Origin of the sequence: Hydrogenophaga sp. IBVHS2, from assembly GCF_002127215.1 — a bacterium.
Taxonomy (GTDB): domain Bacteria; phylum Pseudomonadota; class Gammaproteobacteria; order Burkholderiales; family Burkholderiaceae_C; genus Hydrogenophaga.
Window position 1 is genome coordinate 222,797 of record NZ_NFUT01000001.1, and the last position, 109,664, is coordinate 332,460.

108 protein-coding genes and 3 tRNA genes (2 of these 111 running past the window's edge) are annotated in these 109,664 nt (G+C 69.6%); 54 read left to right on the top strand and 57 right to left on the bottom strand.

All coding sequences use genetic code 11. The annotated features are described in order from the left end of the window. Nucleotides 1-157: the 5' portion of a Dps family protein gene (locus CAP38_RS01075; protein WP_086119043.1), read on the bottom strand. It extends 338 nt beyond the left edge of the window; only the first 157 of its 495 coding nucleotides appear in the window; the start codon lies at nt 155-157; its stop codon lies off the left edge, out of view. 140 nt (nt 158-297) lie between these two features. Here CAP38_RS01075 and CAP38_RS01080 point away from each other — a divergent pair, with 140 nt between their 5' ends. Together CAP38_RS01080 and CAP38_RS01085 are read left to right on the top strand one after the other, a co-directional pair. Further along, on the top strand, nt 298-1,170 hold the full coding sequence (locus CAP38_RS01080) for an MBL fold metallo-hydrolase (RefSeq protein ID WP_086119044.1): 873 nt from the start codon (nt 298-300) through the stop codon (nt 1,168-1,170). 44 nt (nt 1,171-1,214) lie between these two features. After that, nucleotides 1,215-1,409 (top strand): DUF2892 domain-containing protein, encoded by a 195-nt coding sequence (locus CAP38_RS01085; RefSeq protein ID WP_086119045.1) that lies wholly within the window; start codon nt 1,215-1,217, stop codon nt 1,407-1,409. A gap of 18 nt (nt 1,410-1,427) precedes the next feature. Here the strand turns inward: CAP38_RS01085 and CAP38_RS01090 are convergent, their stop codons facing one another. Beyond that, on the bottom strand, nt 1,428-1,883 hold the full coding sequence (locus CAP38_RS01090) for a MarR family winged helix-turn-helix transcriptional regulator (protein WP_086119046.1): 456 nt from the start codon (nt 1,881-1,883) through the stop codon (nt 1,428-1,430). Nucleotides 1,884-1,975: 92 nt separating this feature from the next. Here CAP38_RS01090 and CAP38_RS01095 point away from each other — a divergent pair, with 92 nt between their 5' ends. After that, a complete protein-coding gene (locus CAP38_RS01095) occupies nt 1,976-2,968 on the top strand; it encodes a tripartite tricarboxylate transporter substrate binding protein (RefSeq protein WP_086119047.1) in 993 nt (330 codons plus the stop codon). Between the two features lie 2 nt (nt 2,969-2,970). Continuing rightward, entirely contained in the window at nt 2,971-4,200 is a 1,230-nt protein-coding gene (locus CAP38_RS01100; RefSeq protein ID WP_086119701.1) for a flavin-dependent oxidoreductase, read from the top strand. Nucleotides 4,201-4,227: 27 nt separating this feature from the next. On the opposite strand, the gene CAP38_RS01105 is transcribed toward CAP38_RS01100, so the two are convergent. Then, a complete protein-coding gene (locus CAP38_RS01105) occupies nt 4,228-5,142 on the bottom strand; it encodes an NAD(P)-dependent oxidoreductase (protein ID WP_256924172.1) in 915 nt (304 codons plus the stop codon). A 145-nt stretch (nt 5,143-5,287) separates the two neighbouring features. Between CAP38_RS01105 and CAP38_RS01110 the strand changes: the two genes are divergently transcribed. Next, a complete protein-coding gene (locus tag CAP38_RS01110; protein WP_086119048.1) occupies nt 5,288-6,169 on the top strand; it encodes an alpha/beta hydrolase in 882 nt (293 codons plus the stop codon). Between the two features lie 19 nt (nt 6,170-6,188). On the opposite strand, the gene CAP38_RS01115 is transcribed toward CAP38_RS01110, so the two are convergent. After that, complete coding sequence (locus CAP38_RS01115) at nt 6,189-7,166, bottom strand: GMP reductase (RefSeq protein WP_086119049.1); 978 nt, start codon at nt 7,164-7,166, stop codon at nt 6,189-6,191. A 175-nt stretch (nt 7,167-7,341) separates the two neighbouring features. On the opposite strand from CAP38_RS01115, the gene CAP38_RS01120 reads away from it, so the two are divergent. After that, nucleotides 7,342-9,729 (top strand): UvrD-helicase domain-containing protein, encoded by a 2,388-nt coding sequence (locus CAP38_RS01120; protein WP_086119050.1) that lies wholly within the window; start codon nt 7,342-7,344, stop codon nt 9,727-9,729. Between the two features lie 127 nt (nt 9,730-9,856). Next, entirely contained in the window at nt 9,857-12,097 is a 2,241-nt protein-coding gene (locus tag CAP38_RS01125) for a PhoX family phosphatase (RefSeq protein ID WP_086119051.1), read from the top strand. 83 nt (nt 12,098-12,180) lie between these two features. On the opposite strand, the gene CAP38_RS01130 is transcribed toward CAP38_RS01125, so the two are convergent. From CAP38_RS01130 to CAP38_RS01145, 4 genes are read right to left on the bottom strand one after another with little or no spacing between them, the layout of a single operon-like run. Next, nucleotides 12,181-12,936 (bottom strand): iron dicitrate transport regulator FecR, encoded by a 756-nt coding sequence (locus tag CAP38_RS01130; RefSeq protein ID WP_086119052.1) that lies wholly within the window; start codon nt 12,934-12,936, stop codon nt 12,181-12,183. 13 nt (nt 12,937-12,949) lie between these two features. Beyond that, nucleotides 12,950-13,741: a BPSS1780 family membrane protein gene (locus CAP38_RS01135; RefSeq protein WP_086119053.1), complete on the bottom strand. Its 792-nt coding sequence runs from the start codon at nt 13,739-13,741 to the stop codon at nt 12,950-12,952. After that, nucleotides 13,738-14,751 (bottom strand): homoserine kinase, encoded by a 1,014-nt coding sequence (locus tag CAP38_RS01140; protein WP_086119054.1) that lies wholly within the window; start codon nt 14,749-14,751, stop codon nt 13,738-13,740. The genes CAP38_RS01135 and CAP38_RS01140 overlap by 4 nt, the downstream gene beginning before the upstream one ends. Before the next feature lie 13 nt (nt 14,752-14,764). Next, nucleotides 14,765-15,121, bottom strand: a complete 357-nt coding sequence (locus CAP38_RS01145; RefSeq protein ID WP_086119055.1) for a hypothetical protein — start codon at nt 15,119-15,121, stop codon at nt 14,765-14,767. 66 nt (nt 15,122-15,187) lie between these two features. On the opposite strand from CAP38_RS01145, the gene polA reads away from it, so the two are divergent. Further along, a complete protein-coding gene (polA, locus tag CAP38_RS01150; protein WP_086119703.1) occupies nt 15,188-17,947 on the top strand; it encodes a DNA polymerase I in 2,760 nt (919 codons plus the stop codon). 31 nt (nt 17,948-17,978) lie between these two features. After that, nucleotides 17,979-18,875 (top strand): dienelactone hydrolase family protein, encoded by an 897-nt coding sequence (locus CAP38_RS01155; RefSeq protein ID WP_086119056.1) that lies wholly within the window; start codon nt 17,979-17,981, stop codon nt 18,873-18,875. A gap of 18 nt (nt 18,876-18,893) precedes the next feature. On the opposite strand, the gene CAP38_RS01160 is transcribed toward CAP38_RS01155, so the two are convergent. From CAP38_RS01160 to CAP38_RS01175, 4 genes are read right to left on the bottom strand one after another with little or no spacing between them, the layout of a single operon-like run. Next, on the bottom strand, nt 18,894-21,098 hold the full coding sequence (locus CAP38_RS01160) for an ATP-binding protein (protein ID WP_086119057.1): 2,205 nt from the start codon (nt 21,096-21,098) through the stop codon (nt 18,894-18,896). Continuing rightward, the gene (locus tag CAP38_RS01165; protein ID WP_086119058.1) at nt 21,085-21,936 is read right to left on the bottom strand and encodes a sulfurtransferase; all 852 of its coding nucleotides are present in this window, start codon (nt 21,934-21,936) and stop codon (nt 21,085-21,087) included. Before CAP38_RS01165 ends, CAP38_RS01160 begins: the two co-directional genes overlap by 14 nt. Nucleotides 21,937-21,985: 49 nt before the next feature. Then, nucleotides 21,986-22,861, bottom strand: coding sequence for a DMT family transporter (locus CAP38_RS01170; protein WP_086119059.1), 876 nt, complete (start codon nt 22,859-22,861; stop codon nt 21,986-21,988). Between the two features lie 50 nt (nt 22,862-22,911). Next, complete coding sequence (locus CAP38_RS01175; protein ID WP_086119060.1) at nt 22,912-24,072, bottom strand: aromatic ring-hydroxylating dioxygenase subunit alpha; 1,161 nt, start codon at nt 24,070-24,072, stop codon at nt 22,912-22,914. Between the two features lie 204 nt (nt 24,073-24,276). Between CAP38_RS01175 and xseB the strand changes: the two genes are divergently transcribed. From xseB to dut, 7 genes are all read left to right on the top strand, one after another. Beyond that, complete coding sequence (xseB, locus tag CAP38_RS01180) at nt 24,277-24,522, top strand: exodeoxyribonuclease VII small subunit (protein ID WP_086119061.1); 246 nt, start codon at nt 24,277-24,279, stop codon at nt 24,520-24,522. Next, a complete protein-coding gene (locus tag CAP38_RS01185; protein ID WP_179188422.1) occupies nt 24,519-25,430 on the top strand; it encodes a polyprenyl synthetase family protein in 912 nt (303 codons plus the stop codon). Before xseB ends, CAP38_RS01185 begins: the two co-directional genes overlap by 4 nt. A 46-nt stretch (nt 25,431-25,476) precedes the next feature. Further along, a complete protein-coding gene (gene dxs, locus CAP38_RS01190; protein WP_086119062.1) occupies nt 25,477-27,372 on the top strand; it encodes a 1-deoxy-D-xylulose-5-phosphate synthase in 1,896 nt (631 codons plus the stop codon). A gap of 168 nt (nt 27,373-27,540) precedes the next feature. After that, on the top strand, nt 27,541-28,623 hold the full coding sequence (locus CAP38_RS01195; protein ID WP_086119063.1) for a TRAP transporter substrate-binding protein: 1,083 nt from the start codon (nt 27,541-27,543) through the stop codon (nt 28,621-28,623). Nucleotides 28,624-28,807: 184 nt separating this feature from the next. Next, nucleotides 28,808-29,365: a TRAP transporter small permease subunit gene (locus CAP38_RS01200; protein WP_306297692.1), complete on the top strand. Its 558-nt coding sequence runs from the start codon at nt 28,808-28,810 to the stop codon at nt 29,363-29,365. Between the two features lie 2 nt (nt 29,366-29,367). Then, a complete protein-coding gene (locus CAP38_RS01205; protein ID WP_086119065.1) occupies nt 29,368-31,131 on the top strand; it encodes a TRAP transporter large permease subunit in 1,764 nt (587 codons plus the stop codon). An 8-nt stretch (nt 31,132-31,139) separates the two neighbouring features. Further along, nucleotides 31,140-31,589 (top strand): dUTP diphosphatase, encoded by a 450-nt coding sequence (dut, locus tag CAP38_RS01210; protein ID WP_086119705.1) that lies wholly within the window; start codon nt 31,140-31,142, stop codon nt 31,587-31,589. A 27-nt stretch (nt 31,590-31,616) separates the two neighbouring features. On the opposite strand, the gene CAP38_RS01215 is transcribed toward dut, so the two are convergent. Next, nucleotides 31,617-32,162, bottom strand: a complete 546-nt coding sequence (locus CAP38_RS01215) for a peptidylprolyl isomerase (RefSeq protein ID WP_086119706.1) — start codon at nt 32,160-32,162, stop codon at nt 31,617-31,619. A gap of 38 nt (nt 32,163-32,200) precedes the next feature. On the opposite strand from CAP38_RS01215, the gene CAP38_RS01220 reads away from it, so the two are divergent. Both CAP38_RS01220 and CAP38_RS01225 read left to right on the top strand, forming a co-directional pair. After that, nucleotides 32,201-33,349: a JmjC domain-containing protein gene (locus CAP38_RS01220; RefSeq protein ID WP_086119066.1), complete on the top strand. Its 1,149-nt coding sequence runs from the start codon at nt 32,201-32,203 to the stop codon at nt 33,347-33,349. After that, nucleotides 33,346-33,855 carry a hypothetical protein gene (locus tag CAP38_RS01225; RefSeq protein ID WP_086119067.1) on the top strand — a complete coding sequence of 170 codons (510 nt, stop codon included), beginning with the start codon at nt 33,346-33,348 and terminating at the stop codon, nt 33,853-33,855. The genes CAP38_RS01220 and CAP38_RS01225 overlap by 4 nt, the downstream gene beginning before the upstream one ends. A gap of 3 nt (nt 33,856-33,858) precedes the next feature. Here the strand turns inward: CAP38_RS01225 and bamC are convergent, their stop codons facing one another. From bamC to CAP38_RS01245, 5 genes are all read right to left on the bottom strand, one after another. Further along, the gene (gene bamC / locus CAP38_RS01230; protein ID WP_086119068.1) at nt 33,859-34,947 is read right to left on the bottom strand and encodes an outer membrane protein assembly factor BamC; all 1,089 of its coding nucleotides are present in this window, start codon (nt 34,945-34,947) and stop codon (nt 33,859-33,861) included. Between the two features lie 66 nt (nt 34,948-35,013). Next, nucleotides 35,014-35,901 (bottom strand): 4-hydroxy-tetrahydrodipicolinate synthase, encoded by an 888-nt coding sequence (gene dapA, locus CAP38_RS01235; RefSeq protein ID WP_086119069.1) that lies wholly within the window; start codon nt 35,899-35,901, stop codon nt 35,014-35,016. 83 nt (nt 35,902-35,984) lie between these two features. Beyond that, nucleotides 35,985-36,539 (bottom strand): bifunctional 2-polyprenyl-6-hydroxyphenol methylase/3-demethylubiquinol 3-O-methyltransferase UbiG, encoded by a 555-nt coding sequence (locus tag CAP38_RS01240; RefSeq protein ID WP_086119070.1) that lies wholly within the window; start codon nt 36,537-36,539, stop codon nt 35,985-35,987. After that, nucleotides 36,539-36,679: a hypothetical protein gene (locus tag CAP38_RS15300; RefSeq protein ID WP_179188423.1), complete on the bottom strand. Its 141-nt coding sequence runs from the start codon at nt 36,677-36,679 to the stop codon at nt 36,539-36,541. The genes CAP38_RS01240 and CAP38_RS15300 overlap by 1 nt, the downstream gene beginning before the upstream one ends. Further along, on the bottom strand, nt 36,676-37,899 hold the full coding sequence (locus tag CAP38_RS01245; RefSeq protein ID WP_086119071.1) for an MFS transporter: 1,224 nt from the start codon (nt 37,897-37,899) through the stop codon (nt 36,676-36,678). The genes CAP38_RS15300 and CAP38_RS01245 overlap by 4 nt, the downstream gene beginning before the upstream one ends. A 108-nt stretch (nt 37,900-38,007) precedes the next feature. Here CAP38_RS01245 and CAP38_RS01250 point away from each other — a divergent pair, with 108 nt between their 5' ends. Together CAP38_RS01250 and parC are read left to right on the top strand one after the other, a co-directional pair. Further along, nucleotides 38,008-39,975 carry a DNA topoisomerase IV subunit B gene (locus tag CAP38_RS01250; protein WP_086119072.1) on the top strand — a complete coding sequence of 656 codons (1,968 nt, stop codon included), beginning with the start codon at nt 38,008-38,010 and terminating at the stop codon, nt 39,973-39,975. Next, on the top strand, nt 39,975-42,320 hold the full coding sequence (gene parC, locus CAP38_RS01255; protein WP_086119073.1) for a DNA topoisomerase IV subunit A: 2,346 nt from the start codon (nt 39,975-39,977) through the stop codon (nt 42,318-42,320). The genes CAP38_RS01250 and parC overlap by 1 nt, the downstream gene beginning before the upstream one ends. A gap of 9 nt (nt 42,321-42,329) precedes the next feature. Here parC and CAP38_RS01260 read toward each other — a convergent pair whose 3' ends face one another. From CAP38_RS01260 to CAP38_RS01275, 4 genes are all read right to left on the bottom strand, one after another. Further along, nucleotides 42,330-42,989: a DUF799 domain-containing protein gene (locus CAP38_RS01260; RefSeq protein WP_086119074.1), complete on the bottom strand. Its 660-nt coding sequence runs from the start codon at nt 42,987-42,989 to the stop codon at nt 42,330-42,332. Next, on the bottom strand, nt 42,986-43,318 hold the full coding sequence (locus tag CAP38_RS01265; protein ID WP_256924174.1) for a DUF4810 domain-containing protein: 333 nt from the start codon (nt 43,316-43,318) through the stop codon (nt 42,986-42,988). Before CAP38_RS01265 ends, CAP38_RS01260 begins: the two co-directional genes overlap by 4 nt. 35 nt (nt 43,319-43,353) lie before the next feature. Next, nucleotides 43,354-44,076 carry a CsgG/HfaB family protein gene (locus CAP38_RS01270; RefSeq protein WP_086119075.1) on the bottom strand — a complete coding sequence of 241 codons (723 nt, stop codon included), beginning with the start codon at nt 44,074-44,076 and terminating at the stop codon, nt 43,354-43,356. A gap of 82 nt (nt 44,077-44,158) precedes the next feature. Then, entirely contained in the window at nt 44,159-44,626 is a 468-nt protein-coding gene (locus tag CAP38_RS01275; RefSeq protein ID WP_086119076.1) for a RidA family protein, read from the bottom strand. Nucleotides 44,627-44,786: 160 nt separating this feature from the next. On the opposite strand from CAP38_RS01275, the gene CAP38_RS01280 reads away from it, so the two are divergent. Next, the gene (locus tag CAP38_RS01280; protein WP_256924175.1) at nt 44,787-47,180 is read left to right on the top strand and encodes a ComEC/Rec2 family competence protein; all 2,394 of its coding nucleotides are present in this window, start codon (nt 44,787-44,789) and stop codon (nt 47,178-47,180) included. Here the strand turns inward: CAP38_RS01280 and CAP38_RS01285 are convergent. Beyond that, nucleotides 47,120-47,680, bottom strand: a complete 561-nt coding sequence (locus tag CAP38_RS01285) for a hypothetical protein (protein WP_086119078.1) — start codon at nt 47,678-47,680, stop codon at nt 47,120-47,122. The two genes, CAP38_RS01280 and CAP38_RS01285, sit on opposite strands and share 61 nt — an antisense overlap. A gap of 157 nt (nt 47,681-47,837) precedes the next feature. Here CAP38_RS01285 and CAP38_RS01290 point away from each other — a divergent pair, with 157 nt between their 5' ends. From CAP38_RS01290 to CAP38_RS01330, 9 genes are all read left to right on the top strand, one after another. Continuing rightward, nucleotides 47,838-49,277 (top strand): circularly permuted type 2 ATP-grasp protein, encoded by a 1,440-nt coding sequence (locus CAP38_RS01290; protein WP_086119079.1) that lies wholly within the window; start codon nt 47,838-47,840, stop codon nt 49,275-49,277. A gap of 20 nt (nt 49,278-49,297) precedes the next feature. Further along, entirely contained in the window at nt 49,298-50,260 is a 963-nt protein-coding gene (locus tag CAP38_RS01295) for an alpha-E domain-containing protein (RefSeq protein ID WP_086119080.1), read from the top strand. 328 nt (nt 50,261-50,588) lie between these two features. After that, nucleotides 50,589-50,987, top strand: coding sequence for a hypothetical protein (locus CAP38_RS01300; RefSeq protein WP_086119081.1), 399 nt, complete (start codon nt 50,589-50,591; stop codon nt 50,985-50,987). Nucleotides 50,988-51,044: 57 nt separating this feature from the next. Next, nucleotides 51,045-51,671, top strand: coding sequence for a hypothetical protein (locus CAP38_RS01305; RefSeq protein ID WP_143435730.1), 627 nt, complete (start codon nt 51,045-51,047; stop codon nt 51,669-51,671). Then, nucleotides 51,656-52,117 (top strand): type III secretion system chaperone, encoded by a 462-nt coding sequence (locus CAP38_RS01310; protein ID WP_179188424.1) that lies wholly within the window; start codon nt 51,656-51,658, stop codon nt 52,115-52,117. Before CAP38_RS01305 ends, CAP38_RS01310 begins: the two co-directional genes overlap by 16 nt. A 44-nt stretch (nt 52,118-52,161) precedes the next feature. Continuing rightward, complete coding sequence (locus tag CAP38_RS01315) at nt 52,162-52,620, top strand: type III secretion system chaperone (protein ID WP_179188425.1); 459 nt, start codon at nt 52,162-52,164, stop codon at nt 52,618-52,620. A 37-nt stretch (nt 52,621-52,657) separates the two neighbouring features. Beyond that, complete coding sequence (locus CAP38_RS01320; protein WP_086119085.1) at nt 52,658-53,479, top strand: transglutaminase family protein; 822 nt, start codon at nt 52,658-52,660, stop codon at nt 53,477-53,479. Between the two features lie 11 nt (nt 53,480-53,490). After that, nucleotides 53,491-54,078, top strand: a complete 588-nt coding sequence (locus CAP38_RS01325) for an NnrU family protein (RefSeq protein WP_086119086.1) — start codon at nt 53,491-53,493, stop codon at nt 54,076-54,078. 53 nt (nt 54,079-54,131) lie between these two features. Then, nucleotides 54,132-55,217, top strand: a complete 1,086-nt coding sequence (locus CAP38_RS01330; RefSeq protein ID WP_218776545.1) for a PQQ-dependent sugar dehydrogenase — start codon at nt 54,132-54,134, stop codon at nt 55,215-55,217. A gap of 15 nt (nt 55,218-55,232) precedes the next feature. On the opposite strand, the gene phnE is transcribed toward CAP38_RS01330, so the two are convergent. Genes phnE through CAP38_RS01350 form a run of 4 tightly spaced genes read right to left on the bottom strand, consistent with a single transcriptional unit; the run spans nt 55,233 to nt 58,651 of the window. Beyond that, a complete protein-coding gene (gene phnE, locus CAP38_RS01335; protein WP_373271383.1) occupies nt 55,233-56,057 on the bottom strand; it encodes a phosphonate ABC transporter, permease protein PhnE in 825 nt (274 codons plus the stop codon). 18 nt (nt 56,058-56,075) lie between these two features. After that, complete coding sequence (locus tag CAP38_RS01340) at nt 56,076-56,918, bottom strand: ABC transporter permease (RefSeq protein ID WP_086119088.1); 843 nt, start codon at nt 56,916-56,918, stop codon at nt 56,076-56,078. Between the two features lie 28 nt (nt 56,919-56,946). Continuing rightward, complete coding sequence (locus tag CAP38_RS01345; RefSeq protein ID WP_086119089.1) at nt 56,947-57,780, bottom strand: phosphonate ABC transporter ATP-binding protein; 834 nt, start codon at nt 57,778-57,780, stop codon at nt 56,947-56,949. 16 nt (nt 57,781-57,796) lie between these two features. Further along, nucleotides 57,797-58,651: a putative selenate ABC transporter substrate-binding protein gene (locus CAP38_RS01350; RefSeq protein WP_086119090.1), complete on the bottom strand. Its 855-nt coding sequence runs from the start codon at nt 58,649-58,651 to the stop codon at nt 57,797-57,799. 157 nt (nt 58,652-58,808) lie between these two features. Here CAP38_RS01350 and senB point away from each other — a divergent pair, with 157 nt between their 5' ends. From senB to CAP38_RS01365, 3 genes are read left to right on the top strand one after another with little or no spacing between them, the layout of a single operon-like run. Continuing rightward, complete coding sequence (senB, locus tag CAP38_RS01355; RefSeq protein ID WP_086119091.1) at nt 58,809-59,813, top strand: selenoneine biosynthesis selenosugar synthase SenB; 1,005 nt, start codon at nt 58,809-58,811, stop codon at nt 59,811-59,813. Continuing rightward, nucleotides 59,810-60,874, top strand: a complete 1,065-nt coding sequence (gene selD, locus CAP38_RS01360; RefSeq protein ID WP_086119092.1) for a selenide, water dikinase SelD — start codon at nt 59,810-59,812, stop codon at nt 60,872-60,874. The genes senB and selD overlap by 4 nt, the downstream gene beginning before the upstream one ends. A 13-nt stretch (nt 60,875-60,887) precedes the next feature. Continuing rightward, the gene (locus CAP38_RS01365) at nt 60,888-61,580 is read left to right on the top strand and encodes a haloacid dehalogenase type II (protein WP_086119093.1); all 693 of its coding nucleotides are present in this window, start codon (nt 60,888-60,890) and stop codon (nt 61,578-61,580) included. Here CAP38_RS01365 and CAP38_RS01370 read toward each other — a convergent pair. From CAP38_RS01370 to CAP38_RS01380, 3 genes are read right to left on the bottom strand one after another with little or no spacing between them, the layout of a single operon-like run. Then, on the bottom strand, nt 61,565-62,749 hold the full coding sequence (locus CAP38_RS01370) for an FAD-dependent oxidoreductase (RefSeq protein ID WP_086119094.1): 1,185 nt from the start codon (nt 62,747-62,749) through the stop codon (nt 61,565-61,567). The two genes, CAP38_RS01365 and CAP38_RS01370, sit on opposite strands and share 16 nt — an antisense overlap. Continuing rightward, nucleotides 62,746-63,549: a DUF3047 domain-containing protein gene (locus CAP38_RS01375; RefSeq protein WP_086119095.1), complete on the bottom strand. Its 804-nt coding sequence runs from the start codon at nt 63,547-63,549 to the stop codon at nt 62,746-62,748. The genes CAP38_RS01370 and CAP38_RS01375 overlap by 4 nt, the downstream gene beginning before the upstream one ends. 55 nt (nt 63,550-63,604) lie before the next feature. Then, nucleotides 63,605-65,764, bottom strand: a complete 2,160-nt coding sequence (locus tag CAP38_RS01380) for an FAD-dependent oxidoreductase (RefSeq protein WP_218776546.1) — start codon at nt 65,762-65,764, stop codon at nt 63,605-63,607. An 89-nt stretch (nt 65,765-65,853) separates the two neighbouring features. Between CAP38_RS01380 and CAP38_RS01385 the strand changes: the two genes are divergently transcribed. Together CAP38_RS01385 and CAP38_RS15305 are read left to right on the top strand one after the other, a co-directional pair. Further along, the gene (locus tag CAP38_RS01385) at nt 65,854-66,933 is read left to right on the top strand and encodes a phosphotransferase family protein (RefSeq protein ID WP_086119096.1); all 1,080 of its coding nucleotides are present in this window, start codon (nt 65,854-65,856) and stop codon (nt 66,931-66,933) included. Next, nucleotides 66,930-68,258 carry a TIGR04283 family arsenosugar biosynthesis glycosyltransferase gene (locus tag CAP38_RS15305; protein WP_179188426.1) on the top strand — a complete coding sequence of 443 codons (1,329 nt, stop codon included), beginning with the start codon at nt 66,930-66,932 and terminating at the stop codon, nt 68,256-68,258. Before CAP38_RS01385 ends, CAP38_RS15305 begins: the two co-directional genes overlap by 4 nt. On the opposite strand, the gene CAP38_RS01395 is transcribed toward CAP38_RS15305, so the two are convergent. The 8 genes from CAP38_RS01395 to CAP38_RS01430 form a co-directional block, all read right to left on the bottom strand. Further along, nucleotides 68,240-68,869 (bottom strand): ATP-binding cassette domain-containing protein, encoded by a 630-nt coding sequence (locus CAP38_RS01395; RefSeq protein ID WP_086119097.1) that lies wholly within the window; start codon nt 68,867-68,869, stop codon nt 68,240-68,242. The two genes, CAP38_RS15305 and CAP38_RS01395, sit on opposite strands and share 19 nt — an antisense overlap. Then, nucleotides 68,866-70,494: an ABC transporter permease gene (locus tag CAP38_RS01400; RefSeq protein ID WP_143435731.1), complete on the bottom strand. Its 1,629-nt coding sequence runs from the start codon at nt 70,492-70,494 to the stop codon at nt 68,866-68,868. The genes CAP38_RS01395 and CAP38_RS01400 overlap by 4 nt, the downstream gene beginning before the upstream one ends. 42 nt (nt 70,495-70,536) lie before the next feature. Beyond that, the gene (locus tag CAP38_RS01405) at nt 70,537-71,784 is read right to left on the bottom strand and encodes an ABC transporter substrate-binding protein (RefSeq protein ID WP_256924183.1); all 1,248 of its coding nucleotides are present in this window, start codon (nt 71,782-71,784) and stop codon (nt 70,537-70,539) included. A 29-nt stretch (nt 71,785-71,813) separates the two neighbouring features. Continuing rightward, complete coding sequence (locus tag CAP38_RS01410) at nt 71,814-72,284, bottom strand: DoxX family protein (RefSeq protein ID WP_086119098.1); 471 nt, start codon at nt 72,282-72,284, stop codon at nt 71,814-71,816. Beyond that, complete coding sequence (locus tag CAP38_RS01415; RefSeq protein WP_179188427.1) at nt 72,281-73,084, bottom strand: putative DNA-binding domain-containing protein; 804 nt, start codon at nt 73,082-73,084, stop codon at nt 72,281-72,283. Before CAP38_RS01415 ends, CAP38_RS01410 begins: the two co-directional genes overlap by 4 nt. Further along, nucleotides 73,081-73,983 (bottom strand): DUF692 domain-containing protein, encoded by a 903-nt coding sequence (locus CAP38_RS01420; RefSeq protein ID WP_086119100.1) that lies wholly within the window; start codon nt 73,981-73,983, stop codon nt 73,081-73,083. The genes CAP38_RS01415 and CAP38_RS01420 overlap by 4 nt, the downstream gene beginning before the upstream one ends. A 2-nt stretch (nt 73,984-73,985) precedes the next feature. Then, entirely contained in the window at nt 73,986-74,264 is a 279-nt protein-coding gene (locus CAP38_RS01425; protein WP_086119101.1) for a DUF2282 domain-containing protein, read from the bottom strand. 119 nt (nt 74,265-74,383) lie between these two features. Next, nucleotides 74,384-74,893 carry a TlpA disulfide reductase family protein gene (locus CAP38_RS01430; protein WP_086119102.1) on the bottom strand — a complete coding sequence of 170 codons (510 nt, stop codon included), beginning with the start codon at nt 74,891-74,893 and terminating at the stop codon, nt 74,384-74,386. A 64-nt stretch (nt 74,894-74,957) separates the two neighbouring features. Between CAP38_RS01430 and CAP38_RS01435 the strand changes: the two genes are divergently transcribed. Both CAP38_RS01435 and CAP38_RS01440 read left to right on the top strand, forming a co-directional pair. Continuing rightward, nucleotides 74,958-75,539, top strand: coding sequence for a sigma-70 family RNA polymerase sigma factor (locus CAP38_RS01435; protein WP_086119103.1), 582 nt, complete (start codon nt 74,958-74,960; stop codon nt 75,537-75,539). Further along, nucleotides 75,536-75,742 (top strand): zf-HC2 domain-containing protein, encoded by a 207-nt coding sequence (locus CAP38_RS01440; RefSeq protein WP_086119104.1) that lies wholly within the window; start codon nt 75,536-75,538, stop codon nt 75,740-75,742. Before CAP38_RS01435 ends, CAP38_RS01440 begins: the two co-directional genes overlap by 4 nt. Nucleotides 75,743-75,752: 10 nt before the next feature. Here the strand turns inward: CAP38_RS01440 and ftsY are convergent, their stop codons facing one another. Continuing rightward, complete coding sequence (ftsY, locus tag CAP38_RS01445) at nt 75,753-76,757, bottom strand: signal recognition particle-docking protein FtsY (protein ID WP_086119105.1); 1,005 nt, start codon at nt 76,755-76,757, stop codon at nt 75,753-75,755. A gap of 29 nt (nt 76,758-76,786) precedes the next feature. Between ftsY and CAP38_RS01450 the strand changes: the two genes are divergently transcribed. Genes CAP38_RS01450 through CAP38_RS01470 form a run of 5 tightly spaced genes read left to right on the top strand, consistent with a single transcriptional unit; the run spans nt 76,787 to nt 81,001 of the window. Further along, a complete protein-coding gene (locus tag CAP38_RS01450; RefSeq protein ID WP_086119106.1) occupies nt 76,787-78,178 on the top strand; it encodes a pitrilysin family protein in 1,392 nt (463 codons plus the stop codon). A gap of 9 nt (nt 78,179-78,187) precedes the next feature. Then, nucleotides 78,188-79,555, top strand: coding sequence for a pitrilysin family protein (locus CAP38_RS01455; RefSeq protein ID WP_086119107.1), 1,368 nt, complete (start codon nt 78,188-78,190; stop codon nt 79,553-79,555). Nucleotides 79,556-79,564: 9 nt separating this feature from the next. Continuing rightward, a complete protein-coding gene (gene rsmD / locus CAP38_RS01460) occupies nt 79,565-80,185 on the top strand; it encodes a 16S rRNA (guanine(966)-N(2))-methyltransferase RsmD (protein ID WP_086119108.1) in 621 nt (206 codons plus the stop codon). A gap of 7 nt (nt 80,186-80,192) precedes the next feature. Then, a complete protein-coding gene (coaD, locus tag CAP38_RS01465) occupies nt 80,193-80,699 on the top strand; it encodes a pantetheine-phosphate adenylyltransferase (RefSeq protein ID WP_086119109.1) in 507 nt (168 codons plus the stop codon). A gap of 11 nt (nt 80,700-80,710) precedes the next feature. Continuing rightward, complete coding sequence (locus CAP38_RS01470; protein ID WP_086119110.1) at nt 80,711-81,001, top strand: YfhL family 4Fe-4S dicluster ferredoxin; 291 nt, start codon at nt 80,711-80,713, stop codon at nt 80,999-81,001. Here CAP38_RS01470 and pth read toward each other — a convergent pair. From pth to CAP38_RS01505, 7 genes are all read right to left on the bottom strand, one after another. Then, nucleotides 80,959-81,615, bottom strand: coding sequence for an aminoacyl-tRNA hydrolase (gene pth, locus CAP38_RS01475; protein ID WP_086119111.1), 657 nt, complete (start codon nt 81,613-81,615; stop codon nt 80,959-80,961). The two genes, CAP38_RS01470 and pth, sit on opposite strands and share 43 nt — an antisense overlap. A 98-nt stretch (nt 81,616-81,713) precedes the next feature. Then, complete coding sequence (locus CAP38_RS01480; RefSeq protein ID WP_086119112.1) at nt 81,714-82,334, bottom strand: 50S ribosomal protein L25/general stress protein Ctc; 621 nt, start codon at nt 82,332-82,334, stop codon at nt 81,714-81,716. Nucleotides 82,335-82,421: 87 nt separating this feature from the next. Beyond that, the gene (locus CAP38_RS01485; RefSeq protein ID WP_086119113.1) at nt 82,422-83,396 is read right to left on the bottom strand and encodes a ribose-phosphate pyrophosphokinase; all 975 of its coding nucleotides are present in this window, start codon (nt 83,394-83,396) and stop codon (nt 82,422-82,424) included. A 93-nt stretch (nt 83,397-83,489) separates the two neighbouring features. Then, nucleotides 83,490-83,566: transfer RNA gene (locus CAP38_RS01490), tRNA-Gln, on the bottom strand. Nucleotides 83,567-83,655: 89 nt separating this feature from the next. Further along, entirely contained in the window at nt 83,656-84,573 is a 918-nt protein-coding gene (gene ispE, locus CAP38_RS01495) for a 4-(cytidine 5'-diphospho)-2-C-methyl-D-erythritol kinase (RefSeq protein WP_179188428.1), read from the bottom strand. After that, a complete protein-coding gene (locus CAP38_RS01500) occupies nt 84,570-85,061 on the bottom strand; it encodes a lipoprotein insertase outer membrane protein LolB (RefSeq protein WP_086119114.1) in 492 nt (163 codons plus the stop codon). The genes ispE and CAP38_RS01500 overlap by 4 nt, the downstream gene beginning before the upstream one ends. Then, nucleotides 85,058-86,860 carry a tetratricopeptide repeat protein gene (locus tag CAP38_RS01505; RefSeq protein WP_086119115.1) on the bottom strand — a complete coding sequence of 601 codons (1,803 nt, stop codon included), beginning with the start codon at nt 86,858-86,860 and terminating at the stop codon, nt 85,058-85,060. The genes CAP38_RS01500 and CAP38_RS01505 overlap by 4 nt, the downstream gene beginning before the upstream one ends. Nucleotides 86,861-86,952: 92 nt before the next feature. On the opposite strand from CAP38_RS01505, the gene mutM reads away from it, so the two are divergent. The 3 genes from mutM (at nt 86,953) to mutY (ending at nt 90,898) form a co-directional block, all read left to right on the top strand. Then, nucleotides 86,953-87,768, top strand: a complete 816-nt coding sequence (mutM, locus tag CAP38_RS01510; protein WP_086119116.1) for a bifunctional DNA-formamidopyrimidine glycosylase/DNA-(apurinic or apyrimidinic site) lyase — start codon at nt 86,953-86,955, stop codon at nt 87,766-87,768. A gap of 92 nt (nt 87,769-87,860) precedes the next feature. Continuing rightward, nucleotides 87,861-89,804 carry a dynamin family protein gene (locus CAP38_RS01515; RefSeq protein WP_086119713.1) on the top strand — a complete coding sequence of 648 codons (1,944 nt, stop codon included), beginning with the start codon at nt 87,861-87,863 and terminating at the stop codon, nt 89,802-89,804. Further along, nucleotides 89,801-90,898, top strand: coding sequence for an A/G-specific adenine glycosylase (gene mutY, locus CAP38_RS01520; protein ID WP_086119117.1), 1,098 nt, complete (start codon nt 89,801-89,803; stop codon nt 90,896-90,898). The genes CAP38_RS01515 and mutY overlap by 4 nt, the downstream gene beginning before the upstream one ends. A gap of 13 nt (nt 90,899-90,911) precedes the next feature. Here mutY and rapZ read toward each other — a convergent pair whose 3' ends face one another. The 3 genes from rapZ to CAP38_RS01535 are packed head-to-tail and all read right to left on the bottom strand — an operon-like array spanning nt 90,912 to nt 94,442. After that, nucleotides 90,912-91,826: an RNase adapter RapZ gene (gene rapZ / locus CAP38_RS01525; protein ID WP_086119118.1), complete on the bottom strand. Its 915-nt coding sequence runs from the start codon at nt 91,824-91,826 to the stop codon at nt 90,912-90,914. Beyond that, entirely contained in the window at nt 91,823-93,466 is a 1,644-nt protein-coding gene (recN, locus tag CAP38_RS01530; protein WP_086119119.1) for a DNA repair protein RecN, read from the bottom strand. The genes rapZ and recN overlap by 4 nt, the downstream gene beginning before the upstream one ends. Nucleotides 93,467-93,524: 58 nt before the next feature. Beyond that, entirely contained in the window at nt 93,525-94,442 is a 918-nt protein-coding gene (locus CAP38_RS01535) for an NAD kinase (protein ID WP_086119120.1), read from the bottom strand. A 63-nt stretch (nt 94,443-94,505) separates the two neighbouring features. Between CAP38_RS01535 and hrcA the strand changes: the two genes are divergently transcribed. The 4 genes from hrcA (at nt 94,506) to greB (ending at nt 96,426) form a co-directional block, all read left to right on the top strand. Beyond that, nucleotides 94,506-95,528 (top strand): heat-inducible transcriptional repressor HrcA, encoded by a 1,023-nt coding sequence (gene hrcA, locus CAP38_RS01540; protein ID WP_086119121.1) that lies wholly within the window; start codon nt 94,506-94,508, stop codon nt 95,526-95,528. A 21-nt stretch (nt 95,529-95,549) separates the two neighbouring features. Further along, nucleotides 95,550-95,626, top strand: a tRNA-Ile gene (locus CAP38_RS01545). A gap of 91 nt (nt 95,627-95,717) precedes the next feature. Beyond that, nucleotides 95,718-95,794: transfer RNA gene (locus tag CAP38_RS01550), tRNA-Arg, on the top strand. Nucleotides 95,795-95,868: 74 nt separating this feature from the next. Then, entirely contained in the window at nt 95,869-96,426 is a 558-nt protein-coding gene (greB, locus tag CAP38_RS01555) for a transcription elongation factor GreB (RefSeq protein WP_086119122.1), read from the top strand. Nucleotides 96,427-96,437: 11 nt separating this feature from the next. Here greB and CAP38_RS01560 read toward each other — a convergent pair whose 3' ends face one another. The 4 genes from CAP38_RS01560 to CAP38_RS01575 all read right to left on the bottom strand — a co-directional run bounded on the left by CAP38_RS01560 (nt 96,438) and on the right by CAP38_RS01575 (nt 100,554). Continuing rightward, the gene (locus tag CAP38_RS01560) at nt 96,438-98,663 is read right to left on the bottom strand and encodes a bifunctional (p)ppGpp synthetase/guanosine-3',5'-bis(diphosphate) 3'-pyrophosphohydrolase (RefSeq protein ID WP_256924185.1); all 2,226 of its coding nucleotides are present in this window, start codon (nt 98,661-98,663) and stop codon (nt 96,438-96,440) included. A gap of 136 nt (nt 98,664-98,799) precedes the next feature. Further along, nucleotides 98,800-99,003 carry a DNA-directed RNA polymerase subunit omega gene (rpoZ, locus tag CAP38_RS01565; protein WP_086119124.1) on the bottom strand — a complete coding sequence of 68 codons (204 nt, stop codon included), beginning with the start codon at nt 99,001-99,003 and terminating at the stop codon, nt 98,800-98,802. A 14-nt stretch (nt 99,004-99,017) separates the two neighbouring features. Further along, complete coding sequence (gene gmk / locus CAP38_RS01570) at nt 99,018-99,638, bottom strand: guanylate kinase (protein WP_086119125.1); 621 nt, start codon at nt 99,636-99,638, stop codon at nt 99,018-99,020. Between the two features lie 7 nt (nt 99,639-99,645). Beyond that, nucleotides 99,646-100,554, bottom strand: a complete 909-nt coding sequence (locus tag CAP38_RS01575) for a YicC/YloC family endoribonuclease (RefSeq protein ID WP_086119126.1) — start codon at nt 100,552-100,554, stop codon at nt 99,646-99,648. Between the two features lie 61 nt (nt 100,555-100,615). Here CAP38_RS01575 and CAP38_RS01580 point away from each other — a divergent pair, with 61 nt between their 5' ends. Genes CAP38_RS01580 through hemW form a run of 5 tightly spaced genes read left to right on the top strand, consistent with a single transcriptional unit; the run spans nt 100,616 to nt 105,071 of the window. Then, on the top strand, nt 100,616-101,623 hold the full coding sequence (locus CAP38_RS01580) for a serine/threonine-protein kinase (RefSeq protein ID WP_086119127.1): 1,008 nt from the start codon (nt 100,616-100,618) through the stop codon (nt 101,621-101,623). After that, nucleotides 101,620-102,519, top strand: a complete 900-nt coding sequence (locus CAP38_RS01585) for a PP2C family serine/threonine-protein phosphatase (protein ID WP_086119128.1) — start codon at nt 101,620-101,622, stop codon at nt 102,517-102,519. The genes CAP38_RS01580 and CAP38_RS01585 overlap by 4 nt, the downstream gene beginning before the upstream one ends. Nucleotides 102,520-102,538: 19 nt before the next feature. Next, nucleotides 102,539-103,267, top strand: coding sequence for a ribonuclease PH (gene rph / locus CAP38_RS01590; protein WP_086119129.1), 729 nt, complete (start codon nt 102,539-102,541; stop codon nt 103,265-103,267). Beyond that, nucleotides 103,264-103,866 carry an RdgB/HAM1 family non-canonical purine NTP pyrophosphatase gene (rdgB, locus tag CAP38_RS01595; RefSeq protein WP_086119130.1) on the top strand — a complete coding sequence of 201 codons (603 nt, stop codon included), beginning with the start codon at nt 103,264-103,266 and terminating at the stop codon, nt 103,864-103,866. The genes rph and rdgB overlap by 4 nt, the downstream gene beginning before the upstream one ends. Then, the gene (hemW, locus tag CAP38_RS01600; protein WP_086119131.1) at nt 103,863-105,071 is read left to right on the top strand and encodes a radical SAM family heme chaperone HemW; all 1,209 of its coding nucleotides are present in this window, start codon (nt 103,863-103,865) and stop codon (nt 105,069-105,071) included. Before rdgB ends, hemW begins: the two co-directional genes overlap by 4 nt. Here the strand turns inward: hemW and CAP38_RS01605 are convergent, their stop codons facing one another. The 4 genes from CAP38_RS01605 to CAP38_RS01620 form a co-directional block, all read right to left on the bottom strand. Further along, nucleotides 105,072-106,907, bottom strand: a complete 1,836-nt coding sequence (locus CAP38_RS01605) for a PAS domain S-box protein (RefSeq protein WP_143435732.1) — start codon at nt 106,905-106,907, stop codon at nt 105,072-105,074. A gap of 34 nt (nt 106,908-106,941) precedes the next feature. Next, a complete protein-coding gene (locus CAP38_RS01610; RefSeq protein ID WP_086119133.1) occupies nt 106,942-107,328 on the bottom strand; it encodes a response regulator in 387 nt (128 codons plus the stop codon). Continuing rightward, a complete protein-coding gene (locus tag CAP38_RS01615; RefSeq protein WP_086119134.1) occupies nt 107,325-108,476 on the bottom strand; it encodes a sensor histidine kinase KdpD in 1,152 nt (383 codons plus the stop codon). Before CAP38_RS01615 ends, CAP38_RS01610 begins: the two co-directional genes overlap by 4 nt. A 91-nt stretch (nt 108,477-108,567) precedes the next feature. Beyond that, nucleotides 108,568-109,664, bottom strand: partial view of a sensor histidine kinase gene (locus tag CAP38_RS01620; RefSeq protein WP_086119135.1) — the 3' portion only. It continues 319 nt past the right edge of the window; the window shows 1,097 of its 1,416 coding nt (coding positions 320-1,416); its start codon lies beyond the right edge, outside the window; it ends in the stop codon at nt 108,568-108,570.

Below are 109,664 nucleotides of genomic sequence, written 5' to 3' on the forward strand. Positions count from 1 at the left end.
ACTGAGGCCCCTTGACGTTCCAGTGGAAGTTGTGCGTCATCAGGTAGAGGGTGTAGCTGTCGGCCAGCAGCCGGGACAGGCCGGTGGCGATCTTCTTGCGGTCCTTCTCGGGGATGCCGATGTCGATGGGGGGAATGCCGTTCTTCTTGCTTGCCATGGGGGCTCCTTGCCAAAACGGGTCATCGTACCGGCTGGCTTGACCGATACCCGGGAATGCCGCAGCAGGGACAACAATTTATTGACAGATATATTGTTGTTGAATATATTTGTGTTTACTGATATTCAAGGGCCGTCTGCATGAACACCCCGACCCGCCCCGTGGTGGACCCGTTCTTCGATCCCCGCACCTGGACCGTGACCTACGTGGTTCATGGCGGCCCGGGCACGCCGGCCCTCATCGTCGATCCGGTGCTGGACTACGACCCCAGGTCCGGCCGCACCGGCACGGCATCGGCCGAGCAGGTGGTGGCCCATGTCCGCCAGCTGGGCCTGCAGGTGTCATGGATCCTCGAGACCCATGCCCATGCCGACCACCTGTCCGCGGCAGCCTGGCTGCGCGCCGAGTTGGGCGCGCAGATCGGCATCGGTGAACACATCACCCGGGTGCAGAAGGTGTTTGCCGGCGTGTTCCACCTTGAACCCGAGTTCCGCACCGACGGCTCGCAGTTCGATCACCTGTTCCGCGACGGCGAGACCTTCGAGGTCGGCGCCCTGTCGGTGGAAGTGATGCATGTGCCCGGCCACACCCCGGCCTGCGTGGCTTACCGGATCGGGGATGCGGTGTTCGTCGGCGACACGCTGTTCATGCCGGACGTGGGCACCGCACGATGCGACTTCCCCGGTGGGGATGCGCGTGCGCTGCATGCCTCGGTGCGCCGCCTGCTGTCGCTGCCGCCCGCCACCCGTCTGTTCATGTGCCATGACTACCCGCCATCCGGGCGTGATGTGCGCTTCGAGTCGACGGTGGCCGAGCAGCGGGCCCAGAACATCCATGTGCACGACGGCGTGACCGAGGCCCAGTTCGTCGACATGCGCCAGCGCCGCGATGCCACGCTGGAAATGCCGACCTTGATCCTGCCCTCGGTACAGGTCAACATCCGGGCAGGGCAGTTGCCGCCGCCCGAAGCCAACGGCACGACCTACCTCAAGATCCCGGTCAATGCCCTCTGAGGCGTCGGCTCTGTCCTGTTCCCATCAACCCAAGGAGACCTCCCATGAAGAAGAACGTTGGCGGCATCGATCGCGCACTGCGCATCACCATCGGCCTGGCCCTGGTGGCCGGGGCTTTCGCCGGCGTGCTCGGCCCCTGGGCGTACCTGGGGCTGCTGCCGCTGGCCACCGGCCTGATGGGCTGGTGTCCGCCCTACAGCCTGCTGGGCTGGAACACCTGCAAGGCGCCGCAGTCCTGAACGCGGCGGGCGGGTCCTTCAGCGTTCGAGCGGCACGAACGGCGCCCGGGCTTCGTGGGCCAGCCCATTGACCAGCGTCTGCAGCAGGCGCACCAGCTGGGCCTGATCGGCGCTGTCCAGCGGCGACATCAGACGCCGTGACGCCGCCTCGGCCCGTTCGCGCGCCTGGGTGAGCAGCGCCAGCCCGGCGTCGGTGAGCGCCAGGGTCTTCTGCCGCCCGCTGGCCACCCGCTGCACCAGGCCGCGCTCTTCCAGTCCGCGCAGCACGCGCATGACCGTGACCTTGTCGAAGGCCAGCGCCCGGGCCAGGCGGGTCTGGTCGATGCCGGGCTCGCTGTGCACGATGATCAGCACGCCGTACTGGGCGGTGGTCAGGCCCAGATCGCCGCAGGCGTTCTCGAACACGGCGGCCGCAATCTGGTACATGCGGCGCAACAGAAAACCGGGACGCTGGTAGAGCTCGTGCGGTGTCATGGTCTGCAGTCTGCCTCCGGGAATTCACGGATGCCCGGCCGGACGGGTGTCTCCTGATAATGGTTGGCATGCTAACAATCAGGAGACATGCGATGAAACCCGTTAATACCCTGAGTCGCCGCCGGGCCACCGTGGCCCTGGCCTGTGCCGTGGCCGCCGGACTGACCGCCCCCGTGGCCTGGGCCCAGTCGGCTGCCGAGGGACCGATCAAGCTGATCGTGCCCTTCACGCCGGGCACCGGCATCGACCTGATCGCCCGCACCGTGGGGCCGCGCCTGTCCGAGCGCCTGAAGCGTCCGGTGATCGTGGAGAACCGCGCCGGGGCGTCGGGGAACATCGGCACCGAGGCGGTGGTTCGTGCACCGGCCGATGGCAGCACCCTGCTGGTGAGCGTGAACACGCTCGTGATGAACCGCAGCCTCTACCCGCAACTGGGCTTCGATCCGGTCAAGGACCTGGCCCCCATCGCCCTGACCAGCTGGGGCCAGCTGATCCTGGTCACGCACCCGCGCAGCGGCATGGCCAGCGCAGGCGACCTGGTGGCCGCGGCCCGCAAGGCACCCGGCAAGCTGAACTACGCCTCGCCCGGCGTGGGCACGCCGCACCACCTGTCGATGGAACTCTTCAAGACCACGGCCCAGGTGTTCCTCACCCACATTCCCTACCGGGGCACCGGCCCGGCCATGACCGACCTGCTCGGTGGCCAGGTGGACGCCATGTTCCTGCCCATCCACGTGGCGCTGCCGCAGGTGCGCGCCGGCAAGCTGGTGGCGCTGGGCATCGGTTCGGACAAGCGCCATCCGCTGCTGCCCGACGTGCCCACGCTGGCCGAGGCCAGGGCCGGCAATGTGAACGTGGACATGTGGTACGGCATCTTTGCGCCGCGCAGCATGCCGGCGGCGCAGGTGGCCCAGCTCAACCGCGAGATCAACGACATCCTGGGCAGCGAGGAGGTGCGCAAGGCCTTCAGCGCCCAGGGCATGGACCCGGCCACCGGCACGCCCGAATCGTTCGGCCAGCTGGTCGCGCGCGACGCCGACCGCTGGGCCGCACTCATCAAGACCCAGGGCATCAAGGCGGAATGAGCATGCGCATCGCGGTTGTCGGAGGGGGCATCGCCGGACTGGCGTTCGCGCTGGCCTTGCACCAGCGCGGGCTGGCCTGCGAGGTGTACGAAGGCGTGAGCGAGGTGCGCGAGCTGGGTGTGGGCATCACGCTGCTGCCGCACGGTGTGCGCGAACTCACGGCCCTGGGGCTGCTGGACGCGCTGCAGGCCTGTGCCATCGAGAACCGCGAGAGCGTGTTCTTCAACCGCTGGGGACAGCGGGTGTATGGCGAGCCGCGCGGGCGCCACGCCGGTTACGACCTGCCCGAGCTGGGCATCCACCGCGGCCGGCTGCACGGCGTGCTGTGGCAGGCCGCGCTGGAGCGCATCGGTCGCGAGCACCTGCACACCGGTCACCGCTGCGTGCGCATCGAGCCGCAGGTCGGCGGTGCGGTGCTGCACTTCGACGAGGTGGACGGCCAGCGGCCGGCCCCGGTGCAGGCCGACGTGGTGGTGGCCTGCGACGGCGTGAACTCCGCCGTGCGGCGCCACTTCTATCCGCACGACCAGGTCTGCTACGGCGGCATCAACACCTGGCGCGGCACCACGGTGCACAAGCCGATCCTGGACGGGCGAAGCTACATCCGTGTGGGTTCCATCGACACCGGCAAGATGGTCATCTACCCGATCGGCGACAACGTGGACGGGCAGGGCAACCAGCTGATCAACTGGGTGGCCGAGATCCGCGACCCGCAGGCGCGCATGAACGACTGGAACCGGCCCGGCCGGCTCGACGCCTTCCTGCCGACCTTCGCCGACTGGCGCTACGACTGGCTCGACGTGCCGGCGCTCATCACCGGCGCGCAGCAGATCTTCGAATACCCCATGGTCGACAAGGACCCGCTGCCGCGCTGGAGCTTCGACCGGGTCACGCTCATGGGCGATGCCGCCCACCCGATGTACCCGCGCGGATCGAACGGATCCGCACAGGCCCTGATCGACGCCCGCACGCTGGCCGACGAGCTGGCGGCCTCCCCGACGGACCCGGCGGCTGCACTGGTGCGCTACGACGCGCTGCGCCGTCCGGCCACCGCGCGCGTGGTGGAGACCAACCGCACGCTGCCGCCGGACTTCATCATCATGAAGGTCGACGAACTCAGCGGCGGCCAGCCCTTCGACGACATCGACCGGCTCATCAGCCAGGACGAACTGCGCGCCATCTCGGAGCACTACAAGCAGGTGGCCGGCTTCTCGCTCAAGGCCCCGGCCTGAGGGCCCGGCGGGCCGGGCAGGGCATTGTCAGGCCATGCCGTTGCGGCTGGCCAGTTCCACGAACAGCGCGGAGTGGTCGAGGTCGGCCAGCCCGTGCTCGGCGGCCTCGGCAAACAGCTGCTCGAACAGCGTGGTGATCGGTGCGTTGAAGCCCACCTCCTGCGCCGTGGCCAGGGCATTGCGCATGTCCTTGAGCTGCACCGACACCGCGCCGCGCTTGGCGAAATCGCGCTCGATCATGCGCTGACCGTGCACCTGCAGGATGCGGCTGTCGGCAAAGCCGCCGGTGATGGCCTGCTTGACGCGGGCCATGTCGGCGCCGCCCTTCTCGCACAGCAGCAGCGCCTCGGCCACCGCGCCGATGGTGATGCCCACGATCATCTGGTTGGCCAGCTTGGCCAGCTGCCCGGCTCCGTGCGGTCCCACATGGGTGGAGCGGCCCAGCACCGCCAGCACCGGCTGCACCCGCTCCACGTCGGCCACCTTGCCGCCGGCCATGATGGCCAGCGTGCCTTGCTCGGCCCCCAGCGTGCCGCCGGACACCGGGGCGTCGATGTGGTGCACGCCCAGCGCACCCAGGCGGGCCGCATGGTCGCGCGCCTGGGCCGGCTGGATGGACGACATGTCCATGACGATGCAGCCCGGTCGCATGGCCTGCGCCGCGCCCTGGCGGAACAGCACGTCTTCCACGATGCCGCCGTCTTCCAGCAGCGTGATCACCACGTCGGCCTGCGCCACGGCATCGGCCGGCGTGTCGGCCACGCGGGCACCGAAGGGCAGCAGCCGCTCGGCCTTGGTGCGGGAGCGGTTCCACACCGACACCACCATCCCGGCCTCGCACAGACGTCGCGCCATGGGGAAACCCATCATGCCGATGCCGAGCACGGCCACGTGCAGGTTGGACGACGGTGCGGGGGCGGAAGGGGTGGAGGTCTGTGTCACGGCGGTGTGCTCGGTTGAGAGCGCGGATTGTAGGAGCCATGCACCACCCCGTACTGTTGCCGGACTGACAGCCCCGGCCCCGTGCGGATGCCACAATGACCGCCCACCTTCCACCTCCACTTCCACCGCTGCACGAGGACGGACCATGCCCACCACCCCCTCCTTCGATCCCGCCTGGCTGGACCGCGAATACAACAACCGCGCGCTGGTGCCCGAGCATGTGGACATCTTCGCCCGCTGGGCGCGCGATTCGGCCCTGGCCCGCCAGGCCCCCGGTGCGCTGATCGACGTGCCCTACGGCAGCGGTGCCGGCGAGATGCTCGACATCTTCCCGGCCGAAGGCGGTGGTGCGGCACCGGCCCCGGTGCTGTTCTTCATCCACGGCGGCTGGTGGCGCAGCCTGGACAAGGCCGACCATTCCTTCGTGGCGCCACCCTTCACCCGCCGGGGGGCCTGCGTGGTCATGCCCAACTACGCCCTGTGCCCGGCAGTGACCATTCCGCACATCACGCTGCAGATGGTGCAGGCCCTGGCCTGGACCTTCCGGCATGTGGCCGCTCACGGCGGCGATCCGCGCCGCATCACCGTGGTGGGCCACTCGGCCGGCGGGCATCTGGCCAGCATGCTGATGAACTGCCTGTGGCCGCAGGTGGGGGCCGACCTGCCGGCCGACCTGCCCAAGAACGGCATGACCATCTCGGGCGTGCACGACCTGGAGCCGGTCATGCACACGCCCTTCGTGCAGACCTCGCTGGGCATCACGCCGGACCAGGTGGCGCGGGTCAGCCCGGCCCGGCTGCCGGCACCGGTGGTGCGCCAGGGGCGCGGCCAGACCGAAGCCTTTGCCGGCGGCATCGAGAGCAGCGAGTTCCGCCGCCAGACCCGCATCCTGCAGGAAGCCTGGGGCAGGAAGGCGGTGCCGGTGTGCGAGGAACTGCCGGGCCTGAACCACTTCACCGTGGTCGATGCACTGGCCGACCCGGCGCACCGTCTGCACGCGCGCGCCCTGGGCCTGCTCGGGCTCTGAGCGCGGGCCGCCGGCGGCCTCACATGAGCAGGTGCTCGCCGGCGTTGTCGCCGCCCAGGATCACATAGTTCACCCGCCGGATGTCCATCAGCCGGGTGCCGCCGGCGTAGCTGATCGAGCTCTGCAGGTCCTGCTCCATCTCGGTCAGGGTGTCGGCCAGCCGGCCCTTGATCGGCTCCAGGATGCGCTTGCCTTCGACGTGGCGGTACTCGCCCTTGTTGAAGTCGCTGGCCGAGCCGAAGTACTCCTTGAACCGCTCGCCGTCCACCTCCACCGTGCGACCGGGCGATTCCTCGTGGCCGGCAAACAGCGAGCCGATCATGACCATGGTGGCGCCGAAGCGGATGCTCTTGGCGATGTCGCCGTGGCAGCGGATGCCGCCGTCGGCCACGATGGGCTTGGTGGCCACACGGGCACACCATTTCAGGGCCGATAGCTGCCAGCCGCCGGTGCCGAAACCGGTCTTCAGGCGGGTGATGCAGACCTTGCCCGGACCCACGCCGACCTTGGTGGCATCGGCGCCCCAGTTTTCCAGATCGATCACCGCCTCGGGCGTGGCCACGTTGCCCGCGATCACGAAGCTGGCCGGCAGCTGCTGCTTGATGTGGGCGATCATGTCGCGCACGCTGGTGGCATGGCCGTGGGCGATGTCGATGGTGATGTACTCGGGCACCAGGCCCTCGGCGGCGAGCCGGTCCACGGTGGCCTTGTCGTGGTCCTTCACACCCAGCGAGATCGAGGCATACAGGCCGCGCGCGTGCATGTCGCGCACGAACTGCAGGTTGTCGATGTCGAAGCGGTGCATGACATAGAAGTAGCCGTTCTGCGCCATCCAGGTGCAGATGGGCTCGTCCACCACCGTCTTCATGTTGGCCGGCACCACCGGCAGGCGGAAGCGCCGTGCACCCAGCTCCACGCTGGTGTCGCACTGCGAGCGGCTGTCCACGCGGCACTGGCGCGGCAGCAGCAGGATGTTGTCGTAATCGAAGATTTCCATGGAACCCGGCTCCTGTGAATGACTGAACGTTTGAGCGCTTGGTCCGGCCGGTTCCGCTGCGCCGCTGCTGACGGGCAGCGGGCACAAAAAACCGGGCGCAAGAAACTTGGGCCCGGTGCGCGATTCTAGTCCGATGCCGCCGGCCGGTGTGGGGCGCCCTTTCTACAATCGACCGATGTTTCCCGAACACGCTTCCGCACCCGCCTCGCTGGTGGCCGGCCTCAATGCCGAACAGGCTGCCGCCGTCACCCTGCCGTCCGAGCACGCGCTCATCCTGGCCGGTGCCGGCTCCGGCAAGACCCGGGTGCTCACCACCCGCATCGCCTGGCTGCTGCAGACCGGGCAGATCACCCCCGGCGGCGTGATGGCGGTGACCTTCACCAACAAGGCCGCCAAGGAAATGATGACCCGCCTCTCGGCCATGCTGCCGGTGAATGTGCGGGGCATGTGGATCGGCACCTTCCACGGCCTGTGCAACCGCTTCCTGCGCGCCCACCACGCCACCGCCGGACTGCCGGCCACCTTCCAGATCCTCGACACGCAGGACCAGCTCTCGGCCATCAAGCGCCTGTGCAAGCAGTTCAGTGTGGACGACGAGCGCTTTCCGCCCAAGCAGCTGCAGTGGTTCATTGCCGGCTGCAAGGAAGACGGCCAGCGCCCGCGCGACGTGGTGGCCCGCGATGAGGACACCCGCCGCAAGGTCGAGCTGTACGCGTTGTACGAGGAGCAGTGCCAGCGCGAGGGCGTGGTCGACTTCGGCGAGCTGATGCTGCGTTCCTTTGAGGTGATGCGCGACAACGAAGCCATCCGCGCCCATTACCAGCGCCGCTTCCGCCACATCCTGATCGACGAGTTCCAGGACACCAACCGGCTGCAGTACGCCTGGATCAAGATGTTCTCCAGCCCGCCGATCGAGGGCCTGCCGGGCGCTGGCAACGCGGTGTTCGCGGTCGGTGACGACGACCAGAGCATCTATGCCTTCCGCGGCGCGCGCGTGGGCAACATGGCCGACTTCGTGCGCGAGTTCCGGGTGCAGCACCAGATCAAGCTGGAGCAGAACTACCGCAGCGTGAGCAACATCCTGGACTCGGCCAACCACCTGATCGGCCACAACACCGGGCGCCTGGGCAAGAACCTGCGCACCGAGGCCGGTGCCGGCGAGCCGGTGCGGGTGTTCGAGGCCACCAGCGACCTGGCCGAGGCGCAGTGGATGGTCGAGGAGATCCGCCAGCTGGTGGCCGACGGCATGGCCCGCCACGAGGTGGCGGTGCTCTACCGCAGCAACGCGCAGAGCCGGGTAGTCGAGACCGCGCTGTTCAACGCCGGTCTGCCGTACCGCGTGTACGGCGGCCTGCGCTTCTTCGAGCGGGCCGAGATCAAGCATGCGCTGGCCTACCTGCGGCTGATCGAGAACCCGCACGACGACACCAGCTTCCTGCGGGTGGTCAACTTCCCGCCGCGCGGCATCGGGGCGCGCAGCATCGAGCAGCTGCAGGACGTGGCCCGCACCAGCGGCTGTTCGCTGCACGATGCGGTGAGCGCGGTCACCGGCCGGGCCGGTGCCGCCATCGGCAGCTTCGTGGCCCTGATGGACGTGCTGCGCGAGCAGAGCGAAGGCCGCAGCCTGCGCGAGACCATCGAGCGCGTGCTGGAACACAGCGGTCTGGTGGAGCATTTCAAGGCCGAGCGCGAAGGCCAGGACCGGGTGGAGAACCTGCAGGAACTGGTGGCCGCGGCCGAGAGCTTCGTGATGCAGGAGGGATTTGGCCGCGAAGCCGCCGCGATCACCCAGAGCCCGGCCAGCCAGGGCCTGGACCCTGCGCTGCCGGTGCTGGACGAACCGCTGGACCCGGCCGGTGCCGCCCCCGGGGTGGATGCCGACACCGGCGAGACGCTCAGCCCGCTGGCCGCCTTCCTGTCGCACGCCGCGCTGGAGTCGGGCGACAACCAGGCCCAGGCGGGCCAGGACGCGGTGCAGCTCATGACGGTGCATGCCGCCAAGGGCCTGGAGTTCGACGCGGTGTTCATCACCGGCCTGGAAGAGGGCCTGTTCCCGCACGAGAACTCGCTGAGCGACCGGGACGGCCTGGAGGAAGAACGCCGCCTCATGTACGTGGCCATCACACGCGCCCGCCAGCGGCTCTACCTGAGCCATTCGCAGACCCGCATGCTGCATGGCCAGACCCGCTACAACCTGCGCAGCCGCTTCTTCGACGAGCTGCCCGAGGCCTGCCTGAAGTGGCTCACGTCGCCGGCACCCACCGGCTGGACCGGCGCCGGCAGCGCCGGCTGGGGCGGTCATCGGGCCATTGGGCAGGGCGGGCGCGCGTCGCAGCCCGCATGGTCCGAAGGCTTCACCCGCGCGCCGGTCGCGCGCGAGCCCGAACCCGATCGGGGCACCGACATCCGCGCCGGCATGGCGGTGTTCCACAACAAGTTCGGTGAGGGGAAAGTGCTGTCGGTGGAAGGCGCCGGGGCCGATGCGCGGGCCCAGGTGAACTTCAACCGCCACGGCACCAAGTGGCTGGCGCTCAGCGTGGCCAAGCTCACGCCGATCACCTGATCCATGACGTCGGTGTGACAGCCGACGCAAATCCTGGCGGGTTTACAGACTGTGATCTGCGTCACGGAACTTTCACGGCGGGTGACGATGCTCCCGGTGTTTCCACTCCAACCCACGAGGACACACCATGGCCCACCATCCCGTCGACGACTGCAACGACGCTCCCAACGAACACTTCCAGGACGTGCTGGAGAAAGCCCGCCTGAACCGCCGCGACATCATCCGCGGTGGCTTCGGTCTGGCCGCGCTGTCCACCGTGCCGATGCTGGCCGCCTGCGGCGGCATGGGCGAAGCCGAACTGCCGTCCCTGGGCTTCAATGCCGTGGGCAAGTCGCTGGCCGACGGCGTGGTGCTGCCCGACGGCTACACCTACACCGTGGTGCACGCCACCGGTGACCGCCTGTCCACCGACATCGCTCCGTATTCCAACCAGGGTCTGGAGACCGACGACTGGTCGATGCGCGTGGGCGATCACCACGACGGCATGGAGATCTTCTTCATCGGCCGCAATGGCCGTTACACCGAGAAGAGCACCGACCGCGCCGTGCTCGCCATCAACCACGAGAGCTCGGCCGACGCCCACTTCTTCCACCCGCGTGGCCAGACCACCAACGGCGTGAACGGCAAGAAGTTCAACCAGTTCGGCGGCTGGGACCAGGGCAAGCGCGAGATGCTCGAGGTGCTCAAGGAAATCAACCACCACGGCGTGTCGGTGGCCGAGGTGGAGCGCGGCAAGGATGGCCGCTGGACCTACAAGGTCGGCTCGGCCTACAACCGCCGCGTGAACGGCCAGACCCGCATGCGCATCAGCGGCCCGGCCGCTCACCTGCGCGACATCCAGCAGTTCATGGTCACCAAGTACGCGCCGGACGGCAAGTTCTCGCGCGGCACCCTGAACAACTGCGGCAGCGGCAAGACCCCCTGGGGCACCTACCTGGCCTGCGAGGAGAACTGGGCCGCCTACTGGTACATGCCCCCCGGCTCGACCGACGTCGACGCTCGCACCAAGGCTTCCCGTGCCCGCTACGGCGTGCGGAACGCTCCGGCTGCTGCAGGCGCCCTGGTCGGTTCGCAAGGCTGGGCCTCGGTGTCCGACACCGACGACCGCTTCGCCCGCTTCAATGTGTCGGCCCCGGCCGCCACCCCGGCCGGCGACTTCCGCAACGAGCCCAACACCTTCGGCTACAACGTCGAGATCGACCCGCTGGACCGCAAGGCCGTGCCGGCCAAGCGCGTGGCCATGGGCCGCTTCGCCCACGAAGCCGCCGTCTGCGGCCTGCCGGAAAAGGGCCAGCCGCTGGCCTTCTACATGGGTTGTGACTCGGTGAACGAGTACATCTACAAGTTCGTCAGCACCGCCAAGTGGGACCCGCGTGACGTGGGCGGCGGCATGGCCGCCGGCGACAAGTACCTGAACGAAGGCAAGCTGTACGCCGCCAAGTTCAATGCCGACGGTACCGGTGAATGGCTGGAGCTGGACTTCGACAAGCTGCCGAAGACCTTCAACTACACCGTCGGCGGCGTCCCGTTCAGCTACACCTTCGCCAACCAGGCCGACGTGCTGGTGAACACCCGCATCGCTGCCAGCGCCGCCGGTGCCACTGCCATGGACCGTCCGGAGTGGGGTGCGGTGAACCCGGTCAACGGCGAGGTGTACTTCACCCTGACCAACAACGGCACCCGTACGGCCGCCGGCGTGGATGCCGCCAACCCGCGCGCCTACACCGACGGTGATGGTCGCCTGGACGGCCGCACCCCGGGCCGTGGCAACCCCAACGGCCACATCATCCGGTTCCGCGAGGCCGCCGGTGCCTCGACCGCCACCGAGTTCACCTGGGACATCTTCCTGTTCGGTGCCGAGGACAATTCCGACGCGACCAATGTGAACCTCTCGAAGCTGACCGCTGCCAACGACTTCTCGTCGCCCGACGGCCTGTGGTTCAGCCCCACGACCGGCATCTGCTGGATCCAGACCGACGACGGTTCCTTCACCGACGAGACCAACTGCATGCTGCTGGCCGCCATCCCGGGCGAAGTGGGCGACGGCGGCGAGGTGAGCATCAGCAACGCCGGCGGTGCCGTGCCGCAGAAGACCTTCCTGGGGGCCACCCTGGGCGAGGCCCGCCTGCGCCGCTTCCTGGTCGGTCCCAAGGGTTGCGAGATCACCGGTCTGGCCGAAGCCGACGATGGCAAGACCATCTTCGTCAACATCCAGCACCCGGGTGAGGACACTGCCGCCATCGGTACGGCTGCGGAGTACAACTTCCAGAGCACCTGGCCCTCCAACGCCGGCTACGGCCCGGGCAAGCGTCCGCGCTCGGCCACCATCGCCATCCGCCGCAAGGACGGCAAGCCGATCGGCGTGTGATGGACCGCCGGCCCCGTGATGGGCCGGCGATGAAAAAGCCCGGAGCGCTCTCGCGGTCCGGGCTTTTCTCGTCTCTGGAGGGATCAGCGGGGCATGGCTGCCGGGTGGGCTTCGGGCCCGCGCTGCTCCATGTAGCCCCGGCCGTCCTTCACCCCGGTGCGGCCGGCGATCTGCCAGGCGGTGCGTTGCCCGATCAGCCGGGCCAGGAACTCCAGCTCCTCGTCGGTGTGGTTGAGCGCAGGCGCCGGGGTGATGAAGCGGCCGTCGCGCGGCTGCGCTTCTCCCCAGAACGACTGGTGGTAGCTGCTGACCGAGCTGACCTGCTGGCCGCGCGCGGCCAGGTCGACCGTGCCGTAGCAGTTGCAGAAGTAGGTGCGGTTGGCCTCGTTGGCCATCACCTCGGTGTAGACGCCGGTGCCGCGGATGCCCACGGTGAGGGTGGGCGTGACGATCTGGCGGTTGCTGCCGTTGCCGAAGGCGCTGCCCACCGCACCAGCCAGCAGGCGCACGCCGCTGACGTTGTTGAGGGACTGGCCGCGCTCCACCCGCAGCCGGGAGTTCTGGCGCACGTGAAAGGCCGCGTTGCCCAGCACGAAGGTCAGGCGCGATGCCGGCCCGCTGACGATCTCGTCGCCGGTCTGCACCGATTGCCCGGTGGCCAGGCGGGTGCCGTTGAGCAGCACATCGCCCACCAGCTCCACCACGTTGGATCGTTGCTGCGCCACCGCAGCGCCCCATCCGCCCAGGGCGACCCAGGCGGCGGCGGCCTGCAAGGTCTGGCGCCGCTGGAACCAGGTGATCTCGGCCTCGTGGCGGCCTTGCAGGGCATGCTGGGTCATGGGGACTCCGGGGTCAGGGGTTGGAGGGGGGCGCCGGGGAGTCGGCTCCCTCGGCCTGAAAACTGTCGCGCACCGAAAACCAGATCGATGTGTGGAACATGGCGGCCATGAGCAGCACCAGCGGGTATAGCACCGCCGAGAGGCCGCCACCCAGCACCGCACCCAAAAGGCCCACCAGCAGGCCGGCGATCATGAACACCGCACCCCAGCCGATGGCATAGAAGAACAGCGCGCCCTTGTTGGCCCAGCAGGCCATCAGGCTGAAGAACAGGCTCTTGCCGGGGCTCACCCCGCGCCAGTACACCAGGGCCGGCGCGTGCCAGAAGGCCATCATCACCGGCAGGTAGACCAGCATGGCCAGCCACAGGCCCGGCTCGCTCATCATGGCCTGCACCATCTCGGGGGTGACCTCGCCGCTGCCGGCATCGGGCAGGGTGTCGGCGCTGCCCGCCAGCAGGGCAGCGGCCACCAGCACCACCAGCAGCCCGATGGCGTACAGACCGCCCAGCATGAGCATGGCGCGCGTGCGCTCCGGACCGCCCCGGAAGGCGAGGATCAGGGTGGACGGCATCGGAAACCGGCCCTGCTCGGCCTCGCGGGTGGCGGCCATCAGCCCCAGCGTGGCCGCCGGCACCAGACCTACCGACAGCGCGGTGCCCACCAGCGGGACCAGCGACAGGATGGACACCGCGGCCATGAACATGAAGAACAGGCCGCCCATGGCCAGGGGCTGGCGGAAGAAGGTGCGCACGCCTTGCCGGACCCAGGTCAGGCCGGTGCTGGCAGGAACGATGTTGAGTTTCATGCGGTCTCGCAGGCCGCATCGAGCCATGCGGTGGTGAAGTTCAGGCTGCCTGCCAGACGGCCCCGCAGCACCCGCTCGAAATGGCCGGGGTCGTGGGGCTTGAGCAGGGCGGCTTCGCGCGGCAGGTGCAGGTCCCACAGGCGGGAGAGCCAGAAGCGCAGCGCACCGGCGCGCAGCAGGGCGGGCAGCAGCTGGCGTTCGGCCGCGTGGAGCGGTCGCACCGACTGGTAGGCCGACAGCAGCGCCGTGGCACGGGCCGCATCGTGCTGGCCGTCGCGGGACGGGTCGGCGTCGTGCGAGACGCACCAGTCGTTCAGGCACACGGCGATGTCGAACAGGAAGGTGTCGCAGCCGGCGAAGTAGAAATCGAAGAAGCCGCACAGCCGCTCGCCATCGAACATGACGTTGTCGCGGAACAGGTCGGCGTGGATGGGGCCGCGCGGCAGCGCCTGGTAGGCCGGCAGCGATGCCACATGGTTCTGGTAGGCCAGCTCGGCACGGATCAGGGCGCTCTGCTCGGGCGTGAGGAAGGGCAGCACCACCGGCACGGTCTCGTTCCACCAGGGCAGACCGCGCAGGTTGGGCTGCTGGCGGTTGAAGTCACGCCCGGCCAGGTGCATGCGGGCCAGCATGGCGCCCACGGCGGCGCAGTGCGATGCCTCGGGCGCGAGCTGGCTGCGTCCGGCCAGCCGGTCCACCACGGCAGCGGGCTTGCCCCGGACCGTGTGCAGGATCTCGCCCCGGGCGTCGGCGGCGGGATCGGGCACCGGGATGCCGCGTGCGGCCAGGTGCTTCATGAGGTGCAGGTAGAACGGCAGCTGCTCGAAGCCCAGCCGCTCGAACACGGTGAGCACGTTCTGCAGGGTCTGCCCGTCGCGCTGGCTGGTGACGAAGTAGTTGGTGTTCTCGATCCCGCCCTGGATGCCCTTGAGCTCGGTCAGCTCGCCCAGGTCGAGCTGCCGCAGCAGCGCAGCGGCTTCGTCGAAGGCGACTTCGGTGTAGACGGCCATGGTGCTGCCGCCGTCAGAAGTTGAGCACGCGCCAGCTGCTGCGTCCGGCATTGCCGGTGGGTTTGCCGCCGGTCTCGCCCGGCAGCGCCCCGGCCGGTTGCGGTGTGATCTGGTACGCCGGCGCGCCGTTCTTGGGCGCCACGTCGATGGACTGGGTCTGGCCGCCCACGCGCAGCTCCTGGATTTTGGTCAGGGCGTCCTCGTTGGTGATGCGCTCGATCCGGTCGCCGGGGGCACTGGCCGCCGGGGAGCGGGGCGCGTCGGCGGCCGGCGCCACCGTCTGGGCGCCGGCGGGCAGGGCCAGCAGGGCGCCGAGCAGGGCCGGCAGGAGGAGGAAGGACGGGCGGTGGGCGGGGAGGTTCGGGCGCATGGCGCATTGTAGGCAGCCAGGGCCCGGATGCGCCGATGGCCGGGCGAGTTGGCCCACAATGCGCGGATGTCTGAAAACGCCACCCTGCTGCTGATCGACGGCTCCAGCTACCTCTACCGCGCCTTCCACGCCATGCCCGACCTGCGGGCGGTGCCCGGCGACCCCACCAGCCCGGCCACCGGGGCCATCCGGGGCATGGTCAACATGATGCAGAGCCTGCAGAAAGAGGTGCCCGCCGCCTACGTGGCCTGCGTGTTCGACGCGTCCGGACCCACCTTCCGCGACGCCATCTACCCCGACTACAAGGGCCACCGCAGCCCGATGCCGGACGACCTGCGGGCGCAGATTCCCCCCATCCACGAGGTGGTGCGGCTGCTGGGCTTCACCGTGCTGGACGTGCCCGGCGTGGAGGCCGACGACGTCATCGGCACGCTGGCGGTGACCGCCTCGCGCCAGGGGCTCAACGTGGTCATCAGCAGCGGCGACAAGGACCTGGCCCAGCTGGTGGACGAGCGCATCAGCATCATCGACACCATGAACGGCAAGAAGCGCGACCTGGCCGGCGTGCAGGCCGAGTTCGGCGTGCCGGCGAGCCTGATGATCGACTTCCAGACCCTGGTGGGCGATGCGGTGGACAACGTGCCCGGCGTGGAGAAGGTCGGCCCCAAGACGGCGGCCAAGTGGCTCAACGAATACGGCTCGCTCGATGCCCTGGTGGCCCGGGCCGGCGAGATCAAGGGCGTGGCCGGCGAGAACCTGCGCAAGGCGCTGGACTGGCTGCCCACCGGCCGCCAGCTGCTGACCATCAAGACCGACTGCGATCTGGACGGCTTCGTGCCGGGGCTGCCGTCGCTGGAGTCCATCCGCGTCGGCCAGCCCGACACGTCGGCCCTGAAGGATTTCTACGAACGCTACGGTTTCAAGGGCCTGGCCGCGCGCACCGGCGAGAAGCTGGCCGCCGCCAGCCCGGCGGCCGAACCCGGCCTGTTCGACGAGCCTGCCGCCCCGCCGGCCCCGGCGCGCGAACTTCGCTACGACACCATCCTGACCTGGGAGGCGCTGGACGCCTGGCTGGCGCGGCTGATGGCGGCCGAGCTGGTGGCGCTGGACACCGAGACCACCTCGCTGGACGAAATGCGCGCCACCATCGTGGGCATTTCCTTCAGCGTGCAGCCGGGCGAGGCGGCTTACGTGCCGCTGGCCCACGAAGGCCCGGACGCCCCCGAGCAGCTGCCGCTGGACGAGGTGCTGCAGCGCCTCAAGCCCTGGCTGGAAGACCCGGCACACCACAAGCTGGGCCAGCACGTCAAATACGACCGCCATGTGTTCGCCAACCACGGCATCGAGGTGCGCGGCTATGTGCACGACACCATGCTGCAGAGCTATGTGCTCGAGGTGCACAAGCCGCACGGCCTGGAGAGCCTGGCCGAGCGCCATGTGGGCCGCAAGGGCATCAGCTACGAGGCGTTGTGCGGCAAGGGCGCGCACCAGATTCCGTTTGCCCAGGTGGACGTGGCCAAGGCCGCCGAGTACTCGTGCGAGGACAGCGACCAGACGCTGGATGTGCACCGTGTGCTGTGGCCGCGCCTGCAGGCCGACGAGCGCCTGCGCTTCATCTACGAGCTGGAGATCGCCAGCAGTGAGGCGCTGTTCCGCATCGAGCGCAACGGCGTGCTGATCGACGCGCCCACCCTGGCCGCGCAAAGCCACGAGCTGGGTCAGCGCATCGTGGCGCTGGAGCAGGAGGCCTACGACATCGCCGGCCAGCCGTTCAACCTGGGCAGCCCCAAGCAGCTGGGCGAGATCTTCTTCGACAAGCTGGGTCTGCCGGTCATCAAAAAGACCGCCACCGGTGCCCGCAGCACCGACGAGGAAGTGCTGGAGAAACTGGCCGAGGACTACCCGCTGCCGGCCAAGATCCTGGAGCACCGCAGCCTGTCCAAGCTCAAGGGCACCTACACCGACAAGCTGGCCCAGATGGCCCTGCCGCGCACCGGCCGGGTGCACACCCACTATGCGCAGGCGGTGGCGGTGACCGGGCGCCTGTCCAGCAACGACCCCAACCTGCAGAACATTCCCATCCGCACCGCCGAGGGCCGCCGGGTGCGCGAGGCCTTCGTGGCCCCCCCCGGCCATGTGATCGCGAGTGCCGACTATTCGCAGATCGAGCTGCGCATCATGGCCCACATCAGCGGCGACGAGGCCCTGCTGCGGGCCTTCCACGAGGGCCTGGACGTGCACCGGGCCACGGCCGCCGAGGTGTTCGGCGTGGCGGTGGACCAGGTCAGCAGCGAGCAGCGGCGCTATGCCAAGGTCATCAACTTCGGCCTGATCTACGGCATGAGCGCCTTCGGCCTGGCCAAGGCCCTGGGCATCGACAACACCGCCGCCAAGAACTACATCCAGCGCTACTTCGAGCGCTTTGCCGGCGTGCGCCAGTACATGGACGACACCCGCGCGCAGGCCAAGGCGCAGGGCTATGTGGAAACCGTGTTCGGCCGCCGCCTGTACCTGCCCGAGATCAACAGCCCCAACGGCCCGCGCCGCAGCGGTGCCGAACGCGCGGCCATCAACGCGCCCATGCAGGGCACGGCGGCCGACCTGATCAAGCTCAGCATGGTGGCGGTGCAGAAGGTTCTGGACGACCAGGGCCGGGGCACGAAGATGATCATGCAGGTGCACGACGAACTGGTGTTCGAGGTGCCCGAAGCCGAGGTGGACTGGCTGCGCACCGAGGTGCCGCGCCTCATGGCCGGTGTGGCCGCACTCAAGGTGCCGCTGCTGGCCGAGGTGGGCGTGGGGCCGAACTGGGACCAGGCGCACTGAGCGCCATGCCGAATCCGAGGGGAGACATCACATGCAACGACAACAGATCGAAGACCTTGCCGCCCTGCTGACCGGCCCGTCCGGCACCGAAGGCACCACCCGCCGCACCGCGCTGAAGGCCGCCCTGGGTGCGGGCTATGCCGCCGCGGCGGCCCCGCTGATGGCGCAGACCGCCATCCGCACGCCGTCGGACGGTCTGACGGTGGGCGAGGTCATGATCGATGTGGCCGGCTTCTCGATGCCGGCCTACCGCGCGGCCCCGGCCGGGCGCACCGGCCTGCCGGTGGTGCTGGTGCTGTCCGAGATCTTCGGCGTGCACGAGTACATCGCCGACACCGCGCGGCGCTTCGCCCGCGCCGGGTATCTCGCGATCGCGCCCGAGCTGTTCATCCGCCAGGGCGATCCACAGTCGTATGGCGAGATGGCCCGCCTGATCGCCGAGGTGATTGCCAAGGTGCCGGACGCCCAGGTCATGGGCGATCTGGACGCCACGGTGCGCTGGGCCGGTGCGAACGGTGGCGATGTGTCGAAGTTGGCCGTCACCGGCTTCTGCTGGGGCGGTCGCCAGACCTGGCTCTACGCGGCGCACAACCCGCAGGTCAAGGCGGCGGTGGCCTGGTATGGCCGGCTGGTGGGCCAGACCAGTGAACTCAACCCGCGTCATCCGGTGGATGTGGCCGGTGCCCTGAAGGCGCCGGTGCTGGGCCTGTACGGCGGCGCCGACACCGGCATTCCGCTGGACACGGTGGAGGCCATGAAAAAGGCCCTGGCGGCCGGCAGCCCGGCGGCGCGGCAGTCCGGTTTCGTGGTGTACCCCGAGGCACCCCACGCCTTCCATGCCGACTACCGGCCCAGCTTCCGCGCCGAGCCGGCCCAGGACGGCTGGAACCGGGCGCTGGCCTGGTTCCGCCAGCACGGCGCGGGCTGACCACCGCGCCGGGGGCGTTCAGCCCTGGGCCGTGTCCGGGCCGAGATCGAACCGGAACTCGGCGCCCTCGCCGCGCACACCTTCGCCTTCGATGCGCCCACCGTGGCGCTCGACCACGCGACGCACCGTGGCCAGCCCGATGCCGGTGCCCTCGAACTCGCTGGGGCGGTGCAGCCGCTGGAACGGCTTGAACAGCAGGCCGGCGTGGGCCATGTCGAAGCCGGCCCCGTTGTCGCGGATGAAGAAGCGGGTGCGGTCGTCACCCTCGGTGGCCGGCAGCCGGCCGATGCGGATCACCGCATCGCTGCGGTTGCGGGTGTACTTCAGCGCATTGCCGATCAGGTTTTCCAGGGCGACCCGCACCAGGCGGGCGTCGCACGACACCTGCATGCCCGGCTCGATGTCGAGGGTGACCTGCCGGTCGCCGTACTTGCGCAGCTCCTCGGCCGCCACATGGCGGGCCAGCTCGCTCAGGTCCAGCGGATCGCGCTGCAGCATGCCCTGGCTCACCCGCGCCAGTGCCAGCAGGTCGTTGATGATGGCGCCCATGCGCTGGGTGGAGCCCACCACGCGGTCCAGCAGATCCCGGTCGTCCGGCTCCAGCCGGTCGGCGGCCTGTTCGATGAGCAGCTGGGTGAAACCGTCGATGGATCGCAGCGGCGCCTTCAGGTCGTGCGAGACCGAATAGGCAAAGGCGTCGAGCTCGGCATTGAGCCGCTCCAGTTCGGCGGTGCGGTCGCGCACCCGCTGCTCCAGGGTGGCCTGCAACCGCTCGATGTCGCGGTCGCGCTGCAGGCGCTGCAGCTCCGCCTCGGCGCGGCTGACGAAGATGGACAGCAGGGCGCGAACGTCGTCGGTCAGCGACGCCGGCTGCCGCCAGAGAACGAACAGCACGCCCACCGGCTGGCTGTCGCCGTCGCGCAAGGCCTGGCCGGCATAGGCTTCGTAATGGCCGGCCACCAGGCCCCGGGCACGGGGGTAGGTGCGGGTCACGGCTTCCGGGTAGACCACCAGACCGGTCTGCAGCAGGGTGTCCGCGCAGGGGGTGTCGGGCAGGTCGAAGCGGAAGTTGTCGGCATGGCGGTCATCGCGCCACACGGCCAGGGTCTGCATGCTGCCGTCGGGCTGCCGCTCGCACACCACCACCGAGTCGGCCTGCACCACACGCCCCAGCTGCTCGGTCAGCGCATGGAAGAAGGCTTCGCCGGTGGCGGCCGCCACGCCCCGCGCCACATCGGTGAGCTGCTGGCGGTGCCGCAGCTCGGCGCTGATGTCGGTCACGGTGCTGATGATCAGGGTGTCGTCCGGGTTGTCGCCCAGCACCGAGGACACCAGCACCTCGAAGGTGCTGCCGTCGCTGCGTTTGCCCAGGCACTGCAGCGCGTCGACCCGGCGGTCGCTGTACAGCTTGTGCACATGGCGTTCGCGGTCGAGCAGGTCGACCCACAGGAAATGGTCGGTGTGGCCCAGCACCTGGTCACGGGTCCAGCCGTAGCAGCGCTCGAAGGCGGCATTGACGTCGAGGATGATCCCGGTGGTGGCCGACTGCGCCACCATAGGGCTGGGGCTGAGCCGGAAGATGCGGGCGAACCGGTCGAGGTGCCGGTCGCGCTCGGCTTCGGTCTGGCGGCGCCGCTCCAGCTCCTGCAGCTGGCGGTCCAGTGCCTGCTGCGTGGCCTGCCGGCTGTGCATCACCAGCATGGCCACCACCAGCAGGGCGGCCGACTGGGCGATCCAGGTGCGCAGGCCGACCTCGAAGACCGGTGCCGGCCCGAGCAGGCCGCGCATTTCGGCGGCGGTCAGGATGCCCAGGGCCATGACGCCGCACAGCGACACCACCACCAGCGCCCGCCGCCCCAGCAGCACACCCGCACCGGCCACCGCGCCCACGAACAGGAAGTTCACGGCGGTGCGCACCGAGCCGAACGAGAGCACCGAGAGCAGGGCGGTCAGCAGCACCCCGGCCACCATCAGCACCGCCACCATGTCGTTGGACCAGCGACGGGTGCGCAGCATGAAGTGGGCCACCGCACTGATGGCGGCAATGAAGGCCGCCACCACCGTCTCCCGGGTCTCGCTGGTGGCCAGCACCTGTTCCAGCAGCATCACGAAGCTGGCGGTCAGCGCCACCATGAGCGTGAGGGAGAGCAGGGTGTTGCGCACCGCCAGCGCCTCCACGCCGGGGGCGATCACGGCGGGCCGGGTGTTCTCAGCCTTGGGCACGGGCGGTCCCCGGCGTGTTGCACCAGGCGCTCCAGCTGCCCGGGTACAGGGCGGCCCGGCCCAGCCCGGCGATCTCCATGGCCAGCAGGTTGGGCACGGCGCTCACGCCGCTGCCGCACTGGTGGACGACGCCGGCCGGATCCCGCCCGGCCAGCAGCCGCTCGAACTCGGCGCGCAGCACCTCGGCCGGTTTGAAGCGGCCATCGGGCAGCAGGTTCTCGCCGAAGGGGCGGTTGAGCGCGCCCGGGATGTGCCCGGCCACCGGGTCCAACGGTTCGGTCTCGCCACGGAAGCGGGCCGCGGCGCGCGCATCCACCAGCGTGCAGTCGGAGCGGCCCAGCAGGGCCTGAACGTCCGGGGTGTCGAGCACCCTGGTGGCCGATGGCCGCCAGGCAAAGTCGCCGGCAGGCACCGCCGGGGCCGGCCCGCTGTCCACCGCGCCACCGGCGGCCTGCCAGGCGGCCAGGCCGCCATCGAGCACCGCCACGGCCTCGTGGCCGCACCACTTCAGCATCCACCACAGGCGGCCGCTGAACATGATGCCGGCGCGGTCGAGCACCACCACCTGGGTGGTCTGGTTCACGCCCAACCGGCGCAGCGTGGCCGCAAAGGTCTCGCGCGACGGCAGGGGGTGGCGGCCGGCGCTCGGTGGGTGGTTCTTGTCGCTGAGGTCGGTGTCCAGGTCGGCGTGCAGCGAGCCGGCGATGTGGGCCTGCTCGAACAGGCGTCGGCCGGCGCCGGCGTCCATCAGGTCGGCGCTGCAGTCGAGCACGCGCACGTCGGCGCCGGTGCGCAGCAGCTGCTGCAGTTCGGGGGCGGAGATCAGGGTGGTGAACATGGGGCTGGGCAGGGATGCGTTCGGCGGATTGTGCGACAGCCCGGGCGCCTCAGTGCTCTTCGGCCGGTGCCTGGGGCACCGCCCGGTTGCGCAGCACGGTGGCGGTGATGCCGCTGGCCACGATCAGGGCCATGCCCAGCCAGCCGATCAGGGGCAGCTGGTCGCCGAAGATGAGCAGGCTGTAGAGCGCCGCGAACACGATGCCGGCGTACTGCAGGTTGGCCACCAGCAGGGTGGCGCCGCTGGAGTAGGCGCGGGTCATGCAGAGCTGCCCCAGGGCGGCCAGCACCCCGATGGGCAGCAGCCACAGGGCCGACGGCCAGTGCCAGGCACTGGCGCCGGTGAACAGCATGCCCACCGCGCCCACCACCACCGCGCCCAGCGAGAAGTAGAAGACGGTGCGACTCTCGGGCTCACCGGCACGGGCCAGGGCCGCCACCTGCAGGTAGGCCAGCGCCGCGAACAGGCCCGACATCAGCCCCACCAGCGAGCCCAGGGCCTGGTCGCCGCTGAAGGTGGGTCGCAGCAGCATGGCCACGCCGGCAAAGCCGGCCAGCACCGTGACGAACAGGGGCCCTTGCGCCCGCACCGCCGTGCCCTGCTTCTGCAGCAGCAGCGCCCCGCCCAGCAGGAAGGTGGCGATCCACACGCTGCTCATGTAGTTGAGCGTCATGGCGGTGGCCAGCGGCAGCACCGCAATCGCATAGAACCAGGCGGTGAGCGAGATGGTGCCCACGATGCTGCGCCACAGGTGCATGGACGGCACCCGCGTGCCCAGCGACACCCCCTGGGCACGCGCCAGCCCGACCAGGAAGATGACGCCCACCACGCCCCGGTAGCAGACGATCTCGAAGCTGTTGAAGTGGCTGGAGGCGAACTTGATGCACACCCCCATGGTGGCGAAGAACAGCGACGCCAGCACCATCCACAAGGCCTGGCGGCCCACGCCGGGCGCCAGGGCCCCACCCCCCGCGGTCAAGCGGGCACCGCCGATCCCATCTGGCGCCGGTACCACTCATGGAAGTGCTGCATGCCGTCTTCCATCGGGCTCTGGTAGGGGCCGACCTCGCTGGTGCCGCGTGCCATCAGGGCCGCGCGTCCGGCGTCCATGCGTTCGGCGATCTCGTCGTCCTCCACACAGGTCTCCATGTAGGCGGCACGCTGGGCCTCGACGAAGTCGCGCTCGAAGGCGGCGATCTCCTCGGGGTAATAGAACTCCACCATGTTGAGCGTCTTCGTGGGGCTCAGCGGGTGCAGCGTGGAGACGGTGAGCACGTGCGGATACCACTCGATCATGATGTGCGGGTAGTAGGTCAGCCAGATGGCGCCGTGCTCGGGCAGCTGGCCCTGCCGGTACTGCATGAGCTGCTCGTGCCAGCGCTGGTACACCGGGCTGCCGGCCTGACCCATCAGGTTCTGGGCGCCCACGGTCTGCACCGAGTACTCGGGACGGAATTCCCAGCGCAGGTCTTCGCAGGTCACGAAGTTGCCCAGACCCGGGTGGAAGGGGGCGACGTGGTAGTCCTCCAGATAGACCTCGATGAAGGTCTTCCAGTTGTAGTTGCACTCGTGCAGCTCGACATGGTCGAGCACCATGCCCTCGAAGCTCAGTGCCTGGCGCGGACCGAGGTCGGCCAGGTCGGCGGCGATGTCGCGGCCGTTGTCCTCGAACAGCAGGCCGTTCCACTCGCGCAGCTTGAAGTTGTCCAGATTCAGGCAGGGGTCGTGCTGGAAATGCGGTGCGCCCAGCAGCTGGCCGGCGGGGCCCTGGCCGGCCGGCGTGGCCGAGCCGCTGTAGGTCCAGCGGTGCAGCGGGCACACGATGTGGCCGCCGGCATGCCCGGCCTGGGTCTGGTTGAGGTTGCCCCGGCCCTTGAGCATCACGGCCTGCCGGTGGCGGCAGACGTTGGACACCAGCTCGATGCCCGAGGGCGTGCGCATGAGTGCCCGACCGCCGTTTTCCTGGGGCAGAGCGTGGTAGTCGCCCACTTCGGGCACCGACAGGGAGTGCCCCACATAGCGGGGCCCGCGCTGAAAGATCGTCTCCAGTTCGCGCCGGAACAGCGCCTCGTCGAAGTAACTGTGAACTGGTAGTTGGCTTGCGGCCTGCTGCAGTTGAAGACTCAAATCAGACATCGTGGTCCTGACCTAAAGACTCCCCCTATGAAGGGGCAGGTAAGCGCTGTGCTCGTCAGACGAATTCGCGCGGGGTGGGTGAAGTGGTGCGTCCCTCCGGGTGTCTGGCACCCGTCAGCAGAGAAAAAAGAGCGCGGATTGTACCCCCCGGTCCTGTGGGGGGTATGCTCGGTAAAATTGCCCTTCCGCTTCCCCGGACCGTCCATGCCGAGAACCGCCTCCCCCGCCCCTGCTGCCGCCGACCTGCCCGCCACCTACGAGGCGGCGCTGGAAGAACTGGAGCAGCTGGTGGCCCAGCTCGATGCCGGTCAGCTGCCGCTGGACCAGCTGCTGGTGCGCTACCAGCGTGGTGCCGCCCTGCTGGCTTTCTGCCGCGACCGGCTGACCGCAGTGGAGAACCAGATCCAGGTGCTCGAAGGCCAGCAGCTCAAACCCTGGGACGGCGCGTGAACGGACCCCACACCCTTCAGCCTGCGGCCGACTTCGTCGGCTGGCGCAGCCACCAGCAGGCCGTGGTCGAGCAGGCGCTCTCGCGCTGGGTGCCCGCCGATGCACCGGCCCGGCTGGGCGAGGCCATGCGGTACGCCGTGCTCGATGGCGGCAAGCGGCTGCGTCCGCTGCTGGTGCTGGCCACGGCCGAGGCCCTGGGCGGCCATGCCGAAGCAGCGCTGCGTGCCGCCTGCGCGGTCGAACTCATCCACGCCTACTCGCTGGTGCACGACGACATGCCCTGCATGGACAACGACGTGCTGCGCCGTGGCAAACCCACCGTGCATGTGCAGTTCGGCGAGGCCCAGGCCCTGCTGGCGGGCGATGCGCTGCAGGCGCTGGCCTTCGAACTGCTCGTGCCCGGCGACGGCAGCCTGCCGGCCGAACTGTCGGCCCGGCTGTGCCGCCTGCTGGCCGTGGCGGCCGGTGCCGACGGCATGGCAGGAGGCCAGGCGGTCGATCTGGCCAGCGTCGGCGTGGCCCTGGACCGACCGGCCCTGGAGGCCATGCACCGCCGCAAGACCGGTGCCCTGCTGCAGGCCAGCGTCACCATGGGGGCCGCCACCGCCCCGGCCACCGCGCAGCAGCAGGCCGATCTGGCGGAGTACGGCGCCTGCATCGGCCTGGCCTTCCAGGTGGTCGACGACATCCTGGACGTGACCGCCGACTCGGCCACGCTGGGCAAGACCGCCGGCAAGGACGCCGCGGCCGACAAGCCCACTTTCGTGTCCCTGATGGGCCTGTCCCAGGCGCAGGTCTATGCCGATGCGGTGCTGGACCGGGCCCATCAGGCCCTGCAGCGCTGCGCCCTGAAGCAGGCCGACCACCTGCATGCCCTGGCCGACTGGGTGGGGAGACGGGCCTCCTGAGGCCCGGCCCCATTCTTCCCACCACCGTCAACCGAGCGATCCGATCATGAGTTCACTGCTGACCCACATCGACTCCCCGGCCGACCTGCGCCGCCTGGCCCGGCCCCAGCTGCCCCAGCTGGCCCAGGAACTGCGTGGCTACCTGCTGGACAGCGTCTCGCGCACCGGCGGGCATCTCAGCTCCAACCTCGGCACGGTGGAGCTCACCATCGCGCTGCACTACGTCTTCAACACGCCGGAGGACCGGCTGGTGTGGGACGTGGGCCACCAGACCTATCCGCACAAGATCCTCACCGGCCGGCGCGACCGCATGCACACGTTGCGCCAGCAGGGCGGCATCAGCGGCTTCCCGCGCCGCGACGAAAGCGAGTACGACACCTTCGGCACCGCGCACTCTTCCACCAGCATCTCGGCCGCGCTCGGCATGGCCCTGGCCGCGCGCGCCAAGGGTGAAGACCGCCGCGCCGTGGCCATCATCGGCGACGGCGCCATGACCGCCGGCATGGCCTTCGAGGCCCTCAACAACGCGGGCGTGTCCAACGGCCGGCTGCTGGTGGTGCTCAACGACAACGACATGTCGATCTCGCCGCCGGTGGGCGCGCTCAACCGTTATCTGGCGCAGCTCATGAGCGGCCAGTTCTATGCGGCGGCCAAGAACGTGGGCAAGCAGGTGCTCAAGGGTGCGCCCCCGCTGTTCGAGCTGGCCAAGCGGCTGGAGCAGCAGGCCAAGGGCATGGTGGTGCCGGCCACGCTGTTCGAGAAGTTCGGCTTCAACTACATCGGCCCCATCGACGGTCACGACCTCGACTCGCTGGTGCCCACGCTGGAGAACATCCGCCACCTGCTCGACACCGACAGCGGCCCGCAATTCCTGCACGTGGTCACCCGCAAGGGCCATGGCTACAAGCTGGCCGAAGCCGACCCGATCGCCTACCACGGTCCGGGCAAGTTCGATCCGGCCGTGGGCCTGGTCAAGCCGGCCACGCCCCCCAAGCAGACCTTCACCCAGGTGTTCGGCCAGTGGCTGTGCGACATGGCGGCGGCCGACGAGCGCCTGATCGGCATCACGCCGGCCATGCGCGAGGGATCGGGCATGGTGGAGTTCGAGCGCCGCTTCCCGGGCCGCTACCACGACGTGGGCATCGCCGAGCAGCACGCCGTCACCTTCGCGGCCGGCATGGCCTGCGAGGGCCTCAAGCCGGTGGTGGCCATCTACTCCACCTTCCTGCAGCGCGGCTACGACCAGCTCATCCACGACGTGGCCCTGCAGAAGCTGCCGGTGGTGTTCGCGCTCGACCGGGCCGGTCTGGTGGGGGCCGACGGAGCCACCCATGCCGGCAATTACGACATCGCCTACATCCGCTGCATTCCCCACATGAGCCTGGCCTGTCCCGCCGACGAGGCCGAATGCCGCCAGTTGCTCACCACCGCGTTCGAGCAGGACCACCCGGTGGCCGTGCGCTACCCGCGCGGCGCCGGTGCCGGCGTGACGCCCAGGGCCGATCTGCAGGGACTGCCCTTCGGCAAGGGCGAGATCCGTCGCCAGGGTCGGGGCATTGCCATCCTGGCCTTCGGCACCCTGCTGTACCCGTGCCTCGATGCGGGCCAGGCCCTGGGCGCCACGGTGGCCAACATGCGCTGGGCCAAGCCGCTGGATCTGGCCCTGTTGCGCGAGCTCGCACGCACGCATTCGGCCATCGTCACCGTGGAAGAGGGCTGCCTGCCGGGCGGCGCCGGCGGTGCAGTGGCCGAGGCCTTGAACGCCGAGGGCATCACCCTGCCGGTGCTGCACCTGGGCCTGCCGGACGAATTCATCGAGCACGGCGACCCGGCCCGGCTGCTGGCCGGTGTGGGGCTGGATGCCGCCGGCATCGAGGCATCGATCCGGGGGCGGTTTGCCGGCCTGATCGAGGGCGCCGCCAGCCTCAAGGTGGTCCGCTGACCGGGTTCCGGCCGGTGGCAAGCTGTCACTAGCCTGAACGACACGATCGCTTGCAGGGTTTACCCGAGCGGGTGCCCTGCAGGCGCTTTCTAGAATCTCCGCTTCACCCCAACAGCCCACGCGTGCCTACCCGGCCGCCGGGCACAACACCAACGGAGCATCTCACCCATGGATCGTCGTTCCATCCTCAAACACACCGGCATCGCCGGCGTGCTGGCCGCCGGCATCGCCCCGGCCGTGCATGCCCAGGCCACCATCCGCTGGCGCCTGACCTCCAGCTTCCCCAAGGCACTGGACACCATCCACGGCGCCGCCGACGTGTTTGCCAAGAAGGTCGGCGAGATGACCGGCGGCAAGTTCCAGGTCACGGTCCATGCCCCCGGTGAACTCGTGCCCGCCTTCGGCGTGGTCGACGCCGTGCAGGCCGGCACCGTCGAGGCCGGTCACACCGCGCCGTACTACTACTTCGGCAAGGACGACACCTTCGCCATCGGCACCGCCATCCCCTTCGGCCTGAACAGCCGCCAGCTGACCTCGTGGAACTACGAAGGCAACGGCCTCAAGCTGTTCCGCGAGTTCTACAACCAGTACAACATCGTCAACTTCCCCGGCGGCAACACCGGTGCCCAGATGGGCGGCTGGTTCCGCAAGGAAGTCAAGACCGTGGCCGACCTCAAGGGCCTGAAGTTCCGCGTCGGCGGCTTTGCCGGCAAGGTGCTCAGCCGCCTGGGCGTGGTGCCCCAGAACATCCCGGGTGGCGAGATCTACCAGGCGCTGGAGAAGGGCACCATCGACGCCACCGAATGGATCGGCCCGTACGACGACGAAAAGCTGGGCTTCCAGAAGGTCGCCAAGAACTACTACTACCCGGGCTTCTGGGAAGGCGGCGCCCAGCTCGACTTCTACGTGAACAAGGCCGCCTTCAATGCGCTGCCGGCCGACTACAAGGCCATCGTGGAAGCTGCCGCATCCCACGCACACACCACCATGCAGGCCATCTACGACGCCCGCAACCCGGCCGCCCTCAAGCGCCTGGTGGCCGGTGGCGCCAAGGTGCAGGCCTTCCCCAAGGTCATCATGGATGCGGCCTTCAAGGAAGCCATGGAGCTGTACGAAGAGATCGGCAAGACCAACCCCAACTGGAAGAAGATCTACAGCGACTACTCGGCTTTCCGCAAGGAGCAGAACCTGTGGTTCCGGTTCACCGAGGCGCAGTTCGACCGCTACATGCAGGCCGCCAAGCTGCCCTGATCGATCGCGCATCCGGCATCAAAACCCCGCTTCGGCGGGGTTTTTGCTGTCATTCGTCGTTTGCCGTGCATTCGTCAGCCAATCCACAGTCACCACGGTGACGGCTGGCTACACTGCCCGGTTGTCTTTTTTTACGGAAAACGCCATGTCGCTTCTGCTACGCATATCCCGGCTGATCGATGGCTTGAACCAGCTCGTCGGCAAACTGGCCATGTGGCTGGTGCTGGCTGCCACGCTCATCAGCGCCGGCAATGCCATCGTGCGCAAGGTCATCGGCGCCAGCTCCAACAGCTGGCTCGAGATCCAGTGGTACCTCTTCGGTACGGTCTTCATGCTCGGCGCCGGTTACGCCTTCCTGGTCAATGCCCACGTGCGCATCGACTTCATTTCTTCCCGCTTCAGCGCCCGCACCCGCAACTGGGTGGACATCGGCGGCATCCTGCTGTTCCTGGTGCCGCTGTGCTGGCTCATGATCGGCGAGGGCTGGCCGCTGTTCGAGCGGGCCTGGACCTCGGGCGAGATGTCCGGCAATGCCGGTGGCCTGATCCGCTGGCCGGTCTACCTGCTGATCCCGGCCGGTTTTGCCCTGCTGCTGCTGCAGGGTTTCAGCGAGCTGGTCAAGCGCGCTGCCTACCTGCTGGGCCAGGGCCCCGACGTGCTGGCCCCCAGCGGCCCGAGCGATGAAGAGCGACTGGCGCAGGAACTCCTCGAAGAACAGAAGCGCCTGCAAGGAGCGCAGTGATCATGGTTGAATTTCTGACTGCCCAATTCGTCCCGCTCATGTTTGCGGGCCTGCTGGTGTTCCTGCTCTCCGGCTTCCCGGTGGCATTCGCACTGGCCGCCACCGGCCTGACCTTCGGCTTCCTCGGCATGGAGCTCGGCCTGTTCCAGCCCACGCTGTTCCAGGTCATGCCGCAGCGGGTGTTCGCCATCATGCAGAACGACACGCTGCTGGCGATTCCGTTCTTCACGCTCATGGGCATCATCCTGGAGCGCAGCCGCATGGCCGAGGACCTGCTGTCCACCGTGGGCCAGGTGTTCGGCCCCGTGCGCGGCGGCCTGGCCGTGGCGGTGGTCCTGGTGGGTGCGCTGCTGGCCGCCACCACGGGTGTGGTGGCCGCCGCCGTGATCTCGATGGGCCTGATCTCGCTGCCCATCATGCTGCGCTACGGCTACAACCGCACCATTGCCACCGGCACCATCACGGCTTCGGGCACGCTGGCACAGGCCATCCCGCCGTCGCTGGTGCTGATCGTGCTGGCCGACCAGCTCGGCCGTTCGGTGGGCGACATGTACGCCGGTGCGCTCATTCCGGGCCTGCTGCTGGTGGGCCTGTACCTGGCGTTCATTGCCGCGGTGGCCATCATCAAGCCGGCCTGGGTGCCGGCCCTGCCGCCCGAGGCGCGCATCTACAACGAACCCAACGGCGACAGCGGCCATCGCTCGCTGCTGGTGCTGCTGGTGATCTGTGCGGCGGCCAGCTTCGCCTGGGCCCAGGTGCACGAGTCCATCATCAACGCCTGGATCGGCCGCGACATGGCGGCACCGGGCGACGAGGTGGTGATCATGTCCATCACCGTCGGCTCGTTCCTGGCGCTGGCGCTGGCCCTGCTCAACCGCCTGTTCCGCCTGGGTCTGCTCTCGCGCCTGGCCGAGCAGGTCACCTTCGTGCTGATCCCGCCGCTGGTGCTGATCTTCCTGGTGCTGGGCACCATCTTCCTGGGCGTGGCCACCCCCACCGAGGGCGGCGCCATGGGTGCACTCGGTGCCCTCATCATGGCCGGTGCCCGCCGCAGCCTGTCCTTCAGCCTGCTCAAGCAGGCCATGGAGAACACGACCAGGCTGGCCATCTTCGTGATGTTCATCCTGATCGGCTCCACGGTGTTCAGCTTCACCTTCAATGCGGCCGACGGCCACATCTGGGTGGAGCACCTGTTCGACAAGCTGCCGGGCGGCCAGCTGGGCTTCCTGCTGGTGGTGAACTTCCTGGTGTTCATCCTGGGCATGTTCATCGACTTCTTCGAGATCGCCTTCATCGTGGTGCCGCTGCTGGCCCCGGTGGCCGACAAGCTGGGCATCGACTTGGTGTGGTTCGGCGTGATCCTGGCCATGAACCTGCAGACCTCGTTCCTGACGCCGCCGTTCGGCTTTGCGCTGTTCTACCTGCGCAGCGTCGCGGCCCGCAGCGATTACACCGATGCCGTCACCGGCCAGCGCATCCCGGCCGTCACCACCGCGCAGATCTACAAGGGATCGATCGCCTTCATCATCCTGCAGCTCATCATGGTGGCGGTGGTGGTGGCCTATCCGGGCCTGGTGACCGACCACATGACCAAGGCCACGGTGGTGGACGATGCCGCCGTCACCGACATGCTCAACAACATGTCCGGCCTGGAAGAGGAGGCGCCCGCTGCCGAGGAGCCCGCCGAAGGCGAGGAGGGCGACAAGGCCCCGGCCGAGGAGGAAGAGGATCCGGCCAAGGCCCTGCTGGAAGGCATGAAGAAGTGAGCCCCGCCATGCAGGTCGACGTTCAGGTGCTCGATCCCCGCATGGCGGACCAGCTGCCGGCCTATGCCACGCCGGGCAGCGCAGGGCTGGACCTGCGTGCCTGCCTGGATGCACCGGTGGAGCTGGCGCCGAACGCCTGGCAGCTCATTCCCACCGGCCTGGCCATCCACCTGGCCGACCCGGGCTTTGCGGCCATGATCCTGCCCCGCTCGGGGCTGGGTCACAAGCACGGCATCGTGCTGGGCAATCTGGTGGGCCTGATCGACAGCGACTACCAGGGCCAGCTCATGGTGAGCGCCTGGAACCGCAGCACCGTGCCCTTCACCATCCAGCCCATGGAGCGCATCGCGCAGATGGTCATCGTGCCGGTGGTGCAGGCGCAGTTCCGGGTGGTGTCGTCCTTCAGCGCGGCCAGCGAGCGCGGCACCGGCGGCTACGGCTCGACCGGCCGCGGCTGAGGGTTCGCCGGCCCTGCTGCCGCCGGTTCAGTGCAGCGTGCGGGGCGGCGGCGATTCGTCGTCGCCGTCGTCGGCCGGTGCATCGACGTCCATGCGGAAGAAGCCGGCACCCAGCGTGCCGCGTCCGATTTCCTCTTCGGTGGCTTCGCGCACCTTGTGGATCTTGAGCCGGATGCGCAGCGCGATGCCGGCCAGCGGATGGTTGCCGTCCAGCACCACGTGGTCGGGGTAGATGTCGCTCACGAAGTAGAGGCGGTCGCGGGGTGCGGCCGGGTTGCAGCCCTCGGGCAGACCTTCAAAACCCATGCCTTCCTCGATGCTGTCGGGGAAGCGCTCACGCGGCTCCAGGAACAGCAGTCGGTCGTCGTAGTCGCCGAAGGCGTCCTGGGGCTCCAGATGCAGGTCGATGGCATCGCCGGCACTGTGCCCTTGCAGGGCGTCCTCGATCTTGGCCAGCAGGTCGCTGCCGCCCACCAGGAACTCCACCGGCTCCTCCAGCACGTCGAGCTCTTCACCGAGCGTGTCCTTGAGGGTCCAGGTCAGGGCCACGACGCACTGCGGCGTGACGGTCAGGGGGTGGCGGGTATCGCTTTTCATCCGACAATTCTCCCATGTCCTCCCCCCACACCACTTCGCCCGACGCTTCCCCGTCGCGACCGCTCGCCCTGCTCGGCGGCCTCAGTCCTGAACGCTTCATGCAGAAGCACTGGCAGAAGAAACCCCTGCTGGTGCGCCAGGCGATGCCTGGCGTGCAACCACCGCTCGACCGGCCGGGACTGTTCGAGCTGGCGGCACAGCCCGCGGTGGAGTCGAGGCTGATCGTGCACGGGCAGCGGGGCTGGACCCTCAAGTCCGGCCCGCTGCAGCGCCGCGCCCTGCCGCCACTCAAGCAGCCGCGCTGGACGCTGCTGGTGCAGGGAGTGGACCTGCATGTGCCGGCCGCGCACGAACTGCTGCAGCGTTTCCGGTTCGTGCCCGATGCCCGCCTGGACGATCTCATGATCTCCTGGGCCAGTCCGGGGGGCGGGGTGGGGCCGCATTTCGACAGCTACGACGTGTTCCTGCTGCAGGTCTCGGGTCGGCGCCGCTGGCGCATCGGCCGCCAGAAGGACCTCAGCCTGCAGCCCGACGTGCCGCTGAAGATCCTGGCCAACTTTCAGCCGGAGGAAGAGTTCGTGCTGGAGCCGGGCGACATGCTCTACCTGCCGCCGCGCTGGGCCCACGACGGCGACGCGGTGGGCGAGGACTGCATGACCTGCTCCATCGGCTTTCGCGCGCCGCAGCGCGGCGGTCTGGCGGCCGAGCTGCTGCAGCGCATGGCCGACGAGGTGGACGATCCGGTCCTCTACCGCGATCCGGCGCAGCCCGCCACCGCCACGCCGGCCGCCCTGCCGGCCGGCCTGCTGGATTTCGCGCGCGAGGGCCTTGAGCGGCTGGTGAACGATCCGCAGGGACTGGCCTGCGCCCTGGGCGAGGTCATGACCGAACCCAAGCCCAGCACCTGGTTCGACGAGCCGCAGACCGACTGGCAGCCCGGTGCGGTTCGGCTCGACCGGCGCACCCGCATGATGTACGACGAGCGCCACGTGTTCATCAACGGCGAGAGCTTCCGGGCCGGTGGTGCCGATGCCCGGCTCATGCGCGAGCTGGCCGATCGGCGCAGGCTGCCGGCGCCCCGGGTGCAGCGGGCCAGCGCCGATGCCCAGGCGCTGATGCAGGACTGGTTCGAGGCCGGCTGGCTGCACCGGGAGCCGTCATGACCGATGCACCCGCGCCGGCACCCGTCGTGCTGCCCGAGGGGCGTGGCGCAGGCCGGCTGGATTTCGAGGCGGCCATCCGCAGCGGCATGGCGGCGGCGGTCGATCAGGGCTGGAACAGCATCGTGCTGTGCGATGCCGACTTTGCCGACTGGCCCCTGGGTGAGCGCAGCACCATGGCGGCGCTGGATGCGTGGGCCCGACGGGGCCGCACGCTGCAGATCCTGGCGCGCGATTACCACGCCCTGCGACGGCTGCACCCGCGCTTCGTGCAGTGGCGCACGCTGTGGTCACACCTGGTGGAAGCCCACGCCTGCCCCCATGTCGACGAGGGCGAACTGCCCAGCGTCTTCTGGACGCCGTCCTGGACGCTGGAGCGCCTGGACCGGGTGCATGGCAGCTTCGTGGCCAGCCACGCACCGCAGCGGCGTGCGCTGCTGCGCGAGCGCATACAGGCCTGCTGGCTGCGCAGCGCTCCTGGCCTGCCGGCCACGACGCTGGGCCTGTGAGGATCAGCGCAGGTCGTCGGCCAGCACCTTGATGATGCGCTGGGCCGAGGGCGAGGCATCCGGCTGCCCCTGTGCGTTGAGCACCGACACGGTGGTGCTGTTGTCGTTGCTGCGCACCACCACGCGGTAGCGCTCCGGCTTGGACTCGGGCGTGGACGCGCCGAACATGCGGCTGATGAAGCCGGGCTTCTCGGTCTGCTTCATGGGCTCCACGTAGCGGACGAAGTAGGTGCCTTCGGTGCGGTTGCGGTCTTCCACCGTGAAGCCGGTGCGGTCCAGCGACAGGCCGACACGGCGCCAGGCGCGATCGAAGTTGTCGTTGAACTGCACCACCGGCACATTGTTGACCGTGGCCACCTTGGCGCTGGTGGCCACCGGTGCGCTGGCCGACAGGGCCTTGGCCTCGTTCTCGGCCACGCCCAGCTTGACCATCATGCGGCGCAGGAATTCGGCTTCCAGTTCGGGATCGGCCGGACGCGGCTGCCACACGGTCTGGTCCTTTTCCTTGGTGGAGTAGACCTCCACCATGCCCCGGTGGGTGACGAAGATCTCGGTGCCGCCGGCGGCGTTGCGCTCCAGGCGGGTGCGGAACTTGTCGCGCTCGCCGGTGGAGTACAGGCTGTCGAAGATCTTGCCCAGGGCACTGCGGATGAAGTCCTGCGGGATCTTGGCGCGGTTCTCGGCCCAGTCGGTTTCCATGATGCCCAGGGTTTCCTGGTCGAGCTCGAGCAGGAAACCGTTCTCCTGCCAGAAATCGCGCACCGGGCCCCAGAGCTGGTTGGCCGGTCGGTCGACCACCAGCCAGCGCTGGTTGCCGGCGCGCTCGATGCGCACGTCACCGATCTTGCTGGCCGCGGTGCCCACGGTGGCAGCGGCCGGCCGGGCGGCCTCGAAGCTGCTGGCCGACACGGCGGCGCCCGGCACGTTGTAGCGGTTCTCGCGCGAGAGCTGGGTCAGGTCGGGCGGCACGTCGAGGGTGCTGCCGCGCTGCGCGCTCTTGTAATCGATCTTGTCTTCCTTGAGCACGGAGCAGCCCGCCACCAGCAGGGTGGCTGCGGCCAGCAGGCCCAGACGGGGGAGGGAGTGGCGCATCGGACGGGAGGGGTGGGACATGGGTGGGTGGCTCGCGAACGGGAACACGGGAACGAAGGGGCCGGGTCAGGCGATCAGACCGCTGCTGCGCAGCGCGTCTTCGACACCCGGCACCAGGTGGCGCGACATCGGGGTGAGCGGCAGGCGCATGGTCTCGCCGCACAGGCCCATGCGGGCCATGGCCCACTTCAGGGGAATCGGGTTGGCTTCGACGAACAGGTGGCGGTGCACCGGCATCAGGCGGAACTGGATCTCCATGGCGCGCTTCACGTCGCCGGCCAGGGCGGCCACGCACAGCTCGTGCATGGCGCGCGGCGCCACGTTGGCGGTCACGCTCACGTTGCCCTGACCGCCGCACAGCATGAGGGCCACGGCGGTGGGGTCGTCGCCGGAGTACACGGCAAAGCCTTCGGGCTTCTCGCGGATCAGCCACTGCGCACGCTCGATGTTGCCGCTGGCTTCCTTGATGCCGACGATGCCCGGGATCTGCGCCAGCCGCAGGGCGGTGTCGACCGACATGTCGGCCACGGTGCGGCCGGGCACGTTGTAGAGCACCACCGGCAGTTCACCGGTGGCTTCGGCGATCGCCTTGAAGTGCTGGTACTGGCCTTCCTGGGTCGGCTTGTTGTAGTAGGGCACCACCTGCAGCTGGCAGTCGGCGCCGACCTTGTGGGCAAACCGGGCGAGCTCGATGGCTTCGGCGGTGGAGTTGGCGCCGCAGCCGGCCATGATGGGCACCCGGCCTGCCGCCTGCTCCACCGACACGCGGATGATCTCGCAGTGCTCTTCCACATTGACCGTGGGCGACTCGCCGGTGGTGCCCACGACGCCGATGCAGTCGGTGCCCTCGGCGATGTGCCAGTCGATCAGCTTGCGCAGGTTGGGGTAGTCGACGCTCCCGTCCTCATGGAAGGGGGTGGCCAGGGCGACGATGCTGCCGGTGATGGGTTTCATGGCGGAAAGCGGTTGGGCTGTACGGTTCGACGCCGGTGGGGGCCGCGGGCCGATCCCGGGGGCCACGGGGGCGATCCGGCATTCTACCCAGCGGGATCGAGGCGCCGACGCTGACCGGCTCCCGGTTCGGCAGGGTCTTCCCGCAGGGCCACCACGCGCTGCACGAAGCGGGCCGGCTCCGGCAGGAAACCATCCTCGTAGCCCACCACCCGAAGATCCTCGCAGACCCGCAGAAGTTCGCCGGGCTGGAGCAGGAAGTCAGGCCGCGAAGGTCGGCCCACCTGGGCATGCTCGATGCCGAAGGTCTCGTAGATCAGCACGCCGCCCGGTGCCACGCTGGCCACGATGGCGGGCAGCAGTGGCCGCCACAGGTAGTTGGTGACCACGACGCCGCCGAAGCGCTGTCCCGGCAGCGGCCACGGCCCGTTCTCGATGTCGGCCAGCACCGCCCGGCCCAGCGGGCCCACGGCCTCGATGGCGGCCGGATCGCGGTCAATGCCGGTGACCGGGTGGCCCAGGCCGGCCAGGTGCCGCATGTGCCGCCCGTGACCGCAGGCCACATCGAGCACCGGGCTGCCGGCGGGAATCAGGTGGGCCCATCGCCGCACCCACGGCGAGGGCGCTTCGGTGCCGTGCATCAGAAGCAGCTCCAGAGCTGGTCGGCCAGATGGACCATGAAGTCCGCTCGGGTGTAGAGGGCCAGTGTGGCGAGCAGGATCGCACCCGCCCCGGCGGCCATCAGCAGGCGCCCGAGCAGCGGGGTGGCATGCCGCTTCATGCCGAGGCTCCGGCCGGGCTCGGGCCGCGGGCGATCGGTGCTTCGCGCACCGGCAGGTTGATCAGCCCGGCGAACACGCCCAGCGCGATGGAGATGTACCAGACGACGTCGTAGCTGCCGGTCTGGTCGTACAGCACACCGCCCAGCCACACGCCCATGAAGCTGCCGATCTGGTGGCTGAAGAACACGAAACCGCCCAGCATGGACAGGTGCGCCACGCCGAAGATCTGCGCCACCGTGGCATTGGTGGGCGGCACGGTGGAGAGCCACAGCAGGCCCATGACCGCCGAGAAGATGTAGACGCTGGTGGGCGACAGCGGGGCCCACAGGAAGACGGCGATCACCACCGCGCGGGCAAAGTAGATGAAGGCCAGGATGTGCTTCTTGGCCATGCGCTGGCCCAGCGAGCCGGCCATGTAGGTGCCCACCACGTTGAACAGGCCGATGAGCGCCAGCGCATAGCTGGCCACCTGGGGCGACAGGCCGTTGTCCTTGAGGTAGCTGGGCATGTGCACGCCGATGAACACCACCTGGAAGCCGCACACGAAGTAGCCCGCCATCAACAGCTGGAAGCTGCGGTAACCGAAGGCCTCGCGCAGGGCCTGGGCGATGGTCTGTTCGCGCTTCGGTGCCTGGCCGGCGGCAAAGCCGGGTTCCCTCAGGCCCCAGGCCAGCGGCGCGATCAGCAGCACCGCCACGCCCAGCACCAGCAGCGCGTTCTGCCAGCCCAGCTGGGCAATCAGCGCACCTTCCACCGGCACCATCAGGAACTGGCCGAACGAGCCGGCGGCCGCCGCCACGCCCATGGCCCACGACCGTTTCTCGGCCGGGATCTGCCGGCCGATCACGCCGTAGATGACCGCATAGGTGGTGCCGGCCTGTGCCGCGCCGATCAGCACGCCGGTGGTCAGGGCAAAGGCCAGCGGCGTGGTGGTGAGCGCCATGCCGGCCAGACCCAGGCCATAGAGGACGGACCCGCCGACCAGCACCCGGAAGGCGCCGAACCGGTCGGCCGCCATGCCGGCGAAGATGCCGCAGAAACCCCAGGCCAGGTTCTGGATGGCCAGCGCAAACGCAAAGTTCTCGCGCGTCCAGCCCTGGGCCTGGGTGATGGGCTGCAGCCACAGACCGAAACCGTGGCGGATGCCCATCGACAGCGTGACGATGAGCGCGCCGCAGGCCAGCACCTGCAGGGGAGAGAGGCGAGGGGTGGACGTCATCCCGCGATTGTGCCGCGCCGCAGCATGGCGCGTGTGTCGCCGGTGCTGCGGTCGAGGTCTGGATGGATATCCAGTGTTTTGGGGCCAAGGTGCTTACAATCCGCGCCCATGGCAAACACCCCTTCGACCTATTCCGAAGGCTCCATCCGCGTCCTCAAGGGGCTGGAGCCGGTCAAGCAGCGGCCGGGCATGTACACCCGCACCGACAACCCGCTGCACATCATCCAGGAAGTGCTCGACAACGCGGCCGACGAGGCCCTGGCCGGGCATGGCAAGAAGATCAAGGTCACCCTGCATGCCGACGGCTCGGTCAGCGTGGAGGACGACGGCCGGGGCATTCCCTTCGGCCTGCACCCCGAGGAAAACGCGCCGGTGGTGGAGCTGGTGTTCACCCGGCTGCATGCCGGCGGCAAGTTCGACAAGGGCAAGGGCGGGGCCTACAGCTTCTCCGGCGGTCTGCATGGCGTGGGCGTGAGCGTCACCAACGCGCTGTCGACCCGGCTGGAGGTGACCAGTTTCCGCGACGGCCAGGTGGCGCGGCTGGCCTTCGGCGGTGGCGACGTGACCGAGCCGCTGCAGGTGGCCCCGCGCGGCGAGGGTGACCGCAAGCAGGGCACCACGGTGCGCGCCTGGCCCGACCCGAAGTACTTCGACTCCGCGGCCCTGCCCCTCGGCGAGCTCACCCACCTGCTGCGCAGCAAGGCGGTGCTGATGCCGGGCGTGCAGGTGACGCTGGTCAACGAGAAGACCAAAGACACCCAGAGCTGGCTCTACAAGGGCGGCCTGCGCGACTACCTGCAGCAGACCCTGAGCGCCGATCCGGTGATTCCGCTGTTCGAGGGCGAGGGCTATGCCGACAGCCGCGACGACAGCTTTGCCGAGGGCGAGGGTGCGGCCTGGTGCGTGGCCTTCACCGAAGACGGCGCCCCGGTGCGCGAAAGCTACGTCAACCTCATCCCCACCAGCGCCGGCGGCACCCACGACAGCGGCCTGCGCGACGGTCTGTTCCAGGCGGTCAAGGGCTTCATCGAGCTGCATGCGCTGCTGCCCAAGGGCGTCAAGCTGCTGCCCGAAGACGTGTTCGCCCGCGCCTCGTATGTGCTCAGCGCCAAGGTGCTGGACCCGCAGTTCCAGGGCCAGGTGAAGGAACGGCTGAACTCGCGCGATGCGGTGCGGCTGGTGTCGGCCTATGTGAAGCCGGCGCTCGAGCTCTGGCTCAACCAGCATGTGGACTACGGCCGGAAGCTGGCCGAACTCGCCATCAAGGCAGCCCAGACCCGCCAGCGCGCCGGCCAGAAGGTGGAAAAGCGCAAGGGCAGCGGCGTGGCGGTGCTGCCCGGCAAGCTGACCGACTGCGAGAGCCGCGACATTGCGCACAACGAGGTCTTTCTGGTCGAGGGCGATTCGGCCGGCGGCAGCGCCAAGATGGGCCGCGACAAGGAATGCCAGGCCATCCTGCCGTTGCGCGGCAAGGTGCTCAACACCTGGGAGGTCGAGCGCGACCGGCTGTTTGCCAACACCGAGATCCACGACATCGCGGTGGCCATCGGCGTGGACCCGCACGGCCCGAACGACACGCCCGACCTGTCCGGCCTGCGCTACGGCAAGGTCTGCATCCTGTCGGACGCCGACGTGGACGGCTCGCACATCCAGGTGCTGCTGCTGACCCTGTTCTTCCGCCACTTTCCCAAGCTGATCGAGGCCGGCCATGTGTATGTGGCCCGCCCGCCGCTGTTCCGGGTGGACATCCCGGCGCGCGGCAAGAAGCCGGCGGCCAAGCAGTACGCGCTGGACGAAGCCGAGCTGCAGTCCATCCTGGACAAGGCCGCCAAGGACGGCGTGGCGCGCGAGAAGTGCCAGATCAGCCGCTTCAAGGGCCTGGGCGAGATGAGCGCCGAACAGCTCTGGGACACCACCCTCAACCCCGACACCCGCCGCCTCATGCCGGTCACCCTGGGGGGCCGCGACTTCGCCGGCACCGAGGCCCTGATCGGCCAGCTCATGGGCAAGGGCGAGGCCGCTGCGCGGCGTGACCTGATGGAACTGCATGGCGACTCGGTGGAGATCGATATCTGATGTCTGACGTGAACAACCCCGAACTGCCGCTGGCCGAACCCGGTCAGCCCGACGAATCGCTGGCCGGCTACGCCCAGCGCGCCTACCTCGAATACGCGCTGTCGGTCGTCAAGGGCCGCGCCCTGCCCGATGTGTGCGACGGCCAGAAGCCGGTGCAGCGCCGCATCCTCTACAGCATGGACCGCATGGGGCTGGGTTTTGCCGGCACCACGGCGGCCCGCCCGGTCAAGAGCGCCCGCGTGGTGGGCGATGTGCTGGGCCGTTTCCACCCGCACGGCGACCAGGCGGCCTACGACGCGCTGGTGCGCATGGCGCAGGACTTCTCGCAGCGTTACCCGCTGATCGACGGCCAGGGCAACTTCGGCTCGCGCGACGGCGACGGCGCCGCCGCCATGCGCTACACCGAGGCGCGCCTGTCGCGCATCACCGGCCTGCTGCTGGACGAGATCGACATGGGCACCGTGGACTTCGTGCCCAACTACGACGGCTCCACCACCGAGCCCCGGCAGCTGCCGGCGCGCCTGCCGTTCAACCTGCTCAACGGCGCCAGCGGCATTGCGGTGGGTCTGGCCACCGAAATCCCCAGCCACAACCTGCGCGAGGTGGCCGATGCCTGTGTGGCCCTGATCAAGGACCCCAAGCTCGCCGACGACGCGCTGGCCGCCATCATCCCCGGGCCGGACTACCCCGGCGGCGGCCAGATCATCAGCACCGCACAGGACATCGCCGACGCCTACCGCACCGGACGCGGCAGCCTGAAGGTGCGCGCCCGCTGGAAGATCGAGGACCTGGCCCGGGGCCAGTGGCAGCTGGTGGTGACCGAGCTGCCGCCTGGCACCAGCTCGCAGAAGGCGCTCGAAGAGATCGAGGAGCTCACCAATCCCAAGGTCAAGGCCGGCAAGAAGGCGCTCACGCAGGAACAGAACCAGCTCAAGGCCAGCGTGCTGGCGGTGCTCGATGGCGTGCGCGACGAGTCCAGCAAGGACGCGCCGGTGCGTCTGGTGTTCGAGCCCAAGAGCAGTCGCATCGAGCAGTCCGAACTCATCACCCAGCTGCTGGCCCACACCAGCCTGGAGACCTCGGCGCCCATCAACCTGACCGCCATCGGCCTGGACGGCCGGCCGGTGCAGAAGTCGCTGCGGCAGATGCTGGTGGAGTGGATCAGCTTCCGCCAGACCACCATCACCCGGCGTTCGCAGCACCGCCTGGGCAAGGTGCTGGACCGCATCCACATCCTCGAAGGCCGGCAGCTGGTGCTGCTCAACATCGACGAGGTGATCGCCATCATCCGCGGCAGCGACGAGCCCAAGGCCACGCTGATCGAGCGCTTCAACCTGTCCGACCGGCAGGCCGAGGACATCCTGGAGATCCGGCTGCGCCAGCTCGCGCGGCTCGAAGCCATCAAGATCGAGCAGGAACTGAAAGAACTGCGCGAGGAACAGGGCAAGCTCGAAGACATCCTGGCCAACCCGGCCAGCCTGCGCCGCCTCATGGTCAAGGAGATCGAGGCCGACGCCAAGACCTTTGCCGATGCCCGCCGCACCCTCATCCAGGCCGAGAAGAAGGCCGTGGTCGAGATCAAGGTGGTGGACGAGCCGGTGACGGTGGTGGTCTCCAGCAAGGGCTGGGTGCGGGCCCGCACCGGTCATGGCCACGACCCGGCCAGCTTTGCCTTCAAGGCCGGCGACGGCCTGTACGGCACCTTCGAGTGCCGCACCGTGGACACGCTGATCGTCATGGGCAGCAACGGCCGGGTCTACAGCGTGCCGGTGGCCAGCCTGCCCGGGGCGCGCGGCGACGGCCAGCCCATCACCACCCTCATCGATCTTGAAAGTGGCACGCAGCCGCTGCACTACTTTGCAGGCCCCGCACAGGCGGCGCTGCTGGTCAGCAGCACCGGCGGCTATGGCTTCATCGCCACGGTGGAGAACATGGTCTCGCGCCAGAAGGGCGGCAAGTCCTTCCTGAGCCTGGGCGAGGGCGAACAGCCCTGTGCGCTGTCGCATGCGGCCTTCAGCTCGGGCAGCCAGCCCCTGGTGCCGGCCACCCATGTGTGCTGCGCGTCCACGGGCGGCCGCATCCTCACCTTCGAGATCGGGGAGCTGCGCCAGATGGAGAAGGGCGGCCGGGGCCTGATGCTGATCGACCTGGAGCCCAAGGACACCCTGGCCGGTGCCGCCGCCTACACCCGCAGCGTGCGCATCGACGGCATCGGGCGTGGCGGCAAGGAACGCGACGAGACGCTGGAGATCCGCAGCCTCAACAACGCCCGTGCGCTGCGCGGCCGCAAGGGCAAGGCGGCCGATCTGGGCTTCAAGCCCACCCGCATCGCGCGGGTGGAGTGAGCCTTCGACTCAGGGCACCGGCTTGCCGGTGTAGCGGGGGCCGGGCAGCAGGGCGTTCGGTCCTCGCACCTGGAACAGCCTGGCTGCGGCCACCCCGGCCAGCTGGTGACTCTGCTCGCCCACGTGGCTGGCCACCTGCTGGATCACAGCCGACAGCAGCATGCCGACCAGTCCCTGGTTGCCGTTGTCCTTGCCTTCGTCGCTCGACGCCTGGGCCTGGCCTTCCCACAACAGCGCTCCGGTGCGGCCGTCGACCAGGCGGGCCTGCACCTTCACCGCCGTGGTGCTGCCGATGATGTAGTAGGTTGCACCGTAGCTGGTCACATTCAGATAGAGCACCGCGTCGGCGTGAAAGTATTCATGCAGCCGCTGGAGCGGCAGTGCATGGATGTCTTCGGGCTGGGTCAGGCCGTTCTGGCGGAAGGTCTCATCCACCAGGCTGACCGGCATCACGTAGTAGCCGGTTTCTGCCAGCGGGCGGGTGGTCACCGCGAGCACGCTGGACGAGGCCGTGACATCGTGGGTGGTGTTGAGCGGCGGCAGCACGAGGATGGAGGCGGGGCGGGCCTCGCGCAGGGCTGTCTGGTCGCGGGGTGCGGGTGCAGCGCAACCGCCCAGCCAGAGCGTCAGCCAGGTGGCCGACAGGACCATGAGGCATCGGCGGGTCATGGCTTGGGCCCCTTCATGCGGGACAACAGGCGGTCCATGAAACCGGTGCTCTCGGGGAACAGCGCTTTCTCCTGCTGCAGACCCTGGGCCATGCGGTCGTCCTGACCGATCTGGCCGTACAGCAGGCCCAGGTGGGCGTTCACGCCGGGCGGTACGCGGTCGCCACGCGCCTGGGTCTGTTGCAGATCGGCTTCCAGTGCCTGGATCTGGGCGGTCGGGTCTTCCCCCTTGAAGTGCCGCCAGAGCTGCTGCTGGTAGCTGCCCCAGCGGTAGGTGTCGGGTTGGGCGGTGGCCAGGCAGCCGCACAGGGGAAGGGCGAGCAGGGTCATGGCGGAGCGCTGCAACGCCGTGGATATGCATGGCTTCATGGGCGCTGGCCCCTGGACGACGGTTGCCACAGATCGGCCTCGAGCCCGTCCACCAGGCGGTCCACCGCCTCGCGGATGGCCAGATCCAGCACCTTGCCGTTGAGCGTGGCGTCGTAGCTGGCGGTACCGCCAAAGCCCACGATCTCGCGGTTGGACAGGCTGTACTCGCCCGCGCCCTGCGACGAGAACACCACCTCGCCGGTGGCGGTGCGCACCACGTTGAGCCCTACCTTGGCGTAGGCCACCTGGGTCTTTCCCTTGCCCAGGATGCCGAACAGCTGGTGATCGCCGGTCTGCTTGCGACCGAACTCGGTCACATCGCCGGTGATGACGAACTCCGCCGCCTTGAGCTGCTGCGCCTGGCCCGCGATGCGCGCTTCCTGGCCGGTTTCACTCAGGTTGTCCCGGTCCAGCACATTGAAGCGCCCGGACTGTTGCAGGTGCCCGACCAGGATGGTGCGGGACTGACCGCCCAGGCGGTCCACGCCGTCGGAGAAGGCGCCGCGCAGGAAGGTGGATCGGTTGTCGAATTTGCCCACCGACACCGGGACGCGCGGGCCGCGCGGCGCGGTGCGCGTGGCCTGCACCTGTGGCGTGACCAGGGCCTGGTGGCTTTCGGTGGCGCAGCCGGGCAGCAAGGCTGCTGCGCCGAGGCTGGCGCCGGCCAGCAACGACCGACGCAGCAGCTGACGTCGATCGGGGGAAGGGGGTGTTGGCATGGAACGCTCCGGGTAGGCCCGACATGGGCGGAGCGATTCCATCACCGGCCCCCGGGCCATACCCGGGGGTGGATGAGGCCGGTCAGCCGATCTCGGCGATCAGCTCGATCTCCACACAGGCGCCCATCGGAATCTGGGCGACGCCGAAGGCGCTGCGCGCATGGGCGCCGGCCGGGCCGAACACCTCGCCGAACAGTTCGCTGGCGCCGTTGGTGACCAGGTGCTGCTCGGTGTAGCTGCCGGTGCTGTTGACCAGGCTCATCACCTTGACGATGCGGCGCACGTCGTCGAGCGTCTTGCCGCTGGCCTGGCAGGCGGCGTGCAGCGTGCCCATGAGGTCGATGGCGATGGCGCGAGCGGCGGCCTTGCCTTGTTCGGTGGTCATGTCGGCACCGAGCTGGCCGACCCAGGGTTTGCCGTCGCGCCGGGCGATGTGGCCGCTCAGAAAGATCAGCGACCCGGTCTGCACGAAGGGCACATAGGCCGCGGCGGGCACCGCCACCGGCGGCAGGGTGATGCCGAGCTGACCCAGCTTGTCGTAAACGCTCATGAAGCCTCCTTGAAAACAGCCGGCCATTCTAGGGCGGTGCTGCCCGGGGTAAGGCCCGACAGCCCCGGATAGGGTCGCGGGCGCCCGGCGGGCGTGCGGGCGGCATCGGGGACCGGAGGCAGAGATGGATTCACAAGGGGAAGTGCGGAGCCGTTGGCCGTTGTCCGTTCTGGGGGCGCCGGGCTGGCTGGCACTGGGCTGGGTCCTGGGGACCGCCCTGCAGTTGCAGCAGGTGCAGCTGTGGTCCTTGCCGGCCTACGGCGTGCCCGTCCTGGCGGCGCTGCTGTTTGCTGGCTGGCGGTACCGGTCCTGGCCGGGCGGCGTGCTGGTGGCGCTCGCTGGGGCGCTGGCCTTCGGCGCCGCCGGCTGGCGGAGTCTGGAGCGATCGGCCGACCGGCTGGCCCCGGCGCTGTGGGGGCAGGAGGTGCAGCTGGTGGGCGTGGTGGCCAGCCTGCCGGTGCGTGGGCCGCAGGGCATGCGGTTTGTGCTGGCCGTGGAATCGGCGCAGATGCGGGGGGAGCCGGTCCGGGTGCCCCAGCGGGTCGCCTTGAGCCTGTGGCAGCCTGCGCACGGTGCGGCATCGCTTGAACCCGAGCGCCTGCCTGCCGTGACCGCGGGCGACCGGTGGCAGATGCCGGTGCGCCTGCGGCCGGTGCATGGCCTGAGCAATCCCCACGGCGGCGATCGCGAACTGCATGCCTGGTCAGAGGCCGTCGGCGCACAGGGCAGCCTGCGGCCGGGCGCCCGGTGGCTGGAAGCGACCGGGCGGTACCCGCTGGAGCGCTGGCGGCAATCGCTGTCGGACCGGCTGCAGTACCGGCTGGCCCCCGGCAGCCACGGTGGGGTGCTGGCCGCCCTGGCCGTGGGCGATCAGGACGCCATCGCCGAGGCCGACTGGGCGCTGTTCCGGCGCACCGGCGTGGCCCATCTGATGGCGATATCGGGTCTGCACATCACCCTGTTTGCGTGGCTGACGGTGGCAGTCATTCAGCGGTGGTGGCGATGGGCCGGACGGCTCTGGCCCGCGCTGTTGCTCCGGGCCCCGGCGTCGCGGGTGGCTGCGGTCGGGGGCTGGGGGGCGGCGACGGCCTATGCGCTGGCCGCCGGCTGGGGCGTGCCGGCCCAGCGCACGGTGCTCATGCTGGCCCTGGCCCTGTGGCTTCGTCAGGGTGCGCGCCGCTGGCTCGGGCCGGTGCAGTGGCTGGTGGTGCTGGCGGCGGTGCTCTGCCGGGAGCCCTGGGCCTGGCTGCAGGCGGGTTTCTGGCTGAGTTTCGTCGCGGTGGGCGTGCTCATGGCATCGGACGGTGGCAGCGCGCGCGAGGCCGGCGGGCGATGGCGGGTCGTGCTGCGCCTGCTGCGTGAGCAGTTGACTATCACCCTGGCCCTGGCGCCCTTGTCGCTGTGGTTGTTCGGCGAAACCTCGCTGGTCGGGCTGCTGGCCAATCTGGTGGCCATCCCCTGGGTCAGTTTCGTGGTCACGCCGCTCACCCTGATGGGGGGTCCGATCCCGGTGCTGTGGGATGGGGCCGCCATGGCGATGGACCCCCTGCACGCGCTGCTGCAATGGCTGTCCGCGTCCGACATGGCGGTGTGGTCCCGCCCTGCATGGCCGCTGCCCTGGGCCCTGGCAGCCATGGCCGGCGGCGGCCTCGCGGTGTGGCCCGGACCGCCGCTGTGGCGGTGTGCCGGCGGGCTGATGCTGGCCTGGGCCTTCACCTGGTCGCCGGATCGGCCACCCCCCGGGCACTTCCGGTTGCTGGCGCTCGATGTGGGCCAGGGCAGTGCAGTGCTGGTGCAGACCCGAACGCATGCGCTGCTGCATGACACCGGTCCGGCCTGGGGCGCTGCCGGCGATGCCGGTGCCCGCGTCGTGGTGCCCACCCTGCGTGCCCTGGGTGTGGCACCCGATCGGGTCATGGTGAGCCACCGCGACACCGACCACGCCGGCGGCCGTGCGGCGGTGCAGGCGGCATGGCCCCTGGCGCAGTGGTCGTCGTCCGATCCTGCCCTGGCGCCCCGGCGCTGCCAGCGCGGACAGGCCTGGCAATGGGATGGCGTGCGCTTCGAGGTGCTCAGTCCGCTGGCGGAGGATTACGGTGACGACGGCCGCGGTCGCTGGCCGGCCAACGCCATGTCGTGCGTGCTGCGCGTGCAGGCGGCCGATGGCACCGCGGCCGTGCTCACCGGCGATGTGGATGCCCCGCGCGAGACCCGCATGGCGTTGTCAGAACCGCAGCTGCGGGTCGATCTGCTGATGGTGCCGCACCACGGCAGCCGCAGCTCCAGCAGCCCGGTGCTGCTCAATGCGTGGCGCCCGTCGGTGGCCATCGTGCAGGCCGGATTCATGAACCGTTTCGGGCATCCGGCACCCGACGTGGTCGAGCGCTACCGGGAACGTTCGGTGCGCCTGGTCGACACGCCGAGCTGCGGCGCGGTGAGCTGGCGCAGCCAGGTCCCCGGCGCGGTGGGCTGCGAGCGGCTGCAGCGCCTGCGTCACTGGCATGTGCCGGTAAGCCCCGCCGCCCAGCGCCAGGGGTCGGCGTCGCCGTCGTGAGCGGGGCCGAGGTCCAGTCCCACATCGGTGTCGACCCGGAAGCCCAGGGCCCACAGCCGTATCGCGTCGATCAGCCGGTGGGCTTCGATCACGGTCTCCCGATCGCGCAGGGTCCTGGCGTCGGCGGGCAGGCCGGCCTGGAGCTGGTCCAGCTGCTCCATCAGTTCGGTCCAGTGGCACAGCCACGCGGCCTGCGCTGCCTGCAGGCGCTGCCACGCGGACGGACCGGGTCGCTGGCGGTGGATCTGCTCCCGGTTGGCCTGCTCGAGCGCGCAGCGTCGCACGTCGATCACCCTTTGCTGCAGCTCCAGGCATCGCTTCTGCAGGTGCCGGTTCAGCGTCGAAGGCGTGGGCGGCAGCTGCACCACCGGTGGTCGGGCCAGACGGCTCTGCACGCAGCGCAGCGGAACGGCGCCGTGCCGGTCTTCCAGGAGGCAACCCTCGTCGGGCATTCGGGGCGGGTCGATCAGATCGGCGGGCAAGGTGGAGAGATAGGCCATGGTCGGGTGACGCAGACAGCGCTGTGGTGGAAGGGGGTCTGCATGGGTGACCGCCGCAACGCCATGCATCCACCGGCCGTGATGCCCGGCATTCCGTCGAGCGTCTGGCGGATAGTGGCCCGATACTTGCTAAGCTCCCGGGCAGGAGATTGCCGTCATGAGCCCACCCATGTTTGACGAAATGAACGCCTCGCCCACCGAGGTCCGCCAGCACTACCTGCATTACGCCCGCTGGCTGGCCCAGCAGCCGCCGGAGGTGATGGCAGCCCGGCGCCAGGAGGCCGAGGTGATCTTCCGCCGGGTCGGCATCACCTTTGCCGTCTATGGCGCCAAGGACGAGGACGGCGCCGGCACCGAGCGGCTCATTCCCTTCGACCTGATCCCCCGCATCATTCCGGCCGACGAGTGGAGGACCATGGAGGCCGGGCTGGTCCAGCGGGTGACGGCCCTGAACCGCTTCATCCACGACGTCTACCACGGTCAGGACATCATCAAGGCCGGCATCGTCCCGGCCGACCAGGTGTTCCAGAACGCCCAGTTCCGCCCGGAAATGATGGGTGTGGACGTGCCCAGCCAGATCTACTCGCACATCGCCGGCATCGACATCGTGCGGGCCCCCAACGCCGCCGGCCAGGGCGAGTACTACGTGCTGGAAGACAACCTGCGCGTGCCCAGCGGCGTGAGCTACATGCTGGAGGACCGCAAGATGATGATGCGGCTCTTCCCCGACCTGTTCACCGAGAACCGCGTGGCCCCGGTCGCCCATTACCCCGACCTGCTGCTGGAGACCCTGCGCGCCGTCAGCCCGGCCACCACCGCCGAGCCCACGGTGGTGGTGCTCACGCCCGGCATGTACAACAGCGCCTACTTCGAGCACGCCTTCCTGGCCCAGCAGATGGGGGTGGAGCTGGTCGAGGGGCAGGACCTCTTCGTGCGCGACAACTTCGTCTACATGCGCACCACCCAGGGCCCGCGCCGGGTGGACGTGATCTACCGCCGGGTCGATGACGACTTCCTCGATCCGCTCGTGTTCCGACCCACCTCCACGCTGGGCTGTGCGGGTCTGCTGGGCGTCTACCGCAGCGGCAACGTGACGATCTGCAACGCGGTGGGCACCGGCATCGCGGACGACAAGTCCATCTACCCCTACGTGCCCAAGATGATCGAGTTCTACCTCGGTCAGAAACCCATCCTGAGCAATGTGCCCACCTTCATGGGCCGTGATCCGGAAGACCTCAAGTACATCCTGGCCCACCTGGACGAACTGGTGGTCAAGGAGGTGCACGGTGCCGGCGGCTACGGCATGCTGGTCGGCCCGGCCAGCACCCGTGCCGAGATCGAGGCCTTCCGCGAGGCGGTGGTGGCCAACCCGGCCGGCTACATCGCCCAGCCCACGCTGAGCCTGTCCACCTGTCCGACCTACGTGGACAGCGGCATCGCTCCCCGACACATCGACCTGCGTCCCTTCGTGCTGTCCGGGCGCGAGGTGCAGATGGTGCCCGGCGGCCTGACCCGCGTGGCCCTGAAGGAAGGCTCGCTGGTGGTGAATTCCTCGCAGGGCGGGGGCACCAAGGACACCTGGATTCTCGAAGACTGAACCCCCTACCGAGGCCTGCCATGCTCTCCCGCACCGCCGATCACCTGTTCTGGATGTCCCGCTACACCGAGCGGGCCGAAAACACCGCCCGCATGCTCGACGTCAACTACCAGACGGCGCTGCTGCCGCAGTCGGCTGCCGTGGCCCAGGTGGGCTGGCAGGGACTGCTGTCGATCAGCGAGCTGCTGCCCACCTACACGGCCAAGTACGGCCAGGACATCACGTCGCGCAACGTCATGGACTTCATGGTGCGCGACGAATCCAACCCGTCGAGCATCGTGTCGTGCCTGCGGGCCGCCCGGGAAAACGCCCGCGCGGTGCGCGGCGCCCTCACCACCGAAGTGTGGGAAACCCAGAACAGCACCTGGCTCAAGCTCGCGAGCTACCTCAAGACGCGGGACTTCGAGCGCGACCCCGGCGCGTTCTTCGAGTGGGTCAAGCACCGCTCGCACCTCTCGCGCGGTGTGGCCATCGGCACCATGCTGCAGGACGAGGCCTTTCATTTCTACCGCATGGGCACCTTCCTGGAGCGGGCCGACAACACCGCGCGCCTGCTCGACGTGAAGTTTCATGCGGTCGAGAGCGACTTCTTCGGCGCTGCGAGCGAGCTCGATCAGGAGTACGACTTCTACCACTGGAGCGCCATCCTGCGGTCGGTCTCGGCCTTCGAGGTCTACCGCAAGGTCTACCGTGACGTCATTTCGCCCGAACGGGTGGCCGAACTGCTCATCCTGCGCGCCGACATGCCGCGCAGTCTGGCCGCCAGCGTGGGCGAGGTGGTCAACAACCTGTCGGTGGTGGCCAACGACCACAGCGGCGAGACCCTGCGCCGTGCCGGCAAGCTCAAGGCCGATCTGCAGTACGGCCGCATCGACGAGATCCTGGCCACTGGCCTCCATGCCTTCCTCACCCACTTCCTGGACCGGGTGAACGAGCTGGGTGCCCGGATCAGCCAGGACTTTCTGGTGCCTTCCCACGGTTGATCGCCCGGGCAGGGCCGGGACCACGGTTCTGTCGCCGTTGGTCGGTGATCCGGAGAACGGTTGCGCCAGGTCGGTTACTCAGGGTCCAGGAACCTCCTGGACCACCGAACCTTCCTGATCGCCCATGGCCAAAGTCGCAAACCCTGCTTTCCCGGCGGTACCCCACGGTCCCGCCGAAGGCCGGTCATCCCGTTCCCCCGAAGGTGTCGCCGGCCCCTCGTCTCCGTCGTTCTCATTCATCCAGGTCGAGTCCGGTCGACCGGCCGCGCTCCGGACGTTCCGGCCCTGCACCACGGCGCCCCTCCCGCACATCGTCCCGCCCGGCCCTGTGACCGGCACGCTCACTGGCGGCCTGCCGGATCTGGCCGTGCAACTGGCCCGGGCCGGGCTCGACGTGCCGGCCGCCTTGCTGCAATCCCATGCCGCAGCCATGCACGCCCTGATCACGGCGGATCAGGGCTTTGGCCACCTGAATTTCGCGGTGCAGGCAGCTTCCTCCCTCGATGCGGTCTATCGGGCATTCCTGGACCGTCTGCCCGATGGGCTGGCCGCATCCGATCCGGGCTTCCAGGCCGTGGCATCTACGTTCATGGCGCATGCCCTGCTAATCAACGAAGTGGGTCGCTCAGGCCGGTCCCCGGCCGACATCGGCGCCTTCATCGGCGGGACCGCCTCGATGCCGCCATCCCGACTGGGTGTCGCCCTGTCCCGGTCCCGCCCTGGGTGACCCACCATGATTCCGCACTGGTGGTTCGGTGGCAACCTGGCTCGCTGGGAGACCTGCATGGCGTGTTTCGATCGCCACGGCATGGTCCTGCCGATCGTGCCCGACAGCCTCGAGCAGGTGCTCCGCAGCAGCCTTCGGACCGACAGTCCGGGGTGCTTCGCCACGTCGGGCTGGCGAACGCGCGGTCCCTGGCCCCGCCTCATCGATGACTGGGTGCGCTATGCCGAACCGGTGCGTGCCTGGCTGCGGGTACCGGTCGGGGTCAAGGATGGGGTGGTCGAGATGTCGCTGGCCACTCCTGCTCTGGCGGTGTTCATGCGCCATCGGTGGAGCGACCTCCAGGACGCCGAGTGGATGCGCCTGAAGGTTGGAGAAGCCCACCGGTCCGCGGCCCAGCTGCTCTGGGACGCAGACAAGCTGGTGCGTGTCGGGCAATGGCCCCTGGATCAGCGCCTGCTGCTGATCGACGATGACCTGGATCTGCCGCGCTGGGGCTGGCTGGACGGTGCCCCGGTCCTGAATGACGACCACACCCCGGACATCCGCATCATGAAGGTCAGCCACACGATGTACCTGGAGGTCATGGCGGTCATGCACAGCCTGCACCACCGGGGCCTCGAGACCCTGCTGAACGGACCCGCAACCCGCTTATGTCGGAGAGTTACGCCATGCAAGCACCCGTAGAAGCCCATGCCCTGATCTCGGCGCTGGGACAGTCACTGGGAGAGGCATCGTTGCAGCTGGACGGGGAGGGGCTCGCCTTCCTGCCCCTGAGCAACGAGTTTTTCCTGCATCTGCAGGCCGATGTGAAGCGGCAGTGTTTCATCGGGTTTGCGGTGGTGGGGACCTTGCCGGTCCAGCCGTCGGTGTCGCTGCTCAAGCAGCTGCTGCAGGCCAATCGGTTCTGGCGCGAGACCGGTGGCGCCACGCTCAGCCTGGACGACAAGCAGCCTCCGCGCCTGGTCCTGGCCGACCGCTACGACTGGCCCGACCTGCTGCAGGAGGACTTCATCGAGAAGATCAACCAGTTCATTGATGTGCTTCACGAGACCCGATCCTGGCTGGATGAACCGGTGGCCGTCACCGACCCCGGGTGGTCGGCTGCTGCGCTGGGTCACTCCCTGGCCTGAGGCCATTCCTTCCTTCATTCCCCATGCGTCCCCGGAACCAGCCCATGACCACCTCCTACCCCGTCGATCAGTGGATCACCGAGCTGGGTCGGCACTACCGCATCGAACAGCTCCGCCTCAACGAGCAGCGCATCCTCGCGCTGGCCATCGGCGACGGACTGTCGGTCCACATGCAGGCCATTGCAGCCACCCAGACACTGGTGTTCTATGCATCGGTGGTGGTCATGTCGGAGCCGCTCACGCCCGGCCTGCTCGTGGCCATGCTGCAGGCCAACCGCTTCTGGTACGAAACCGGTGGCGCCACCCTCAGTCTGGACGATCAGACCCCGCCCAGAGCGATCCTGGCGCAATCGTTCCGGTTTCGGGACCTGGACGTCCCCCGTCTGGTGGAAGCCTTCGAGAACTTCGCCGGCGCCCTGCAAGCGATGCACGAATGGCTCGAACCGGAGGTCAAGGTGGCACGCCCGCAGGCGGATTCGCCTGCGTTCATGCAGCGGGCCTGACACTGCAGGCAGAATCGGAGACCGCCAGGACCCCGAGATGACACTGCACATCGACCACACGACCCACTACCGCTACAGCCAGCCGCTGCAACACAGCGTGCACACGCTTCACCTGTGGCCGGTCAGCGGACCTTGCCAGGAGGTCGTGGACTGGTCGGTGCAGGTGCCGGGCACCCTGGTCGAACAGCCCCGTGTGATGGGCAACCGCGTTCACGCCTTCACCTTGCGCGCTGGCCCGGAAACCCGGGACATCCGGATCCGCGCCAGTGGCCGTGTGAGGCCCCTGGGGGTGTCGCGGTTCCTGGACGACACCGGGATGCCCCCGGCCTTCTTTCGCCACGCCTCCCCGCTGGCAGAGCCCCATGCCCGGATGACGGCCTGGGCGCAGGGGCTGCTGGGGCCGGCCATCGGGGCGTCGCCCGACGAAGAGGTGCTGATGCATCTGCTGCGTGCGGTGAGCGGCCATGTGCGCTACCGCCCTGGCAACACCGGTGTGGAGACGACCGCCATCGAGGCCTTCGACTGGGGGCTGGGCGTGTGCCAGGACCAGGCCCATGTGATGGTCGCGCTGTGCCGGGGCCTGGGCTGGCCGGCCCGATATGTCAGCGGCTACTTCCACGCGGTCAATGAACCCGAGCTCGCCAGCCACGCCTGGGTCGATGTCTGCCTGGACGAGACCACCGGTGAATGGTGGAGCCTGGATGTGACCCATGCCTGTCCGACCGATGGCCGCCATGTGCGCCTGGCGGCCGGCACCGATTACATCGGCTGCATGCCGGTGCGCGGCCTCAGGCGGGGCGGCGGCGAAGAAACCATGGATGTGCAGATCCGCATTGCGGCGCAAACCGATTCACCCTGAGGAGAGATTCGATGACCTGGTTGATCGTGGGACTGGTGCTGTTCCTGGGCGTGCATTCGGTGTCGATTGCGGCACCTGCTGCCCGTGACCGATGGGCTGCCTCGATGGGGCAGAACGGATGGAAGGGGCTTTATTCGCTGGTGTCGCTGGCCGGGCTGGTCCTGATCGTCATCGGTTACGGTGCGGCCCGCGAAGCCCCGGTGATCCTGTACACGCCGCCGGCCGGACTGCGGCATCTGGCGGCCCTGCTGATGCTGCCGGTGTTCATCCTGCTGTTCGCGGCCTACCTGCCGGGTCGGATCCAGCGTGCCGCGAAACACCCGATGCTGGCGGCCGTGAAGTTCTGGGCCCTGGCCCACCTGCTCGCGAACGGTTCTCTGGCCGACGTGCTGCTGTTCGGCGGATTCCTGGCCTGGGCCGTGGCCGACCGTATCTCGGTCAAGCGCCGCGCTGCCGCCGGCATGCGCGTGGGCCCGCCCTCGAAACTTTCCGGTCCGGACCGGGATCTGTGGTCTGTCGCCGGCGGTCTGCTGGTGTACGGTGTGTTTGCCGGTTGGGCCCACGGCGCCTTGTTCGGGGTACGACCTTTCGGAGGGTGATGGGCATGGATTCAGGTGGGCGTGTCGGGGTCGCATCCGGATGGCTGCTCGTCATGGCCGCAGCGACCTGGCTGGCGCCTGCCGGGGCGGCGGCTTCGAGCGTGCGCGTGGAGCCGGTGGCTCAGGGGCTGCAGAACCCGTGGGCCATGGCGGCCATCGGCGAGGGGCGCTGGCTGGTCACCGAGCGTGCCGGGCGCATGCGCGTGGTCGAGGCCGATGGCCGACTCGGCGAGCCGCTGACCGGCGTGCCGGCGGTCGCGGCGGTGGGCCAGGGAGGGCTGCTGGACGTCATCGCCGATCGGGACTTCCCGCGCAACCGCCGGGTGCACTTCTGCTACGCCGAACCCGGTGCGGGCGGCAACTCCACCGCCATGGCGAGTGCCGAGCTGGCGCCCGACCGGAGGTCGCTCGAGGATGTGCGGGTGGTGTTCCGCCAGACGCCCAAGGTGGACAGCCGGCTGCACTTCGGCTGCCGCATCGTTCAGGCGGGTGATGGCAGCCTGTTCCTGACCCTGGGCGACCGTTACCACCGCATGCAGGATGCCCAGACCCTGGACAACCACCACGGCAAGGTGGTGCGGGTGCGGCCCGACGGCGCGGCCCATGTCGACAACCCATTCGGTCGCCAGCCGGGTGTTCTGCCCGAGATCTACAGCCTGGGCCACCGCAACCCCCAGGGGGCCGCCCTGGGGCCCGACGGAGCACTGTGGCTGGTGGAGCATGGTCCGCAGGGGGGTGACGAGGTCAACCGCATCGTGGCCGGCCGCAACTACGGCTGGCCGGTCATCACCTACGGCGAGAACTACGGCGGCGGCCCCATCGGGGAAGGCATCACGGCCCGGGCCGGACTGGAACAGCCCCTGAAGCACTGGACGCCCTCCATCGCGCCATCGGGGATGGCCTGGCTGCGCAGCAACCGCTATGGGCCCGGCTGGCAGAACAGCCTGTTCGTGGGATCGCTGAAGTTCCGCTATCTGTCGCGGCTGGTGTTCGACAACGGCCGGCTGGTCCGGGAAGAGCGGCTCCTGCCGGAGATCGGTGCCCGCGTCCGCGATGTGCGTGAAGGCCCCGACGGGCTGCTGTACCTGCTCACCGACGACCGCAACGGGCGGCTGCTGCGGGTGGTGCCCGGCGGCTGAAGGCCGGGCAGGGGGTCAACGGGTCAGCCAGCGCCGGGCCAGGTGGCTGCCGGCGTCCACCAGCGCCACCATGAGCAGCATGGCACCCAGGATGGTGGCGGTCTTGCCCATCTGGAACAGGCCCATGTGGAAGGACAGCAGCTGCCCCAGACCACCGGCGCCCACCACGCCCAGCACGGCGGCGGCGCGGATGTTGTTCTCCCAGCGGTAGAGCGTGTAGCTCATGAGCTGAGGCAGCACCTGGGGCAGCGTCGCGTACAGGAACACCCGCAGCGCACCCACCCCTTGCACGCGCAGCGCATCGCCCGGGCCGGGAGGGGCGTTCTCGATGGCTTCGGCAAACAGCCGGCCGAGCACGCCGCTGGTGTGCAGCGCCAGCGCCAAGGTGCCGGCGAACGGCCCCAGGCCGGCGCTGATGAGCAGCAGGGCAGCCCACACCAGTTCGGGGATGCTGCGCAGGGCATTGAGCAGCCAGCGGGTGGGCGCACGCCCCCAGGCCCGGTCGGCCGCATGCAGGCGGCTGGCCGGCAGCGCCAGGGCCAGGCCCAGTGCGGCGGCCAGGCCGGTGCCCAGCGCCGACATGGCCAGGGTCTCCCAGGCGCCCACGCCGACCTTGGCCAGAAACTCGGGCGACAGGTCGGGCGGAAAGAACTCGGCCACGAAGCGCCCCATGCTGCGGGCGGCATCGATCGACAGGAACTGGGCCCATTGCAGGTCGAGCGACCAGAAACTGGCCACCACCAGCACCAGCAGGCCGGTGGTGAACCAGCAGGCCTTGCAGCGCGCGTGCCACAGGGGCGGCGGCAGCCGGTAGGGCTGGTTGGCGGCACGGGGCTTCATGGACGGCATGGCTTGGCCTCAACCCAGGCTGCGGCGCAGGGCACTGCTGGCCCGGTCGGCCAGCGCCACCAGGGCCATGAACACCAGCAGCATGAGCGCCACCTCGCCGCCGTTGAACATCTTCATGGAGTTGTCCAGTTGCTGGCCCAGGCCACCGGCGCCCACGAAGCCCAGCACCACCGAGGAGCGGATGGCGCATTCCCAGCGGTAGACGGTGTAGCTGGTGAGCTCGGCCGCGTTGGCGGGCAGCAGCCCGTAGAAGAAGGCCTGCAGCCGCCCGGCGCCATTGCGCAGCAGGGTCTGGGTGGGGTGGGCCTCGCCGCTTTCCAGGATCTCGCCGTACACCTTGCCCAGCATGCCGCCATAGGTGAGCGCGATCGCCAGCACGCCGGCCGTGGGTCCCAGGCCCACCACCCGCACGAACACCAGCGCCCACACCAGCTCCGGGATGCTGCGCAGCACGATGAGCAGCCAGCGCACCCCCTGCCGCACCAGCGCGGGCAGCCGGTCCATGCGGCCTGCCAGCGCCGACACCGACAGGACCCGGGTCGACAGCAGCGTGAGCGGGATGGCGATCACGAGCGCGAGGGTGACGCCGGCCGTGGCCATGGCCACGGTGCGCCAGGTCTCGCGGGCCACCAGCCACAGGAATTCGCCGCTGGTGTTGAGCGGCCAGAAGCTGGCGAGAAAGGTGCCGGTGACCTTGAGGTTGCGCGGCTCCAGCAGCACCCAGGGCCGGAATTCGGTGGCCACGCCCAGCGGCCACAGCACCGCCAGCAGGGCGCCGATCCAGAACACGCGGCCCAGCCAGGCCGGGTCCCGGTCGGGAACCTTCAGGGGTGCACGGGTGAGGGCGTTCATGCGTGGGGCAGCGACGTCGGTCGTCGCTTCAGCGGCAGTGCATGGCCACCGGCTGGGGCCCGCCCCGGTCGGGCTCGGCCACCACGGGTGCAGGCCCCTGCAGCTCGTGCTCGAACTGGGCGTACAACGCCGCGAGTCGCTGGGGCGTGACGGCCGACGACGGCAGGTCGAAGGCCACCTCGCCATCGCGCAGGCCGATGATGCGCGGGAAATGGGCCAGGGCCACATCCACCTGGTGCAGCGTGGCGACCAGGGTGGCGCGGCGCTCGCGGGCACTGCCCACCAGCGTCTCGATGGCCAGCCGCGACCGCGACGGGTCCAGCGCCGACAGCGGCTCGTCGATGAGCCACAGGCGGGCCGGCGCGAGCAGGGCACGGGCCAGGCCGACCCGCTGGCGTTCGCCGCCGGAGAGCCGGTCGACCCGCGCAAACAGCTTGTCGGCCAGATCGAAGCGGTCCAGCGCCTCATGAGCTGCCGGAATGTCGGAGGGGTAGAGCAGCGAGCGCAGGCTGGCCAGCAGGCCCATGGCGGGCAGGCGTCCGGCCAGCACGGCGGTCACCACCCGCTGCCGTGGCGGCAGCGGCGGCACCTGCGGCGCCAGGAACAGCTGGCCGCGCAGGCGCTGCAGGTCGGCCACCGGCATTTGCCAGGGCGAGGCGCCATCGAAGCGCAGCTCGCCGGCCGACGGCCTGAGCGCGCAGGCCAGCAGCTGCAGCAGGGTGGTCTTGCCGGCTCCCGAAGGGCCGATCACCGCCACCTGCTCGCCCGATGCGATGCGCAGCCCGAGTCCGCTCAAGGCCGGACGGGTGCCTGCCTGGGCCGCCGGATGGCGGGCGGCCAGGTCGATCAGCTCGATGTCCACCGCGGTCCGTCCTGCGTCACAGCAGGCCGGCGCTGCGGGCCGCGGCTTCCAGCCCCTTGTAGTTCTCGGGCTTGGTCTCGATGTAGCGGGTGGCGCGGTTGAGCTTGAGGATCTCGGCCTGCTCGGGCACGGCCGGGTTCAGGCCGATGAGCGCGGCCTTGATCTTCTCGCGCTGGGCAGCCGGCATGTCGGCATGCACCGACCAGTTGTAGTTGAAGTAGCCGGGGGTGGTGTAGAACACGTCGACCGCCTTGGTGTCGACCTTGTTCTCGCCCACGAACTTGCGCCACACGGTGATGTCGAGCGCGGCAGCGTCGACCTTGCCGCTGACCACCGAAGCGATGGTGGCGTCGTGCGCGCCGCTGTAGGCGATGCGGGCAAAGTCCTTCTCGGGGTTCATGCCGGCCTGCAGCAGGAAGCTGCGCGGCATCAGGTGGCCGGAGGTGCTGCTCTGCGACCCGAACGACACCTGCTTGCCCTTCATGTCGGCCAGGTTCTTGATGCCCGAGTCGGTCTTGGCGATGAACACCGACTGGAACTTGGTGTCTTCCTCGCGCTGGGCGATCGGGATGATCTTGCCGCCCGAACGCAGGTTGGCCTGCACATGGGTGAAGCCACCGAACCAGACCAGATCGACCTTCTTGTTGACCAGCGCCTCCACGGCGGCCGGGTAGTCGCTCACCGGGGTGAACTCGACCTTCATGCCGAGCTGCTTTTCCAGGTAGGTCGCCAGCGGGGTGAACTTGCGGATCTGTTCGGTGGCGGCTTCTTCGGGGATGGTGGTCACGCGCAGGGTCTGGGCGTGGACGGAGGCAGCGGCCAGCAGGGCCAGCGCGGTCAGGCTGCGGCGCAGCAGGGTGGTCAGGGTCATGGGGTTTCCAGGCAAAGGGTGAAAACGCGGGAGGGGTGGGAGGCCGGGGCAAGGTCGGCCGTGCCGTATTAGAACCGGATCGGCGACCGCTCGACGCCCGAGGGCTTTCCCCCCGGCGACGCCGCCGCGGCCGCTGCCGGCGGACAATCCACACCCCATGCGTCCTTCCCTCGTCCTTGTCACGCCGGCCCTGGCGGACGCCAACAACGGCAACTGGCAGACCGCCCGACGCTGGGCCCGCATGCTGGCGAGCCGCTGGCGCGTGACCCTGGCCAAGGCATGGCATCCCGGCGCTGTCCATGCCGATGCCCTGCTGGCGCTGCATGCCCGTCGCTCGGCCGACAGCATCGCGGCCTGGTCGCTGCACCACCCCAACCGCCCGCTGGTGCTGGCCCTGACCGGCACCGACCTGTACCGCGACATCGCGGTCGATGCATCGGCCCAGGCTTCGCTGCGCGCCGCCCACCGCCTGATCGTGCTGCAGGACCAGGCCCCCTTGAGCCTGCCGCAGTCGCTGCGAGGACAATGCCACGTGGTGCTGCAGTCGTGCACCGCGCGGCGGACCTTGCCCAAGGCCGCTGACCGCCTGCGGGTGGTCGTGGTCGGCCATCTGCGCGAGGAGAAGGACCCGGCCACGCTGCTGGCGGCAGCGGCGCTGCTGCGCCCGGAGGAAGGCATCCTCATCGATCACATCGGTGCGGCCCTGGACCCGGCCCTGGGCGAGGCCGCCACCCGCACCGCCGCGCAGTGCCCGCACTACCGCTGGCTGGGTGCCTTGCCGCACGACCGCACCCGCGAGCGCATCCAGCGCGCCCACCTGCTGGTGCATCCCAGCCGCATGGAAGGCGGCGCCCACGTGATCATGGAGGCGTTGCGCAGCGGCACCCCTGTGCTGGCCTCCGACATCGACGGCAATGTGGGCATGCTGGGCGAGGGCTACCTCGGCTACTTCCCCGTGGGCGATGCCGACGCCCTGGTGGCCGCACTGCGGGCCCTGCGCCACAGCCAGGGGGGCCCGTCACCCTTGAGCCTGTCCCACCTGCAAGCACAATGCGCCACACGGGCGCCCTTGTTCGATCCCGCGTCCGAACGTGCCGCCCTGCTGCGCGCGCTGGACTTCACCGCTTCCCCCTTGCTGCTTTCTGCCGGAGACCCGCCATGACCACCGCCACCCCCACCCAGCCCCGCCTCACCAGCCTCTCGCACGGCGGCGGCTGCGGCTGCAAGATTGCCCCTGGCGTGCTCAGCGAGATCCTCAAGGGCACGGCAGCCATGCCCATCCCGAAGGAGCTGCTGGTGGGCATCGAGACCGCCGACGATGCGGCCGTCTATCAGCTCAACGACGAGCAGGCGCTGATCGCCACCACCGATTTCTTCATGCCCATCGTCGACGACCCGTACGACTTCGGGCGCATCGCCGCCACCAATGCCATCAGCGACGTGTACGCCATGGGCGGCACGCCCATCATGGCGCTGGCGCTGGTGGGCATGCCGATCGCGGTGCTGTCCACCGAGACCATCGGGCGCATCCTGGCCGGCGGGCAGGACGTGTGCCGCGCCGCCGGCATCCCGATTGCGGGCGGTCACACCATCGACTCGGTCGAGCCCATCTACGGCCTGGTGGCCCTGGGCCTGGTGCACCCCAAGCGGGTCAAGCGCAACGCCGACGCCCGCGTGGGCGACCGTCTGGTGCTGGGCAAGCCGGTGGGCGTGGGTGTGCTGTCGGCCGCGCTCAAGAAGGACCGGCTGGACGCCGAGGGCTATGCCCGCATGATCGAGAACACCACCCGCCTCAACACCCCCGGCCCCGACCTGGCGGCCATGCCTGGCGTGCACGCGCTGACCGACATCACCGGCTTCGGCCTGGCCGGCCATGCCCTGGAGATGGCGCGCGGCGCCGACGCGGCGGTGCATATCGACATGGCCCGGGTGCCGCTGCTGCCCGGCGTGCGTGCGCTGGCGGCAGCGGGCATGGTCACCGGGGCATCGGGCCGCAACTGGGCCGCCTACGGCCACGAGGTGCGGCTGGGCTCGGGTCTGCAGCCGGTCGATCAGGCGCTGCTGTCCGACCCGCAGACCAGCGGCGGCCTGCTGGTGTCGTGCGACGCGGCTTCGGTGGACGAGGTGCTGGCGGTCTTCCGCCGGCACGGCTTTGCCGATGCAGCGGAGGTGGGATCCATCGTCGCGGCCGAGGGCAGCGGCGTGCGCCTGATCGTGGACTGATCCGGAGGTCGACATGGACATCAAGGTTCTGGCCTTCGACATCTTCGGCACCGTGGTCGACTGGCACGGCAGCATCGTCCGTGAGGTGCAGACCCTCTACCCGCAGGTCGACGCCGACGCCTTCGCCCTGGCCTGGCGCGCCGGCTACCAGCCGGCCATGCAGCGGGTGCGTTCCGGCCAGCAGGGCTGGACCCGCATCGACGAGCTGCACCGCCAGATCCTGGACGACATCCTGCCGCGCTTCGGCCTGGACCACCTGGACGACGAAGCCCGCCGCCACCTCAACCGCGTGTGGCACCGGCTCGATGCCTGGCCCGACAGCGTGGCCGGCCTGCACCGGCTCAAGAGCCGCTTCACCATCACCTCGCTGTCCAACGGCAACATCGGCCTGCTCACGAACATGGCCAAGCGTGCCGGCCTGCCGTGGGACTGCGTGCTCTCGGCCGAGGTGTTCCGCGCCTACAAGCCCGACCCGCGCACCTACCTGGGCGTGGCCGAAACCTTCGACCTGGCGCCGTCGCAGGTGATGCTGGTGGCGGCACACCAGGACGATCTGGCGGCCGCCCGCGCCTGTGGCCTGGCCACCGCCTACATCGAGCGACCGCTGGAGTTCGGCGCGGCACACATCAAGGATGTCTCGCCCGACGCGGCCAACACGCTGCACGCGCGCGACCTGCAGCACCTGGCCGATCAGCTCGGCTGCTGAGGGCGGTGGTGCCGCGCCACGAAGGCCCGGTCGATCCGGTCCTTCCAGCGCCACACCCAGGCCCCGGCGGCCGACAGCGGCCCCCAGCTGGCCACCGCATGGCCGGTGCCGCACGACAGCAGGTTGAGCGTGACCTGCGGTGGCCAGTAGGCCTGCAGGGCCTGGCCGGTGGCCGCTCGCCGCAGGTTCATCGCCAGGGGCGGCCCGGCCCGCACCGCATGCACGCCGCTGCGGGGGTAACGGTGGTCGGCTCGGTCGGCCACGTCGCCGGCGGCCAGCACATCGGGGTGGCTGGTGCTTTGCAGGAACCGGTTGGTGGCCACATGGCCCTGCGGCCCCAGCGCCAGGCCGCTGCCCTGCAGCCAGGCCGGCGCCCCGCTGCCGGTGGCCAGCAGGGCCAGCTGGCATACCAGCGAGCCCGCCGTGCCCATGTGCACCGCCCCATCGTCCACGCCGGTGCACGGGACGGGCAGCACCGTGATGCGTTGTTGCCGCAGCTGCCGCTGCAGGCGGCGGCGAACGCCAGCCGGGTAGCCCGCCGCCACCGGCCCGCCGCCGGTCAGCAGCGACAGGCGCACACCCGCCAGGCCGGCCTGCGCCAGCCCCTGGCGGGCCGCGAACACCAGCTCGATGCCGGCGGCGCCGCTGCCGATCACGGCCACCGACGCCCCGTGTGGATGGTGCTGCTGCAGGCGCTGCACCGCCCGGGCCCAGCCGTCAACCAGGCCCTCGATGGGCCGCACCGCCAGGGCATGGCGCGAAGCGCCGGGCATGCGGGCTTCCAGCAGGTCGGCGTCCATCACGCCGCCGGTGTCGATGGACAGCAGCTCGTAGCCCAGCACGTCTTGCGCGGTGGCGCCCGCAGAGTCGGGCGTGTCGGGGGTGTCGACCAGCCGGACCTCGCGCCGCCCTGCATCGATGCCGGTGCAGCGTGCCTGCCGCCAGCGCACGCCGGCGGCACGGGCCAGCGGGGCCAGTGCGATGCGGCAGTCCTCGGGCCGGTAGTGCCCGGCGATCAGCCCCGGCACCATGCCGCTGTACATCAGGTGCGGCAGCGGCGAGACCAGGGTAATGTCCCAGCCGGTCCAGGGGCTGCGGGCCATGTCGGCCAGCACCGCCAGATGGGCATGGCCGCCGCCCAGCAGCACCAGCCGGCGCGCTGTGGTCATCGACCCTCTGCGGGTTGCCAGCGCAGGTCGGCCACCCAGCCCAGGCTCTTGCTGCCGGTGTTGTCGCTGTCGGCCCCGATCACGATGCGGGTGATGCGCGGCAGCGGTGCGTCCGAGGAATGCTCCTCGCCGAACAGGGTCAGGAAGTCCCGGCCCAGGTCGCGGGACTCGGTGATCCAGCGCGAGAGCGGTGCACTGCGGCCCTGCAGGGTGATGAAGCGCACCCGCCGGGTGTAGGGGTTGGCCGCCTGCACCGGCGCCTGGTAGGTGCTGTCCCACACGTAGCACACGGTGGCGGTGGGCAGGTCTTCGCCGCTCACGCTGCGGGCCATGCGCAGCAGCTGGCGCTCCAGGAAGGGCACCTGGTCCATGGGATGGTCGAAGAAGGCGCACACCTTGAGCGCCGCATCGTCGCCGTTGCGGCTGAGGATGTCCGGGGCCGCGGTGCCGCCCACCAGTGGCTGGTCCAGCCGCCAGCGCCAGGCCAGGCGCCGCACCGGCAGGACGCTGCCCGGCAGGCTGTGGACCAGGGTGCCGTAGGAGGCGTCGGTGACCACCCGGATGCCTTCATGGCCGTCGACCTGGCCGGGCTCGAACACCGTCAGCGGTACCTGCCGCTGACGCGCCGGCAGACCGACCACGCGCCAGTCGGGGCCCAGCAGACCGGATTGCCCGAGCAGCGAAGGCAGGGGCGTGGGCAACGGCCCCGCGGCGGTGTCCTGGGCCCGGACGTTCGGCAGCACCTGCAGCAGCAGCGCGGCCAGCCAGATCAGCCTGGGCGGCCGGGAAAGGGATGACATGGTAGGGACGTCCTTCTGTGCAGCGGCGGCAATGGTAACGCCACAGGGCAGGGTATCAGCCCCGGCGCCAGGCGTGATAACGCTCCAGCCAGCGCAGGACGCCCTGGGGTGCGTGTGCACGCCGCCATTCGCCGGCCGCGTACTTGTTGGCTTCGGACCACGTGGGGTAGGCGTGCACCGTGCCCAGGATCCGGTTCAGTCCCAGGCCGTGCTTCATGGCCAGCACGTACTCGGCCAGCAGTTCGGCCGCGTGCGAGCCGACGATGGTCACGCCCAGCAGGGTGTCCCGCCCCGGCACGGTCAGCACCTTCACGAAGCCGTGGGCTTCGCTGTCGGCCAGCGCCCGGTCCAGATCGTCGATGCCGTAACGCGTCACCTCGAACGGCACGCCCTGCGCAGTCGCTTCCTGTTCGTTCAGGCCGACACGGGCGATCTCGGGGTCGATGAACACCGCCGCCGGCATGACCCGCGCATCGACCCGGAAGCGCCGCAGATGGCCGAACAGCGCGTTCACCGCCGCATACCAGGCCTGATGGGCGGCCGCGTGGGTGAGCTGCCAGCGGCCGGTCACATCGCCCACGGCAAAGATGTGCGGGAAGCGGGTCTGCAGGGCGGCATCGGTTTCCAGCACGCGGCCATCGGCCAGCCCGAGGGCTTCGAGCCCGAATCCCTTCAGCCGCGCCTGCCGTCCCACCGCGCACAGCAGCAGGTCGAAGGGCAGTTCGTCAGGCGCGCCGTCACCCTGCAGCTGCAGCCGGCGCTCGCCGCCGCGCTGCACCACCCCCAGTGCCCGGTGGCCGCACAGCACCTGCACGCCGTCCTCGGCCAGTGCCGCCCTGGCGTGGTCGGAGACTTCGGCGTCTTCCTTGAGCAGCAGGCGCGGCGCCTGCTCCACCAGGGTCACACCGGCGCCCAGGCGGGCCAGGGCCTGCGACAGCTCGCAGCCGATCGGCCCGCCGCCCAGCACCGCCACGCGGCGCGGTGGTGCATCGAGTTCGGCCAGCGCGTCCCACAGGGTCTCGCTGGTCACGCAGGCCTCCTGGAGGCCCGGCAGGTCCGGCACGACCGGCGAGGCGCCGGTGGCGATCACGATGCTGCGCGCGCTCAGCCGCTGGGTGCCGCCCGCCTGCAAGGTCACCTCCACCGTCCACGGGTCGATCAGCTGCGCCCGGCCCTGCAGCACCTCCACGCCCAGGCCGGTGTAGCGCTCCACGCTGTCGTGCGGCTCGATGGACCGGATGACCGACCGCACCCGCGCCATCACCTCGCGCCAGGGCACCCCAGGTTCCACGGCCTGCAGACCCCAGCGGCCGGCATGCCGCATCTGGTGGGCCAGTTTCGCGCTGCGGATGAGGGCCTTGCTCGGCACGCAGCCGGTGTTGAGGCAGTCGCCCCCCATGGCCCCGGCCTCGATCAGCGTGACCTTCGCCTTGACGGTGGCACCGATGTAGGCCGTGACCAGTCCTCCCGCGCCGGCGCCGATCACGATCAGGTTGCGGTCGAAGCGGCGCGGGCGCCGGTCGGCCCAGGGGGCCAGCACCCGACGCCGACGCAGCAGGCCCATGACCCAGCGCGCCAGCCAGGGAAAGACGCCCAGCAGCACCAGCGAGCCCAGCAGGGCCGGGCTGAGCACGTCGCGCAGCGAGCCGATGGCCGCCAGCTGGGTGCCGGCGTTCACATAGACCAGGGTGCCGGGCAGCATGCCCAGCTGGCTCACGCCATAGAAGGTGCCGACCCGCATGCGGGTCAGTCCCATGAGCAGGTTGATGAGGAAGAACGGCACCACCGGGATCAGCCGCAGGCTCAGCAGGTAGAAGGCGCCGTCGCGCTCGATGCCGCGTTCGATCTCGGCCAGCCGCTGACCGAAGCGGGCCTGCACCGCGTCCCGCAGCACGAAGCGCGACGCCAGGAAGGCCAGGGTGGCGCCCAGGCTGGAGGCGAACGACACGATCACCACACCCCACCACAGGCCGAACAGCGCACCGCCGGCCAGCGTGATGACGGTGGCACCCGGCACCGACAGGGCGGTGGCCGCCACATAGAGCGCGAAGTAGGCCGCAGCCAGGCCCGCCGGATGCTGCTGCCGCAGCGCTTCGAGCTGGCCCTGCGCGTCCTTGAGGGCCTGCAGGTCGAGGTACCGGCCCAGATCGGCCACGAAGAAGGCCGCCACGGCGGCCAGCAGCACCAGCAGCACACCGGCTTTTTTCAGATTCACGACAATGGTCTCCGTCCGTTCAACGATGGTTGGTCGTGCCCTGTGCCGGTTTCTTGCATGGCCCGACCTTACACGCCCCTGCCGGCCCGATGCCGAAAAACCCCGCCAGCGCCCCCGGTCCCTCGTCCCTGTCGCTGGAGCAGCGCCTTGGTCTCGCCCTGACGGCGGCCGGCTCGCCCCTGGCCACCAGCCGACTGCAGCGACTGCCCGATACCGGGCTGGCCCATGACCATGTGCGGCTCGGCGACAGCGGCTGGCTGGCCCGTGTGCCCAAACAGAGCCAGCTGGACCTGCCGGCCGATCTGAACCTGCGTTACCAGCAGGCCTGTTTCGAGCGCGCGTCGGTCGGCGGGCATGCACCGCGGCTGCAGGCGGTGTTGCCGCCGGATGCGCTGCTGCCCCGGGGCGCTCTGCTGGTGGAACACATTGCGGGGCGACCGGCAGTCCTTCCTCAGGACCTGCCGGCCCTGGCCGAAGCCCTGGCCGCCCTGCACACGCTGCCGCTGCCGGCACACGCCGCGCCCCTGATGGCCACCCCCGATCCGCTGGCCGACCTGCTGGCCGAGATCGAACGCCAGGCCCGGCACCTGCCGCAGGCGGGTCTGGCCGAGGCCACCCGCTCGGCCATCGAGGCCGGGCTGGAGCGGTTGCGGCAGCGGGTGGCCGATCCCGCCCGTCCACCGGTCACCCTGGTGGCCTTCGATGCCCATCCCGGCAACTTCCTGATCCGCCCCGAGGGTCAGGCGGTGCTGGTCGATCTCGAGAAATGCCGCTACAGCCACCCGGGTCTGGACCTGGCCCATGCCACCCTCTACACCTCCACCACCTGGGATCTGCGCAGTCATGCGGTGCTCACCACCGAGCAGGAGATCGGGTTCCTGCAGGCCTGGGCGGCCCGGGCCGGGCCGCTGGCGCCGGCCTGCAGGCCCTGGCATGTGCCCCTGCGCCAGGCCATGTGGCTGTGGTCGATGACCTGGTGCGCCAAGTGGCGGGCCACGTCGGTCCGTCCCCCCGTGAGCGATGGCGAGGACTGGTCGGCGCAGCACAGCGACCCGGCGCTGGTGGCGCATGTGCGTGAGCGGGTCGACCACTACCTCGACCCGCACACGGTGCAGCGCGTGCTGGACGGCTTCGATGCGCTGCAGCGCGCCTGGGAAGGGTCGCCATGACCGAGCGGCCCGCGCTGTCCATCGTCGTGCCGGTGCTGGATGAAGCGGCCAGCGTGGTGCTCCGGCTGCAGGCCTTGATGCCCTTGCGGGAGCGGGGCATGGAGGTGCTGGTGGTCGATGGCGGCAGCCGCGACGGCACCCCGGACCTGGCCGCCGGTTGGGCCGACGCGGTGCTGCTGGCCCCGCGTGGCCGGGCCGCCCAGATGAATGCCGGCGCCGACGCGGCACGGGGTCAGGTGCTGCTGTTCCTGCACGCCGACACCACCCTGCCGCCCGATGCCGACCTGTGCGTGATGCAGGCCATGGCCGCCGGCGCCCGGTGGGGCCGGTTCGACGTGCGCATCCAGGGTCGCCATCCATTGCTGCCGATGGTGGCCGCGCTCATGAACCGGCGCTCCCGCTGGAGCGGCATGGCCACCGGCGACCAGGCCATCTTCGTGCAGCGGCGCCTGTTTCAGGCGGTGGGCGGCTTTGCCGCGCTGCCGCTGATGGAAGACCTGGACCTCAGCCGACGCCTGCGCGCCATCGCGCCGGCGACCTGTCTGCGGCAGACGGTGCAGACCGCTGGCCGCCGCTGGGACACCCACGGCTTCTGGCGCACCGTCGGCCTCATGTGGCAGTTGCGCGCGGCCTGGGCCCTGGGCGCCGATGCGGCCGACCTGGCCCGCCGCTACGGTTACCGGCCCCGTGCGGGGGCGGCGGTGGCGGTGCTGGCCAAGGCGCCGGTGCCCGGTCTGGCCAAGACGCGGCTGGCGCCGCTGCTGGGCGATGCCGGCGCCGCACGCGCCCAGCGCGCCCTGCTGCGCCAGACCCTGCGCACCGTGCGGGCCGCGGCCATCGGCCCGCTCACCCTGTGGTGCGCGCCCGATGTCCACCACCGGCACTTCCGGGCCTGGCAGCGGCACCGGGGCGTGCCGCTGCTGCCTCAGCCCGAGGGCGATCTGGGCCGGCGGCTGTCGGCGGCGGTCATGCACCACTTCGCGACCGGCCACGGCCCCTTGATCCTGCTGGGCACCGACTGCCCGGCGCTCACGCCCGGCCACCTGCAGCAGGTGGCCGATGCCCTGCAGACCCACGATGCGGCACTGCTGCCGGCCGAGGACGGCGGCTATGTGCTGCTGGGCCTGGGTCGACCGGTGCCGGCCGTGTTCGAGGGTGTGGCCTGGAGCACGTCGGCCGTGGCCGACCAGACCCGCCAGCGGCTGCGGTCGGCGGGGCTGTCCGTGTGGGAAGGACCGTTGCTGTGGGATGTGGACGAGCCGGCCGACTGGCGACGCTGGCAGGCCCTCACCGCGGCGGTCAGCGATCAGGCCACGCCCAGCTGAACCCGCAGGGCGGGGTCGGCCACATCCGCCTCGTCGTGGGTGACCAGCACGGCCGGCATGCCGCGCTGGCGGATGTGGTCGAACACGAAGGCCCGGAACTGCGACCGCAGCGCGGTGTCGAGCCGGGAGAAGGGTTCGTCCAGCAACAGGGCCCGCGGCCGGGCCAGCAGCGCCCGCATGAGGGCCACCCGCGCGCGCTGGCCGCCCGAGAGCGAGGCCGGATCGCGCTCGGCCATGCCGTCGAGGCCTGCCTCGGCCAGTGCCGATGCCACCTGCGCCCGTCGCTCGGCCAGCGGGCCGGGCGGCACCGCGAACAGCAGGTTCTCGCCCACGGTCATGTGGGCGAACAGCAGATCGTCCTGGAACAGCAGACCCACGCCCCGTCGTTCGGTGGGCCAGTCGGTGATGTCCTGTCCGTCCAGCCGGACCCGGCCTGCAAACTGCAGGCCTTCCGGCAGGGTGCCCGCCACCGCGGCCAGCAGCGAGCTCTTGCCGCAGCCGCTGGGGCCCATGAGGGTGAGCACCTGGCCCGGTGCCACCTGCAGGTCCAGGCCCGCCACCAGGGTCTGGCGGGGCGTGCCCAGGCGATCGATCTGCAGCTGCAGGCTCATCGCGTCCTCCGTGGGGCGGCAAAGCGGCGCGGCCGGCCCACCCAGGCCGCCAGGGCAAACGCGGCCACCGGCAGCAGCCACTGCAGCCCGGCAAAGGCGCCCAGCAGCGAGCGCTGCCCACCGGCGGCCAGGGCGACCGCCTCGGTGGTCACCGTGTCCAGACGGCCCGCCCCCAGGTAGAGCGTGGGCAGGTACTGCGCCACGCTGACCGCAAAGCCCACGGCCAGCGACGCCGCCAGCGACTGCCGCAGCAGCGGCCACTTCACCCGCCACAGCAAGGTCCAGCGCCCGTGACCCAGGCTGGCGCACACCTGCGCGTGGCGCGGATCGAAGCCCTGGTAGGCCGGGCTCAGCGACAGCAGCACATAGGGCAGCACCATGAGCGTGTGGGCCAGCCACAGCCCGGTGGCGGTGGCCTCCAGCCGCAGCCCCAGACCCAGGCGGTACAGCCCCACCACCCACAGCACGCCCGGCAGCACCAGCGACGCGTAGAGCAGGGGGCGCGCCAGCCGGTCCCAGTGGCCCGGGGCGGTTTCCAGCCAGGCCACGCTCCACGCCAGCGCCACCGCGCTGCTGGCCAGGGCCAGCCAGAAGGTGGTGGCCAGCGTGGCGCTGCTGCCCGCCACGGTCTGCCAGGCGTCCAGGCTCCACAGGGTCGGCAGCAGGTCCGGGAAGGGCCACACACCGCTGACGCTGCCCACGGCCAGCAAGACCAGCACCAGCCCGTACAGCCCGGCCAGACACCCGAGCGGCCACAGTCCCGGCCGCTGCAGGCCCCGGGCCGGTGCGCCCCGTTGCCCGTCGAGGGCCGGGGAATGGCGCATCACGATGCGGTCGGCGGTGCCGGCACACAGGGCCACCAGGCCCACCAGCAGCAGGCCGGCGGCCGCGCCGCGCGACTGCACCAGCGCATCGGCATCGAGCAGCCACTGCCAGGCCTGCATGGCCAGTGTGGGCGGCGAGGCCGGCCCGATGACCAGGGCCATGTCGACCACGGTCAGGCCATAGGCCAGCACCGCCAACAGCGGCCACCGCAGACGCCGCGCCAGCTGCGGCCAGACCACGCGCACGAAGGCGGTCCGGGCGTTGTAGCCCAGGGTGCGCGCCAGCCCGTGTTCGGCCTGCCAGCGGCGCAGCACGTCGTCGCGGCGCAGCTGGGTGGCGGCAGTCCACAGCAGGAAGGGCACTTCCTTGACCACCAGCGCCAGCACCAGACCCAGGCCCCAGGGGTCCTGGGTGGTGGTCCAGGCCGGTGGCTGGTCCCAGCCGGCCAGCTGCGCCAGCAGCCGCAGCAACCAGCCGCTGGGTGCCAGCAGGAACACCAGCCCGATGGCCATGGCCGCATGCGGCGTGGCCAGCATGACCGGCACCGGGCGCAGCAGCGACCCGAGCCGGCCGGCCACGAAGGCCCGCTGCAGCAGCCAGGCGCTGATCCACCAGGCCAGCGCGGTGGAGGTCACGCCGGTGAGCAGGGTCAGACCCACCGAACGGACCAGTCCCGGCTGGGGCAGCAGGTCGCGCCAGCCGGCGCCGTCCAGCCCGGCCCCCAGGGCCAGCAGGGCCACGGTGGCGGTGGGCAGCCCGGCCAGCAGCAGCAGGGCAGCAGCAATCGGTCGGTGCTTCAACGGGGTCCGAGACGGCGGAACCGTGCCTTCGGCCTGGGATCGTCAGCCCACATGGCGGCGGGTCCATTCCCGCTCCAGCGGGTCGACCCACGAGGCATGGGGTTCCGGCAGCGTGGGCGCGGGCTGCTTCACCTGGCCGGGCAGCGGCTGGCTGCCGAACAGGGCCCGCTCGGGCGCACCGAGCTTGCCCAGATCGAGCACCGTGGGATCGCCCCAGTGCGCGATGTCCGCCTTGCGCGCCTGCGCGGCCGGCGAGAGCAGGAAGTTGGCCACCACCTGGGCGGCCGGTGCGCTGCGGGCGTTGTACGGAATGGCCACGAAGTGGGTGTTGCCGATGGTGCCCTTGTCGAACTGCCAGCTCACCACGGTGGCCGGCAGGCGGCGCGCCGCGATCTCGTTGGCCGCCTCGTTGGGGTTGAAGGTGATGGCCAGCAGCAGTTCGCCGTCGGCCATCATCTGGCGCACGGCAGCGGCGTTCTGCGGGAACTGCCGGCCCTGGCGCCACAGGTGGGGCCGCAGGGCTTCGAGGTACTTCCACAGCGGCGCGGTCTGGCTGGCCAGGGCGGTGTCGGTCACCGGGCGCGCCAGCAGGCCCGGTTCGGGAGCGAGTTCGACCAGCGCCTGCTTGACGAAGGTGGTGCCATGAAAGTCCGGCAGGCGCGGGTAGGTGATGCGCCCGGGCTGGCTGCGGGCCAGCTCCAGCAGGGCCTGCATGCTGCGCGGGGGCTGCGGCAGGCGGCGGCTGTCGGCCATCAGGGTGAACTGCGCCATGCCCCACGGCGACTCCATGCCGTCGGTGGGCACCGAGAAATCGTTGCGGGTGGTGGGCTTGCCGGCCACGTCCACCAGCCGGAAGTTGGGCAGGCTCTCGGCCCAGGGACCGAACAGCAGGCCCTCGCGCTTCATGGCCGCAAAGTTCTCGCCGTTGATCCACACCAGATCCACCGTGCCTTCGCCCAGATTGCGGCCGGCGGCCTTCTCGGCCCGCACCCGCTGCACCACGTCGGCGGTGTCGTTGATCTTGACGTGCTTGAGCTCGATCCCGAACTGCGCCTTGACCTGGGTGCCCACCCACTGGATGTAGGCATTGGTCTGGGCACTGCCGGCCCAGGCGTTCCAGAACACGGTCTGGCCGCGGGCGCTGCGTTCGATGGCGCTCCAGGCGTCGGTCGTGGTCTGGGCCTGCGACGGGGTGGCCGAGAGGCCGCCCAGGCCCAGCAGGGCCGACGTGGTGGACAGGGCTGACGCCCCCAGCAGGCGGCGGCGGGAAGAGGACGGTGCGTGGTTCAAGCGGGTCTCCGGCGGTTGGGCGCGCCAGCTTAATTCATGCGGTCCGGCCCCAGGCCGATTGACCCCGCCCGCCAGCGGTCCACCGACCAGGCCCCCGGCCCGGCCAGCGTCAGGGCCGCCAGCAGGGCGCCCCAGGTGAGGTGCTGCTGCCACGCCGCCGGTGCGATGTCGGGCAGGCTGATGGCCGCCACCGCATTCACCACCAGGAGCCCCAGCGCCGCGAAACGCCCGCCCAGGCCCAGCACCAGCAGCACCGGCAGCAACAGCTCACCGGCCGTGCCCGAGACCGCCGCCCAGGCCGGCGGCAGCAGCGGCACCTGGTACTCCTCGGTGAACAGCAGCAGGGTGGTGTCCCAGTCGCGCACCTTGGTCAGTCCGGCCAGAAAGAACACCTGCGCCAGATGGAGGCGGGCGGCCAGCGCACCGGCGGGCTGCAGCGCGGTCAGGCCACGTTCCAGGGTGCACCAGGCCCGGTGCACAGGGGTGAAGACGAGGTTCATGGCAGGACTCCGGTGATGTGACCGCGCTGCACCGCCTGCAGCAGCCAGGTCGAGAAATCGAAAGGCGGATCGATGCACGGGGCGGCCCCCAGCGCGCGCTCGAGGGCATCGCCCAGTGGTGCGCCGGCCAGCACGGCCGCCACGAAGCACGCCTCGGTGGGCGCAAGCTCCAGCACCTCGCAGCGCCAGCCTTCGCGCACCACCAGGGCATGGCAGTGGCCGGGGGACTGCAGCCGGGCCACCAGGGCGTCCAGCGATGGCTGGCCGTGCTGGTGGTGGTGGATCAGGTCGGCCACCGGCCACGGGCTCCCGAACAGCGCCGTGCCGGGTGCGAACCGCAGCCGCAGGGTCGGGCCGTCTTCGCCGGCCAGCCGGCCCAGGCTGGACAGGTCGGGCTGCGCATCGGGCGCGCTGGCCGCACGGTGCAGTGCCCATTCCACGCGGGCCAGATCGCTCAGGTAGGGCAAGGGGCGCAGCTCGGCACAGCCGGTCAGCCAGTCGGGCAAGGTGTGTCCCCACTCGCCGATGTCGCCCGCCTGCGGCGGATCGGTGTGCCACAGGGTGCGTGCCACCGCGCGCAGGGCGTCTGCCCCGATGAGCTGGGTCACCACCGGATAGGCCGCTGTCAGACAGCGTTCGGCCAGGGCATGGCCGTGGGCCCGGTAGGCCATGAGGCCGCGTTCGGCAGGCGGGTGCAGCCAGGGCTCCAGCCGCCGCTGCGCCTGTTCGCGATCCGTGCTGGCCGGGTGGCTCAGCAGGGACTGCACCAGCAGCTGCTGCTGCAGGGCCAGCGGGCTCATGCCGGCGCCCCGGCAGTGGCCTGTACCGCCTCGGGTTCGGCCACGGCCTGCTGGATGCGGTCGGCCTCGCGGGCCTGGGCCATCAGCACCTCGAAGGCCGGCAGGTCGTTGTCCCATTCGATCAGGGTCGGCGTCGGCCCCAGGCGCTCCAGGGCATGCCGGTAGAGCGTCCACACCGGCGCAGCGACCGGGCTGCCGTGGTCGTCGATCACGATGTCGCCGGCATCCGTATGCCCGGCCAGATGGATCTCCGAGACGGTGCCGGCAGGCAGCCGGTCGATCCAGTCCCGCACCGCCCGGTCGGGATCGGTACAGCGGCCCTGGCGCTGGTCGTTCAGGGCGTTGACCCACAGGTTGTTGACGTCCAGCAGCAGCGTGCAACCGGTGCGGCGGGCCAGTTCGGCCAGGAAGCCGGGTTCGTCCATCTCGTCGCAGCGCCAGCGCAGGTAGGACGAGAGGTTCTCCACCGCGATGGGCCGGCGCAGGTGGTCCTGCACCTGCTGCACGTTGGCACACAGCACGTCGAGCGCTTCGCGGGTGAAGGGCGTGGGCAGCAGGTCGGCGGCGTGCACGGCAGCCCCGGTGGCCAGGGGCACCCGGGCAAAGCAGGCATGGTCGCTGACCAGCGCCGGCTGCACCGTCTGCACCAGCTCGCCGAGCTGGTGCAGATGGATCGGGTCGATGCCGCAGGCCGAGCCCAGCGACAGGCCCACGCCGTGCAGGCTCACGTCATGCCGTTCGCGGGCGGCCAGCAGGGATGCCCGTGCCGCGCCCCCGGCAGCGAAGTGGTTCTCGCTGTGGACTTCGATGAAGCCCGGCACCGCCGCGGTCTCGAAGAGCGCGCGGTGATGCGCATGGCGCCAGCCGATGCCGCAACGCGGGAGCGCGGGCCGGTTCATGGTCAGCCTTTCTTGCCGTCCATCTTGACCTGGTCGAGCGTGAGTCCGCCCATCTTCATGCAGGTGCCCGCCGGCACGTATTTCCACTCGCCCTTGTCGTTGTCGACCTTGGCCTGACCGGCGCAGGAGTGCACGCCATTGACGCTGGCGCAGTCGTTCTGGCCGGCCTTGGCGATGCCGAAGCACTTTTCCTTGGACTGCGCGAACGCCGGTGCCGCCGTCAGCATGGAGAGCGACATCAGGGTGGTGGCGGCGGCGGCAATGAGTTGACGTTGGTTCATGTGAAGACTCCGATAAGGTGGAAGGATTCAGCCCTGGCGGTTCCGGGTCCGGATCGAAGGCCCTGGCTGAACGTCAGTCGGGAGGGCTGCAGGCTTCTTACGCGGGATCGAAAGAAAGTTCACAGCAGGTCGGCGATGCGGTCCCAGGCCTGGGGCGGAATGCGGCCGTGGTAGCTCTCGGCCGCACGCCCCTGCTTGTCGATCAGCCAGGTGGCCGGCAGCAGGCCCGGGTCGCCGAAGTTGTCGGCATGACCGGCGGTGCCACGCCACAGCGAGGGGTGGCGCCGCGACGGGGGCAGGGTGATCAGCACGGCCCGCTGGTACACATCGAGCTCTCGCCGGTCGGCGTCGGTGCAGACGGTGACCAGCTCGAACGGCTGGCCGCTCCAGCCCTGGGCATTGGCCCGCAGCTCGGGCATCTTGTCGCGGCACACCGGACAGCCGGTCGACCAGAACGCCACCATCACCACCTTGCCCCGCAGCGCGGCCAGATCGAAGGGCTGGCCTTCCAGCGTGGTGCCTCTGAGCAAGGGTGTGGCCGGCCCCTGCGCTGCGCGGGCGGACCAGGCAGGTGCGGCGGGCAGGCAGGCGGCCAGTGACAGGGTCATGACGTGGCGTCGGGTCGGCATGGCGGGTTCTCCGGGACAAAGAAGATCGGTCGGGCCGGCCGCCGTTTCATTACACTGGCCGCCCATGTCGACCCCCGTCCCTCCGTTCGATCAGCAGGTGGCCGAGCTCCGTCCCTACCTGATGAAGTTCGCCCGGCTGCAGCTGCGCAACGACGCCTGGGCCGAGGACGCGGTGTCGGAAACCCTGCTGGCGGCGCTCAGCAAGCCGCAGTCGTTCGAGCGCCGCTCCCAGCTCAAGACCTGGCTGGTGGGCATCCTCAAGCACAAGGTGGTCGATGCCCTGCGCCACCATGGCCGCGAGGTGTGCGTGGGCAGCGACAGCGACGACGAGCGCGAAGACCCGCTGGATCACATGGCCTTCAAGGCCGATGGCCACTTTGCCGAAGCCCCGGCCGAATGGGGAAATCCCGAGCAGGACCTCGACCAGCGCCAGTTCATGTCCATCCTGGAAGCCTGCACCGAGCGCCTGCCGCCGGTGCAGGGCCGCCTGTTCCTGATGCGCGAATGGCTGGAGCTGTCCACCGACGAGATCTGTAAGGAACTGGCGCTCACGCCGACGAATCTCTACGTCCTGCTGCACCGAGCCCGTCTGCGCCTGCGGGAATGCCTGGAACAGCACTGGTTTGCCCGCCCCTCACGCCCATGAAAGCCCGATACCCCTTCCGCCGCACCTGCAAGGAGGCCAGCGCCCTGCTGATCGCCCGGGAAGACCGCGCGCTGCCCTGGCATGAGCGTCTGGCGCTCAAGCTGCACTTGGCGATGTGTGAAGCCTGTCCGCGTTTCGAGCGCCAGCTGCTCACCATGCGGCAGGCCATGGGCCGCTGGCGCGCCTACACCGAAGAGGACTGATCCGGCCGGATCAGTTGAGCAGGGCCTGTGCGAACTCGCGGGCGTCGAAGGTTTCCAGGTCTTCCAGCTTTTCTCCGACGCCGATGAAGTAGACCGGCACCGGGTGCTGGCGGGCGATGGCACACAGCACGCCGCCCTTGGCCGTGCCGTCGAGCTTGGTCACCACCAGGCCGGTCAGGCCCAGCGCCTCGTCGAAGGCCTTGACCTGGGCCAGGGCGTTCTGACCGGTGTTGCCGTCGATCACCAGCAGCACCTCGTGCGGGGCAGTGGCCTCGGCCTTCTGCACCACGCGCTTGATCTTGCGCAGCTCCTCCATCAGGTGCAGCTGCGTGGGCAGGCGGCCGGCGGTGTCGACCAGCACCACGTCGCGGCCCCGGGCCTTGCCGGCGGTGACCGCGTCGAAGCTCACCGCCGCCGGGTCGCCGCCCTGCTGGGTGATGATTTCCACCGTGTTGCGGTCGGCCCAGACCGCCAGCTGCTCGCGCGCGGCCGCACGGAAGGTGTCGGCGGCGGCCAGCAGCACGCTGGCACCGCCCTCGCTCAGGTGGCGGGTGAGCTTGCCGATGGAGGTGGTCTTGCCCGCGCCATTGACGCCGGCCACCATGACCACCGTGGGGCGGTGCTCGCCGATCACCAGCGGCTTCTGCAGGGGCGCCAGCAGGTCGGCGATGGCCTCGGCCAGCAGGCCCTTGACCACTTGCGGGTCGGTGGCCCTGGCCTCCTTGACGCGGCGCCTGAGGTCTTCCAGCAGGTGGGTGGTGGCGGCCACACCGGTGTCGGCCATGAGCAGGGCCGATTCCAGTTCCTCGTACAGCGCATCGTCGATGCGGGTGCCGGTGAAGACCGTGGCGATCTGTCCGCCGGTCTTGCGCAGGCCGGCCCTGAGCTTGTCCAGCCAGCCCTGCCGGGGCGCCTGCGCCACCGCCGCAGGCTCGGGTGCCGGGGCGGCGGCCGGTGCGTTCAGGGCCGGCGCATCGGCCGTTGCAGGGGATTTTTTTCGGAAGAAGGAGAACATTCGGCGGTCTCTGGAATCATCCGGATTCTATGAAACGCCTTTCACTTCCCTTGTCGGCGCTGCTGCTGGCCCTGTCGGCGGCCCTGACGATGCCGGTTGCCCTGGCCCAGCCGGCAGCGCCGGCGGCGGCCAGCAGTGCCGCCCGCCCGGTCCAGTACACCCTGTCCAACGGCATGACGCTGATCGTGCAGCCCGATCGGCGCGCCCCCACCGTGGCCCACATGGTCTGGGTGCGGGTGGGGTCCATCGACGAGGTCGACGGCACCTCCGGCGTGGCCCATGTGCTGGAACACATGATGTTCAAGGGCACGCCCGACCTCAAGCCGGGCGAGTTCTCGCGCCGCGTGGCGGCCCTGGGCGGGCGCGACAACGCGTTCACCAGCCGCGACGCCACCGCCTACCACCAGCAGGTGCCGGCCGACCGGCTCGAAGACGTGATGCGCCTGGAGGCCGACCGCTTCGCCCGCAACCAGTGGGACGACGCCGAGTTCTTCAAGGAGATCCAGGTGGTCAAGGAAGAGCGGCGCCAGCGCACCGAGGAGTCGCCCCAGGCGCGGATGTTCGAGGCCTTCAACGCCACGCTGTTCCAGACCAGCCCGTACCGCCGCCCCATCATTGGCTGGATGAGCGACCTCGACGCCATGACGCCGCAGGACGCCCGCGAGTTCTACCGCCGCTGGTACGTGCCGGCCAACGCCGCCGTGGTGATCGCCGGCGACGTGGAGCCCGAGCAGGTCAGGGCGCTGGCCGAGAAGCACTTCGGCCGCATCGAGGCCCGGCCGGTCCCGCCCCGCAAGCCGCGCGACGAGGTGGCCCAGACCGGCCCCCGCCGCATGGAGTACCGCGCCGTGACCGAACAGTCGCTGGTGGCGCTGGCCTGGAAGGCACCGCGCTGGACCGGCGCTCAGGACGACGCCAACCGCGACGCGCTGGCCCTGACCATGCTGGCCGCCGTGCTGGATGGCTACAGCGGTGCCCGCCTGGACCGCGCCCTGGTGCAGGGGCAGGGCATGGGCGGCAAGCGGGTGGCCGACAGCGCCAGTGCCTCGTTCGGCCTGCTGGGGCGCGGGCCTCAGGTGTTTTCCATGACGGCGGTGCCCGCGCGGGGCGTCACGCCCGAGATGGCCAGCGCTGCCCTCAAGGCCGAGGTGGCCCGCATCGCCCGCGAAGGCGTGCGGCCGGCCGAGCTGCAACGCGTCAAGACGCAGTGGCGCGCCGGCGAGGTCTACAAGCGCGATTCGGTGTTCGGTCAGGCGCAGGAGCTGGGCAGCTACTGGGTGCAGGGCCTGGGCCTGGACGGTGGCGACCGTCTGATGGCCGCGCTCGATGCCGTCACCCCGGCCGACGTGCAGCGCGTGGCCGGCCGTTACTTCTCCGACGACCAGCTCACCACCGGCGTGCTGGTGCCCGCCCAACCCTGAGTCCATCCCATGCCCCTCTTCAAGACCCTTGCCCGACACGCGCTGATGGCCGGACTGCTGGCCGCCGGCATCGGCACGGCGCAGGCCGCCATCCCCATCGAACACTGGACCCAGCCCTCGGGCGCCCGGGTGTACCTGGTGCGCAGTCCCACCATCCCGATGCTGGACGTGCAGATCGATTTCGACGGCGGCAGCCGGCGCGAGCCCGCCCGACAGGCCGGTCTGGCCGCGGTCACGGCGGGCCTGCTCTCGGGCGGGGTGGCCGCGCAGGGAGCCCAGCCGGCGCTGGACGAGAACGCCCTGAGCGAAGCCTGGGTCGATCTGGGGGCGCAGTTCGGCGCCAGTGCCGGCAGCGACCGCTTCACCCTGCAGCTGCGCACCCTGACCCAGCCCGATCTGCTGGAGCGTGCGGTGGCCCTGGCCGCGCGCCAGATGGCCGCACCGGCCTGGCCGCAGGCCGTCTGGCAGCGTGACCGCGAGCGCCTGCTGGCCGCCCTGCAGCAGGCCGAGACCCGGCCCGCCACGCTGGCGGCGCGCACCTTCTCGCAATCGGTGTTCGGTGACCACCCCTACGGCCGACAGCCCACGGCCGACACCTACCGGGCCATCGCCATCGACGACATGCGCGACTTCTACCGCCGCCATGCCTCGGCCTGCCGGGCGCAGGTCACGCTGGTGGGCGCCATCGACCGGGCGCAGGCCGAGCGGATCGCCCGGCGCCTGATGGCCGCCATCGAACCGCATGGCTGCGCGCCGCTGCCGGCCGTGCCCGAGGTGGCTCCGCTGAACAGCAGCGTGGAGCGCTGGCTGCCCTTTGCCGGCGCGGCCCAGGCCCAGGTGCTGATCGGCCAGCCCGGCATCGCCCGCAACGACCCGGACTTCTTCCCGCTGTTCGTGGGCAACTACATCCTGGGCGGCGGCGGTTTCGTCTCGCGCCTGACCACCGAGGTGCGCGAGAAGCGCGGCCTGAGCTACAGCGTCTACAGCTACTTCTCGCCCGGTCGGCATGCCGGGCCGTTCCAGATCGGCCTGACCACCCGACCCGACCAGGCGCGCCAGGCGGTGCAGGTGGCACGCGACGTGGTGCAGCGCTTCGTGCAGGACGGCCCGACCGACACCGAACTGCAGGGCGCGAAGGACTTCCTCATCAATGGTTTCGGCCTGCGCATCGACAGCAACCGCAAGCTGCTCGACAACGTGGCCAACATCGCCTGGAGCGGTCTGCCGCTGGACTACCTCGACACCTGGACCGACCAGATCCGCCGCGTGACCCGGGCCGACATCCAGCGGGCCTTCGCCCGGGTGGTGCAGCCCGATCGCATGGCCACCGTGGTGGTGGGTGTGCCGGCCGAGTCCCCGCAGGCCTCGGCCCGGTAAGCTCGGGGCATGTCCTCGCCATCGCCCCGCCGCCCCCGCACGCCCACCCCCCGATCCGCCACCGCCCAGGCGCCGCACGAGGTGCGCATCCTGGGCGGGTTGTGGAAGCGCAGCAAGCTGCCGGTGGCCGATCTGCCCGGGCTGCGACCCACGCCGTCGCGGGTGCGCGAGACCCTGTTCAACTGGCTCGGTCAGGACCTGACCGGCCTGCGGTGCATCGACGCCTTTGCCGGCACCGGCGCGCTCGGCCTGGAAGCCGCGTCGCGCGGCGCCGCCGAGGTGGTGATGGTGGAGCAGGCGCCGGCCCTGATCGCGTCGCTGCAGGGCCTCTGCGGTCGGCTCAAGGCCTCCACCGTGCGCGTGGAGCGCGGCGACGGCCTCGCTGCGTTGAAGCAGCGTGCCGGCCAGGGCTGGGATGTGGTCTTCCTCGATCCGCCTTTCGAGGCCGAAGCCCTGTTCCTGCCGGCCCTGCAGGCGGCAGCCGCCGCCATCGGTCCGCAGGGGCTGGTGTACCTCGAAGCCCCGCGCGACTGGACCGATGCCGAGCTGGTGCCGCTGGGTCTGGAGCGCCATCGCCACGCCCGTGCCGGCGCTGTGGCCTTTCACCTGCTGAAGCCCTCGGGCGGATAATCCCGGGATGACTTCCGTCGCCCACCTCCGCCGCACCGCCGTCTACAGCGGCACCTTCGATCCGGTCACGCTGGGGCATCAGGACGTGATGCAGCGCGCTGCCGGCCTGTTCGACGAGCTCATCGTGGCGGTGGCCCGGGCCCACCACAAGAAGACCCGCTTCGCACTGGACGAACGCCTGGCCATGGTGGAGGAGGCTGCCGCTCACCTGCCCGGACGGGTGCGGGCCTTGCCCTTCGACGGGCTGATCATGGATTTCTGCCGCCAGCACGGGGCCTGCGCCGTGGTGCGCGGCATCCGCAACCTCACCGATTTCGACTACGAGGCCCAGATGGCCGCCATGAACCGGAAGCTGCACCCCGGCGTGGAAACCGTGTTCCTGCTGCCCCAGGCGGAGCTGCAGTGCATCTCCAGCACCCTGGTGCGCGAGATCGCCACGCTCGGTGGCGACGTGTCGCAGATGGTCAGCCCCGCGGTGGCGCGCCGCCTGCTGCCTTCGCCCCTGCAGGCCTGAGGAGCAGCGCCATGGCCCTGATGATCACCGACGAGTGCATCAACTGCGACGTCTGCGAACCCGAGTGCCCCAACCAGGCGATCTCGATGGGCGAGGAGATCTACCAGATCGACCCGGCGCGCTGCACCGAATGCGTCGGCCACTTCGACGAACCGCAGTGTGTCCAGGTCTGTCCGGTGGCCTGCATCCCCATCCACCCGGACCACGTCGAAAACCGCGAGACGCTGTGGCAGAAGTACCAGCGCCTGCAGAAGTCGGGTCAGGGCTTGTCGGCCGCCGGAGGGACGTCGGGCCCGGCCTGATCGCCAGCCGTCGGCGCGGGCCGGGGCGGCTTGGGACGCGGCGGCTTGCTGGTGTGGATCAGCGGGGTGGCCCGGTCCATGGCACCGGCCAGCAGGTGGGGCAGGGCGCGCAGGCTGCGGTCCAGCGCCTGCGCGATGGCGATGCGGTCGTCCGGAGACGGCTTCTTGAGCACCCAGTTCGCCACCTCGTTCTTGTTGCCCGGGTGGCCGATGCCGATGCGCAGCCGCCAGTAATCGGCACTCCCGAGCTGGGCATGGATGTCCCGCAGCCCGTTGTGGCCGGCATGCCCGCCCCCCTTCTTGAGCTTGACCTCGCCCGGCGGCAGATCGAGCTCGTCGTGCACCACCAGCACCTCGTCCGGTGCGATCTTGTAGAAGCGCGCCAGCGATCCCACCGACTTGCCCGAGAGGTTCATGAAGGTCTGAGGTTCGAGCAGCCACACGGTCTGGCCGTCGACGTTGGCGCGGGCCAGCAGGCCGGCGTGGCTGCGGTCCATCTGCAGGGACACCTTGAGCAGCCGCGCCGCCTCGTCGACCCACCAGAAGCCGGCGTTGTGCCGGGTCTGTTCGTATTCCGGGCCCGGGTTGCCCAGGCCGACGATGAGCTTGATCATGGGGCGCGATTATCCAAAACAAAGGCCCGCATGAGCGGGCCTTCGTGAGCGAAGAGCAGTGTTCCGGCGCCGGGCTGCCCCAGGCCGGAACGTCCGCCTCACTTCTTCTTTTTCTTCTTGTCGTCGGCCGGAGCGGCGACCGGAGCGGCCACCACTTCCTCGACCGGCTCCACCACGGTGGCCACGGTGATGTTGGTGCGGCCATGGGTGACCAGCTTGATGCCCTTGGGCAGCTGGATGTCACCGGTGTGGATGGTGGCGCCCTTTTCGACCTTGCTCAGATCGATGGTGATGTGCTCGGGCAGCTGGGTGGCCAGGCACTCGATCTCGATCTCGGTCATCACGTGGTTGATCAGGCACTTGTCGTTCTTGACGGCCGGCGACTCTTCGGCACCCACGAAATGCAGGGGCACTTTCTTGCGCAGGCGGGTCTTCTCGTCGACGCGCTGGAAGTCCACGTGCAGGACTTGCGGCTTGTACGGGTGGTACTGGACATCGCGCAGCAGCACCTTGTGCACGGTGCCGGCGAGTTCCATGTCCAGGATGGACGAGTGGAACGCCTCTTTCTTCAGGGCGTGCCACAGGGCGTTGTGATCGAGTTCGATGGTGACGGCCGGGGCGGTGCCACCAAAGACGATACCGGGCGCGCGACCGGTGTTGCGCAGACGGCGGCTCGCACCCGTACCCTGCTTGGCGCGCTCAAAAGCGACGAATTGCATGACTGACTCCTGTGGAGGGGTTCCGCGACCAGAACGCCTCGGGTTGAAAAAGGCCGCACCCCAGGGGCACGACCTGCTTTTGTCACCTCAGAACAGATTGTCCTGATCGGCGAACAAACTCATGACCGACTCGCCCGAGGCGATGCGCGCGATGGTTTCGGCCATCAGCGGCGCCACCGAGAGCTGGCGGATCTTGCCGCAGGCCTGGGCGGACTGCGACAGGGGAATGGTGTTGGTCACGACCACCTCGTCCAGCGCGTTGCCCTTGGCAATGCGCTCGATGGCCGGGCCCGAGAAGATGGGGTGGGTGCAGTAGGCGTACACGTTCTTGGCGCCGCGCTCCTTTAGCACCTCGGCCGCCTTCACCAGCGTGCCGGCGGTGTCGATCATGTCGTCCATGATCACGCAGTTGCGGCCTTCGATGTCGCCGATGACGTGCATCACTTCGGACACGTTGGCCTTGGGCCGGCGCTTGTCGATGATGGCCATGTCGCAGCCCAGCTGCTTGGCCAGCGCGCGGGCCCGCACCACACCGCCCACATCGGGCGAGACCACCAGCAGGTCTTCGTAGTTCTTGGTGCGCAGGTCGCCCAGCAGCACCGGCGAGGCGTAGATGTTGTCGACCGGAATGTCGAAGAAGCCCTGGATCTGGTCGGCGTGCAGGTCCATGGTCAGCACCCGGTTGACACCCACGGTCTGCAGCAGGTTGGCCACCACCTTGGCCGAGATCGGCACGCGGGCCGAACGGGGGCGGCGGTCCTGGCGGGCGTAGCCGAAATACGGAATGACGGCGGAGATGCGTTCGGCCGACGCGCGCTTGAGCGCGTCCACCATGATGAGCAGCTCCATCAGGTTCTCGTTGGTGGGCGCGCAGGTGGACTGGATCACGAACACGTGGCGGGCGCGCACGTTCTGGGTGATCTCGACCGTGACTTCCCCGTCGGAGAAACGGCCCACGTTGGCCGCACCGAGCTGCGTGCCCAGGTGCTGGGCGATCTCGGCCGCCAGCACCGGGTTGGCGTTGCCGGTGAAGATCATGAAATCCGGGGGTTGAACCTGCATGTTGATCCCAGCTTCGCGTCGGCGATGAAAAAGCCGCCCTGCAGGGTATGCAGGCGGCCTGGAGGTCACGTGAACCGTGATGCAAAAAAGGTTTGGCAGGGGAGGAAGGACTCGAACCCTCGCATGCCGGAATCAAAATCCGGTGCCTTTACCAACTTGGCGACTCCCCTACGCAGGACATCTGGCTGGCTTGCGCCCGTCAGACGACCGATATTGTCGCAGGTTGCGCAACCACCGCGCCGGCTGCTTCAGCGACCTGTCAGTCGCTGGCCCAACCAGCCAGGGGATGCACATCCCTGATGCTGCAGACCCGGGTGATCCAGCCGGCTTCGGGTGGCACCGGGGTCGAATCCCCTGACCATCCTTCCGGCAGCACCGCGAAAACCGCCGTGCCCGAACCACTCATGCGCCCTTGCAACCCCAGGCCCTGAAGCCATTCGATGCAGAGCCCGACATCCGGGCAGAGCGCTTGTGCAACGGGTTGCAGGTCGTTGTGTCCCCACGCCAGAAGTGGCTCCAGGTGGTGGACTCGCCAGCTTGCTACCCCGTCTTGTGCGTCGTTTGCAGCAAAGCCTTGGAGTATAGCAGTTTTTGTGTCCCTTTTGAGCTCGGGCGAGCTGAAGATGCGTTGCGTCGAGGCACCGGTCGGCGGCTTGACCAGCAGCAGACGGGCCGACGGCAGCCGCAAGGGCGTGATCTGCTCACCGATGCCTTCGACCCAGGCCGAATGTCCGCCCACGAAGAAGGGCACATCGGCGCCCAGCGTGACGCCGATGTCCATGAGCGCGCGGCGCGTCAGGCCCAGACTCCACAGCCGGTTGAGGGCCAGCAGGGTGGACGCTGCGTCGGATGACCCGCCCCCCAGACCCGCTTCGGCCGGCAGATGCTTGTGCAGCGTGATGTCCACGCCCTGTGTGCATCCGGTGGCGGCCTGCAGTGCCCGGGCGGCGCGCACGCACAGATCGTTGTCGGGCAGCAGCCCCGGGGTGCTGTCGTGGCGGATCACCCGGCCATCGTCGCGCCAACCGAAATCCAGCCGGTCGCACCAGTCGGTCAGCGCAAAGACCGACTGCAGCAGGTGGTAGCCGTCCGGGCGCCGGCCGGTCACATGCAGGAACAGGTTGACCTTGGCAGGCGCCGGAACGCCCAGCAGGTGAGAGAGGGCAGGCGGATTCAAGGCAGGACGAGGATGCGCAGTTCGGCGGCGGGCTGGGGCGATCGGCGCCGGGCCTGGATGCGACCGTCGGCGAAGCCGGCCAGATCGGCCTGCCAGCCGGCCGCCTCGGTGCTGGCCCCGCGCAGCCAGTCGAACAGCGCCTGCACCGGCACGGCGGTGCCGGTGAGCTCGGTGGTGAGTTCGTCCAGGCTGCCGCGCCGCGTGACCTGATCACCCTGCCTCAGTTCCGCGCCTTGCGGCGACCACAGCACCTGGGCCAGCGCCTGGCCGAGCGGGGAGGTCAGCAGCAGTTCGCCGGCGCTGGCCGAACCCCGCAGCTCGAAGCCGGCCGCAAACGACTGCGGACGGCTGCTGTCCACCTTCAGGGCGAGCCGGCCGTACCAGACGTCGGGGCCGGCATCGGCCGGCCGGGGCGGCGTGGCGCAACCGGCGAGCAAGGCGGTCAGCGCCAGTGCGGCCAGCCACTGCCGGCGCCCGCATGGCTTCATGGCTGGACCTGCAGGCGCTTGAGGGTGGAGAGCAGCGTCTCGTTGTCGGACGCGGTGATCAGCCCCTCGCGCCAGATCTTGCGGGCTTCGTCGCGGCGGCCGGCCACCCACAGCGCCTCACCCAGGTGGGCAGCGATCTCGGCGTCGGGACGCTTGCGGTAGGCGGCACTCAGGATCTCGATGGCGCGCGGCAGGTTGCCCAGCCGGAACTCCACCCAGCCCAGGCTGTCCTGGATGAAGGGATCGTCCGGCGCCATGGACAAGGCCTTCTCGATCAGGGCTTTGGCTTCGGGCAGGCGCTGGTTGCGGTCCGCCAGCGAGTAGCCCAGGGCGTTGTAGGCGTGGTGGAAGTCGGGTTTGCGGCGGATGAGTTCGCGCAGCAGGCGCTCCATGTCGGCCATGCGGTCGGCCTTCTCGGCCACCATGGCCTGCTCGTAGAGCAGGTCGGGATCCTCGGGGAAGCGCCGCACGGCTTCGCCGTACACGTCGTAGGCTTCGCGGAAGGCCTTGAATTCGCGCAGCAGCTGCGCTTCGGCCAGCAGCTTCAGCCGTGCATCGCCCGGGCGGCGTTCCGGCTGGCTGCGCAGCAGCGCACGGCCTTCGGCCATGCGGCCCTGGCGGGCCAGCAGCGAGGCGCGGCGCACCTGGGCGGCCATCACGTCATCCGGACTCTCGATGCGGTCCAGCCAGGCGCCGGCACCGGCAATGTCGCCCTGCTTCTCGGCCACCTGGGCCGCCATCAGGAAGGCCTGGGTCTGCAGGCGGCGCATGCGGGGATCGGTGGTGCCCTGGGTCAGCCGCAGGAACTGTCCCAGCGAGGCCTTGGCCTCCGCCAGCGCGTTGTCCTGCAGCTGGACGGATGCCAGCAGCAGCCAGGCCTCGGCCTCGTCGGGCTGGCGGGTGGTGAGGGACGCCAGTTCGCGTCGGGCATCGCCGTTGCGCTGCAGGTCGATCAGCAGACGGGCGTAGTTCAGGGCCACGGCGGTGTCGTTGGCGCTGCGCCGGCTGCTGGCATTGATCTGCCGCAGGATCAGCGGCTCGGCATTGCTCTCGCCCCGCTCGAACAGCTCCAGCGCCAGCAGGGCCGGGTAGGGCGATGCCGGCTCGGCCGAGTGCCCCTGCCTGGCCGCTTCCAGTGCCGCAGCGTTGCGGTTCTGGGCCAGCTCCATGCGGCCGACGGTGGTCCAGGCCGCAGCAGCTGTCTCGGCCTGCGTGAGCGAGGGCGTGACCGCCTCGCGCACCACGCTGGCCGCCAGGGCCTTGTCCTGAACCCGTGCGAAGGTCTGCGGGATGGCATTGATGGTGTCGCTGCGTTCGGCCGGCGGGGTGTCGCGGATGAGCTCGCGCAGCACCGGCCCGGTTTCGGCGACCCGGTTGAGGGCCAGCAGGATCTGCAGCACGAAACGGTCGGCTTCCAGGGAGCCGGGCAGCTCCTGGGCCCAGGCGCGGGCCGCCGCCAGCGCCGCATCGCCCGACCGGGCCTGCAGGGCCACCTCCACCGCGCGCTGGTAGAGCTGCGGGTCCCGGGCGCGGCGTGCGGCATCCAGGATCAGCGAGTAGCCGGCGCCCGGATCGCCCTCGCGCACGTTCATCTCGCCCAGCAGCAGCTGGTAGAACAGGGGCGCATTCAGGGCCGAGTTCACCACCGGCGCGGGCGCTGCCTCCGGGGCCGTCTGGGCCAGTGCATGCGAGCTGCCCCAGGCCAGCAGCAGGGCGACAGCCCATGACCGGCGACGGGCGCTCAGCGGACGTTGAAGCGGGCGCGATGCAGGGGCGGAGCCGGGAGAGGGACAGGTCATCGGCCCATGATAATGGAAGGCTTTCTGGCCCCCGGGGGCGCTCGGGCATCCGCCCGCGCTGCCGGCGGACCGTCGCCAGCCGAGGTGGATGCATGCCCGAATTGCCCGAAGTCGAGGTCACCCGACGCAGTTTTGCCGAGCGCATCAGCGGCGCCCGGGTGCAGTCGGTGCGCATGGGCAAGCCGCTGCGCTGGCCTCTGGGTGCCGATCCGGCGTCACTCGGCGGCCAGACGGTGCAGGGCGTGGACCGGCGCGGCAAGTACCTGCTGGTCCGCCTCGATGCCGCCGTGCTGCTGCTGCACCTGGGCATGTCGGGCAGCCTGCAGTTCGCGACCGATTTGCCGCCCCCCGGACCGCACGACCATTTCGATCTCCACACCGACCGCGGCCTGCTGCGCCTGCACGATCCGCGCCGTTTCGGGGCCGTGGTCTGCGTGCCCGATCTGGCCGACCCCCGGGCCCGCAAGCTGCTGGACGGGCTGGGTGTGGAGCCGCTGGAGGCCGGCTTCGATGCGGCGGGCTTCCACCGTGCGCTGCAGCAGCGCCGTGCCGCCATCAAGCAGGTGCTGCTGGCCGGCGACATCGTGGTGGGCGTGGGCAACATCTATGCGTCGGAGGCGCTGTTCATGGCCGGCATCCGGCCCACCGTGCGGGCGGACCGCATCAGCCGGCCGCGCGCCGCCCGGCTGCATGCGGCCATCGTGCAGGTGCTGCACAAGGCGGTGGCGCTGGGCGGCAGCACGCTGCGCGATTTCTCCAGCGCCGAGGGGCAGAGCGGCTACTTCCAGCTCGATGCCCAGGTGTATGGCCGGGCGGGTGAGCCGTGCCGTGTGTGTGCCGCGACGGTCCGCCAGATCCGCCAGGGCCAGCGGTCCACGTTTTTCTGTCCCGCCTGCCAGAAGCCCTGACGGCCGGTCGATCCGGGGGTTCGGGCCGCACACCCGGCCGGGTATCGGGTGCTATATTGATCCGCAGCCTGCCCGCGACCTTCATCACACCCATGAGCTTCATCCAGGAATTCGATCAGCATGGCGCCTGGCGCCGCCAGTTTGCGTTGCGCCTCAAGCTGCTGTCGGAATGGCTGGTCGACAACGACCTCATGGAGCCGGGGGTGCGTGAACGGCTGGACCAGCTGCATGCGCAGGTGCGCAACGACAAGATCATGGTGGCCTTCGTGGCCGAGTTCTCGCGCGGCAAGTCCGAGCTGATCAACGCCATGTTCTTTGCCGGTTACGGCCGCCGCATCATGCCGGCGAGCGCCGGGCGCACCACCATGTGCCCGACCGAGCTGGGCTACGACCCCGAGATTCCCCCCTGCCTGCGCCTGCTGCCCATCGAGACCCGGCTGCAGCCGCAGTCGCTGCTGGATTGGCGCGCCGCCACCGAGAAGTGGGAGCGCGTCGATCTGGACGTGAACGACCCCAAGCAGCTGGCCAAGGCGATCCAGAAGGTGTCCGAAGTGCGCCGGGTGTCGCAGGACGAGGCCCGTTCGCTGGGCTTCTGGAGCGACGAGACGCCCGAAGACAACCCGCTGCCGGGCAGCGACGGTCTGGTGGAGGTGCCCAAGTGGCGCCATGCCCTCATCAACATGGCGCACCCGCTGCTCAAGCAGGGCCTGGTGATCCTGGACACGCCGGGCCTCAACGCCATCGGCGCCGAACCCGAGCTCACGGTGAGCCTGCTGCCCCAGGCCCACGCGGTGGTGTTCATCCTGGGAGCCGACACCGGGGTGACCAAATCCGACCTCACCATCTGGCGGCAGCACCTGGCGGTGGCTTCGGCCGATGCGGCTTCGCGGCTGGTGGTGCTCAACAAGATCGACACGCTGTGGGACGCCCTGTCCACACCGGAACAGGTGCAGCTGCAGATCGCGGCGCAGCGGGTGGATTCGGCCGAGATCCTGGGCGTGTCGCCGCGGCAGGTGCTGGCGGTGTCGGCCCAGAAGGGCCTGCTGGCCAAGGTCAATGGCGACGACAACCTGCTCGACGCCAGCAACCTGCTCGAGCTGGAGCACGCACTCGGCGAAGACCTGCTGGCCCAGCGCCGGCGCATCCTGTCCTCGGCCGTGGCCGCCGGCATCCGTTCCCTGCAGGTCGAGACCGGCCGCATGGTGCACGCCCGCACCCGCGACCTGGTGGAGCAGATCCAGGAACTCGAAGGCCTGCGTGGCAAGAACGCCGGCGTCATCAAGCAGATGCGGCTGCGCATCGAGCAGGAGCAGGGGGAGTTCGATGCCAGCGGCGCGCGCATCCAGGCGGTGCGTTCGGTGCACCTGCGACTGCTCAAGGACCTGTTTGCCCTGCTGGGGTCCACCCATCTGCGCAACGAGGTGTCGGCGCTGGCCAAGGCGCTCAAGGCGCCCGGCATCAAGCTCGGCGTGCGCCGTGCCTACGACGACACCTTCAGCCGCCTGCGGGCCGATCTGGACAAGGCCCAGCGCATGGCGGCCGACATCCAGGCCATGCTGGATGGCAGCTTCCGCAGCCTGAATGCCGAATACGGTTTCTCGCTGCAGGTGCCCACGCCGCCCGACCTGGCCCGTTTAGGTCAGGAGCTGGTGCTGATCGAGAAGAGCCACCTCCAGTACCTCAGCCTGGGCAACGCCCTGCGTCTGGCCCAGCCCGAGTTCGCCGAGCGGCTGGCCCGTGCCCTGATGAGCCGCCTGCGCACCGTGTACGACAGCGCGGTCAACGAAGTGGAGATCTGGAACAAGTCGGCGGCGGCGCAGTTCGACAGCCAGCTGCGCGACCGGCGCCGGCACTTCACACGCCGGATCGAGGCGGTCTCGCGCATCCAGCAGGCCGCCGGCGGTCTCGACGAGCGCATCACCGAGCTGCAGGGCATGCAGGCGGCGCTCACCCAGGTGGATGCCAAGCTGGCCGAACTCACCGAGCTGCTCACTGCACCGGTGACCGAAGACACCGCCGAGCCGCTGCCGGTATGACGGGCGCGGGCCGCCCCGTGCCGGCAGAGGCGCCGGCGGGGCTTCCGGCCGGCTTCGCGCCGGCACTCATCGCCTGGCAGCGCCGGGAGGGCCGTCATGGTCTGCCCTGGCAGGGCACCCGCGACCCTTACCGCGTGTGGCTGTCGGAAATCATGCTGCAGCAGACGCAGGTCTCCACCGTGCTGTCGTACTACCCGCGTTTCCTCGCGCGATTCCCCGATGTGGCGTCGCTGGCGGCTGCCCCGGTGGACGATGTCATGGCCCTGTGGAGCGGCCTGGGTTACTACAGCCGGGCCCGCAACCTGCACCGGTGTGCCCAGGCCGTCATGAAGGACTGGGCGGGCGCCTTTCCGCAGCGCTCGGCCGATCTGGCCACGCTGCCCGGCATCGGGGCGTCCACCGCCGCCGCCATCGCATCGTTCTGCTTCGGGGAGCGGGTCTCCATCCTCGATGGCAATGTGCGGCGCGTGCTCACCCGCCTGCTGGCCTTCGACCGGGATCTGGCCCAGGCCGGCCCCCAGCGCGAGCTGTGGGAGCTGGCCCAGGCCCTGGTGCAGCCCGATGCCGAAGCCGATGACATGGTGGCTTACACCCAGGGCCTGATGGACCTGGGGGCCACCGTGTGCACCCGGACCCGGCCATCGTGCGCGCTGTGCCCGGTGCAGGACCTTTGCGAGGGGCGGCGCAGCGGCGATCCGACCCGTTTCCCGGTGCGCACCCGTCGCCTGAACCGGCGCTTCGAGGCCTGGTGGCTGCTGCTGATCGAACGCCCCTCGGACGACGGACACACCGAGGTCTGGCTGCACAAGCGACCGGAGCGCGGCATCTGGGCCGGGCTGTTCTGCCCGCCGGTGTTCGACAGCCGCGAGGCCCTGTGCGCGGCCGTCCCGTCCGCCATGGCCGAGCTGCTGCACGATGGCGATGCCGTGGCCCATGCACTCACCCACCGCGAACTGCGGCTGCACCCGGTGTCGCTGCAGTGGCCGGCCCAGGCCGATGCACCCGGCGCTGCGGCATCGGGCCAATGGGTACGCCGCGATCAGATGACCCAGGTGGGCCTGCCGGCGCCGGTGCGCCCCTGGCTGGCCGCCTGAGGCCCTCAGACCCTCAGTCCTGCCCGGGGCGCGGCCAGTGGTCGGATTCGCGGTGCCGCACGCGCAGCGTCCAGCGCCCGCCGAAGTGCTGCGCCAGTTTCTCGGCCAGGTACACCGACCGGTGCTGCCCGCCGGTACAGCCCAGCGCCACGGTGACGTAACTGCGGTGGTCGCGCACCATGGAGGGCAGCCACGCTTCGAGGAAATCGGTGATCTGCGCCTGCATGCGCTTCACCTCGTCCTGCGCCGCCAGGTACGCCGCCACGGGGGCGTCCCGGCCGGTCAGCGGCTTGAGTCCGGGTTCGTAGTGCGGGTTGGGCAGCATGCGCACGTCGAACACGAAATCCGCGTCCATCGGGATGCCGCGTTTGAAGGCAAACGATTCGAACACCAGGGTCAGCGGCCGGGCCTCGGGCCCGACCAGATCCTGCAGCTGCTGGCGCAGGTTGAGCGGCCGCGCCAGGCTGGTGTCGAGCACCAGCGACTGTTCGCGCAGCTCGGCCAGCAGTTCGCGCTCGCGTTCGATGGCCTCGATCAGGGCGTTCTGCGGGTCTCCCTCGGCGCGCCGGACGACCGACAGCGGATGGGCGCGCCGCGTTTCAGAGAAGCGCCGCACCAGCGTGTCGGTGGTGGCGTCCAGGAAGATGGAGGTGACCTGCAAGGGGCGGTCCTGCCGCTGGCGCAGGCCCTGCAGCTTGGCCGGCAGCCCGGGCAGGGCGTCGGCGCTGCGCACATCCATCGCCACCGCCACGCGGCGGGCCTGCCGGTTCTGCTCGAGTTCCATGAAGGCCGCCAGCAGTTCGGGCGGCAGGTTGTCCACGCAGTAGAAGCCCAGGTCTTCCAGCGCGGCCAGGGCCACCGACTTGCCGGAGCCGGACATGCCGGTGATGAGCACCAGCTGCCGGGGGGACGCGGGGGTGGGGCTCATGCGCCGAGCAGCTCGCGCGCGTGCGCCAGCGAAATGTCCGAGGACTCACCGCCGCCCAGCATGCGGGCGAGTTCGCGCACCCGCGCGTCCTGGTCGATGGGCTGCACCGTGCTGAGCGTCTGCTGACCCTGGCGCTGCTTGCTCACCTGCAGATGGTGGTGGGCGCAGGCGGCCACCTGCGGCAGGTGGGTCACGGCCAGCACCTGGCGATCCCGGCCGAGCTGCTGCAACAGCCGTCCCACGGTATGGGCCACCGCTCCGCCGACGCCGGAATCGACCTCGTCGAAGATCAGGGTGGGCGCCTGGCCCAGCTGGCTGGTCACCACCGACAGCGCCAGTGCGATGCGCGAGAGCTCGCCGCCCGAGGCCACCTTGCCCACCGGGCGCGGCGTGGCCCCGGCATGGCCAGCCACCCGGAACTCGACTGCCTCCCAGCCGTGGGCCTGGGCTTCTTCCAGCCGCGACAGGCCGACCTCGAAGCGCCCGCCCTGCATGCCCAGCGTCTGCATGGTGCTGGTCACGGCTTCCGACAGCCGTGGCGCGGCCTTCTCTCGGGTCTGGCTGACCTTGCGTGCAGCGCCTTCGAAGGCTTTCCAGGCCGCGCGTTCGGTGGCCTGCAGCGCATCCAGGTCCAGCGCAGCGTCCAGGCCGGCCAGCTCGGTCTTCCACTGCGCATGCAGTGCGGCCAGTTCCTCCGGCGGACGTCGGTAGCGGCGCGCCAGCGACACCCACTGGCCCAGGCGTTCGTCCAGCGCGGCCAGTCCGGCCGGGTCCAGGTCGGTGTGGCGCTGGAGCTGGTGCAGCTCGTGCACCGAGTCCTGCACCTGGGCCAGGGCGCCTTCCAGGGCCTCCAGCGGGGCCCGGAAACGCGGTTCCACCTCCACCAGCCCTTGCAGCGCCGCCACGGCGCGGCTGATGAGGGTGGAGGCACTGCCATCGTCCTCGTCGAGCACCTGCACCGCCAGCGCGGTGGCGTCGATCAGCGACTGGGCATTGGCCAGGCGGGCATGCTGTGCGTTGAGCTCGACCCACTCGTCCGGCCCCGGTGCGAGCTTGTCGAGTTCGGCAATCTGCCACTGCAGCCGCTCCGCGTCCTGCTGCAGGCTGGCCTGCTGGTCGCGGGCCGCATCCAGCGCCTTGCGGTGCTGCCGCCAGGCCTGCCAGGCCTGGCGCACCGGGCCGAGGTCGGTACCGGCATAGGCATCGAGCAGTTCGCGTACCGCATCGGCCCGGGTCAGGCTCTGCCAGGCGTGCTGGCCGTGGATGTCCACCAGGTGGTCGGCCACGGCGCGCAGCTGGGTGGCGGTGGCGGCGCTGCCATTGATCCAGGCACGGCTGCGGCCCTCGGCGTCCACCGTGCGGCGCAGCAGCAGGGACTCGTCGGCGGCGAAGCCCTGCTCCTCCAGCCAGGGGGCCAGGGTGGCGGGGCTGTCGAACTCGGCGGCCACCTCGCAGCGCTGCGCGCCTTCGCGCACCACACCGGCGTCGGCCCGGCTGCCCAGGGCGAGCTGCAGTGCGTCGATCAGGATGGACTTGCCGGCGCCGGTTTCACCGGTGAGCACGCTGAAGCCGGACGACAGGTCCAGGTCCAGGCTTTGCACGATCACGAAATCCCGCAGGGCGATGCGTCGAAGGCTCATGGTGGGGCTGGAGACAGGGTGACAGCGGCGAGTCGCAAAACGCCATTGTCGTGCAGGCTCAGCCCCCTTCGTTCCAGTGGAGTTTCTTGCGCAGGGTGTCGAAGTAGCTCCAGCCGGCCGGGTGGAGCAGGCGCAGGGCGTGTTCCGACTTGCGCACCACGATGCGGTCGCCGTGCAGCAGGCTGGTCAGCGACTGCATGTCGAAGTTGGCGCTGGCGTCGCGGCCGGAGACGATTTCCACCGCGATCTCGCAGGTGTAGGGCAGCACCACCGGCCGGTTGGACAGGGTGTGCGGGGCGATCGGCACCATCACCCAGCCGCCGATGCCGGGGTGCAGCAGCGGTCCGCCGGCCGACAAGGCATAGGCGGTGGAGCCGGTGGAGGACGCGATGATCAGGCCGTCGGCGCGCTGGTTGGCCACGAAATGGCCGTCGACCTCCACCCGCAGCTCGATCATGCTGGCCACGCCGCCGCGGTTGACCACCACATCGTTGAGAGCGGTGGCCTCGAACACGCAACGGCCGTCGCGCCAGACGCTGGCCGCCATGAGGGCGCGCGAATCTTCCTCGAAGTTGCCGTGCAGGATGGCGCGCAGCGAGTCGCGGTAATCCTCGAAGGCGATGTCGGTGATGAAGCCCAGCCGCCCCTGGTTGATGCCCACCAGCGGCACGCCGTGGCGGGCCAGCTGCCGGCCGATGCCCAGCATGGTGCCGTCGCCGCCGACCACCAGTGCCAGGTCGCACTGGGCGCCGATGGCGGCCACACTGAGTGCCGGGAAGCTGGCCAGGCCGGTGTTGAGCGCGGTCTGTTCTTCCAGCGACACCACGCAGCCTTCGTCCTGCAGGAAGTGGGCGATCTCGTCGACCGCCTTGCGCGAGCCGGGGGCGTGGTACTTGCCGACGATCACCACATGGGCAAAGCGCAGCGGGCGTCGTTGCCGGCTGGCAGCGGGGCGGGACGGGGCGGGCGAGGGCATGGGCAAATTACAACATAGGGCTGTGGCGCCCCAGGGGCGGCGCCCGTCCGTAAAATCCCTTCCATGCTGGACGATCGCGCCAAGTTGTTGCTCAAGGCCCTGGTGGAGCGGTACATCGCCGACGGCCAGCCCGTGGGCTCGCGCACACTGGCCAAGGCCACCGGCATGGACCTCTCGCCGGCAACCATCCGCAACGTCATGAGCGACCTGGAGGAGCTGGGCCTGATCGCCAGCCCGCACACCTCCGCCGGCCGCATTCCCACCGCACGCGGCTACCGGCTGTTCGTCGACACCATGCTCACCGTGCGCCGCGAGAGCCTCATGGCCCCGGTGCCCGACATCTCGGCGCCCAACATCGACCCCAGCCAGCCGCACCGGGTCATCAGCCATGCGGCCAACCTGCTGTCCAACCTGTCGCAGTTCGTGGGCGTGGTCATGGCGCCCCGGCGCACCTCGGTGTTCCGCCACATCGAGTTCCTCAGCCTGTCGGAGCGGCGGGTGCTGGTGATCATCGTCTCGCCGGACGGCGACGTGCAGAACCGCATCATCCACACCCAGGTCAACTTCACGCAGTCGCAGCTGCTGGAGGCCGCCAACTTCCTCAATGCCCATTACGCCGGCCTCACCATGGAAGCGGTGCGGGAGCGCCTCAAGACCGAACTCGACGCCCTGCGCGGCGAGATCGCCGAGCTCATGCAGGCCGCGGTCAACATCGGTGCCGAGACCGACACCGGCCCGGATGAGGTGGTGGTGGCCGGCGAACGCAACCTGCTGTCGGTCTCCGAGTTCTCCAGCGACATGGGCAACCTGCGCCGGCTGTTCGACCTGTTCGAGCAGAAGACCCAGCTGGTGCGCCTGCTCGATGTGTCGGCCCAGGCCGACGGCGTGCGCATCTACATCGGCGGCGAGAGCCAGGTGGTGCCCTACGAAGACCTGTCGGTGGTCACCGCCCCGTACGAAGTGGATGGGCAGGTGGTCGGCACGCTGGGCGTCATCGGCCCGCAGCGCATGCCCTACGACCGCATGATCCAGATCGTCGACGTGACGGCCAAGCTGGTCAGCAACGCCCTGAGCCACGGCAAGTAACGCCTACAATCCGCCGCTTTCGGGCCGTTAGCTCAGTTGGTCAGAGCAGGGGACTCATAATCCCTTGGTCGTTGGTTCAAGTCCAACACGGCCTACCAACCGGCTTCCTCGCGAGGTCGTGTCCGGAGTAGCAGCAAATCCGGCGAGGTTTGCAAAACCCTCGAAAATGCTGCTATACTTCAAGGCTTCGCGGCTGTAGCTCAGTTGGATAGAGTACTTGGCTACGAACCAAGGGGTCGTGGGTTCGAATCCTGCCAGCCGCGCCACTACAAAAAGCCTGCAGCCACAAGCTGCAGGCTTTTTTCTTGTCTGCCTGCGTTGCGTTCATGCGGGACCGTTCATGAGCAAAGCCTTCACCAAAGAGTCCGACTCGGACGACGATGACGAAGCCGGCGGCCTGCCGCCGCTGCCGCCCGGCGGCAAGAACTACATCACCCGGCCCGGCTACGACCGGCTGCGCGCCGAGCTGTTCCAGCTCATGGACGAAGAGCGCCCGAAGATCGTGGAGATCGTGCACTGGGCCGCGAGCAATGGCGACCGATCCGAGAACGGCGACTACCTCTACGGCAAGAAACGCCTGCGCGAGATCGACCGCCGCATCCGCTTCCTGACCCGCCGGCTGGAGATCGCCGAGGTGGTCGATCCTTCGCTGCACCACGGCAACGACCAGGTGTTCTTCGGTGCCACCGTGACCTACGCCGACGAGCAGGGTCATGAGACCACGGTGACCATCATGGGGGTGGACGAGGCCGACAGCGCCAGCGGACAGATCAGCTGGATCTCGCCGGTGGCCCGTGCGCTGATCAAGTCACGGGTGGGCGATGTGGTGAAGCTGGCGGTGCCCGGCGGGCTGCAGGAGCTGGAAATCCTCGACGTCCGCTACCCGGCGCCGGGCTGACCCGACCGCGTTCAGGTCTTGGCCGGCTTGAAGCGCTGGGCCTTGATGACCGAGGGCGTGCGCTTGAGGCTGCGCAGCACGTCGGCCAGGTGCTGGCGGTCGCGCACGGCCACCGAGAAACGGATGTCGGTGGCGGTCTGGGCCGGCTCGTCGCCCATGTCCACATGGGTGATGTCGCCTTCGGCCGAGGCGATGGCAGCGGCCACGCGGGCGAGCACACCCTTGCCGTTGGTGACGGTCACCACCAGGGTGGTGTCGAAGGGGCGGGTGGGTTCGTCGGCCCATTCCACCTCGAGGAAGCGTTCGGCGTCGCGGGCGCGCAACCGGCGCGCCACGCCGCAGTCCTCGGCATGCACCACCAGACCTTCGCCCCGGCCCAGGTAGCCCACGATGCGATCGCCCGGGATGGGCTTGCAGCAGCTGGCGTACTGGACCGACAGGCCCTCGCTGCCATCGAGCGTGACCACGCCATGGGCCAGGTTGTCCTCCTGGCCGGTCGCGTAGCGCTCGGTGCTGATCAGCACCGTGTCGGGCTTGACGCCGGTCTCGCTCAGCAGCACCGCCAGCTTCTTGCCCACCATGCTGGCAATGCGTCTGCCCATGCCGATGTCGGAGAGCAGTTCCTCGCGGCTGCGGTTGCCGGTGAAGCGCAGCAGCTTGTCCCAGGTGACTGCGTGTTCGCCGTCGGCCGCCGGCAGCTGGGCGATGCCTTCGGAGCGCAGCGCCTGGCCCAGCATGCGTTCGCCCAGTTCCAGCGAATGCTCCTGGGCCACCGTCTTGAGGTGGTGGCGGATCTTGGATCGGGCCCGGCCGGTCTTCACGAAGGAGAGCCAGGCCGGGTTGGGCTGGGCCTTCTCGTCGGTGATGACCTCCACCACGTCGCCGTTGGACAGTTCCGTGCGCAGCGGACGTTCCTCGCCGTTGATGCGGGCCGACACGGTGCGGTTGCCCACGTCGCTGTGGATGGCGTAGGCAAAGTCCATCACCGTGGCGCCGCGCGGCAGGGCCATGATCTTGCTCTTGGGCGTGAACACATAGACCGCATCAGGGAACAGGTCGATCTTGATGTGGTCCCAGAACTCGCTGGCGTCGTGGGTTTCCTGCTGGATGTCCAGCAGCGACTGCAGCCACTGGGTACCCAGGCGCTGCGACATGTCGCTGTTGGGCTCGCTGGCCTTGTACAGCCAGTGGGCCGCCACACCCGATTCCGCCACCACATCCATGGCGTGGGTGCGCAGCTGGAATTCGATGTTGGTGCCGAAGGGACCGATGAGCGTGGTGTGCAGCGACTGGTAGCCGTTGACCTTGGGGATGGCCACGTAGTCGCGGAACTTGCCGGGCAGGGGCTTGTAGAGCTGGTGCAGCGTGCCCAGCGCGGTGTAGCAGTCGGTCAGGCCCGGCACGATGATGCGAAAGCCGTAGATGTCGGTCACTTGCGAGAACGACAGGTGCTTGCTGTCCATCTTGCGGTAGACCGAATAGAGCGTCTTCTCGCGGCCCATGATGCGGACCTGCATGCCTTCGCGCGCAAATGCCGCTTCCACCTCGCGCTGCACCCGGCTGATCAGGTCGCGGCGGCGGGTGCGGGACTTGTTGAGCGCCTTGGACAGCACCTCGTACCGCCAGGGCTTGAGGAAACGGAAGGCCAGGTCCTGCAGTTCGCGGTAGGTGAAGTTCAGGCCCAGGCGGTGTGCGATGGGGGCGTAGATCTCCAGCGTCTCGCTGCTGATGCGGTGCCACTTGCTGCGCGGCATGTCGCCCATGGTCCGCATGTTGTGGGTGCGGTCGGCCAGCTTGATGAGGATGACGCGAACATCCTTGGCCATGGCCAGCAGCATCTTGCGGAAGGACTCCGCCTGGTTCTGCTCGCGGGTGTCGAATTCCAGCTTCTCGAGCTTGGTCAGTCCGTCCACGATGTCGGCCACCGGGGCGCCGAAGCGCTCCACCAGCTCCTGCTTGGTCACGCCGCAATCCTCGATGGCGTCGTGCATCAGTGCCGCCATGAGGGCCTGCGCGTCGAGCTTCCACTCGGCGCACTGGGCGGCCACCGCGATCGGATGGGTGATGTAGGGGTCGCCGTTCTTGCGCAGCTGGCCGAGATGGGCCTCGTCGGCGAACCGGTAGGCCTGGCGGATGCTTTCGATGTCGGCTGCGCCCAGGTAGTCCAGCTTGCCCAGCAGCGCGGCAAAACTGGCCGCTGCCGCGCTCTCGGCCGGCCGTGCAATCGGGGAGGGCATGACCCCTGTCGGGGTGTCTGACATCATCCCGATACTGTAGCGTGAGATCCAATGCCGGCGCAGCCGCATGGGCTGCGGCCGTACCGGCGAAAAAAAACACCGCCGAGGCGGTGTTTCTTGGCGGGTGCGCTGGCGCTCAGACCGGCACCTTCTTGAGCATCTCCAGGCCGACCTTGCCTTCGGCGATCTCGCGCAGGGCGGTCACGCCCGGCTTGTTCTTGCTCTCGATCTTGGGCGCGTGGCCCTGGCTCAGCATGCGGGCACGGTAGGTGGCCGCCAGCACCAGCTGGAAGCGGTTGGGGATCTTTTCCAGGCAATCTTCAACGGTGATGCGTGCCATGAGGGCTCCGGGTGTCAGTGGATGTTCAGCGCCGAGAAGGTGTCGCTGCGGGCGATGCGCTGGGCCGAATACCGCAGTCTCTGCGCGTGGACGATGGCCTTGAGGTCGAACAAGGCCCGTTCAAATACTTCATTGATTATAACGAAGTCGAATTCCCGGGCGTTGGCCATCTCGGTGGCGGCATTCTGCAGCCGCAGCTCGATCACCTCGGCGCTGTCCTCTGCCCGGCGCTCCAGGCGCGACCGCAACTCCTCCCAGCTGGGCGGGAGGATGAACACCAGCACCGCGTTGGGAAAGATGCGCTTGACCTGGATGGCGCCCTGGAAATCGATCTCCAGCACCACGTCGGCGCCCATCTTCATGCGCTGCTCGATCGCCTGTTTGGAGGTGCCGTAGCGGTTGCCGTGCACCTTGGCCCATTCCAGGAAGGCGTCCTGCACCACCATCTGGTCGAAGGTCTCGTTGCTGACGAAGTAGTACTCGCGCCCATGGAGCTCCTGGCCGCGCGGGGCGCGGGTGGTGTGCGAGACCGAAGGCTGCACACGCGAGTCCAGCTCCATCAGGGCCTTGACGAGGCTGGATTTGCCCGCCCCGCTGGGGGCTGCGACGACGAACAGGTTGCCGGGGTATTGCATCAGGGGGTCATTCGATGTTCTGGACTTGCTCGCGCATCTGTTCGATCAGGACCTTCATGTCCACCGAGATGCGGGTGAGTTCGATGCTGGAGGACTTGGAGCCCAGCGTGTTGGCTTCCCGGTGCAGTTCCTGGATCAGGAAGTCCAGGCGCTTGCCCAGTTCGCCGCCTGCCTTGAGCAGCCGCTCGATTTCGTCCAGATGCGAGCCCAGCCGGGTGAGTTCCTCGGCCACGTCGATGCGGATGGCGTAGGCCGTGGCCTCGTTCAGGGCCCGGTCGCGGGCCTGTTCGGTGGCACCGGCGGATGCGGCATCGCTGCCCAGCGCCTCGTTCCAGCGGTCCAGGAATCGCTGGCGCTGCTGGGCCACCAGCTGGGGGATCAGGGGGGCGGCGTCCAGGGCCAGTTGACGCAGCTGTCCCAGCCGGTCGGTCAGCATGGCGGCCAGGCGGGCGCCTTCGCGGGCCCGTGCCTTGCGCAGCGCATCGACCGCCTCGGCGGCCAGCGCCAGCAGCGGCTCGTGCTGGTCACCCATCGGGGCACCCTGGCGTCCGGTGAGCTGCAGCACGTCGGCCACCGACAGGGGGGCCGCGGTGGGCAGCCATGAGCGGATGGCATCCTGCGCGCTCACCAGCCGCTGAAGGTCGGTCACGGCGGGTGCACGCAGGCCCGACTCGTTGCGGCCCTCGATCCAGGCCCGCAGTTCGACCTTGCCCCGCTTGAGGCGGGCGTTGAGCAGTTCGCGCAGGGCGGGCTCGCTGCCGCGCAGCTCTTCCGGCAGCTTGAAGACCAGATCCAGGAAACGGCTGTTGACCGAGCGGATTTCCAGGCCCAGACCGTGGCCCGCCGGGGCCCCGGCGGCCTCGGCCGACGGCGCCGTGTGGGCCGTGGCGAAACCGGTCATGCTGTAAACTGCCATCGCACTGGGCCCGATCCAAAGGAGTGGTCCGAAACGACGCGTTCCGGAAGCCTGCCGAATTATGTCAAAGGTCAAACCAGCCCCCCTGCCTCCAGACACCGTCATCGGCGGTTACCGCATCGTTCGCAAGCTGGCGGCAGGTGGCTTCGGGGTGGTGTACCTGGCCATCGACACCGAAGGTCAGCAGGTGGCGGTCAAGGAGTACCTGCCGTCGTCGCTGGCCTCGCGCGGCCCCGGCGAGCTGCTGCCGCAGGTGCAGCCCGAGAAGCTCTCGCTCTACCGGCTCGGCCTCAAGAGCTTTTTTGAAGAGGGCCGTGCACTGGCCCAGATCTCCCACCAGTCGGTGGTGAGCGTGCTCAACTTCTTCCGCGAGAACGAAACCGTCTACATGGTCATGAACTACCTGGAGGGATCGTCCCTGCAGGAGTTCATCATCACGGCGCGTGAACAGAAAAAGCAGAAGGTCTTCCGCGAATCCACCATTCGCTCGCTCTACGACGAGGTGCTGCGCGGCCTGCGCATCGTGCACCAGCACAAGATGCTGCACCTGGACATCAAGCCGGCCAACATCTTCATCACCGACGACAACCGCGCGGTGCTGATCGACTTCGGTGCCGCCCGCGAGGTGCTGAGCAAGGAAGGCAACTTCATCCGGCCCATGTACACCCCCGGCTTTGCGGCGCCCGAGATGTACCGGCGCGACTCCTCCATGGGGCCCTGGACCGACATCTACGCCATCGGTGCCTGCATCTACGCCAGCATGCAGGGCTACCCGCCCAACGATGCGCCGCAGCGGCTCGAGAAGGACCGCCTGTCCCTGGCGCTCTCGCGCCTGCGCGGCGTCTACTCCGACAACCTGATCGAGGTGGTCGAGTGGTGCATGTCGCTCGATCCGCTGTCGCGGCCGCAGTCGGTGTTTGCGCTGCAGAAGGAGCTCAGCCGCGAGACCGAGCGCAGCTACACCAAGCTCACCGTGGCCGAGAAGATGCGGCTGCAGTTCGACAACATCGTCTCCGACAAGAAGACCGGGCGCAGCCGATCCACCAACGCGGGCACCCGATTCCGATGAAGTTCTCGGTCTACCAGATCAGCCGGCAAGGGGGGCGGGAGCGTAACGAGGACCGGATGGGGTACGCGTACACGCGCGAGTCCGGCCTGTTCGTGCTGGCCGACGGCATGGGCGGGCACCCCGAGGGCGCCATGGCGGCGCAGCTCGCGCTCCAGACCTTCTCGGCCTACTTCCAGAAGACCGCCAACCCCACGGTGCGCGAGGTCCCCGACTTCCTCACCAGCGCCCTGATGGCGGCCCACCACCAGATCATCCGCTACGCGGCCGAGAAGGGCATGCTGGACACGCCGCGCACCACGCTGGTGGCGGCGCTGATGGAGCGGGGCCAGATGCACTGGGTGCACTGCGGCGACTCGCGGCTGTACGTGGTGCGCGACGGCGCCCTGCTCACCCGCACCCGCGACCACTCCTACATGGAGCAGCAGGCCCACATGGGGCGTGCCACCGATCACATCAACCGCAACATCCTGTTCACCTGCCTGGGGTCGCCGGCCAAGCCGGTGTTCGACCTGTCCGGTCCGCTGTCGCTGCAGCAGGGCGACCGGGTGCTGCTGTGCTCCGACGGCCTGTGGGGCACGGTGAGCGACGAGGAGATCGCGACCGAGCTCTCGCGCCATGCCCTGGAGCATTCGGTGCCCGACCTGGTCGAGACCGCCCTCAAGCGGGGCGGCCCCCGCTGCGACAACGTCACCGTGCTGGCCATGGAGTGGGAGACGGCCGAGGCCTATCAGAACTCCAGCGTGTCGACCGACGATGTGGAGGACGGCTTCTTTGCCTCCACCATCCAGTCGGGTACCCCCGACTCGACCATGGACGATCTGGACGACGCCGCCATCGAGCGGTCGATCGCCGAGATCAATGCCGCGATCCGCCGCACGGCCGAACGCAATTCCTGAGCTTTCCGAGGATTTCCCCATGAGCGATGTTTCCCGGCCCGGCCAGCGGGCCGCCGATGCCCTGCGCCCGGTGCGCATCACCCGCAACTACACCATGCACGCCGAAGGTTCGGTGCTGATCGAGTTCGGCAACACCCGCGTGCTGTGCACCGCCTCGGTCGAAGAGAAAGTGCCGCCGCACAAGCGCGGCAGCGGCGAGGGCTGGGTGACGGCCGAATACGGCATGCTGCCGCGTGCCACCCACACCCGCAGCGACCGCGAGGCCGCCAAGGGCAAGCAGAGCGGACGCACCCAGGAAATCCAGCGCCTGATCGGCCGATCGCTGCGCTCGGTGTTCGATCTGTCGAAACTGGGTGAACGCACCATCTCGCTGGACTGCGACGTGCTGCAGGCCGACGGCGGCACCCGCACCGCCAGCATCACCGGCGCCTTTGTCGCGGCGGCGGATGCGGTGGCACGCCTGATGGCGGAGGGCCGCATTGCCGAGTCGCCGATCAAGGACCATGTGGCGGCCATTTCGGTGGGCATCCTGCACGGCCAGCCGCTGCTGGATCTGGAGTACGTGGAAGACTCCGCCTGCGACACCGACATGAACGTGGTCATGACCGGTGCCGGGCACTATGTGGAGGTGCAGGGCACGGCCGAGGGCGTGGCCTTCACCCGCTCCGAGATGGACGCGCTGCTGGGACTGGCCGAGAAGGGCATTGCCGAGCTGGTCGCGCTGCAGAAGCAGGCGCTCGCCGCATGAAGCTGGTGCTGGCCTCCAACAACGCGGGCAAGCTGGCCGAGCTGCAGGCGCTGTTCGCCCCCCTGGGCGTGGAGCTGGTGCGCCAGGCCGACCTGGGCATTCCGGAAGCACCGGAGCCGCACCGCACCTTCATCGAGAACGCGCTGGCCAAGGCCCGCCACGCCGCCCGCGAAAGCGGTCTGCCGGCACTGGCCGACGATGCCGGCCTGTGCGTGGAAGCCTTCGGTGGCCTGCCCGGTGTGGACACCGCCTTCTATGCCACGCAGCATGGCTACCCCAAGGGGGACGACCACAACGTCACCGCCCTGCTGGAGCAGATGCAGGCCATCACCGACCGCCGCGCCGCGCTGGTCAGCACCCTGGTGGCGCTGCGCAGCGCCGACGATCCCGAGCCGCTGGTGGCCACCGGCCGGGCGCCGGGCCTGATCACCCGCGAGCGCATCGGCAGCAACGGCTTCGGCTTCGACCCGGTGATGTTCCTGCCGGAGTTCGGCCAGACCTTTGCGGAGCTGCCCACCGAGGTCAAGAACGCGCACAGCCACAGGGGCCGCGCCGCCCAGGCCATGCTGGCGCTGATGCGCGAGCGCTGGTTCGCATGAACACGGCGGCAGACATCCGGCACTGGATGCGGCCGGGCACCTTGCAGCTGTCGTCGCTGCCGCCCCTGTCGCTCTACATCCACCTGCCGTGGTGCCTCAAGAAGTGCCCGTACTGCGACTTCAATTCCCACGAATGGGCCGGTGAGGGTGGTCCCTCCACACCGCCGGAGCAGCGTTATCTGGATGCACTGCGCGCGGATCTGGAGGCGTCGCTGCCCTTGATCTGGGGGCGCACGGTGCATAGCATCTTCATCGGCGGCGGCACGCCCAGCCTGTTCTCGCCCGAGTCGATCGACCGCCTGCTGGCCGACGTGCGGGCCCGCGTGCGCCTCGAGGCCGATGCCGAGATCACGCTGGAGGCCAATCCCGGCACCTTCGAGCGCGACCGGTTCCGCGCCTTTCGCCACGCCGGCGTGACCCGCCTGTCCATCGGGGTGCAGAGCTTCAACGACCAGCACCTGCAGGCCCTGGGCCGGGTGCACGACCGCGCGCAGGCACTGGCCGCGGTGGAGGAGGCGGCGCGCAGTTTCGATACCTTCAACCTCGATGTGATGTACGCGCTGCCCGGCCAGACCCTGGCCCAGGCCGAGGAAGACATGCGCACCGCGCTGTCGCTGTCGCCGCCGCACATCTCCATCTACCACCTCACGCTGGAGCCCAACACCTATTTCGCCAAGTTCCCGCCGGTGGTGCCGGACGACGACGACGCCTACGCCATGCTCGACCGCATCACCGAGCTCACCACCGCGGCCGGGCTGCAGCGCTACGAGGTGTCGGCCTATGCGAAGCCCGGGCATGCCTGCCGGCACAACCTGAACTACTGGCAGTTCGGCGACTACCTGGGCATCGGGGCGGGAGCGCACGGCAAGCTCAGCTTTGCGCACCGGGTGGCGCGCACAGTGAAGCTGCGCGACCCGCGCCGCTACATGGAGCAGGCCCTGGCGGGGGATGCCCTGGCCAGCATGGACGAGGTGCCCCGCGCCGACCTGCCGTTCGAGTTCATGCTCAACGCCCTGCGGCTCAAGGACGGCGTGGCCCTGCAGGATTTCATGGACCGCACCGGGCTGCCCCTGTCGGCCATCGACCGGGCGGTCCGTGAGGGCGAGCAGCAGGGCCTGCTCACGCGCGAGGCGGGCCGGCTGGCGCCCACGGCGCGGGGACTCGATTTCCTCTCCGACCTGCAGTCGCTGTTCCTGCCCGACTGATCAGGTGCTGTCCGGCGTGCTGGCCCAGGCGGGAGCCAGCGGCAGCTGCAGCGTGGCCACCGTGCCCTGGCCGGGGGTGCTCTGCAGGCTGACGCTGCCCCCGTGCAGCTCCACGATTTCCTTGACCAGGTTCAGGCCCAGACCGGTGCCCGGGATGTTGCCCGAGGTGTCGGCCCGGTAGAAGCGCTCGAAAGCCCGTTCCAGCTGTTCCGGCGTCATGCCGATGCCCTGGTCCCGCACATGGATGCACAGGCTGCGCGGCGTGCGGTCCAGATCGAGATCGGCATCGACCCGCACCGTGCTGCCCGGCGCCGAGTACTTGAAGGCGTTGCTCAGCAGGTTGGTCAGGGCCTGCTGGATCTTGGCGGCATCGGCCAGCACCTGCACCGGTGGCAGTTCGCCGAGCTGCACCTTCTGCCCGAGCTCGTCGCTCGACATGGCCTGCAGCACACCGTCCACCAGCGCCTGCACCGGCGTCGGGACGATGTGGAAGTCCTTGCCCTGGCGCGCCTCGATGCGCGAGAGATCCAGCAGCTCCTGGATCAGGCTGGACAGCAGCATGCCCTGGCGGTGCACCGTGGCCAGCAGGTCCTTCTGCCGGGCTGGCGGGTATTCGCGGTGCAGCATGAGTTCGGTGAAGCCCACGATGCTGGCCAGCGGTGTGCGCAGCTCGTGTGCGGCGGTGGCCAGGAACTCGCTCTTGAGGCGGTCGATCTCGCTCTGGTGGGTGATGTCGCGCATGTAGACGATGGTCTCGCCACTGCCGCCCAGGTTGCGGCGCACCTCGCGCTCGATCACCTTGCGCGTGGGCTGCACCAGCACGATGCGGTCGTGTGCACGGTCGTTCACCGCCTCGGCCACGGTGCGGCAGGCACCGGGCGACTCGCACAGCGAGGCGAACCAGCGGTCGAAGTCCGGCAGGAGGCCGCACTCGGGCGGCACTTCGCCGACCAGGGCCCTGAACGCCGGATTGACGCTGATGAGCTCACCGCGCGCATCGAACACCGCGAAGCCGTCGGGACTGAGATCGAAGGTGGCATTGAGACGGGCCGTGCGTTCGATGAGCCGCTGCTTGACCTCGATCTGGCTGCTCACGTCCTCGACCACGTTGATGTAGTGCGTGATGTGTCCCTGCGCGTCGCGCACCGGCGAGACCGAGAGCTTGTTGTGGAACAGGCTGCCGTCCTTGCGGTAGTTCTTGAGGGTGATGCTGAGTTCTCCGCCGCTCTGCACCGTGCGGGCCAGCAGGGCCAGGTCGTCGGGGTCGGTCAGCGGGCCTTCGAACAGGCCGGCGTTGCGGCCCAGCAGTTCGTGCCGCGCGTAACCGGTGATGCGGCAGAAGGCCGGATTGACGTGCACGATCGGCTGCGGGAAACGGCGCGCATCGCTGATCGAAATGCCGTTGAGCGTGCAGTCGACTGCACGGCCGTAGAGCATCATGTACTCCTCGGCCTGCTGCACCTCGGTGAGGTCGCGCACGATGCAGGTGTAGCGGATCTCCGGGTCGTCGTTGATCTCGCCGAGCAGCACCTCCACCGGAAACGCCACGTCGCCGTGCCGCAGGGCCTGCAGTTCGAGCCGGCCGATGCGGCTCTGGGTGCTGTGGATCAACATGCCGCCCTGCATGGTGCGCGCCAGGCCTGCCGCATCCAGCGTGGGCAGCAGGCTGGACAGCAGCGTGCCGCCGAGTTCGGCGGCGGCCTTCCCGAACATGCGCTCGGCGGCCGGATTCGCGCTGTGCACACGCCCGTCGGCCCGCACCCCGACGATGGCGTCGGCGGCGGTGTCGAGCATGGCCCTCAGGCGTCGCAGTTCGATGGCGGGGCTTGTGTCCACGGTGCAGGTCAGGGCACGTATCGACGAAGGTCGCTCAGGCGGCGGGGGAGGCCAGCATCTCGTCCACCAGGTCCAGCAGCTTCAGCGGGCTGAAGGCCTTGGTGAGGTAGGCGTCGGCTTCGGCCTTGCGGCCGTTCTCCAGGTCTTCCTTCTGCGCTCGCGCTGTCAGCAGGATGACCTTGGTGTGGTGGCGCAGCGCCGGATCCTGCTTGATCCGGGCGCACACCTGGTAGCCGTCGAGTTCGCCCGGCATCATCACGTCGAGCAGCACCAGCACCGGCTTGAGGGCCTGTGCCAGGTGCAGCCCCTCGCCACCGCTGGCGGCTTCGTGGAGCTCGACGTCGTCCAGGTGCTGCAAGGTCAGGCGGATGAGTTTGCGGATGTCCGGCTGGTCATCCACGATGAGGATGTGGTGGGTCATGTCGTGCTTCGGCTGCGTTTGCGGCTGCGGGCGATCAGGGCCGAGAGGTCCTCGGCATAGATCTGGGCCTGCAGCAGGTCCAGGTGATGGTGGTTGCGGGCGGGGGCGCCGGTGGGCAGTTCGAGGCGGACGGCCAGTTCGCCGTCTTCGTCGTCGATGCGCAGATGGCCTTCGTGCAGCTGCAGGATGCGCTGGGCCAGCGGCAGGCCGATGCGCAACCCGTGGGCACTGCTTGCGGGCGGCAGCCCGGGGGTGGGCCGGAACAGGGTGGCGGCGTGCCGGTTGAGCACGGCGGCGGTGACCGCGCCCAGGCTGCGCACCACCATTTGCAGGTGCTGCCCCGACACGGCGAAGCCGACCCGCACCGCCACCGGCTGGGAATCGGCCACGCCGCCCCGGGCATGTTCGATGGCGTTGTGCAGGCACTCGTGCACCGCCCGCTGCAGCAGGCGCCGGCTGCCGTAGACCGGGGGCAGCTCGCCCTGCTGGTCTTCGATGAGCACGCTCACACCCCGGGCGCGGGTGAGCGGGAGCAGCTCGGTGCAGACCGCCCGCAGCAGGTCCGGCAGCAGCACCCGGTCTTCGCCCACCAGGGCGTCATCGCCGAACACGTCGACCAGATCGATCAGGCGGGTCAGCCGGTCGGACAGGTGCTTCACACCATCGGCCAGGCTTCTGGGGTCGGAGGCGGCCTCGTGCGCCCGGGCCAGCACCGACTGCATGGGGGGCACGATCTCGCTGCGCAGCAGCTGCATGATCTGCGGCAGGCTCAGGCGCTCGGGGGAGGCGGTATCGGCGGGGGTGTCGGTGGTGGCGGCGGGACCGGCCGCACCGACCGGGGTGATCAGCATGACCGCCAGACCGGCGATAGGCCGCGCCGGGAACGCGCAGTCCAGTTCGGACACGCCCTGATCGCCGTGCACCTGTACCCGCAGGGTGACCGATTCGGTCAGCTGGCCGGCCACCACCTGGCGCACCTGGTGCCGGATCTGGGGGTCGCTGGGCAGCACCACGGTCGGACGGCTGGCCAGCGTTCGTGCGGCCTGGTTGGCAAACACCACCTGTCCTTCCGGACCGAACAGCATCATGGGGCTGCCGATCATGTCCAGCAGGGCGAGCAGCGGATGGGAGCCGGAGGCTTGCGACATGGGGTTTCACCCGCCGCCAACAGGGCGACCGGGCTACCTTTCTGTATTTCACATCGGCCACCAGGCACCCGGGCTTGAGGTGCCAGCCGCATCAATTTGTGTGATTTGCCTCGATCGGGCAGGGCAGTTCCAGCCGCACCCGCAGGCCGCCGGCCGGACTGCGGCCCAGGCTCACGCTGCCCTCGTACTGCTGCACCAGCTGGTCGACGATGGCCAGTCCCAGTCCGGACCCCGGCACCGTCTGGTCCATGCGAACGCCCCTCGACAGCGCCGCGCTGCGGTCGGCCTCGGGAATGCCGGGGCCGTCGTCGTCGATCAGCAGCACCAGACGGCCGTGCGGCAGGGCCTCGCCACTGAGTTCGACGCGGTGCCGGCCCCACTTGCAGGCGTTGTCCAGCAGGTTGCCCAGCAGGGTCTGCAGGTCCTGGGACTCGCCGGCAAACTGCAGCTGTGCCGGCACCCGCACACCGATGCTCAGGGCGCGTGCCGCATGCACCCGTTCCATCACCCGCACCAGTCCGGCGGCCACCGGCGCCACCGCGGTCTGCAGACCGGGACGGCGGTGGGCCGCTGCGGCGCGGGCCTGGGCCAGGTGCCAGTCCACCTGGCGCTGCATGGTGTCGAGCTGTTCGCCCAGCAGGCTCGACAGCGCGGCGGCCCGGTCCGGATCGCTGCCGGTGGCCAGGCCGGCCTGGCGCAGCACCGCCATCGGGGTCTTCAGGGCGTGGGCCAGGTCGCCAGCCTGGGTGCGCGCCCGCTCCACCAGCGCGGCATTGCGGTCGAGCACGGTGTTGAAGTCGTCCACCAGGGGCTGTATCTCGCCCGGAAACAGGCCGCTCAGGCGGGGCTGCCGTCCGACCCGCACCTGCTGCACGGCGCGTTGCAGGGCCCGCAACGGGGCCAGTCCCACCAGCACCTGCACCGCCACGGCCAGGCCCAGCAGCAGGCCCAGCACCAGCAGCGTCAGGCCCAGCTCGCGGCCGAACCGGTCGGCGGCCCGGTGCATGTCGCCCAGATCGCCGGCCACTGCCAGCCGCCAGCCGGGGCGGGGGTCGCCCGGCAGGCTCAGGCTGCGCTCCAGCACCATCAGGCTGGCACCGTCGGGTCCGGTGGTGCGGTGCACATGCACCTGTCCGTCGGCCAGCGTGTCGTTGTCCAGCCGCAGTTCGCCGTCCCACAGCGAGCGCG

Excerpts from the sequence above, each read along its gene's own strand:
- CAP38_RS01080 (WP_086119044.1), top strand. The coding sequence starts at position 298 with ATGAACACCCCGACCCGCCCCGTGGTGGACCCGTTCTTCGATCCCCGC.
- CAP38_RS01085 (WP_086119045.1), top strand. The coding sequence starts at position 1,215 with ATGAAGAAGAACGTTGGCGGCATCGATCGCGCACTGCGCATCACCATC.
- CAP38_RS01090 (WP_086119046.1), bottom strand. The coding sequence starts at position 1,883 with ATGACACCGCACGAGCTCTACCAGCGTCCCGGTTTTCTGTTGCGCCGC.
- CAP38_RS01095 (WP_086119047.1), top strand. The coding sequence starts at position 1,976 with ATGAAACCCGTTAATACCCTGAGTCGCCGCCGGGCCACCGTGGCCCTG.
- CAP38_RS01100 (WP_086119701.1), top strand. The coding sequence starts at position 2,971 with ATGCGCATCGCGGTTGTCGGAGGGGGCATCGCCGGACTGGCGTTCGCG.
- CAP38_RS01110 (WP_086119048.1), top strand. The coding sequence starts at position 5,288 with ATGCCCACCACCCCCTCCTTCGATCCCGCCTGGCTGGACCGCGAATAC.
- CAP38_RS01115 (WP_086119049.1), bottom strand. The coding sequence starts at position 7,166 with ATGGAAATCTTCGATTACGACAACATCCTGCTGCTGCCGCGCCAGTGC.
- CAP38_RS01120 (WP_086119050.1), top strand. The coding sequence starts at position 7,342 with ATGTTTCCCGAACACGCTTCCGCACCCGCCTCGCTGGTGGCCGGCCTC.
- CAP38_RS01125 (WP_086119051.1), top strand. The coding sequence starts at position 9,857 with ATGGCCCACCATCCCGTCGACGACTGCAACGACGCTCCCAACGAACAC.
- CAP38_RS01130 (WP_086119052.1), bottom strand. The coding sequence starts at position 12,936 with ATGACCCAGCATGCCCTGCAAGGCCGCCACGAGGCCGAGATCACCTGG.
- CAP38_RS01135 (WP_086119053.1), bottom strand. The coding sequence starts at position 13,741 with ATGAAACTCAACATCGTTCCTGCCAGCACCGGCCTGACCTGGGTCCGG.
- CAP38_RS01140 (WP_086119054.1), bottom strand. The coding sequence starts at position 14,751 with ATGGCCGTCTACACCGAAGTCGCCTTCGACGAAGCCGCTGCGCTGCTG.
- CAP38_RS01145 (WP_086119055.1), bottom strand. The coding sequence starts at position 15,121 with ATGCGCCCGAACCTCCCCGCCCACCGCCCGTCCTTCCTCCTCCTGCCG.
- polA (WP_086119703.1), top strand. The coding sequence starts at position 15,188 with ATGTCTGAAAACGCCACCCTGCTGCTGATCGACGGCTCCAGCTACCTC.
- CAP38_RS01155 (WP_086119056.1), top strand. The coding sequence starts at position 17,979 with ATGCAACGACAACAGATCGAAGACCTTGCCGCCCTGCTGACCGGCCCG.
- CAP38_RS01165 (WP_086119058.1), bottom strand. The coding sequence starts at position 21,936 with ATGTTCACCACCCTGATCTCCGCCCCCGAACTGCAGCAGCTGCTGCGC.
- CAP38_RS01170 (WP_086119059.1), bottom strand. The coding sequence starts at position 22,861 with ATGGTGCTGGCGTCGCTGTTCTTCGCCACCATGGGGGTGTGCATCAAG.
- CAP38_RS01175 (WP_086119060.1), bottom strand. The coding sequence starts at position 24,072 with ATGTCTGATTTGAGTCTTCAACTGCAGCAGGCCGCAAGCCAACTACCA.
- xseB (WP_086119061.1), top strand. The coding sequence starts at position 24,277 with ATGCCGAGAACCGCCTCCCCCGCCCCTGCTGCCGCCGACCTGCCCGCC.
- dxs (WP_086119062.1), top strand. The coding sequence starts at position 25,477 with ATGAGTTCACTGCTGACCCACATCGACTCCCCGGCCGACCTGCGCCGC.
- CAP38_RS01195 (WP_086119063.1), top strand. The coding sequence starts at position 27,541 with ATGGATCGTCGTTCCATCCTCAAACACACCGGCATCGCCGGCGTGCTG.
- CAP38_RS01205 (WP_086119065.1), top strand. The coding sequence starts at position 29,368 with ATGGTTGAATTTCTGACTGCCCAATTCGTCCCGCTCATGTTTGCGGGC.
- dut (WP_086119705.1), top strand. The coding sequence starts at position 31,140 with ATGCAGGTCGACGTTCAGGTGCTCGATCCCCGCATGGCGGACCAGCTG.
- CAP38_RS01220 (WP_086119066.1), top strand. The coding sequence starts at position 32,201 with ATGTCCTCCCCCCACACCACTTCGCCCGACGCTTCCCCGTCGCGACCG.
- CAP38_RS01225 (WP_086119067.1), top strand. The coding sequence starts at position 33,346 with ATGACCGATGCACCCGCGCCGGCACCCGTCGTGCTGCCCGAGGGGCGT.
- bamC (WP_086119068.1), bottom strand. The coding sequence starts at position 34,947 with ATGCGCCACTCCCTCCCCCGTCTGGGCCTGCTGGCCGCAGCCACCCTG.
- dapA (WP_086119069.1), bottom strand. The coding sequence starts at position 35,901 with ATGAAACCCATCACCGGCAGCATCGTCGCCCTGGCCACCCCCTTCCAT.
- CAP38_RS01240 (WP_086119070.1), bottom strand. The coding sequence starts at position 36,539 with ATGCACGGCACCGAAGCGCCCTCGCCGTGGGTGCGGCGATGGGCCCAC.
- CAP38_RS15300 (WP_179188423.1), bottom strand. The coding sequence starts at position 36,679 with ATGAAGCGGCATGCCACCCCGCTGCTCGGGCGCCTGCTGATGGCCGCC.
- CAP38_RS01245 (WP_086119071.1), bottom strand. The coding sequence starts at position 37,899 with ATGACGTCCACCCCTCGCCTCTCTCCCCTGCAGGTGCTGGCCTGCGGC.
- CAP38_RS01250 (WP_086119072.1), top strand. The coding sequence starts at position 38,008 with ATGGCAAACACCCCTTCGACCTATTCCGAAGGCTCCATCCGCGTCCTC.
- parC (WP_086119073.1), top strand. The coding sequence starts at position 39,975 with ATGTCTGACGTGAACAACCCCGAACTGCCGCTGGCCGAACCCGGTCAG.
- CAP38_RS01260 (WP_086119074.1), bottom strand. The coding sequence starts at position 42,989 with ATGACCCGCCGATGCCTCATGGTCCTGTCGGCCACCTGGCTGACGCTC.
- CAP38_RS01265 (WP_256924174.1), bottom strand. The coding sequence starts at position 43,318 with ATGACCCTGCTCGCCCTTCCCCTGTGCGGCTGCCTGGCCACCGCCCAA.
- CAP38_RS01270 (WP_086119075.1), bottom strand. The coding sequence starts at position 44,076 with ATGCCAACACCCCCTTCCCCCGATCGACGTCAGCTGCTGCGTCGGTCG.
- CAP38_RS01275 (WP_086119076.1), bottom strand. The coding sequence starts at position 44,626 with ATGAGCGTTTACGACAAGCTGGGTCAGCTCGGCATCACCCTGCCGCCG.
- CAP38_RS01285 (WP_086119078.1), bottom strand. The coding sequence starts at position 47,680 with ATGGCCTATCTCTCCACCTTGCCCGCCGATCTGATCGACCCGCCCCGA.
- CAP38_RS01290 (WP_086119079.1), top strand. The coding sequence starts at position 47,838 with ATGAGCCCACCCATGTTTGACGAAATGAACGCCTCGCCCACCGAGGTC.
- CAP38_RS01295 (WP_086119080.1), top strand. The coding sequence starts at position 49,298 with ATGCTCTCCCGCACCGCCGATCACCTGTTCTGGATGTCCCGCTACACC.
- CAP38_RS01305 (WP_143435730.1), top strand. The coding sequence starts at position 51,045 with ATGGCGTGTTTCGATCGCCACGGCATGGTCCTGCCGATCGTGCCCGAC.
- CAP38_RS01310 (WP_179188424.1), top strand. The coding sequence starts at position 51,656 with ATGCAAGCACCCGTAGAAGCCCATGCCCTGATCTCGGCGCTGGGACAG.
- CAP38_RS01315 (WP_179188425.1), top strand. The coding sequence starts at position 52,162 with ATGACCACCTCCTACCCCGTCGATCAGTGGATCACCGAGCTGGGTCGG.
- CAP38_RS01320 (WP_086119085.1), top strand. The coding sequence starts at position 52,658 with ATGACACTGCACATCGACCACACGACCCACTACCGCTACAGCCAGCCG.
- CAP38_RS01325 (WP_086119086.1), top strand. The coding sequence starts at position 53,491 with ATGACCTGGTTGATCGTGGGACTGGTGCTGTTCCTGGGCGTGCATTCG.
- CAP38_RS01330 (WP_218776545.1), top strand. The coding sequence starts at position 54,132 with ATGGCCGCAGCGACCTGGCTGGCGCCTGCCGGGGCGGCGGCTTCGAGC.
- phnE (WP_373271383.1), bottom strand. The coding sequence starts at position 56,057 with ATGAAGCCCCGTGCCGCCAACCAGCCCTACCGGCTGCCGCCGCCCCTG.
- CAP38_RS01340 (WP_086119088.1), bottom strand. The coding sequence starts at position 56,918 with ATGAACGCCCTCACCCGTGCACCCCTGAAGGTTCCCGACCGGGACCCG.
- CAP38_RS01350 (WP_086119090.1), bottom strand. The coding sequence starts at position 58,651 with ATGACCCTGACCACCCTGCTGCGCCGCAGCCTGACCGCGCTGGCCCTG.
- senB (WP_086119091.1), top strand. The coding sequence starts at position 58,809 with ATGCGTCCTTCCCTCGTCCTTGTCACGCCGGCCCTGGCGGACGCCAAC.
- selD (WP_086119092.1), top strand. The coding sequence starts at position 59,810 with ATGACCACCGCCACCCCCACCCAGCCCCGCCTCACCAGCCTCTCGCAC.
- CAP38_RS01365 (WP_086119093.1), top strand. The coding sequence starts at position 60,888 with ATGGACATCAAGGTTCTGGCCTTCGACATCTTCGGCACCGTGGTCGAC.
- CAP38_RS01370 (WP_086119094.1), bottom strand. The coding sequence starts at position 62,749 with ATGACCACAGCGCGCCGGCTGGTGCTGCTGGGCGGCGGCCATGCCCAT.
- CAP38_RS01375 (WP_086119095.1), bottom strand. The coding sequence starts at position 63,549 with ATGTCATCCCTTTCCCGGCCGCCCAGGCTGATCTGGCTGGCCGCGCTG.
- CAP38_RS01385 (WP_086119096.1), top strand. The coding sequence starts at position 65,854 with ATGCCGAAAAACCCCGCCAGCGCCCCCGGTCCCTCGTCCCTGTCGCTG.
- CAP38_RS15305 (WP_179188426.1), top strand. The coding sequence starts at position 66,930 with ATGACCGAGCGGCCCGCGCTGTCCATCGTCGTGCCGGTGCTGGATGAA.
- CAP38_RS01395 (WP_086119097.1), bottom strand. The coding sequence starts at position 68,869 with ATGAGCCTGCAGCTGCAGATCGATCGCCTGGGCACGCCCCGCCAGACC.
- CAP38_RS01410 (WP_086119098.1), bottom strand. The coding sequence starts at position 72,284 with ATGAACCTCGTCTTCACCCCTGTGCACCGGGCCTGGTGCACCCTGGAA.
- CAP38_RS01415 (WP_179188427.1), bottom strand. The coding sequence starts at position 73,084 with ATGAGCCCGCTGGCCCTGCAGCAGCAGCTGCTGGTGCAGTCCCTGCTG.
- CAP38_RS01420 (WP_086119100.1), bottom strand. The coding sequence starts at position 73,983 with ATGAACCGGCCCGCGCTCCCGCGTTGCGGCATCGGCTGGCGCCATGCG.
- CAP38_RS01425 (WP_086119101.1), bottom strand. The coding sequence starts at position 74,264 with ATGAACCAACGTCAACTCATTGCCGCCGCCGCCACCACCCTGATGTCG.
- CAP38_RS01430 (WP_086119102.1), bottom strand. The coding sequence starts at position 74,893 with ATGCCGACCCGACGCCACGTCATGACCCTGTCACTGGCCGCCTGCCTG.
- CAP38_RS01435 (WP_086119103.1), top strand. The coding sequence starts at position 74,958 with ATGTCGACCCCCGTCCCTCCGTTCGATCAGCAGGTGGCCGAGCTCCGT.
- CAP38_RS01440 (WP_086119104.1), top strand. The coding sequence starts at position 75,536 with ATGAAAGCCCGATACCCCTTCCGCCGCACCTGCAAGGAGGCCAGCGCC.
- ftsY (WP_086119105.1), bottom strand. The coding sequence starts at position 76,757 with ATGTTCTCCTTCTTCCGAAAAAAATCCCCTGCAACGGCCGATGCGCCG.
- CAP38_RS01450 (WP_086119106.1), top strand. The coding sequence starts at position 76,787 with ATGAAACGCCTTTCACTTCCCTTGTCGGCGCTGCTGCTGGCCCTGTCG.
- CAP38_RS01455 (WP_086119107.1), top strand. The coding sequence starts at position 78,188 with ATGCCCCTCTTCAAGACCCTTGCCCGACACGCGCTGATGGCCGGACTG.
- rsmD (WP_086119108.1), top strand. The coding sequence starts at position 79,565 with ATGTCCTCGCCATCGCCCCGCCGCCCCCGCACGCCCACCCCCCGATCC.
- coaD (WP_086119109.1), top strand. The coding sequence starts at position 80,193 with ATGACTTCCGTCGCCCACCTCCGCCGCACCGCCGTCTACAGCGGCACC.
- CAP38_RS01470 (WP_086119110.1), top strand. The coding sequence starts at position 80,711 with ATGGCCCTGATGATCACCGACGAGTGCATCAACTGCGACGTCTGCGAA.
- pth (WP_086119111.1), bottom strand. The coding sequence starts at position 81,615 with ATGATCAAGCTCATCGTCGGCCTGGGCAACCCGGGCCCGGAATACGAA.
- CAP38_RS01480 (WP_086119112.1), bottom strand. The coding sequence starts at position 82,334 with ATGCAATTCGTCGCTTTTGAGCGCGCCAAGCAGGGTACGGGTGCGAGC.
- CAP38_RS01485 (WP_086119113.1), bottom strand. The coding sequence starts at position 83,396 with ATGCAGGTTCAACCCCCGGATTTCATGATCTTCACCGGCAACGCCAAC.
- CAP38_RS01500 (WP_086119114.1), bottom strand. The coding sequence starts at position 85,061 with ATGAAGCCATGCGGGCGCCGGCAGTGGCTGGCCGCACTGGCGCTGACC.
- CAP38_RS01505 (WP_086119115.1), bottom strand. The coding sequence starts at position 86,860 with ATGACCTGTCCCTCTCCCGGCTCCGCCCCTGCATCGCGCCCGCTTCAA.
- mutM (WP_086119116.1), top strand. The coding sequence starts at position 86,953 with ATGCCCGAATTGCCCGAAGTCGAGGTCACCCGACGCAGTTTTGCCGAG.
- CAP38_RS01515 (WP_086119713.1), top strand. The coding sequence starts at position 87,861 with ATGAGCTTCATCCAGGAATTCGATCAGCATGGCGCCTGGCGCCGCCAG.
- mutY (WP_086119117.1), top strand. The coding sequence starts at position 89,801 with ATGACGGGCGCGGGCCGCCCCGTGCCGGCAGAGGCGCCGGCGGGGCTT.
- rapZ (WP_086119118.1), bottom strand. The coding sequence starts at position 91,826 with ATGAGCCCCACCCCCGCGTCCCCCCGGCAGCTGGTGCTCATCACCGGC.
- recN (WP_086119119.1), bottom strand. The coding sequence starts at position 93,466 with ATGAGCCTTCGACGCATCGCCCTGCGGGATTTCGTGATCGTGCAAAGC.
- CAP38_RS01535 (WP_086119120.1), bottom strand. The coding sequence starts at position 94,442 with ATGCCCTCGCCCGCCCCGTCCCGCCCCGCTGCCAGCCGGCAACGACGC.
- hrcA (WP_086119121.1), top strand. The coding sequence starts at position 94,506 with ATGCTGGACGATCGCGCCAAGTTGTTGCTCAAGGCCCTGGTGGAGCGG.
- greB (WP_086119122.1), top strand. The coding sequence starts at position 95,869 with ATGAGCAAAGCCTTCACCAAAGAGTCCGACTCGGACGACGATGACGAA.
- CAP38_RS01560 (WP_256924185.1), bottom strand. The coding sequence starts at position 98,663 with ATGCCCTCCCCGATTGCACGGCCGGCCGAGAGCGCGGCAGCGGCCAGT.
- rpoZ (WP_086119124.1), bottom strand. The coding sequence starts at position 99,003 with ATGGCACGCATCACCGTTGAAGATTGCCTGGAAAAGATCCCCAACCGC.
- gmk (WP_086119125.1), bottom strand. The coding sequence starts at position 99,638 with ATGCAATACCCCGGCAACCTGTTCGTCGTCGCAGCCCCCAGCGGGGCG.
- CAP38_RS01575 (WP_086119126.1), bottom strand. The coding sequence starts at position 100,554 with ATGGCAGTTTACAGCATGACCGGTTTCGCCACGGCCCACACGGCGCCG.
- CAP38_RS01580 (WP_086119127.1), top strand. The coding sequence starts at position 100,616 with ATGTCAAAGGTCAAACCAGCCCCCCTGCCTCCAGACACCGTCATCGGC.
- CAP38_RS01585 (WP_086119128.1), top strand. The coding sequence starts at position 101,620 with ATGAAGTTCTCGGTCTACCAGATCAGCCGGCAAGGGGGGCGGGAGCGT.
- rph (WP_086119129.1), top strand. The coding sequence starts at position 102,539 with ATGAGCGATGTTTCCCGGCCCGGCCAGCGGGCCGCCGATGCCCTGCGC.
- rdgB (WP_086119130.1), top strand. The coding sequence starts at position 103,264 with ATGAAGCTGGTGCTGGCCTCCAACAACGCGGGCAAGCTGGCCGAGCTG.
- hemW (WP_086119131.1), top strand. The coding sequence starts at position 103,863 with ATGAACACGGCGGCAGACATCCGGCACTGGATGCGGCCGGGCACCTTG.
- CAP38_RS01610 (WP_086119133.1), bottom strand. The coding sequence starts at position 107,328 with ATGACCCACCACATCCTCATCGTGGATGACCAGCCGGACATCCGCAAA.
- CAP38_RS01615 (WP_086119134.1), bottom strand. The coding sequence starts at position 108,476 with ATGTCGCAAGCCTCCGGCTCCCATCCGCTGCTCGCCCTGCTGGACATG.